This window comes from Gemmatimonadota bacterium (assembly GCA_041390105.1).
In the GTDB taxonomy this organism is placed as follows: Bacteria; Gemmatimonadota; Gemmatimonadetes; order Longimicrobiales; family Gaopeijiaceae; genus JAGQIF01.
Map to the genome: position 1 here is coordinate 1 of JAWKQO010000003.1, position 115343 is coordinate 115343.

Consider the following 115343-nt stretch of genomic DNA (forward strand, 5'->3'; position numbering starts at 1 on the left):
TGAGCTCACCTGTCCACCTTCTGTTGTTGGGCACCAGGACGGGGGGTCTCACGAGCGAGGAGGACGACCTCTGACGCTCTCGAGTCCGCACCGATGAACCACAAGGAATCACGCAGGAAGCAACGTCAATGGCTCACGGGCGGGAGCTCGGACCGGAGAGGGCGCGCGCCGGCGCGGCGCCGCAGAGTGAGACAGGCGCGCCGCCAGCCGCGCGCGCACCGCTCAATCCGCCGTCAGGACCCGCGCTGGATCCACGCGCGCGACCCCTCGGGTGGGGAGCCACGCCGCGACGGCGGCCACGGCAGCGAGCAGCGAGGCGGCCGCGAGGAACGTAGTGGGGTCGGTGGCCGACACGCCGAACAAAAGGGCCGTCAGCAGGCGCGCGAGCGCAACTGCACCCAGGAGCCCCGCACCCGCACCGATCAGCACCGGACGGAGGGCCTGGCGCAGCACCAGACGGCGCACCCCGCGGAGTGTGGAACCCAGCGCCATGCGCACCCCGATCTCGCGGGTGCGAACGGTGACTCCATGCGCGACGACACCGGCCACCCCGACGCTCGCCAGCGCGAGGCCGGCGAGCGCGAGCACGCCCAGTACGACCAGGACCATGTGCTCCGTGGCCAGGGAGGCGGCCAGGCGATCGGAGAGCGTGCGCACGTCCGCCAACGGCAGCGTCGGATCCACACCCGCGACCGCGGCGCGGACGCGTTGCTCGGCGGCCGGGGACCAGTCGGAAGCGCGCAGCACGACGATGAGCTCGCGACCGACCCAGGACCAGGGACCGGGCGGCACGCCTCGCGGCGAAAAATAGAGGACCGGCGCCGGCGCAATGCGCGGCCCCTCCCCGCGCGCGTCGGCCACCACGCCGGCAATCCGCCAGTCCTGCGGCTCGCCGTCCTCATCCTGGAAGTCGCTGCCACCGATCCGCAGCGCGCGTCCGACCAGCTCGGAGGGAGTCCCGCCGAGGCTGGCCGCCAGCGTTTCGTTGACCACCACGGCTCGGGCCGCAGCGCGATCCTCCGACTCGGTGACCGCAGCGCCGGCGAGCAGGGGAATGCCCACCACAGCGAAGTACCCGGGCGCGACGATCTGCATGGAGGGCTGCACGGCGCTCGGGCTGTCGAGCGCTTGGCCGGCGAGCGCGACCGGGAGCCCGAAGGATCCCCCGACCAGCGGGGCCGCGGTGCCGTACGACACGGCCGACACGCCAGGCACGGCCGCGACGGCCGCGAGTACCGCGTCCGCGACGTTCACGGCGGCAGCCGCTTCGCGGTAGCGACCCTCCGAAACGCTCATCTGCGCCGTCACCACACTCGCGTCGTATCCAACGGGGACTGCGGCCAACGCGCGCGCCGTGCGCAGCATCAGACCGCCCGCCACCACCAGGACGAGGGCCGTCGCTGCCTGGGCGCCGACGAAGGTGGCCTGCCACCGGCGGGTCCTGAGGTCGCCACCGGCCCCACGACCCTCCATGGATCCCGCACGGGCCACTCCGCCGGTACCCAGGAACGCAGCCACCCCGGCACAGGAGAGGCCAACGACGAGCGCGATCAGGAACGTGCTGGCAACGACAGCAGGTGAGATCCCGACGTGAGCGAGGCGCGGTGTGTCGGCCGGTGCGGCAGTCACGAAGATCCGTACGACCGCGTAGGCCACAAGAACCCCCAGGGCACCGCCCCCGAGCGACACCAGGGATTGCTCCAGCAGGAGCAGGCGCAACAACCTACGCCGGCCTGCACCCAGTGCGGAGCGCAAGGAGAGCTCGCGCCTGCGGTCGGCAACGCTGGCGAGCAACAGGTTCGCCAGGTTTGCGCAGCTCAACAGCAGGAGCAGCAACACCGCGCCCGTGAGCGAGAGAAGGGGCGCTCGGGCCTGGCCCAACAGAGCCTCCTCCATGGGCAACCAAACGATGCGTACGCGCTCCCCGTCCGCGTCGGGCTCCTCCACCGCGTCCGCGACGCGCTGAAGCGCGCGCACACCGCTCGCGACGTCGACGCCAGGCCGCAGCCGCGCCAGCGCTGACAAGTAGCCGGCGCTCTGTTGGCGCTCGGCGCCCGACAGCCGCAGCGGCACCCAGAGATCAGGGTCCGCGTCGGCGAGGCGTTGTGTATCTGCCAACACCGCCGCGACCGGCCGGCGAACGCCGTCCACATCGACCAGGAGCCCGATCACGTCGGGGTCGGCTCCATAGTCGGTCCGCCACAGACGCTCGCTCATCACCAGGCCCTGGTCCGCGAAAGACCCGGGGAGGGAGCCCAAGAGGGCCGTCATGCCCAACGTGGCGAAGTAGGTCTCCGATACCGCCCGCGTCCGTACGCGGCGCGGCAACGCGGCTCCCGCGAGATTCGCGTCGCCTTCCACCCATACCGCGGTCTCCACCTGCGCATCCACCTCGCGCTGCCAGGCGTCCCAGAGGCGCGGGCTGACGTGGCGGACGCCTACGCCCTGGTTCGCCTCCACCAGCCCGAGCCGACCCGGATCCGGGAAGGGCAGCGGACGGAGCAACACAGCCTGTACAATCCCAAGGACGGCCGCCACGGTCCCGACCGCGAGGGCCACCGTGACCAGTGAGGCGCCCGACAAACCCGGCCGGCGGAGGACGGCCCTCCACGCCGCGAGCGCGTCGTCCCGGACCCCGGCCCAGGCGCCCGACCACCGCTGCCTGCGTCGCGCGCGCACGGAGATGGCCTCGCACTCCGCCTGCACACGCGCTACGGCGCCAAAGCGGCGCCGCGCTTCTCGCGCCGCATCCTCGGGCGTCCATCCCTTCGCGATGAGGGCTCGTGTCCGTCGCTCGAGATGATCCTCGAGCTCGGCGCGGATCTCGTCAGGATGGTCTTCGAACGGCCGGCGCTTCACGCTTCGGTCTCCAGTGCGCCCATGACGGTCCGGGCGTAGCTGCTCCACTGCGCACTCTCGTGCTCCAGCCGCTCGCGCCCCGCTTTGGCCAGCGTGTAGTAGCGTGCTCTGCGGTTGGTCTCGGAGACGCCCCATTCGGCCTGCAGCCATCCGCGCTGCTTCATGCGGTGCAGCGCCGGGTAGAGCGTGCCCTCCTCGATGGGGAGATCCGGCCCCAGCCGCTCTTCCAGCCACTCCAGGATGCCGTAGCCGTGGCGGGGACCGGCCCTCAGGGCCTGCAGGACCAGCAGTTCGAGCGCACCACGCAGGAAATGCGTGCGCAGGCTGGGATCTTCAGAATGGGTCATGAGCGGCCTTTCCCTTGGTGACACCAAGGAAGATCGCGACCGACCCTTGGTGTGACAAGGGGAGCGGGTGCCGCCACTCGGTTGGGGCCGACCTTTAGCCGTGGGAGGCTCGCCCTACACCCCCTCCCGCATGGCCAGCCCGATCGGGATCCACACGCAGAACGCCAGGCAAGCCACCAGGAAGAGCGCCCATCCGTAGGGCACGGCCTCTGCGGCCGGAAACGCGAGCGCGGCCGCGAAGGTCAAATAGCGCGCTCCACCCTTGAGCAGGTCCGCCCGCATCAGCCCCAGCACCAGCAGCAGGACGCCCACCCCGAAGAGGGCTGCCCCGCTGATGAAGACCCCGGTGACCCAGAAGCCCCCATCGAAGTAGGCGTCCGGAAGGCCCCCACCCGTGCGGACCGCCAGCGGCGCGATGCCATCGGCTCCGAGCCCCACCACGTGCAGCACGGCACCAGGCGCCAAGAAGGCCAGCCCGAGCCAGGACAGAGGCTCGGAGCGCTGCAGACGCAACGCGATGATCCCGCCGGCGAGGATCGCGCTCCCGAAGGCCATGGCGCTCAGCAGGTGACCGACAAACCAGCGGGTCGACTCCAGGGAGGCCGCCGCCGCCAACCCGTGGTCCGCGTAGTCGTCCACCACGGGGATCAGCAGCACTCCCAGAGCCAGCAGCACGGGCACCGCGAAGATCGGGAGTCGTTTCATCAACGGATTCCAGCGGGCACGGACGGCATGGCATCCTCCTGCCAGTAGAAGGGACCAGCGGCGCGTTGTCGCGGCCATACTTCATCGAGCGTTGCGCCGTCGTGCAACCGACCGTTGATCATGACCATGCGAATGCTGTCGCTGTTGCGGATGTCTTCCAGCGGATTACGGTCCAGCACCACCAGATCGGCGAGCTTTCCCGCCTCCAACGACCCGAGATCGTTGTCGAGGCCGATGGCCTGGGCGCCCACCAGAGTGGCCACCCGCAGCGCCTCGTGCTGGGTCATGCCGCCGGACTGCATCATCCACAGCTCCCAGTGGTAGCCCAGCCCCTGGAGCTGTCCGTGGCTGCCGATCCCCACGCGGCCACCGGCCCGCAGCACGTCGCGCGCGAAACGCGCAACGCGATCGAACGTGTGCACGAGGGGATGGAACCAACCGTTGGAGCCACCGGGCGACGTAGGCCCCGGTCGCCGCAGTGCCTTCTGCTGCACCTCCTCGAACGGCGTGAAGCGCCTCAGCTTCTCGTTTCCAAACACGTCCTCGGTGGTGTAGAAGTAGTTCTCGCCCCAGGGACCTCCGTAGGTCACGATGATCGTCGGTGTGTAGGCCATCTGCGACTGCGCCACCAGCTGCACGACGTCGTCGTAGAGGGGGAAACCCGGCATGTTGTGTTCCATGCCGGAGTAGCCGTCTTGGCCCATGGTCATGTTGAGGGCCAGGTCCAGCGAGCCCTCGGTGGTGGGCATCAAGCGCTGCTCCCTGGCCGCCTGGATGATCCACTGCCGCACCTGACGGTTCCCCGCTCCGTACATCTTGATGGTCTTGGTGTCGTAGTATTCGGAGTAGCGCTTCAGCACGTCGCGCGCTTGATCGAGGCTGCTGATCCCCTCCGATGAGAAGACGCCGGGCCCGGTCGAGTAGAGACGCGGCGCCAACATATGGCCGGCCCGCCAGAAGTCCTCATAGCTCAGAATGTCCGTGGTGCCCGTCTGCGGATCGCGCGTGGTGGTGACGCCGTACGCCAGGTTGGCCGCGTACGACCAGGGCTGATCTCGCAGCAGATCGACCTGGGCACGGAGGTGCGCGTGCGTGTCCACGAAGCCAGGAAGGATGGTCTTGCCTGCGACGTCGATCACCTGCGCGCCTTGAGGAACCGCTACGCTCCCCTGGGCACCGACGGCTTCGATCCGGTTGTTGCGCACCACCAGATCGCCGCGCTCGATGATCTCGTCTCCTCGCATGGTGACGATGCGCGCGCCCCGGAGCACGACCACGCCCTGGGGAAGATCGCGCTCGACCTCGATTCGTACTCGCCGCTCGAGCGGCCGGTAGCGAAGCGTGTCCCTGCCCCGACCGCGCCGGTCCTGCGCCGAATCAGCCGCGGTTGCAGAGTCACCCGCGGCGGCCCGAGCCGACTCCACCGAATCGGCGAATGCACGCGCCGCGCCGAGGTCATAGACGAAGTGTGCATTGCCGACCGACCAATGCACGCGCGCCCCGTCCGCGCTCCACGCAGGGAACTGGGCGCCGATGTCGGTCAGCCGCTTGGCAGGAAACGCAGCGTTGTCCGGGTTGGCCACGGAGATGGTGGGGACGTCGCCCCCCACTCGGGGCACGGTCACCAGGTAGAGGTCGTTGACGACCAGTGCCAACGCCTGGTCGCCTTGCGGGGCCATCCAGATCGCCGAAGCGGGTTGCCCCGGCCCCTGCCCTTGCGAGCGACCTCGCACCTGCACGTGCGTCTTGCGATCGGTGCCGTCCCAGCGCATGGACATGAGCCCCTGGAAGCCGCTCACGTAGATGCGCTCCGACGTCCTCGTGAAATGTGGTGCCCCGAAGTTCTCCACCGGGGCGATGAGGCTGGCCGACCCGCCGCTGACCGGCACCCACACGAGGTCCTGCAGCCCTCCGGAAAGCCCCCTGGCCAACGCCTCGTCGTAGACGCGGCCCTGGCTCCGTAGCGCCACGATCCGCGTGCCATCGGGGGAAAAGACCGGATCGGTGTAGTACGCGCTCTCGCTGGTCACACGCTCCGGCTGGCCGCGTCCATCGGTGCGCACGCGGTAGAGGTGCCCTCCCTCCTCGGTCGACCAGGTGCTGAACGCGATCCAGCGCCCGTCCGGCGACCACACCGGGTGCGCCTCCTGCAGCGCCAGCGTCGTGAGCCGCCGTGGGGTTCCGTCCGGGAAGTCCATGACGTACAGGTCGCCCAGCACTGCGAAGGCGAGCTTGCTGCCATCCGGTGACGGAACCGCGTCGCGGATCTGCTTGGCCACGAAGGTCGGGGTGTCCTCGATCGGGTAGTCGAAGTCGACCGCGGGTCCGATCGGTAGATCGACGTCCACCTGGAAGGGAATCTCGATCGGAGCGCTCCCGTCGATCGGCACGCGCCACAGCCCACCCCCGTATGAAACCACCAGCTCGCGCGAGTCCGGGGTGAACGACATGCCTGGCAGCACGTCGCGCGACCCCCGCGATTCCATCTCGTCCCGTTGCACGGGGTAGGCGAGCCAACGTTCGCCGCCCGATTGCAGATCCCGGATGCGCAGGCCCGTCTCCGCCACCTGCCGGGTCCCGTACACCAGCCAGCGACCGTCCGGCGAAAGCGTGGGCCGGAACGCACCACCATAACGGCTCGAACGGGTGGCCATCTCTCCGGTTTCACGGTCGTAGACGGCCAGGTCGAACTCGCCGAGCCCCGAGTTGTATTGCCAGCTCCCGTTGCGGCGGGCGAACCACACGTAGCGGTCGTCGTTGCCGAACGCGGCGCCCATCATACGCAGATTGTTGGGCTCCTTCACCAGACCTACGCCCGAGCCACCGTCGACGTGGTACATCCAGAGCTTGTCCACGCCGGGCCCGGGGCTCTTGCTGGCCACGATGTAGTGTCCATCGGGCGTCCACTCGGGCGACAGGTAGGAGTTGTCGTTGCCCTTGGTCACCTGCACGGTGTCACTCTGGTCCAGCGCGATGATCCAGACGTTGTCACCGCCACTGCGGTCGGACGTGAACACCACGCGAGCCCCGTCCGGGCTGAAGCGCGGTTGAGCGTCGAAGGCCATGCCGTGGGTGAGTGGCGTGGCGCGTCCGCCGGAGAAGGGCAGCGTGTAGAGGTCGCCCAGCAGATCGAAGACGAGGGTCTGCCCGTCCGGGCTGACATCCACGGACATCCACGAGGCCTCGCGGGTGCTGACCTGCACGCGCCGCTCCGGCGCCAGCGGCAGCCCCTCCTGCTCGGGGTTCCTGGCGGCGGTGTCCGCGGGCGCATCCTGGGCCAGCAGTGAACTCCCCCCGATCAATGTCCAGAACAAGACCGCACCGCACCCGCCCACCCACGTCTGCCTCGTCCCCATCTTCACCCTCGCGCAGGAAGCATCCCACCTCGACCGCGACCCGGTAGCCGCTCCAGCCAAGATGTGCCCTGAGCGGGGGTGCCGCGAGGCCGTCGCGCAACGGCGACCGGCGGCACCTGAGCGGGGCAGAAGCGCCCGCTGGCGGGTCTAGTTGGCCCGCAGCGCCACCGACGGATCCACCCCGGCCGCCCGTCGGGCGGGAAGCCAGCTGGCCAGCACCGCCACACCCCCCAAGACCAGGGCCCCCACCACGTAGGTGGGCAGATCCAGAGGTCGGATCCCGAAGAGCAGGGACCCCATCAGCCGGGACAGCCCGAACGCCGCCAGCAGGCCGGTCCCGATCCCGATGGCCGATAGTCCCGCCCCGTGGCGAACCACCATGCCGGTGACGTCTTCCCGGCGCGCTCCCAGGGCCATGCGCACTCCGATCTCGTTGACGCGTTGGCTGACGCTGTACGAGATCACGCCGTAGATCCCCACCGCCCCCAGCGCCAACGCGACCAGCGCGGCAATCGCAAGCATGACCAGCGTGAACGACGTACGCGCCATCGAGCGGCGCACCACCGCATCCATGCCCTGTACGTTGGCGAGCGGGACACTGGCGGACACGGACCAGACGGCGTCACGAGCCCGCGGCAACAGCGTGGGCATCGCTCCCGGCGCGGCGCGTACCACGAAGCTCAGCGACCGCACCACGCTGGCGGCCTCCTCCACGCCATACATGTCCGTCTGGATCATGGGCCAGTACATCGTGGTGGGCACCTCCTCGTCCAGGCCGTCCGCGTGCACGTCTCCCACCACACCGACAATCTCCTGCCACACCGGAGGACCACCCTGGATGGCGATGGTCGACACGCGCCGGCCGAGCGCCCGAGCCGGTTCCTGCCAGTTCTCCCGCGCGTAGCTCTCCGAGACGACCACCACCTGCCGCAGATCGTGCAAATCCGTCCACTCCAGGTCGCGACCAGCGACCAGCGGAATGCCCATCGCCTGGAAGTAGCCGGGCATCACCCAGTTGAAGCGCCGGATCGGAGGGATCTCGCCCTCTGCTGTGGGCGCGTCCTCGCGGTACACCGGGTCATTCGACTGACTACCGCTCATCGGCAGGTTGAAGACGGCCCCCGCGTCCGCGACACCGGGCAGCGCTCGCAGGTTGTAGAGCATCTGCTCGTACGCCAGCGCGGTCTCGGCCGCGTCCGGGATGGTGGCCGACGGGATGGTGACCCGAAAGCTCAACAGGTCCTCGGGGTCGGTGAAGCCGGCATCCACGTTCCGGAGTGCCTGGAAGCTGCGAATCATGAGCCCGGACCCCACCAGCAGCACCAGCGCCAGGGCCACCTGCGCCACGGCCAACCCGCTGCGGGCACGGCGCCGCTCGCGACCAGCCATGCCTCCGCGGCCGCCCTCCTTGAGGGCCGGAGCCAGGTCTCCCCGACCGTAGCGCACGATGGGGAACAGCCCGAAGAACACACCGGCGAACAGCGAGATGCCCGCCGTGAAGACCAGAACCGTGGGATCGATGCCGATTTCGCTCAGGCGCGGAAGCTCCTCGGGACCCAGAGCGTGGAGGACGCGGAGCCCGATCGCAGCCAGCGCGATCCCGACGAGTCCCCCCAGCGCGCCCAGCACCACGCTCTCCGCCAGGAACTGCGCGGCGATCTCGCGACGTCCTGCGCCCAAGGCGGTGCGGACCGCCACGTCGCGCGAACGTCCCTCGGCGCGGACCAGGAAGAGATTGGCCACGTTGGCGCAGGCGATCAGCAACACCATTCCCACCGTGCCCAGCAACACCCAGAGCAGCGGACGTACGTCTCCGACCACGTCCTCCTTGAGCGGCCGCGTCACGGGGCGGAACCCCGCCTGCTCCAGCATGGACTGGGTGACGGGGCCGGGATAGCGCTCTACCGCGATGGGCACCAGGCGCTCCAGCTCGGCTTGCACCCGCTCCAGGGGCACGTCGGGACGCATGCGCGCGATGAGCTGATAGGAGAAGTTGCCCATCATGACGTCGGCCGGGTCGAAACGAGTGGTGACGAAGATGTCCGCCTGCTCGTCCAGAAAACGGAACCCGGAAGGGGTCACACCAATGATCTCGTGGGGCTGGCCGTTGGCGGTGAGCGTGCGTCCGATCACCCCGGTATCGCCGCCGAAGGCCCGCTGCCAGTACTCGTAGGAGAGCATGACGGTGCGGGCCGCCCCCGGCGCGTCGTCCTCGGCCGAGAAGCGCCGGCCCAACACCGCATCGACCCCAAGGACGGGAAAGAACCCATCCGTGACCTGCAGGCTCGGCACCTGTTCGGGTTGGTCGAGGCCGGTGATCTGGGAGGACCCGTTGGCCCAAAGCCCGACTTCCTCCAACGACTCCGCATCGTCGCGATAGGTGAAATAGAGCGCCGGTGATTGATTGAGCAGCTCGAAGCCGAGTCCGGGAGCGGTGTTCCAAAGACCCAGCAGCCGCTCCTCGCTCGCATAGGGCAGTGGCTTGAGCAGCACTCCGTGGACGACGCTGAAGATGGCCGTGTTGGCTCCGATCCCGAGAGCCAGCGTCAGCACCGCCGCTGCGGTGAACAGTGGAGCGCGCAGCAAAGAGCGACCGGCCAACGGAAGGTTGCGCAACAAGGACGCCATGGGATCGATTCCGCTTTGGACGAGGGCACACGGCACCGCAGCCCCCTGGCTCCGGCGCCTCCCCCCTACGGCCCGCCGCCGTGCCCGGTTTCCCACCGGCGCGCCGGCAACCCTGCGGCGTTCGCCGTTGTCCAAACGGAGGCGCACCTACCGAGGAGACACCCAAATGCGACCCTTCGCGCTCACCGCAGTCCTCTGCCTGGCGGGCGTGGCCTGCAGCGGCGAAGAGGGGTCGGGCAGCACCCACGGCTGGGTGGCCCGCGTCGACACCGTGGGCGACACGATTCGGGTGCACACCGTCTCGGGCAGCGTATGGGAGGGCGAGGGCGCGCTGGTCGAGGAGAACTCCATCGGCCAACTGGAGGGGGACGAGGTCTACCTGCTTGGGCGGGTGGTCGCGCTGGCCGTGGACCCTCAGGACCGCGTCTACGTGCTCGACCAACAGGGTCCCTCGCTCCGTCTCTACGACGGGGACGGCACCTTCCTGCGCGAGGTCGGTCGCGCGGGTCAGGGACCCGGCGAGCTGCGCTCCCCGGACAGCGGACTGCAGATCCTGACGGATGGTCGCGTCGTGGTGCGCGATCCGGGGAACGCCCGTTTGCAGGTGTTCGACAGCGAGGGTCGGCCACTCGCGACCTGGTCTCTGCGCGGGGGATTCAACACCAGCGAGCCACTGGTGGCCGACACCGCCGACCACCTGTTCACGCCGACCATCCGGGACCTGGGCGTCCCACTCGACCAGTGGGAGCGGGGGATGGCGGAGTACGGCCCCACCGGCGACTCCCTGGGCTTCCGACGCCACCCGCTCCCCCCGCACCAGACGCCGTTCATCGAAGCGAAGACCGAGGACTCCTGGTCCCGCAACACGGTGCCGTTCAGTCCGCAGCAGATGTACGTGCTCGACCGCTTCGGAAACTACGTGCATGGCATCGCCGATGCGCTGAGGTTCGACGTCCTGCACCGCGACGGGTCGGTGCTACGGGTCAGCAAAGCCTACGAGCCCGTGCCGGTGAGCGAGGGAGAGCGGACGGCCCGCGAGCAGGTGGCCACGCGCAACCTCCGTAGCGTCGATCCGTCCTGGACCTGGGACGGTCCCCCCATTCCGGACGTGAAGCCGGCCTACCAGGGACTGGTCGTTTCGGACGAGGGCGATGTGTGGGTGCTGCTGCACGGTCCAGGACGGGACACCGGTGAGCCTGCCTACGAAGCCGCGGCCGGAGAGGCCCGCGCACCGAACCGCTGGACCGAGCCCAACCTGTTCGAGGTGTTCGACCGGGAGGGTCGTTACCTGGGGCGGGTGCCCGCACCCGATCGGCTGCGGATGAACCCGCGTCCCGTGATCCGCGCCGGCCGGCTCTGGGCGGTCGTCACCGACGAGCTGGACGTTCAGCACGTGGTGCGGTTCCGGCTGGTGTTACCGGGAAGCGGCGCTCCGGTCGCCTGACCCACCCTCCGGCCGCGCCGCTGTACCGCCAGGGACCCCCGGCCGGCCGTGGTGCCCCTGAGCGCCCCGCCCTGCCTCCCTTCCGAGGGGCCTCATCCTTGCTGCCTTCACCGGCGAGCGCCCATCATGGCTCACCCGCCCGGATCGGAGGTTCATGAAGAGGTACAAGGTCGAGATTCGCTACGGACTCGTCGCCGGCATTCTACTGCTGGCTTGGGTGGCCGTGGCGTGGGTTCTTGCCCCTCGCCTCATCCGTTCGGCATACGCGGGGGAGAGCTTCGGCTTCGTGAACGACCTCCTGCAGGGGCGAGCGGTCGTTCCGCTGGACCGCTACCTCGGTACCTGGGCAGCGCTGGCGCTGCGGGGGACGCTCTGGCTGCTCGTGGCGCTGCTCGGCGGACTGCTCCTCGTGTCGTTCCGCACGCGGTTCCTCGCGCTGCGCCGACGCTTCTTCCAGGCCGAGCCCACGGTCCCCTGGACCGCGGCCGTCGGGGCGGCCGCAGGGGTAGGGCTGGTCCTGGGAGCGGTCGAGGTCGGCGTTCGTGCGCTCAAGTACCACTACGATCGAGTGTTTTTCGAGTGGTCCAATCCAGACGCCCTCTGGATGATCCCCACGTCCGAGGCGGCGCTCTTCGCCCTCCTCGCGCTGGGCTACGCGGTGGTGTTGGGATGGCCGGCACGGCGCCTGTCACTCAAACCGCTGCTGACCCTGCTGGTGGCCATGGGTGCCTGGAGCGTGGTGGCGTCCATGAAGCAGCTCGGCATCCACCCAGCCGCGACCGCGGTCCTGGCCTTGGGATTGGGCTTCCAGGCGGCGGAAGCCGCTGGGCGCGATGTGCGTCGCTCCTTGCGTCAACTCCGCACCCTGTCGGCGCTCGTCCTGATCGCATCCGTGGCCGCAGTCGTGTGGTTGCACCCGCTGCGAGCCCGCGGAGAACGCCAGCGACTGGCGGGCGCGGCGCCCGCCACCGCGCGAGGGCTGCCCAATGTCCTGTTGATCGTATTGGACACGGTGCGAGCGCAGAGCATGGGCCTCTACGGCTATGGGCGCCCGAACACGCCTACGCTCGCTCGCTTGGCGGACCAGGGCACGGTCTTCGATCGCGCGTATACCACCGCACCGTGGACGTTGCCATCCCACGCGGCGCTGTTCACGGGGCGTTGGCACCATGAGCTCTCGGCGGACTGGCTCGAGCCGCTGGATCAGCGCTATCCCACACTGGCGGAGTTCCTCGGCGGACAGGGGTACGAAACCGGTGGGTTCGTGGCCAACCTGCTCTACACGACCCGCATCACCGGCCTGGATCGTGGCTTCCACGTCTACCGTGATCACCCGGTCTCCTACGCCGAGTGGATCTACTCGGCCACCGTCGTGCAGAAGGTGGTCAATCGCGTGCGCGCGCTCGTGCCAGGCGGGTACAGCCTGTTCACGCGCAAGGTAGCCGCCGACGTCAACGAGGAGTTCCTCCAATGGGTGGACACCCTGGAGGGGCGCCCGTTCTTCGGCTTCCTCAACTACTTCGATGCGCACGATCCCTATGAACAGTTCGAGCCCCACACCTCCGTGGTGCGCGCGCAGGTACGAGACTCCGTGGCTGTGTCGGCCGGCGAGACGCGCAAGCTCGAGGATTGGGAACAGAACCTGGTCGATCGCTACGATGGATCGATCCACTACATGGACGCGCAGATCGGCCTGCTGCTGGACAGCCTCGACGCCCGCGGGCTGTTGAGCAACACGTTGGTCGTCGTCGTGGGTGACCACGGAGACCAGTTCTTCGAACATGGCCTCGAGGGACACTCCAACAGCCTCTATCAGATGCTCACGCACGTCCCGCTCCTGGCCGTGTTGCCGGGGCGGGTCCCTGCGGGCCTGCGCGTGGCCTCCACGGTGTCCATCCGAGACGTCCCGGCCACGGTGGCCGACCTGCTGGGCCGGTCCGGCCCCGCACCCTTCGCGGGCTCGTCTCTTCGGCGCACCTGGGATGCGGAGAGCGGCTGGACGGGTGCGGAAGGAGCGCTCACCGAGGTGAATCCCTACCCGCTCGAAGACTTCGACGGGCCGGTCGTGCGCGGACCGATGAAGTCGGTCAACGTCGGGCCTCTGCACTACATCCGCTACGGCGACGGCGTCGAGGAGGTCTACGACGTCGAGCAGGATCCGGGGGAGTTGAGCGATCTATCGGGGACCGAACGAGGGCGCCTGGCCTTGCCCTCGCTGCGGCAGGCCATGCGCGACGTGATGATCAGCGGAAGTTTCCGGGCGCCGACCGATTCGTCCCACTCGGGACACTAGCGTCGCGCGTACACCGCTCGATCGATGCTGATCAGTCCTTCCGGTTGTTCCGTACTTGCGGAAAAGAGCATTCGCTCCCGCACATCGCCATCGGAGAAGGTCAGAGTCAACACCAACCCTCGAACGCGATAGGAGCCGGTCAGAGCGCTCCGACCGTCCCCGAAGCTGAATCGTCCACCGCGATCGAATGTGTAGGTGTTGACGCCGATATCGCCAGAACGGGCATCCGTCCATCGCCCTGCGAGCGACTCCGCCCGGACGGCTCGCACCGGTCGGTACTGTTGGCCATCGAGACGGACGCCGTCGGCGGTCGCGGTGAACGTCCACTCCTGCGTGCTTCCGCCGTCCCAACGCACTGTTAGCTTGCCCGACGAGATCTCGTAGGTGCCACAGGTATCGGGGTTGCAGCGGGAAGGATCGAACACGCCCGATCCACCTAACGGGTGGAAGCGACTCACGCGCTGCCCCGGCATGAAGAGCCAGGTGTTCGTTTCGATCCCGCGGCCACCAGCGATGTCGACCTCAACGCGGTAGAACAAGCCCGAGGGCAAGGCGTTGACGACGCGCCCCGGTTCGATGGGGACGCCCGCTGCTGGGCGCGGCTCTCCATTCTGCCGGCCCGCGTTCGGCACGATCGGTGTGGACGGACCCGCTGCCGCCGCGGAGGTCGGCCGGACACTGTCGAGGAAGCGCGTGAGCTCGCGCAGAGCTACCTCTCCCCGAGCAACGCCGACGATAGGGAGCGTGCGCCCCTCTCGTGACACGGTGATCAGGGCGGCAGTGACCGTCCCGTTCTGACCAACGATCTGCTGCGCACCCACCGCGATCACGAAGGCACCCTCGCGCCGGAGTCGCAGCTCGGGCGCGGATGCCCCGACGGCGGGCTCCACATGGGTGTGCCAGGTGGAGGCGAACACGTCCTGCTCGGATCCGGCTTCGCTCCGGCTCGCGTAGAAGACGACGACGCCGCTCCCGTCTCCTCGTACGAAGCTGGCCCCTTCCTGTACGTTCCGGGCCGTCCAGCCGTCCGGCACGACGTAGCGTACGAACTCGAACTGATCGGGGGGCACGACGGGCGACTGGAGGATTCCGGCGGCCAGGGCGACCAGCGCTGTGGGAAACAGGATTCCGGACACTTCACCTCCTCTTGCCCGCAGGCCGGATGTAGCATTGGTTTCGAACCCGATTCTGGGTCGCCGCTACCGCACTCAAAATAGGATGCCGAACGAGACCGGAATCGCCCGGATCGAGTGCGCGTCGATCGCACCGGCTTCGGTGTAGATGTTCTGGACTCGACCTTCGATGAACGCCTCTAGACGGCCGAGCTTGAGCGCGAGCCCGGCGCCACCGTCGATCCCGAACTCCACAGCGGACTCGGGGGTGACCAGACTGGTTGGGTCGGCTTGGAGGTCCTGGCGAACGTGGAAGGCTCCCACGCCCGCTACCACGTAGGGACTCACCGGCCCGAGGGAAAAGAGCCTCAGGTTGAGCGCGGCCACTCCGCTGAGGATCTGCGTATCGCCCTGCGCCGGACCGCCGAGCGCGTCGCGAATGTCGAACTTCTGATACCCCAGGTTGAGGCGGAACGGTGGGAGCATGCCTGTGTCGATCAGGACGAAGGCCTGGCCATTGACCCCGTTCTCGAGCGCGTCGGCCACGTCACTCGTCGGAACGCTGACGCCTCCGCCGAAGCCGACCCGGAACAGGTGGCGCTCTGACGCACCCATCCGCATGTCGGGGACCTGGGCATGCGCCGGTCGGGCAGTCAGGAGTACGAACCACGCGAACAAGGCCATGCGGCGCCGGCCGCGGAAGACTGTCGACATCTGAGGCCTCCGAGGGTGTGGCCAACGCCGGAGCCGCCGTCCGGGTCGATCCCGGAACGCCTCACCGCACACCGTTCCTGCGCACCTTGCGGCCCTCGAACCACCCGGCTGCCGGTCCAGGTGCGGTGCCGTTGCCGGCCCGTGCGTGGCGAATCTAGGTTAGGCGCCGGCATCATCCGCCCATCACAAACGGATCATCCGGCCGTTCTCCCGTATGTTGAGGCTTCGGCTGTTCGGCGGTGCCCTTCTCGAAGGGACCGACGGGCCCCTCGGCGGAGCCGCGACCCAGCGCCGCCGAATCGCCCTTCTGGCCGTTCTCGCCTGCCACCCGGACGGGATCAGCAGGGACCGACTCGTCGCTCTGTTCTGGCCCGAAAGCTCCGACGAGCGCGCGCGCCACGGCCTGGCCCAGTTGCTGTACGCGATCCGCAAGGACCTGGGGGAGGGCGCCATCGTGGGAAGCGCCACGATGTTGCGGCTCGCTCCCTCGGCGTTGGCCACCGACGTGAACGAGTTCCGTGCGGCCGTTGCCGCCGGAAACCTGGAGCAGGCGGACGCCCTCTACGGGGGCCCCTTCCTGGACGGCTTCTATCTGCGTGGCAGCCCCGAGTTCGAGCGCTGGGTGGAGGAGGAGCGGGGTCGGCTGGCCGATCGCGCGAACGGAGCCGTCGAACGTCTGGCACGCCAGTGCGCGGACAAGGGAGACGCCGGGCAGGCGGTGCGGTGGTGGACGCGGCTCGCGGGCCTGCGGCCCCTCGATTCGCGTGTCGCCCTCGCCCTGGTGCAGGCGCACGTGGCTGCGGGCGACACGTCGGCAGCGCTGCGGGCTGCCAGGACCCACCAGGTCCTCGTCCTTGATCAGCTCGGGGTGGCGCCGGACGCGTCTTTGTCGGCCTACGTGGAGAGGCTGAGGTCACGGGCCCCTGCCGTGCCCCGCCCCAGCACCGCGCCAGACGAGTCATCGCCGGAACCGCGTCCGGTCCCCGACGTCGTGCCGGAGAGGTCCGCCCCCCCGGGCGCCTCAATCCGCGCGACAGCGCGCGGCCCGGCAAGCCGGTGGCGGCGTGTGGTCGTCGGCGCCGGCGTCGCCTTCGCCGCCGCTTGGGGGCTGTTCGGATCGCACGGCCCGGCAGCCGGGCGCGGCAGTTCCGATCCGTTCTGGCTGCTCGTCGCCGATGTCGAGAACGACACCGACGACGACTCTTTCGACCGCACGCTGCCGCTGCTCATCGCGTCCGGCCTCCGGCAATCGAGTCGAATCTGGGTAATGCCGCCCGAGCGGGTGCGCGAGGCACTCGGCCGCGCGCGCCACGACCTCGACGGTCCCTTGGGTGCGGACCTCGCCCGCGAGTTGGCCGTCCGTGAGGGCGCCGCTCTCGTCGCAGTGCCTGCCGTCGCGGTCGCGGGCACCGGCTTCGACCTCTCACTGCGGCTCCTGGATCCGAGTAGTGGAGAGGTGTTGGAAGCAGTTGCGCGGCACGCGACTGACCGCGCGAACGTCATCGACGCGGCAGACGCCCTCCTCCGCACGTCGAGACGACGGCTGGGCGAACCTGCGATCTCTGTGGCCTCCCAGTCCGTTCCGCTCCCTCGGGTCACGACGAGCTCGCTCGAAGCGCTCGATCTTTACGCACGAGGAGTACGCGCGTTCGGAAGCGCACGGGTAGAGGACGCGCGCGCGCTCTTCGAACAGGCGATCGCCCTCGACTCGGCGTTCGCCACGGCGCATGCAGCGCTCGGCGGATTGCTTTACTACATCAACTCGCCAGTCGACGCCGAAGTGCACTTCGCACACGCTCTGTCATGTGCCGAGGATCTGAACTGGCGCGAAAGCGCGTTTCTGCGCTCGAGCATCGACGAGTGGCGAGGAGATCGACGGGCTGCCGTCGAAGCACTGCGTCCCGTGCTTGCACGCGAACCGAGCAACCCCGCTGCTTTGAGCCGCGTCGCGTACAACCAGCTACGCAGTCGGGCACCTGCCGAAGCCGCAACCACTCTATGGCGCCTCGTCAAGTTCGACAGCCTGGATGCGAACACACGCATCAACCTCGCAACCGCCGAGAAGGAGTTGGGTCACTACGAAGACGCGTTGCGCCAGTACGCACGTGCCTTCGCGCTACGACCGGAGCTTCGGGCCGCCAACAACAACATCAACCTCGAATACGCTGGAACCTGGGTCTACGCCGGCGCTCCCGACTCGGCAGCAGCCGTCATTGCCCCGATGCTCGACGGAGATAGCAACACGCGGGCACGCGGGCTCCGATCGATGGCGTTCCTCTCGATGTTCGAGGGCGACTACACGCGAGCCCACGTGTTCCTGCAAGACGCCATCACACTCAGTCAGGATGCGGGGCAAACGGTGAGCGAGGTACGCAACCGGTTGCTGCTGGCTTCAGCGCTGCGGTTGACCGGTCACCCGACTGAGAGTCGATCACAGGTCGACAAGGCGCTCATCGTCGGTCGCCAGGCAACCGATCCAACGCTCCAGTTCTGGATCGGACGGGCGCTGGTGCGATGGGGTGATGTGGGTCGGGCGCGCGGGGTTCTGGAGGCAATCGATGCGTCGAGGCATCCCGGCAGCCTACCCGGGCAAGCTGCCTCGGAGGGACTGCGCGGTGAGATCCTCATCGCCGAGGGAAGGGCACTCGACGGCATCTCGCACCTCGAGCGGGCCATGAGTCTCGACTCGAGCGCGCTCACGCTCGAAGGGGTCTCCCACGCGTCAGAGGTGGCAGGCCTGTACGAGCGCGCCGCAGCGTTGTACTCCGAGCTCGGGCGGGGCGCCGAGTTCGGGTGGGAGGGGCAGGAGCACTGGCGCCTGGCCCTGTATCGCTTGGCGTGCGTCGAAGAGAGGCGTGCGCGCCACGACGCGGCCGTCGCCGCGATGCGGGCGTTTCTCGACGGCTGGGAGGGTGCGTCCGCGGAGCTGATTCCGGTTCAGGACGCGCGGGACTTCCTCGCGCACACTTCGGCTCCACCAGCATGCCGCCTCTGAAGGCGCTGCAGGCCCTCCGCCATGCGCGACGTGATGATCAGCGGAAGTTTCCGAACTCCACCCGAGTCGTCCGACCCCGCTCACCCGCCACGGTGACCGAGCGGGCCCGCTCGGGAAGGACGTACTGCCGGAGGAACTGCTGGACCGCGTGGACCCGCGTCCAACCGGAGGGCAGCCCCTCGGCGGCGCAGTTCCCATCGTCGTCCACTCCACTCCAACTGGCCACTCCCACCTGGATGGGTCGCCCCTGGACCAGGGCGAAGGCACCGCTTCCATCGTCGTAGTAGCAGGACCCCACGCCGGGTGCCCCGCCGGCGCACAGCATGTCCGTGCTGATGCCTCCGTAGACGTCGTTGCAGAGCGCGTTGGGAATCACCGGCAGATCAGCCCGTTGCAGCTGGGTGTAGAAGTACAGCCCGTCCGGGCTGATGGCCCCCCAGCCCACGGCCGTGACGTTGGCCGGGGGCTCGAGGGCGCCACTCGGCAGGTCTTCGAAAGCCAGCGCGCGGTGCACCATCTGGACGTCGCGAAGCTCGATCAGCGCGACGTTGTAGGCGGTCGTGGCCTCATCGTAGTCGGGGTGCAGGATCACGCGCCGTGGGCGCACGTAGGTCCCACCCACATCGACGTCGGCGGTGCCGATCAACACGTCGGGTGTGGACGGTGCACCGTTGACGGTCACGCACGAAGCCGCCGTGAGCACCCAGGCACCGGCGATGAGGGTGCCTCCGCAGTAGAGCGCCTCGAACGGTGGGGAATGGAACGGGTCGAGCACCGCCACCGCACCCGGGAATTCGGTCAGAGTGGCGTCCACTCCCCCCACGATACGCGCCGGGCCGGCCCCAGCAGCGTCGGCGGCAGCGAAGGCAGTGGCCTGGTTGGCCACCGTGCTGGTCGCGCTGGTGCTCGACCACCCGGGGGCCAGCGCCTGGGTCACCGTATAGACCTGGTCGTGGGGCAGGTCCGCGAACCGGTAGTCACCGTCCAGGTCGGTGGTGGTGGAGGATTCCTCGGGATCCAGAACGCCGTCCCCATTGCGGTCCAGGAAGACGCGCGCGCCCTCGATTCCCCGCTCGCCCGGATCCCGAACTCCGTTGCCGTCCGTATCTTCGAAGACCGTGCCGACGATCGTGAAACGAGCGTCCGCAGCGGCCAATGGGCCCTGAGCGGTATCGCAGGCGCCAACGCCTGCGAGCAGAAGCCCCATCGCTCCCGCGCCCGCGCGCATCACCCTCCCATTCGCCCTCATGGGAGCAACATGCGGACGAGCATCGGGGTACATCAAGGTGGATGCGATGCAGGCCTTGGTTCTATACTTGTCGCGCCATCGCAGCAGACCCGATTGCCATCGTGGGAACAAAGGGAGCCCGCCTCCATGGACGAGCCGAGAAAGCGACTGATCGTGGTCGGGGACCGCGTGCTGGTCGCCCCCGAGGAAGGCGAGGAGCGCACCAAGGTGGGCCTCTACCTCCCGCCTACGGCGCTCGACAGCCAGGCCATCCAGGGAGGGACGGTGGTGGCGACCGGACCCGGCACCCCGATCGGCGCGCCCACCGAGCTCGACCAGGAGCCCTGGAAGATCGGGGCCGGAGAGGCTCGCTACCTTCCCGTGCAGGCCGAGCGCGGCGACTACGCGCTGTTCTTCCGCAAGGCCGCCGTGGAGATCACGTTCGAAGGCACGCGCTACCTGGTCGTGCCCCAGGCCGCCATCCTGACGCTCATCCGCACCGAGGGCGAGCCCGAAGCCAGCCTTTACTGAGGCGGGCGCCCTCGCCGCGCCAGCCGGCGGCCTCCGATCGCGGGTCGATCAGGGCGCGCCGCTCTGCGGCCGGAACATGAACCAGGCCGCCCCCAACAGGCAGAGGCCAGCCCAGAGGTAGTCCCAGGACAGGGGCTTCTTCATGTAGTAGAGTGCGAAGGGGACGAACACGGCCAGCGTGATCACTTCCTGCAGGATCTTCAACTGCTCCAGCCGCAGCACCGTGTAGCCGATCCGGTTGGCCGGCACCTGGAGCAGGTACTCGAACAGGGCGATCCCCCAGCTCACCAGGGCGGCGACATACCACGCGCGCCGATCCAGATGCTTGAGATGCGCATACCATGCGAACGTCATGCACACGTTCGAACAGATCAGTAGCAGAACGGTCTGCACAGTGGCGGCGCGCATACGACGCTGTGCCTCCGGGCTCAGGGAAACGCCGCCTCGAAGGAGGCGGACTCAGGTGGCGTCTTCGGAAAGGAGCACCCGCGCACGGCGGACCGCTTCGGCGAAGTCGGGTGTGACGTTTTCGGCTCCCACGCGCGCCGGGAACTCGGCGCGCTCCAGGACCGAGCGTGGTTGAGGCTGAACGCCCGAGAGCACCACGGCCGTGCCCTCCCGCTCCGCCTGTGCAGCCAGCTCCTCGAGGGCGCGGAGCCCGGTGGCGTCGAGCACGGGGACCTGGCGCATGCGCAAGATCAACACGTTGGGCCGGCCCCGCACGGTGGCGAGCGTCGTCTTGAACTTGTGAGCAGCCCCGAAGAAGAACGGGCCGTTCACCTCGAACACTTCCACGCCTTTGGGCAGCGCGGCCAGGAGAACGGCGTCGGGATCCGCCACATCCTCCTCGTCCATCATGGACTCCAAGGTGCGGACCTCGGTGACCTCCGTCATGCGTTTCATGAACAGCAGCGCAGCCAGGACGACGCCCACCTGGATGGCGGCGGTCAGATCCACGAAGACGGTGAGCGCGAAGGTGACGACGAGAACGAGCGCGTCACTGCGCGTGCTGGAGCGCAGCACCTTCAGGAAGAAGCGGGCTTCGCTCATGTTGTACGCCACGACCAGCAGGATCCCCGCCAGCGTGGCCATGGGGATCAGCGCCGCCCAGCGGCCGGCCACCACCAGGATGAGCAGCAGCGTGAGGGCGTGCATCATCCCGGCGATTGGAGTCCGTCCGCCGTTCTTGATGTTGGTGGCGGTCCGCGCGATGGCACCCGTGGCCGGGATCCCGCCGAACAGCGGCGATGCGATGTTGGCCACCCCCTGCCCTACGAGTTCGATGTTGGAGCGATGCCTGCGCCCCGTCATGCCGTCCGCCACCACAGCGGACAGCAGGCTCTCGATCCCCGCCAGCAGCGCGATGGACAGGGCTGGGGAGAACAGGTCCGGCACCTGACTCCACGGAACTCGAGGCAGGTGTGGGAGGGGGAGGCCTGAGGAGACGGTCCCGAACCGGGATCCGATGGTCTCGACGGGGAGGCTGAAGGCGTGCACGGCGGCGGTCCCGATCAGGATCGCCAACAGCGAAGCCGGGAGCCGGGGAGCCCACCTTGCCCCGAGCACCAGCAGGGCAATGGTGCCTCCGGTCAACGCCAGCGCCCAGGGCTCCGGTGCACTCAACAAAGGCAGGTAGGTCTTCCACTGCCCGACCACGCCTGCGGGCACGGTCTGGATCGCAAGACCCAGGGCGTCGCGCACCTGTGTGGACGCGATCACCAAAGCGATACCGGCGGTGAAGCCGACCGTCACCGGGTAGGGCACGAACTGGATCAGTGCGCCCAGGCGCGCGAGCCCCATCCCCACCAACAGCACACCGGCGAGCAGCGTGGCCACCGCCAGCCCATCGTAGCCGTGAGCCTGCACGATGCCGTAGACCAGCACCACGAAGGCACCCGTGGGGCCTCCGATCTGCACTCGGCTGCCGCTGAACGCCGAGATGAGGAAGCCGGCCACGATTGCGGTGTAGAGTCCCCGCTCCGGCGTGACCCCGGAAGCGATGGCGAAGGCGATGGCCAGCGGGAGGGCCACGATGCCCACCAACACGCCGGCCGTGATGTCGCGAAGGAGCTGCGCGCGGGGAATCCCTTCGCGCAGAACGGTGAGCAGCTTCGGCTCGAGTTCGTGCGGCATGCGGGCGCCTACCGGTCGAGGGCCGCATCTGGCCCCCGAAACCGGAGCGCCCGGAAGCTAGAGGTCGCCGTCCGCCGGTCAATGCCCCCGCGCCCGCGGGGCCCCCTCCCCCTCAGCGACCCGCTACGGTCTCCAGCCGGGCCCGCGCACGACCCGCCCCGGCTTGGCGCCGGTGTGCTCGCCGTCCCGGACCACCGCCACTCCATTGACGAAGACGTCGCGGATGCCGACCGAGAGCTGGTGGGGCTGCTCGAAGGTGGCCACGTCCAGCACGGTCTCGGGGTCGAAAACCACGATGTCGGCCATCATGCCTTCCCGCAGCACACCCCGGTCGCCGAGGGACAGACGCGTCGCCACGGCGGAGCTCATCTTCCGGATGGCGTCCTCCAGCGGGAAGACCCGCGCATCCCGCACGTAGCGGCCCAGGATGCGCGGGAACGTGCCGTAGGAGCGCGGGTGTGCCATCGAGGTGACCGAATCGGGATCCATGCCACCGGCGTCGGTGCCGAACTTGATCCAAGGCTGCTTCATCTGCAGCGCCAGGTTGGGCTCACTCATCATGAAGACCACCATACCGGCCTGACCCTTGGTCGCGATGGTGAGCTCGATGGCCGCGTCCACCCAGTCCCCGCCGAGTTCGGCAGCCACCTCCGAGAGGCGCTTGCCCACGTGCTGCTCGGCGCCCGGAGCCTCAACCACCAGCACGCCTCCGGGCGTGGCCAGCGCGCCCAGGTTCTCCCATTCCACGTTGTCGCCGATGACCTCGTCGTGGATGCGCTTGCGGGTCGCGGGATCCTGCAGGTTCTCCAGCAACCGACCGCCTTCCGAGGCCCAGGGGGGCAGCAGGGCGGCCAGCCCGGTGCCGCCGGCGATGTAGGGGTACATGTTGGCTTGCACGTCCAGCCCAGCCGCCCGCGCCGAGTCGATTTTCGCGACGGCCTGCGGTCCCTTGGAGAAGTTGCGGCGTCCCGCCGCCTTCAGATGGTAGATCTCCACGGGAACGCCGGCGCGTTTCCCGATCTCCATCGCCTCGTCGATCGCCTCCAGATAGCGATCAGCCTCCGATCGCATGTGGGTGATGTAGACCCCTCCGTAGGGAGCGGAAGCAGAGACGATCTCCACCAGCTCGTCCGTGGAGGCATAGTTGCCCGGCGGATAGATCAGCGCGCTGGCCACTCCGAAGGCCCCGTCCTCCATCGCGTGGCGGACCGCGGTCTTCATCTGCTCGAGCTCTTCCGCGTTGGCGGGCCCGGCGTCCATCCCTTTGCCGTAGATCCGGATGGTGGACGCGCCCACGAAGGAGCCGACGTTGGGAGACGTGCCGTGGCTCTCCATCGCCCGCAGCCAGGCGTCGAAGCCGTGCTCACCGGAGAAATCGAGGCCCGCGGCGGCGGCCTCCGGGTCGATCGCGTCCGCCGCCGCACGCGTGCGCTCGTTCTCCGGGGCGTTGGTCCACCCCTCCCCCATAATCTCCGTGGTGATTCCCTGGGTGATCTTGCCGAGCACGCGACCGTCGCCCGTGAGGAAGGCCCCACGCGAGTGGCTCTGGATGTCGATGAACCCAGGGGAGACCACCATGCCGGTGGCATCGATGCGGGTGCCGGCCGTGGCGCCTGCCAGCACACCGGCCGGAGTGATGGCCGCGATCCGGTCAGCGCGGATGCCCAGATCGCCATAGAACCAGGCCGCTCCAGTCCCGTCCACGATCTTGCCGCCCGACAAGATCAGGTCGTAGGCGCCTGCCGCGGCGGGCTCCGCAGAGCCCATTGGCGTCGCTGCCGGCGGGGCGCCGCTCTCCGCTGTGCAGGCGGTCAGCAGCAGGATGGCAAGAAGTGCGTTCGTGCGTCGCATCGGAGTCTCTCTGGGTTCAGGCGGACCAGATCTCGGTGAGCACCCGGCGGAAGTTCCCGCCCAGGATGCCGCGGATGTCGTCGTCCGAGTAGCCTCTGCGAATCAGACCCTCGGTCAGGTCGAACATGCGCTGCGGGTGATCGACGCCTTCGATGTCGATCTTGTCGCGGAAGCCGTAGCTGCCTTTGTAGCTCGCGCGCAGGTTGGCGTTCTGCTCGGCAGGTAGATCGTCGTAGCCGTGCAGATCGATGTCGCTTCCCACACCGAGGTGTTCAGGTCCGATCAGATCCCGCACGTGGTCGAAGTGATCGAGGAGGTGCTCGATGGTGGTGGGCTCGTCGTTCTTGACGAACATGCGCACGCCCGTGATGCCCATGACGCTCCCGGCGCGCCCTACGGCCCGGATGGCCTCATCGGTCTTGCAGCGCGGGTGGCCAGGAGCCAACGCTCGGCAGTTGGAGTGGGTGATGAGCACCGGTTGCGCTGAGATCTCGAACGCGTCCAGCGTGGTGCGATCTCCGCTGTGCGACACGTCGACGGCCATGCCCACCTCGTTCATCTTGCCGATGACCGCCACGCCGAAGTCGCTGATCCCCCCGTCCACCCGTTCGGTGGACCCGTTCCCGATCCGATTGCGCGCGTTGTAGGTAAGCTGGGAGACACGCTGGCCGAGTGCATGGAAGGTGGCGACATCTTCGGGCCGCCGGAAATGCTCGGAGTTCTGCAAGCCGATCAAGACACCGATGCGCTCATGTTCGCGCACACGGTCGAAGTCGGCCGCTTCGTCGATGCGCATGAACGCATCCGGACGGTTGGCGATGAGAGCAAGGTGCGCTGAGATGAAGCGCATGACGTTGTCGTAGGCCTCGTGCGCGTCCGCACCGCCGATCCCGGTGGCGATGTGCATGACGTCGATCTCCGAGCCCCTGAACTCCTCGAAGTCGGCCGCCGTGAACCCTGCGCCATCCGGACCCCAGCGCTGCTGGGTCTCGTTGTTGATGGTCAGCGGACAGAGCATGTCGATCACCAACGACCCTCCCACCAGGTCCACGCAGCGCGCGCTGTACTCGCGTGGGGACGCGGCGAAGAGGCGGTAGCGCCCCAGGTTCAACATGGGTGCGGCCAGGCCGGCAGCTGCCGCGCCGGCAGCCCATTGGAGGAGTTGACGGCGGCTGGGGCGGCCCCCCTGGGGATACGTCATCTTCGACTCCGGGAATCGGTTGGTCCGGGAGGCGAAGCTAGGGTGAGCCAGGAAGGCGCGCCAAGGGGCTCGGGAGGCAGGGTGGCCCTGCCTCCCTTGGCGTGATCGTCAGCGACCCAGACCTGAGAAGCTGAACTGCAGCAGCACGGAGGTCTCCGACAGCTCGTTGGTCACTTCCATCACGCCGAACGGCGTGTTGAAGGGGCCGGTGATGTCGTTGGCCAGTGCCTGGTACAGCCCGAGGTCGACCCCGAACCCACCGCCATTCTGGAAGCCGAGGCCGGCGGTAAGGTGATGCTGCACGACCGCCGGAGCGGCGACGTTGTAGACGGACAGGTCGTCCGGAATCGGATTCTGGCTGTAGTTGTAGCCAGCGCGCAGCTTCCAGTGGCTCGAGGCTGCGATCTCCACGCCGGCGGCACCGACCAGAATGTCATCCCAGCCGAAGCCGTCCACCGAGCCGTCGGCCTGGAAGCCCGGCGAATCGGTCTCGAAGCCGGCCGTGGAAGAGTAGGTGATGTAGCGCACGTCACCCGTCAGCAGGACGGTCTCCGACGGCTGCAGCGCCACCCCCGCGCCGTAGACGGCTGGCACGTCCATCGCGAAGACGATCTCCCGCGCCGAGCCGTAGCCGCTCGAGAAGGGGTTCTCGTCCATAGCGTTGAAGGTGAAGTCCTTGAACCACTGCGGGCTCGTGTACGCCAAGCCGAACGTTAGCGCGTCAGTCGCCTGATAGAGCAGTCCGGCCTGCAGGCCGAAGCCGAACTGGCCGTCGCCAGCGGACGCGCGCGAATAGAACGGCGCCGGTCCCTGCGGGGTCTGCGCAACCACGGGTGAAGCGGTGGGCATGGGATCGACAGTCAGCGACGCCCAGTCCAGGTTGAGCGCGAACCCCAGCGACAATCTGTCTGATGCCTGCACGGCCGCGGCCGGCATGATCTTCATCAGCGAGAAGTTGCTGTAGACCTGCCCGAAGCCGTTGGGACGGTTGGCCAGGATGGGGTTGGCCGTGCTGGAAGGATAGTCGACGCCGAAGCCTCCGATCCCCAGTCCGGCCACGGCCACCGTCCAGCGCTCACCAGCCTTCATGCTGAATCCGAAGGAAGGGATGGGCACGAAGTTGCTCTTCGACTCGGTCGATCCCGCTCCCAGGCCGGGCATGCTGCTGGAGACCGTCCGACTGGGTTTGAACATCTCGAAGCCGAACGCCACACGGGTTCCGTCGATCGTGGTCAGTCCGGCCGGGTTGAGGTACATGCTGCCCATGAGGTCTCCGGGTGCCGCGATGCCCGCGCCACCCATGGCGGAGTTCACCGCTCCCACCCCATGGAGGAAGTGTCCGTCCGTCGCCGACGCTGGTCCTGCCAGCGTCAAGGCGAACACCGTCGAGCCCAAGGCTCTCCACCACCATCTATTCTCCATGACATCTCCTCTCGGTGATTCTCCTTCGTTGATGGTTCGCACTTCTGCATGCGTCGCGGATCGCCGGTTGGTCCTCCGGTAGCCGAGGTTCTCTCATCGCGTCGCGCTCAGTCGTTCGATCGTGGCATCGATCCGCTCCTCGAGGCCTCCTTTCTGCGATCTGGTGTGGGAATCAGCATCCAGCCCGAAGCGGCGTCGGTAGTCCTCGAGCCCCGCGGGTAGATGGCGAGCCAGCAGCGATTCGCCGCAGCGGGTGGCTGCCGCATCGCTCTCCCGGCTCGCGACCGCTCGATCGGTGAACTCGAGCTCCAGCGTCGCGAAGGCTGCGCGCACCGCCGGGAAGCAGAGCTCACGGACCAGCGCCCCCAACGCTTCCCCGAGGGCTTCTCCCCCCGGCGCGGCAGGCGCTCCCACCATGACGCGTGTGTCGGTGGCATCGTCCGGCCGCCCAGCGAAGAAGCGGCCTTCCACGCCGAGCGCGGGCGAGACCACGGCCCGTCCTCCCGACACGCCCCAGGTCTGCAGGTGTTCCGCGAGCGGCCCTGCGTAGGTGGACGTCCACGTGTCTTCGAGCACGGCCGACGCGCCAACGCCCAAGAGCCCCTCGTAGAAGGCATCCAACACGCGCCACTCTTCGCGAACATCGGAGACCAGGCGGCAGAGGACTTCCCTCTGGTCGCGGCTGGACAGCACGCTCGCCAGCGCCATCAGACCAAGGGAAGAGGGAGGCTGTTGGGGTCTGCACAGCGCTTCCAGCGCGTCCAACCCGTCATTCGGATTCGTGGCGTCCACGTAGAGCGGAACGAAGTGCAGCACCTCGAAGGCGGCGTCGTCCGCCAACAACGTGCCCAGGGAAGCCGCGTCGCGGTCCAACGGCGTCGGGAGCAGACGTAGCCTCGCTTTGTGCTTCCGGATCCGCTCGGCGAATCCGGGTGCGTACAGCGGCTGCTCCGCGGATCCGTCGAACCCGAGTGTCGCCAGGGCGCCGAACCAGAGATCGGCGAAGAGCGATCGCTGGAAGCTCCAGGTCCGCGGTGGAGGTTCCGTCGGAGCACCTGCGCGGAGGGGTGCCGCGGGAATCAGGAGGGCGAGCGCAAGCGCCGCGATACGGGGCCAGGGGAGCGGCACCCGGGGGGCGCCCGCCAGGCACACACGGGGCCAGCGGGTCTTCATGGAACCACCTCACTCGCTGCCCGGGGACCGCTGCGGCGTCCCCGGGCGCGTTCAGATAGCGAACCGGCTCAGATGAAGATCGTCTGAGCGCCTTCGGCCTTGTCGAAGAAGTCCATCGCGGAGATGACGGCTTGCACCTGGGGCACCAGGTCGTCCCTCTCCCGCCCGAACATCTCCATGGCCATCTGACAGGCATAGATCTCGGCACCGGCATCGTCGAGCGTCTCCAGCATTTCACGGACGTCCGGGATGTCGAGCTCCTCGATCTTCTTCTTCATCATCTTGGACCCGAGCGCCTCCATGCCCGGGAAGCCTTGGATCCACGTCGGCATCGGGTTGGCGGGGTTGCCCACCAGGTCCGCGTGCAGATGGTCCACCTTCTTCTCCGTGACCACGTCCAGGCCCCAGAAGGTGAAGAAGAGCACGGCTTCGATGCCCATCATGCGGGCCGCGTTCGCCAGGATCAGGCCAGGATAGGCCATGTCCAGACTGCCCTTCGAGCAGATGATCGCGATCTTGCGAGCAGTCTCCGGTTCGCCGGATTCGACCGTGGCGGCGCCGACCGCCTGCGCGGGCGCCTTCGTTTCCTGCATCGTCGCGTTGCTCATCAGATGCACCCTTTCGGCTTCGTGAGACCGGAGATCTTGGCGGCGAGGATCCCAGGTCCTTTGGGGAATAGTTCGTACATGTCCTTGGTCGAGACACCGGCGAGCTTGGTGATGCGACGGACTCCGGGAGGAGTCCCCTTCTCGGCGGCATCGCGCCGGCAGAAGTCGATCACTTGCCAGTGGCGCTCCGTCAGCGGGTCGATCCCCACACTGCGGGCGATGTCGGCCGCCACGTCGGGCGTCCACTGATCGGGATTCAACATGAACCCTTCATGATCGACCTCGATCGGGGTTCCTGCGTAGGTGACAGTACTCATGATGGTCTCCGCTTCGGTTTCGGCGTCGTGTTCAGGTCCTGTGGTCTATTCGACGGCCCCGGCCGCGACAGTCTCGCGGCCGGCTCCCAACTCCTTGAGCAGCGTCAGCATGAGCCCCATGCCCCGCCGCACCTCGGGATCGCGCAGCGAACGCAGCAGCTTGGGCTTGACCTCCGGGGCGTGCTCAGCGGCCCGCAGAGCTCCTGTGGCACGGTCCGCGATCTCCCGTATCTCGGGCTGCGTCAGATTCCGCACGGTTTCGAGAATGCCCACCAGGTTCTCGCCCAACAGACGGACGTCCTCGGGTGTGAAGCTCGTCGCGACCCGCTCCAGCAGCGTGCTCGCCTCGGCCAGGAAGGCGAGGGCGCCAGTCTCCTCCCAGCGCCCCAGCGTATCGCTGGCCCGTTGAAACAGGCCGTTCGCCATGGGCATGAGGTCTTCTTTCAACTCGGCCAGCGACTCGGCGCGCTCTTCGAAGGCGTCGAGCCCACGCTCCACGCGCTCCAGACGGGCCTCGATCCGAGCGAGCACCACGCCCAGGTCCTCGGACAGGGCACCCTTGTTCGTGTCCAGCGTCATCGGAGTGTTCACGGGCGCTACCTCCACTTTCCTGCCATCGACAACTGCGTGCCGATGAAGGGCATCTCCGCACCTTTCAGGAGCACGTTCCAGTAGATCCAGCGGAAGGCCATCTTCCCCCAGTGGTTCATCTCGCTCTCCTCGAGCAGGGTCATCGGGCCCAGTCCGGGTAGCGGGAAGCGACCGGGGAGCGGTTCGGTCTCGTAGTTGAAATCGATGAGCACGGCCTTGCCGAATCCGGTTTCGATGAAGCAGTTGGCGTGGCCGTCGAAGTGGGGGAGCAGCTCACGCCCCTCGATCGCGCGCAGGACGTTCTCGATCAACACCTCGCCCTGGAAATGCGCCACGGAACCTGCCTTCGACGACGGTAGGTCGGTGGCATCCCCGATCACGAAGATGTTGGTGGCGGCTTCAGCTTGAAGCGTGTGGCGATTGGTGGGTACGAAGTCCAGCTCGTTGCCCAGGTCCGATCGACCGATGGCCTCACTCCCCATATGTGTGGGAATGGTGACCAGAAGATCGAAGGGGATCTCGCGCTCATCCCAGCTCTTGAGCACGCCCTGCTCGATGTCGACCTCGCCGGTGTTGAACAGGGGCTCAACCTTGATCCCGCGCTCCTGGAGCATCGAGCCCAGCCGCTCGGAGGCCTTGGGCTTGGTGAAAGCGCCATCGAGCGGTGTGGCGTAGACGATCTCGACCTTGTCACGCAGACCACGTTTGGTGAAGTACCAGTCGGCCAGGAACAAGAACTCGAGCGGTGCCACCGGGCACTTGATCGGCATCTCGACGACGTTGAGGACGACTCGCCCACCTTCGAAGCGCTCGAGACGGTCCGCCAACGCGGTGGCCCCCTCCAGCGTGTAGAAGTCGAAGGCCTTCTTCCCCCACCCGGGACCCGTCAGCCCCTCGGTCTCACCCGGAACGATGCGGCTTCCGGTCGCGATGATCAGGAAGTCGTAGTCGAGGACGCGACCATCCTCGAGGTACACCCGGTTTTCGTCCGGCGCGATGCGGTCGATGATGGCCAGAACCAGCTCGACACCCGCAGGTACGTAGCGGGCCCGAGCCTTCACGATCTCTCGGGGCCGATATACGCCGAACGGGATGAAGAGCAGACCCGGCTGGTAGATGTGCTGATTGTCCTGGTCGACGAGCTGGATCGTCCATTCTTCCGGATCCAGCGCCCGCCGAAGCTTCGCGGACATCATCGTGCCTGCGGTGCCGGCTCCCAGGATCACGATCTTCTTCATGATGACACCCTGTTGTGGCCTGTGCGGTACGTCGGGCGACTCGGCCCGACCGCGCCGTACACGGAATGCAACAGGGGTACCGAGAAACGGAGTCCAGGGAAGTGTCGATGTGATAACGCGTTACGGCGATGTGGCCGGCGGGGAGCAGGTGCAACGTGAAACGTCATGTTCCGTGAACGCACCGTCACGTTTCACAATGGTGCATGGCCCGCTGCCGTTGCGGGAGCCGAAGTGCCGACTAGAGCCCGAAGCGGCGCATCTTCCGCCAGAGCGTGGTCCGGCTCATGCCCAACTGCTCGGCGGCCTCCGCCTTACGGAAACGGGCCCGCTCCAGGGCTTCGCGAATGGTCCGGGCTTCGGCCGCTTCCGACGGGGACAGCAGGACGTCGGCGGGAGGACCCGCGAAACCGTCCTCCGCGGCCGGCGGCCGCGCCGTGCGATCGCGCGTCGGGGTGGACACGGGAGAGGGCCCCTCCACCTCCGCATCCAATCCTTTGGCGATCTCTGGGGGGAGATCGCGGACGTGGATGGTCTGGCCTTCACAGACCATGGTGGCATACTCGAGCGCGTGTTCCAGCTCGCGGACATTTCCGGGCCACGGATACTCACCGAGCACCCGCATGGCAGACGGTGCCAGCTGCAGCGCCCGGCCGCGTTCCTGGCCAATGCGGTCCAGGAAGAACCGGATGAGCGCGTCGAGGTCCTCACGTCGGTCCCGCAGCGGAGGGATCTCGATGGGCACCACCCGTAGTCGATAGTAGAGATCCTCGCGGAAGCGTCGCTCGGCGACGGCACGCACCAGGTTGACGTGCGTCGCCGCCAACACACGCACGTCCACTTTCCGCGTCCGGTTTTCGCCGACGCGCTCGAAGGTCTGTTGCTGCAGAAAGCGCAGCAGCTTGGCCTGCAGTGGGAGCGCCAGGTCGCCGATCTCGTCCAGGAAGAGGGTTCCGCCGTCGGCGGTCTCGAAGCGTCCAGCGCGGTCTCGTACGGCTCCCGTGAACGCTCCGCGCACGTGTCCGAAGAGCTCGCTTTCCAGCAGTTCCGAAGGAATCGCTGCGCAGTTCACGATCACCAGGGGCTTGTCGGCACGATGCGAGGTCTCGTGGAGGGCGCGCGCCACGAGCTCCTTGCCTGTTCCGCTCTCGCCCGTGATGAGCACCGTGGAGTCGTTGTCCTTGAGGAGCTCGATGACGCGGAAGATCCGCTGCATGGCGGCGGATCGGGAGACCATGCCCCGGTAGGCGGGCAGCTCACCCACCGTGCGTTCCGGACGGATCATGACGAGGTAGCGCCCGGACAGCCCGGCGCAACGGTCGCTCTGTTCGATCGTCCCCACGCTGAGGGAAACCTGTCGCGGCTGACGTCCGGGCCAGCGCAAGGTGGCACGCACACCCTCGCGCCTCTCGCCGCGCTCCAGCGCTTCACGGAAGCGGGAGTGTTCCCCGAAGAGCTCCTCCCCCAGCAGCCGGCCCAGCGGCACTCCGGTCAGTGTGCCCTTGGCCAGGGAGAGGATCTCGTCGAAGGCGCTCGAGTAGCCCACGACCCGAAAGGCGCCATCGGTGGTGAAGAAGGCCCGCCCGAGGCTGCTGAAGAGCGCATCGATGGCCGCTGCGGAGATCCGCCCTCCCGCCGGGAGCCCCTCACTGGGCGTCACGACTTCCAGGGCACCGCGGATCTCCCCCTGCTCGTCGAGGAAGACCCTGCCGGACTTGAGCACGTCGACGGTGGTGCCGTCGGCCCGGGAGAGCGTGATGGGCGCATCCACGACTTCGTGGTGCCGGAAGACGCCGCACCCCTGCCGGCATTCCGAACAGCGGATCACCGTCAGGCAGGAGCGGCCCAGCACGTCCTCGGCCCGGAAGCCGGTCAGCTCCTCCAGCGCCGGGCTCAGGGCCACCAGGTTCCGATGTTCATCCACCTGGAAGTAGGCCAGGTGGGCCAACGCGCCCAGCGACTCCAGGGCCCGGGGATCGGGTGCGTCACCCGCGTGGCCCCCACCCCCTTCCCCGGGGTCCTCGGAACGTTCTGAAACGGATTGTTTCACCCCCATGCCTGAATCTCCCTTTGGGCGGGGGGCTGTCAAGCGCCGGCCCGAGGCGGGAGCGGGGGGCCCGGTGCGGGGGTGGGAGCTAGCGGCACCCCAGCCGCCTGGCCTCGGCCCGCTTGCGCGCCAGCTCCTGCAGCAGCAGACGCCGGACGAACGGATCGCGCTCCTCCCGCACGGACTCCTGCAGGAGCTCGATCGCCTGCTCCAAGGCCGGACACTGTGGGCTGGCCGCCCGGTCCACCTGCACGGTGTGGCCATCCGTCCGGGTGGACGTGACGCGCACCGTCAGGCCTTCTGCCGGATTGCTGTAGGACTGTCCGTCCGAGAGTGCAGCCGACGTTCGTAGGAACACCCGGGTGTCGGTCTCGACCTCGTAGACGATGACGCCCTCCCGCGGGATGCCGTCGAAGGTCCCGTCCTGCCGTTCATAGGCGTCCACGCGGCGGCGCGACTCGATGACGAAGTGGGTGTGTGACGTGCGGGAGGACACGCGCACCGCGCTCGCCTGACCGGGAGGTGCCGGTTGGGGCATCGCGATCGCCTGGAGCTGATAGGACCGGCGCCCGCTGCCGTGCTCGATGAACGCCGCTCGGGGAAGCCACCCGAACAGGTTCTTCGTGTGCGCGGACGGGTGCGTGGTGGCGCCAGCGGACGACATCACGTCGTAGGGCCCCAGCGCCGGGTTTACGTTGTAGAGGTCACCCAGCCCCGTGATCGCGTGAAAGAGCTCCATGGCCCAGACACCGATCGGCTGGCGGAGCGTGAGCTGCGGGTTGTCGAACAGCGCGACGCGCGACATCGCCGTGATACCGTTGACTGGGGACAGACCCCACTGCGCGAATCCACCGCGATGTTGTCCGAAGCTGTGGGGAAGCACTGCGAGCAGATGCGTATGCCCGTGACCGGAGGGCAAGCTGCGGGCTGCTGCCCCCAACACATCTGCGTCGTCCGCGACGACTCGCGGGAAGAACTCCGCCTCGAGGAACGCCGTCCCCGACGACACCGCTTGCAGGTAGTTCTGGAACGATCCGTCCTCGCCACTCGCGGGATCCGGCTCGTGCAGGGTCCTCGCCCGGACCTGGTAGTCCCAATCGGCCGGCGGGGGGATCCGGTCGACGTTGCGATCGAAGACGGGTACCACTGCGACCCTTCGCGCACCTCGCCACGGAGTGACCATGCCGAACACCTCCTCCCCAGTTGGTTGAGCGCCTGTGGATAGGAAGCGCGATCCGTTGGGAAAACGGTCATTCTCCGTACACGAGCCCGGCCACAGCGCGAGGCCTACGGTCAACGCTGGAGACACCGGCGGCACTACGAAGAATCGGGTAGATCAGTCCAACCGCCGATTGCTGGAAAGACGAAGGGTTTCGTAGTATGGGAGGGGGGGGGTCCGGGGCCCCAGGGCCCCTCGTCGGCTGCTTAGCGGGGCGAGGGCTTCACGAGCGGGTAGACCACCACCTCCTCCACGTCGAAAGCATCCCGTTCGACTCCGATCAACTCGCCGGCTCCGGCGTCGAGCATCCTGAACCCGCCTGGCAGGTCGATCCGACCCAGCCAGCGCCCGGTCCGGTCGACCACCGACCAGGGGGCGCTGCCCTCCACCGGAAGTCCGAACGGCTCGATCCACAAGTTGCCCTCGGCATCGAACAACAGACGTGCGTGGGCCGGCTGGCTGGCGGCGTGCTCGAGGGCCGCGAGGGCGGCTCTACGCGCGGTGCGTTGTTCCGGCGGGACCGTGGCCACTCCGCGATCGAGCTCCGCCTCCAACGCCGCGGGAGTCACCGCAAGAGAGGGAGTGGGTAGACGGATCTGCCGCGTGAGCGCTCCCCCCCGATCCAGCTCTTCGAAGCGCAGGCTGTCTTGCGTGCCCACGACGATGCGTGTGCCGCGCACCGCTCCCTCCGAGGTGTGGACGAACGGCGGGAGGTTCATCACCAGTCGCCCGGCGTCGCTGGTGAGCGTGACCTCCCGGCCCGGAAACACCCCCAGCGTATCGACGGTGACGGCGGACGCGTCGAAGCGGACCCACGCGACCGGGTCCCGCCGAAAGCCCGCGGTCGCCGCGCCGGCCAGTATCGTGGCGGCCCACACCTGGCGCAGCACGGGTTCCCTTCCTTCCAGCACGCCGACCGCGCTCAACACGGGTGGCTCCGCCGGCAACGTCGTCGTGCCTAGAAGCTCAGCTTCGAGGCTCAACCAAGTGAAGCGACGGGCCAGGAAATCGTAGGCCCACACCCCTTTTCCTTCCATCACACCGAGCGCCGAGAGCGACCGGAACTCCCCCGGCCCGTCCCCGGCCCCCCCCACCACCGCGTGCAGAGCGCCGGCACGGTCGAACACGCGGATCTGGCGCGAGGCGCCGTCCGCTACGAACAGCAGGCCTTCCGGCGTCCGCAGCGCACCGACGACCTCGGAGAACTGCGTCTCGACCGGACCGCCGGCGCTTCCCAGTCGCAAGGAGGCACCCGGAGCGACGTGCCAACGGGTGGCGTCCGTCCATTCGGGAGTGTGATTGTCGACGACCTCGACGCCCGCGCTGTCCTGGATGGACACCGCCTCCACGTGCGAGCGCGCCTCGCAGCCCAGCGAGAAGGCGACGAGCCCGACGGCAGCGTATCCGATCGTGCGTCGCATCATCGGCGTGTTGGACGCCGCACCGGGAAGGCGTCGCCGCCCGGCGCACCGGCCCCCCTCAGAACGAGTCCACCACATCCCGCGTCGTATAGTACACGGCGCGTTCGACCACGGGCTCTCCCACCGCCAAGGCCCAGGCGTGGGCATACAACTCCACCTGCCTGCGGTAGCGACCCGACCGAACAGGGAAGTCGGGGTCGTCGCCGGAGTCGGTCTTGTAGTCGACTACGACCCAGCCGTTCGCTTCCCGGAACGCGAGATCGACGACGCCCTCAAGCACGACGGGCCCATCCCCCTCTCTCTCCCCGTCCAACGGTACCGCGACCGGAACCTCCACGTGCCGAACCGCCGCCCGCTCGGAACGCCGCCAGAGGTCCGAGCCACGTACGCGCTCGACCAGCCCCAGCAACTCCGCCAGCTCGGTGGGCCGGCCGGCATCATCGACGGGGCGCTCGTACTCCCGGAGCAGGTCGGAGCCCACCGCTCGCAGTTCCTCGAGCGAGCGTCCGCGCGCCGCAGCCGCCAACGTCCCGTGCACGACGCTGCCCCACTCGTACCCCCGGGGACCGGTCGCACGCTCGATGGCCCGGTCCAGCGCCGGTTCGGTCTCTTCATCTGAACTCTTGGCTTGCTGCGTCACGGAGTGAAAGCGCACGGTCGGAGTGCCGCCGCGCGCGCGTCGCTCTCCGGCCCGGCGCGCAGCCGCAGCGAGCGCAGCGGCACCCTCCTCCAGTGGCATCCGCCCTCCCGGCGCCAGCAGCGGCAGCTCCAGCAGGGTCGCGTGCTCCTGGGACCAGGTGCTGAACACCCTCCAGGCTTCCCGGTCCGCGCGGCCGTTCTGCCCCAGCGCGATAACGAGCTCGTCCCGGGCACGCGTGGCGGAGACGTAGAGCAGCCGCTCCTGCTCAGCCTTGTCGTAGCGCGTCTCCAGGTCCGCCATCTCCGGCCAGCCCTCCGGCTGCGCCAGCGGTACGGTGTTCCAGCCCTCCCGCTCGGTCACGGTGAACCACGCGCGCCCCACTCCCGTTTCGTCCCGCTGCACGTGGAGCGAGCGGCTGCCCGTCCCCCCCGATCCCGGATCCGCCAGAATCACGACGGGGGCCTCCAGGCCCTTCGCCTTGTGCAGGTTCATGATGCGCACCGCGTCGCTGGCGCCCGGTCGCAGCGGCGCCTCCGCCTCCTCCCAGGCCAGGGCTGTCTCCAGCGCGTCCAACGCACCTACCAACGACGTGTCTCCTGCCACCGCCGCGGCACGCACGGCATCCAACGCGTAGGCGAGCACGCCGGTCCGCAGCGAACCCAGTTCCCCCGCGGCCGCGTGGGGCAGCAAGCCCGTCCGCTCGACCAGCGCCGCGATGAACACGTCTGCCGGCTGCGCCTGGCTGCGCGTCCACAGGTCCCGCAACGCACGCAACGCCTCCGCCACCACTCCGTCCTCGCGCCCAGGCTCCCAGAGGTCGAGACGTCCCCCTCCCAGCCGGTGCTGCACCAGCTCCTCGTGATCGACGCCGAAGAACAGGCCGGTGAGCGCTGCTGCGATCAACACGTCGTTGCCGGGATCGGTGAGCGCCCGCAGGAGCAGGCGCAACTCGTCCAACTCCAGCGCCGTGCCCACCCCCGCGCCGGCCACCTCGATGGGGAGTCCCCGCGCCTCCAGCGCACGCGCGAAGTGCGACAGGTTACGCTTGACACGGGTCAACACGAGGAAATCGCCGGCGCTGCGCTCTCCGGCATCGACCCGGTACCGGATCCAGCCGGCCAGGCGCTCGGCTTCGTCGCGGACGCGGTCTTCCCGCGTCTCTCCTTCCCCACCCTTGAGGTCCACGGCGTACCAGCCGATCCCTCGACTCGCCACCACCTCCTCGGCGAACGGCCGCTGCGGCAGCAAGGGCTCGAAGCGGGCCTGGACGGGAGGCTGATCCTGACCGAAGCGTTCGGAGAACACCTCGTTGGCGATGGCGGCGATCTCGAGCAACGAGCGGAAGTTGGCATTCAGGCGCAACACTTCGCCGAACGCAGCGAAGCGGGCGCGCACCTGCTCGTATACCGCGATATCTGCGCGCCGGAATCGGTAGATGCTCTGCTTGGGGTCGCCCACCACGAAGAGCGCACCGGGCCGAGGCACCGCCAGGCGCCACGCCTGCGAGTCGGCAGGCTCTTCGGAGTCCGGCTCCGATGCCAACAGAAAGGCGATCTCCGCCTGCACGGGATCGGTGTCCTGGAATTCGTCGATCAGCAGGTAGCGGAAGCGGCGCCCCAGGTCGCGACGGGTGGACGGACTTCTGCGGAGCAGCTCCGCCGTGAGGAGCAGCAGGTCCTGGAAGCTGACCAACCCCAGGCGCCGACGTTCAGCGGCGTAGGCCTCGGCCGCGCGTCGGACGAAGCGCACCGCTGTCGGGTAGCGGTGCGCCCACCATCGACGTAGGGCCGCGTGCGCGGGCCCGACCTCTTCACCCTCCCTCCCGCCCTTGGCCGTGAATGCCACGATGTCATCGCGGAGCGCTTTGATGGGCCCCTGCGCCCTGGAGTCCGGCTCCCACCGATTGAGCGTGATCCGCGTGGTGCCGGTCGAAAACGCATAGAGGTGGTTCAGGAACGCCTCGGTGCGCTCCCAGTCGCGGTGCTTTCGCGCGTGCAACGCGCGCTCCACCTTGCGTTGGACCTCACCCCACCCTTTGGAGGGCTCCCGCTCCGGCATCAACGCCTGGGCCCGGTCCAGCAACCCGTCGAGTTGCACCCGGAGGAGCGCCACCTCCGCTTCGGTGGGGGCAGGTACCTCCGGTGCGGGGAACTCCAGGTCCAGGTTGTCGGACATTTCCTGGAACGCGTTGTGGAGGCGTTGCGGTTGGATCCCCACGCGCGAGAGCTCGAGGAGACCCGGATCTCCATCCGTGGCCAGGCGCTCGAGATGGTCGTTCCAGAACTGACGTCGGAGGCGCGCCTCCTCGTTCTCCTGCAGCTCGCGAAAGCCTGGATCGAGGCCCGCTTCCAGGGGTCGCTCCCTGAGAAGACGCGCCGCGAACGCGTGAATCGTCCCCAGGAACGCACGGTCCACCTGAGTGAGCGCGTGCGCGAGCCGACTGCGGATCTGAGCCTGGCCGGTGCTGCGCATCGCCTTCTCAAGATCCTCACGAAACCGCTCGCGCAGCTCCGCCGCCGCCTTGCGCGTGAAGGTAACGGCGGCGATCTCGTCGGGCCGTGCCGTGCCCGTGGCCACCAGCGCCACCATGCGCGCCGCCAAAGCCGTGGTCTTTCCCGACCCGGCACCCGCCTCCACCAGGAAGTTCAGCTCCAGTTGCTCCACGATGCGGTCGCGCGCCCCCTGGTCGGGCGGTCGCGCGCGAACGGCGACCGAGCCGCTCACGGGGCCTCCCCACCGAGGAGCGTCTCGAGCGGAGGCGGCTGGATGAACCCCGGCCCCTCCTCTTCCCTCCGGCGCGCGCGGCGGAAGGCGGCGTACTCGGCCACCTCGGCGCCGAAGCGGGCGGCCCAGGCGGCCGGAGGCGAGGCATCGACCTCGCCGTTCCACCGGCTGCTCACACGGCACACGGGCTGGAAATCGCAGAACCGGCAGTCGCCGGGCTCGTCGGTCGGAAGGAAATGCCCTCCCGCCACGGCGTCGAACAGTTTGCCCAGGATCTCGGGCGCGGCCCTGAGCTCCGGCTCCACGAACTCCTTGACGGCATTGGACGCCTTGTGCGTGGGGAAGTGGTACTCCATCGCTGCCACGGGCCGCCCGTACAGCGTCCGCACGGCGACCCAGTACACGTAGTGCTGGAGGCGGCGCGCACCGTCGAACACGCCCTTCTCGGCGCCGAAGGAGAACATGCCGCCGGTCTTGTAGTCGATGATGCGCAGGCCGTCGTCGCTCTCGTCGATCCGGTCGATACGGCCCTGCACCAATACGCGCCCGCCCTCGACCGGCAGGGAGAGCGGCCCGGTCGGCCCCCTGCCGAAGCTCACCTCCAGGTCCAGCCACCGTCGGCCGGACTCCGTGATCATGCCGGTGAAGGCGCGCAGGTCGTCCTCGAGGCCCGCGAGCTCGCGTCGGTGGATCTCCTCGCTGGGAGTGGGCACCTTGTCCAGCATGCGCGCGGCTTCATCGGCGAGGACCCGCTGCGCGTGCCCGCTGAACTCCGGTGTGTTCGGCTCGATGCCCCGGGCGCGGGCTTCCCGCAGGAGCCGCTCATAGACGGTGTGCAACAGGACTCCCCGCGACGCCGCGTCCAACCAGCGATCGGGATCGTACTCCGGCTCGTCGGGCGGATAGATCCGGAGGACCGAACCGTACAGGTACCGGCGCGGACAGGTGCCCAGGCTCTCCAACCGGCTGGCCGAGAGCACCTGCTCCGTCCGCCGCAGATCGAGCGACTCCCGCGGCTCCACCTGACCCAGGTGGGCCGAGGCGACGGGCGCGTCGAGCGCGACGAACGGTCGGTGACCCCGCTCCAGCACGGGGAAGCCGCTCCGCACCGTGCCGCCGCCGTTCCGCAGCACGCCGTCCCGACCCAGCGCGTGCATCCACACGTCGCGTCCGTCCAGTGCCTGTACACCCGTCGGTGGGATGGTGGCCACCGGCGTTCCCACCAGGCCGCGCAGCGTCTCGAAGCTCGCCTCCGGATCACCGGTTCGAAGGCGACAGGCCAGGAGCACCTCGGAGGATGCGGAAAGGGTGCGCGCCTCGGCTGGTTCCCACGCGCACCAGCTCAGCGTAACGCTGCCGCGCAGGCGGGCCAGGAGTGCCGCCAGCAGGAAGCGGCGCTCCTCGATCCGGTCTCCAGAGGTTGGCAGCTTCCCCCGGCCCAACCGGACCCGCTCCCGGTCCAGAAGCAACGGATCCTGAGTGTCGGACCCAGGGAAGCGCTCGGCGTCCAGGCCCACCACGAAGGTGGCTCGCCGACCCGTGAATCCACCGTGCTCGAGGTCGGTGAGGTACAGGTGCCCCCCGTCTGAGCTCCAGGGGGCCTTGCCCTCCGCTCGTGGTGCCGGCACGCGGATCTGCAGGTGCGACCGGAGCGCCGCCGCCGCCGCTGCATAATGCGTAGGCCGGGTCAACGTCGCTTCCACCCGTGCCAAGACGCGCTGCAACCGCTCCAGCGCGGTCTGATCGACGGCGTTGTGGGCCGGCACCAGAGAAAGGAACCGACGCACACCCGTGGCCAGGGCTGCCGGCGAGACGAGCGGCCCGCTGCGGTCCAGTGGGTTTGCCGGTAGCGGGGGCAGGGCCTCCAGCACCGGACGAAGCACGGCGGCGAGCGCGAGCAACTCAGCTCGGGCCCGTTCGTGACCGATGCGCGCCCGGTCGTCGTTCTCGTCTTCGCGCGCCTGCATCCGATCGACGGCCGCCAAGCGGCGCGCCAGTCGCGCTTCGGTCCGCTGGCGACCCCACCCGATGCGCAGTTCGCGGAAGCGACGCCCGAGCGCCATGCCGTCCGGAGCGTCGTCACCGGGCGGGCGCAGGTCACCGGCTTCCAGCAGCCTCCTCATCTCCCCGGCCTGGAAGCCGCCCTCGATCCAGCGGAAGCACGCCGCCAAGGCACGCCCGGGGCGTGTGCGCGCGACCTGCAGACCGACACCGAAGGTGACGGGGACGTCCAGGCGCTCCGAAAGCGCGTGCAAGGCGGACCCGTAGACCTGGGCGTCGGGTGTGACGATCTCGACCTCGTCCCAAGCAAGACCCCGCGCCAGCACGCGGCGCAGAACCTCGCGCAACTCATCTTCGACACTGGCGGCGCAGAACAACTCCACGCCCTCCACGGGTCCCTGGATCAGTCCCGGTGCATGCAGACGCGAGAGCTCGCTACCCTCCCCGCGGGCGCTCCAGATCCAGCCAGTGGGGACTTCCAGTCCGACGACCGGATCTGTCTCAAGGACCACCGCGCCGTGTGCGAGTAGCGCGGCCAGGAACTCCCCTGCCCGACCGCGCGAGCCGAGACCGGGCACCAGCAACAGATGCTCGAAGTCCAGCGCAGCCTCGCCCGTCCGCACCACCGACGCCGCTTCGGCCAACACGGTGGCGCTATCGGCGAGTCGGTCGCGCGTGAGTGCTCGCTCGTACTGCGACAGGGCCCGCACCACCAATCCCTGTTTTCGCTGGTCAGCGAACCCGGCTCGGCTCACGTCGGAGACCATGACTCCGCCCAGTCGTAGCGCCTGCACGGCACCCGCCAACGCGCGCCGGAAGCCCAGCGCTTCCGAAAGGTCGGAGAAGGAGACGCCGCCACCCTCCCGGTCCTCGCCTTCGTCCGTCGCTAGCGCCGCGTCGATCGCGTCGTCCAGCAGGGAGACCTCTTCGAACTCGTCCAACACGCGGAGACCACGCCCGGCCAGCCGGCCCCCGACGCACTCGATGGCCAGCGGCCGGGCGGTCACCACCTCCCACCCCACCCAGGGCGTCCCGGTGCGCACCAGGGCGCGCAGCAGCTCGCGGCCTTCTCCCCTGGTCGCGGTCACCAGGAGCTTGCGGGCGTAGGGAGCAGCCAGGGTGACTGCGCGTAGGCTGTCTACCAGCGCTGAGCGTTGCGGTCCCGCGCGGACGGTCGTCCCGGAGGGAACTGGCGATCCTGGGCTCCCGTCCGAGGGGCCCCCGTCGGGCGGGCCCGCGGACGGCTCCGCGTCCAGAAAGCCGAATCCCAACTGATCGGCGGCGTCGCTCGAGCGGCGGGGAGCCGTCATGCGAAGCGCGCACCTCCCGGATCCGGATGCGCGCGCACCCAGGCCATGGCCGCGTCCGGACCCTTTCCGATCTCGGCGACCAGCGCACGGGCTTCATCGGGTGTGAGCGCAGCCAACCATTGGTTCGTCAGCCCCCGCTCCTCCGTCACTTCGCGCAGCGGGACGATGCCCTCGGGAACGGGTGGCGTGGGCTCGTCCTCGCGGGCCAGCTCGATCTCGGCGACCACCAGTCCCGTGAGCGCGCCGCTGAAGACGTCGATCTCCCAGCGCCCGAACACATAGCGGAGCTTGGTGAGCACGCCGGAGCCCGCGATCTCGAACAGACCCGCTGCGACCTCGGGCGGGATCGGCCACTCCACCTCGCGCCGAACCAGGCCCGAACCGGATTTCACCGTCATGAGGAAGGCGTCGTCCTTCTGACGGACCCGGATGGCGGGGCCCACCCGGGTCAGGTATCCCTGCCGAATGCGCTGGACCCGGTCCGCTGCAGTCAGGGTCTCGGGCGCGACGGGTCCGCAGAGGTAGCGTCGCTCGATCTCGTGCATCGGGCTTTTCCGGGCGAGGGAAGCTGCAAGGACCCGATCGAGTACCACGGGCGCCCGGGTTCGGTCCGCTACGGTTCGAGCTCGCGTCCCGGCGTGTAGCGCTTCACCAGCTGGGCAGCGATCTCCGGCTCCCGGAACGCCACCCGCTTGAGCTCGCCCCGCGCGAACAAGGCGGCCTGATCATCGAAGTGCGGCGATTCCTCGCGGCTGCTCTGCCCGTAGGCCAGCACCGAGTAGGCGCGCGGGAATTGCCCGAACTCCACCGCCAGCACCCACCCGTCCCCCCCACGCACCGAACGGAGGCCATCGGGATCATCGGCGAAGTTCAGGACGCGGAAGCAACCGAGGTCTCCGCCACAGCCGGCCACGGGAACATCCACCCCGCCGCGACGGACGCGGTGCACGTCGCCCCAGGCGACATCGTACGATCCCCAACGCCGCACCGCCTCCTCGACGGCCCACTCGAACGCCGCTACGGCCGTGCGCGGTGAGCCGATCCCGTGCGGCGTTCCGACCGGATCGCTCTCGGACCAGTTCACCCGGAAGACCGAGGCGGAGTCCGTGGTCGCCAGATATCGATGGAACCAGAGCTCGAACAGAGTGCCGCCTCTGCTATCGACCTCGGCGGTGTTGTTCCAATCCCGGAGCAGATCGGCGGCGGCCCGCGTCGAGGACGTCACGTCCGCCACCCGGATGGCGGCGATGAGATCCTCCTTCACGCGGTCAGCCAGCAACATGCGTGGCGAGTGCTTCAGGGTGATCACGTCGTCGAGCTCCAGGAGCTGGTCGCCCCCGACCAACTCGAGGCTGAGCTGGCTTCGCAGACGCAACTGCGGATCGGGCATGTTCTCGGGGAACGAGTCTCGCGGTAGCAGGGCCTCGAGGTTCGTGTAGTAGGGAGGGTCGTTCTCGTTCTGCACGTAGCCCCCGACCGGATTGCGGAGCTGGGGCAGCCGGTCGAAGCGGACCAGCTCGCTCCAGAGGTCGGCGCTCTGCGTGGCCAGCACCGGCTCGTCCCGCGTCCAGGGGTGCGGGAGGCGGGGCAGCTTGGCATTCCACACGTAGAAGATGTTCCCGCGCCGATCCGCATACGTGTAGTTGGAGGAGGAGATGCGCTGTTCGCGCATGGCCGCCAGCCACTCGTCCAGCGACCTCGCACGCATCATGTCCAGGAACTGCTCGCCGCGACGGAATTCGCCGTCGTCGGACGTGCGCATGACGTAGATGTCGTCCGCCGTCTCGTAGACCACCGGACCCAGGTGTGTGGTCCAGAACGTCCGCACCTCCGTTCCGATGCCTCCGCTGCTGGCGAAGCGCGCCGCGTCGTGGATCTCCACGGAGACCTCCTCGGAGCGCATCGGATAGGAAACGCCATCCAGGAGATAGTGGCGGGGGCCCTCTCGGTCCTTGCGAATGCGGTAGGTCTCGGAGAGATCCGGGTAGTTGTTGGTGGTGGTCCACCCGAGATCCTGGTTGAAGCCGCCGATGATCCCGAACAACCCTCCAATGCGGAAGTCGCCGTAGAAATCGAGTTGCCCGGGAACGGTGAGGTGGGCCTCGTAGTAGCCCGCATCCCAGGACAGGTGCGGGTTGCGGAGCAGGATGGCGCGTTGCGCCTTGGTGCGGCTCGGCCCGAACGCCCAGGCGTTCGAACCCACATCCTGGCCGAGCCAAGTCGATCCGGATTCCCGACTGCCCTCGGGACCGGGACCGGGATCGGAGCCACCGGCTCGCTCCTCCAGCGTACGCGCAAGTGCACGCGCTTCGCCCACATTGTGCCAGCCGATGTACAGCGCGTGGACGTCCACTGCGGTGAGCGGCGTGACCACCTGCGCTGGACGCTCGTCGGGGTGCAGCGCCCAGTAGTGCTCGATCCCGGCCGCGAAGCCCTCCATCATGGCGCGGGTGTCCGCGTTCAGGTGCCGGAAGGTGGTCTCGGCACGCGCGTACTGGCGCTTGTGCTGGAAATCGGACTCGACGTTTGCTGGAGTGCCTTCCAGCAGCGCCATGCGCCCGCGCGCGCGCACGAACGCTTCGAAGACCTCGGGCCCGTGATCCTCCGCCTCGGCGTAGGCCAGCCCGAAGGCCACGCCCCGCAGATCGGCGGCTCGGATGTGAGGAACGCCGTACCGGGTCCGGCGGATCTCGACCTGGTCCGCGCTGGCCCAGTCCTGTGCCACCAGCGGGGTTCCCCAGGAAAGAACTGTTGCCCCGAGAGCGCAGACCATCATCGCCTTCATCGCCATCTTCCTGCCGGGGGAAACCGGTCCGGGGGTCCGAGACCCACCGGTGAGGACGGTACCTTCAAGGATCGTGCGCGGACAACCTGAAGCGGCCTCGGGGGCGACCGGCCTTGCCGCCCCCGCACGGGGTCCTCCGCGGGCCCCGTGAGCCCCCTGCGACCACCTTTTCGCCTTCGGTGAACGGAGGAGCCAAACCCATGACCGAGAACGCCGCGCCCACGCTGGTCGCACTGACCGCCCACCCCGACGACGAGTCGCTGGGGATGGGCGGGACGCTGGCCCACTACGCGGCCGCCGGCGTGGAGGCTCACGTGGTCTGCGCGACGCGTGGGCAGGCGGGCCGCTACCGGGATGGGACCGACCATCCCGGCCCCGACGCGCTGGGCCGCATCCGCGAGGCCGAGCTGCGAGCGGCCGCCGACGTGCTGGGCGTCCGCTCGGTCACGGTCCTGGACCATCCCGACGGTGGGCTGGACCGCCAGGACCCGCACGCCGTGGTCGGTGATCTGGTGGCACACCTGCGGCGGCTCCGCCCCGACGTGGTCATCACCTTCGATCCCTTCGGCGCCTATGGGCATCCGGACCACATCGCCATCTGCCAGTTCGCCACCGCCGCGGTGGCCGCTGCCCACGACGCCGACGTGCCGGGAGGCACGCCCCACGCGGTTGCCAAGCTGTACTACATGGTGTGGCCCGCGCCCACCTGGGCCGCCTACCAGGCCACCTTCAAGAAGCTGGTCTCGCGGGTGGACGGCGTCGAGCGGCAGGCCGTGCCCTGGCCAGACTGGTCCATCACCACGTCCATCGAGACCGGCGATCAATGGGAAACCGTATGGAAGGCCGTGCGCTGCCACGAGTCGCAGATGCTCGCCTATGGCCCCCTGGGCAACCTCACCCCTGAACACCATCGTGGTCTCTGGGGCTCGCAACACTACTACCGGGCCCTGAGCCGGGTGAACGGTGGTCGGGTCCACGAGACGGATCTTTTCGCAGGCATCGAGGGTGCCGGGCCCGCTGCGGCCGGCGCCCCTTCAAGGAGCAATGCATGAAGCGAGTTTCCGCCGCCCACATGAGCGCTGACGAGTTTCGCAGCGCGGGTCACGCGCTGGTCGATCGGATCGCGGAGCTGTTCGAGACGCTGCCCTCCCGTCCGGTGACGCCCGGGTGGGACGCGACCGCAGCACGCCAGGTGATCGGAGCGCCGCGGCCACTCCCTGAGGCCGGCGCGCCCGCGGGCGAGCTCGTTCGCTCGGCGACGGAGAGCGTGATCGAGGGCTCGCTCTACAACGCTCACCCGCGCTTCTTCGGATACATCACCGCCGGATCCGCACCCGTCGGGGTGCTGGGCGAGCTGCTGGCGGCGGCGGTGAATCCGAACGTGGGAGGGCACGCCCTCTCACCGGTCGCCACCGAGATCGAAGTGGAGACGGTGCGCTGGATCGCCGAGCTGATCGGCTTTCCCCCAGGCGGGAGCGGCTTGCTCACCAGCGGCGGCAACATGGCCAACCTGACCGCATTCTGGGCCGCCCGCACACGCATGTTGGGAGCGGGGATCCGCACAAGCGGACTGAGGGGTGCGGCCCAGCCCCGGGTCTACGTTTCCGCAGAGACGCACACCTGGGTGCAAAAGGCAGCGGACCTGTCGGGCATGGGGACGGAGGCGGTGCGGTGGATCCCGACGGATGACAGCCTGCGCGTCGATCTCTCTGCCCTGCGCGCCGCGATCGCGCAGGACCGTGCGCGCGGGGATCTCCCCTTCATGATCGTGGGGACCGCCGGCAGTGTCAGCACCGGAGCCATCGATCCTCTGCCTGCTCTCGCCGAGCTGGCGAAGGAAGAGGGCCTGTGGTTTCACGTCGATGGCGCCTATGGTGCCTTCGCGGCAGCCCTCCCCGAGGCGGACGAGGACCTGTTGGGAATCCGGCTCGCCGATTCGGTGGCGCTCGATCCGCACAAGTGGTTGTACGCGCCCCTGGACGCGGGCTGCGTGCTGGTGCGGGACGTCCAGACGCTGCGCGACACCTACTCCTATCACCCGCCCTACTACCGCTTCGACCCCGACACCACGAACTACGTGGACCTGGGCCCCGAGAACTCACGCCGCTTCCGGGCACTGAAGGTGTGGCTACAGCTCCAGCAGATGGGGCGGGAGGGTGTCGTGGAGTGCATCGCCGAGGATTGTGCCTTGGCCCGCACCATCCACCAGCAGGCCGGCGAGCATCCGGATCTGGAGACGTACACGCGGAGCCTCAGCATCGCGACCTTCCGCTTCGTCCCGCCGGACCTGCGGACCCGACTGGGGGAGCCGGACGTGGAGGCGACGCTGAACGAGCTGAACGAGCAGATCCTCGCTGCCGTGAATCACGACGGCAGGGCCTTCCTGTCCAACGCGGTCGTCCGCGGACGGTTTCTGCTCCGGGCCTGCGTCGTGAACTTCCGCACGGGGACCGAGGACTGTCAGGCCCTGGTGGACGAGGTGGCGCGAGTGGGAAGGAACCTCTGGGCGGAGGCCTCGGTCACGCTGGCGTAGTGGTCGGCTGGTTGGGGGCCTGCCGGCCAGGCCGCGCAGCCCAGAGAGCCATCGCCACACTGGCCAGGCCGAGTACCCAGCCGGTGGCCGCCAGAGGCCGCTGGTCGGGGAAGCGGACCGCGATCCCCGTGAGCGCCCAGCCCACCACCAGTCCGAACGTCACGTCCCTGCGCTTCAGCGCAAAGACAACGGCCAGCCCCGTCGCGGCGGCCATGAAGACCATGGCCCAGGTGGGACCCGGCAGGCCGAGGCCGTTCCACCCCAACACCTGCAACAGCTGCGCAGTGTTTGAGATGGTGGCGACCGAGATCCAGGCCAGGTAGACCCCGAACGGCAGGGACACGAACCACCAGTCCCCACGCCTGGGGCGGAGACCACCGACGTGGACACGCCCGTAGAGGAAGATCAGGTCCACCAGCAAGCCGATCATCAACGTCCAGGCGAGCAAAAAGCGCTCGAACGAGAAGGCCATGAGCCAGGCGGCGTTCAGCGCGGCGTTGATGGTCCAGAGCCAGCGCACCCGCTCCACGGTCGCCCGCGAAGCGGGCCGCGGAAGCGCCTGGTACACGACGAAGCCCAAGAGCCCGGCATAGATCAGGCTCCAGATGCCGAAGACGTAGTCGGCCGGCAGAAAGTAGGTGGGGTCGCGATTGGCGAGCTCGCCGATGGAGCGACCGCTGAGGGCCCCCGTGGCGGCCAAGCCATTGAGGACGACGACACCCACGAACGCGAGACCGTTCAGGACGGTGAAGGCACGGCCGGTCATGTTCCCCCCCATTCCTCCAGCCGGCATGTGCCGCTCACCATCGCGCCGGCCCGGTCGGTGCCGGTCCGCCCGTTCAGTTCGCCGGCTCGAAGTCCGGGAACACGTCCTTCAGCACCGCGACAGCCCGTTCCGCTTCCGTGGCGGAAACCAGCAGCCGGGCCGGGTTGGCGAAGGCAAGCCCCACCTCCATGCCCCCCACGTCGTCGATGGACAGCTGGGACGGGATACCAGCGTTGTCGAGGAACCCCTTGGCGAGCTCCGCCTCGTGGCGGTATCCGTAGCGCGCGATCGTGACCAGGTCGGTCATGGTACCTCCTCGCTCGATGGACGCCTGGTTCTACCCGCTGGAATCCCGGAGGATTCGGAGAACGTGAACAACCCCACCCCGCCGCGCGTCCTCGAGGTCTGCGTCGAAACCCGCGACGACCTGGAGGCCGCCCTGGCGGGCGGCGCCGACCGGATCGAGCTCAATCGTGACCTGGCCCAGGACGGCCTGACGCCGGGCGCGGGGGCCGTGTCGTGGGCCCGTGCCCGAACCGAGCTGCCGCTCATCGTGATGATCCGGCCGCATCACCGCGGATTCGTCTACTCCGCGCAAGAGGTTCATGCGATGGTGGAGGCAATGGCTACCCTCTCCGCGCTCGGAGTCGACGGCTACGCGGTCGGTCCGCTCACGGCCGAAGGCACCGTGGATGCCTCGGCCCTGAAGACTCTGGTCGCTGCGGCGGCGGGTCTCGACGTCGTGTACCATCGCGCCTTCGATCACGTCGCCGATCGGAGCCGCGGGCTCGAGACGCTCATCGATCACGGTGTGGTCCGCGTGCTCACGTCCGGGGGGGCACCCTCGGCGGTCGAGGGCGTGCACCGCATCGCGGACCTCGTCGTTCGCGCCGCGGAACGCATCGAGATCCTCCCCGGCGGCGGCATCACTCCCAGCAATGCCGACGCGATCCTCCGCGGCACGGGGTGCACGCAACTCCACGGAACCTTCCGCCTGGGAGGGATGTGCACGGACGCCGCCGCCGTGGCCCAGGTACGGCAGCTCCTGCACGCGTGACGGCGGCGGCACTGGCCGTGAGGCGGGGAGCGGCACGGCCGGCAGGGGCGACACCGCATTTTGCGACCAACGTAGACCCCTGAGGTCCCCGGCCTCCACGACGAGCTCGACCCGGTGGGGTCCCAGGATCACGGTGCGGGTCGGCGACTCCCCGCAGCCAGGCAGTCGGAGGTCCTCCTGCCCGAACGCCGTCCGCACAGCGTTCTCGATCGACTTCGCGAACTCGTGGGCATCGCCCTCTGCGCAACCACACTGATATCGGCAGTCTCCCTGCAGGAGGATGTGCGCGAACTCCGCGATCTCGTGCGCGACCACGGTTTCCTGCGTGATTGCCCACGGAGGAGCTCCGTCCGAAGGAAGCCATCCGTCACGTGTTCCCTGGAAGCGTGGGAACTGCTCCACGTCACCCCGATCCAGTTCGAGCACCGCCAGTGGTACCGGACCGGAACCGCCGAGTTGGAGTGGCGCCCGCACGGTACCGAGCAACACGCCACGGCGGCTCGCCTGCACCCGTATCGCGGGTGCTGACCCAGGAGAGCCCTGGACGGCGGCGAGTCGCTCCCAGAGCGCGGCGAAGTCGGCTGACCGCTCGTTCAGCGTGCGGATATGGGCAGCCAGCCATCCGACGTCTTCGTGCGAGCCTTCGAGGGGCACCTGCCCGCCGAGCGGAGCGGCCGCAACGAAGGCCCACACGAAGACGATCGAGAGCGAAACCCGCGGCCTACCCTTCCCCGACCCCGTGAAGGGATGCGCTGGACGTCGCACGGCTTGCTCCATTTCGGCGCTCAGCGACCCCGGGGCTCCAGGTCGACGGTGTTCGTATAGGCGAGCGTGATATCCGCGGCAGTGCTGAAGCCGATCTGGGGTCCGAATGAGAATCCGACATAGTTGTCACCCCCGACGTTCACGCTGCCGAACACCTCGATGGGGAGTGCGAGGCCCCGGCTCATCTCCCCCGAGAACCACGGACCCACCGAGCCCGTGAATACGCGCTCGAGCAACCCCGTACCCGACAGTGACCAGCCGTGACCCACGAGATCTGCCCTGGACACATCGAAGGGGATGTAGACGAGGCGCATGCTGGACGAAACACCACCTCCCTTCATGACGCCCGCTCCACCCGAGAAGTACGGAAGCGCAGCCTCGTCCCCGGCCAGCTTGAAAAGCACGCCGTACGACAGTTGCAGGTTGGCTGGCAAGCCGCCCCCTACGTCCACGACGGTATGCACGAACCCGAGCCAGCCAGGGGCCGCGGCCGATTCTCCCACGTACCCTCCTCCGCCCTGGGCAACCATCGCGGCGGCCGCGCGCAACGCCTCTCGGGTGCCAGCGTCACCGCATACCGCTGCCAGGACGGCCTCCGGTGCAACCTGCATGTCTCGGCCCGTTTCCAAGAGACGAACGAGCATCGACCCGAACTGGGGATCGGCGTTCAAGATCGGGCGGAGCAGGTTGTCCAGGTCCGGCTGGAACATCCCGATCACGTCCTGCGTCGAAACGGTTTCGGACGGAAGGCCGACCGACTGCAGAAACTGCGTCTGCGCGGCCTCCAACTCTCCCGACACCTGACCAAGCAGGCCGACGACGCTGCTGGCCCCCCGACTCAACTCGCTTCCGACGCTGCACCAATTGAGTTGGGACAGGTCGTGCACGAACCCCATCCCCGCGTCGTAGGCACTCTGTCCAACCTCCCAGATTCCCTCGGCAAGATCGTTCCCCCCATCGATGACCACGTCCACTACTGGACTCCAATCGGGCACCTCCCCGACGCCCCTCCCGTAGGTGGACTTGAGGTACCAGTCGAACAGCGAGCTGTAGCAGGTGGCGCCGTGGTCGTCGTAGCCACCGCGGCAATAGGCCCAGCAAACCGGGCCCACTCCGTAGTAGCCCTGGTCGCAGGTGGGATAGCAGAGGGCCCCGTCGAGCTCGGTCCCCGGGCGGCAACTCTGTGCCTCTGCGCCGTCAGGGGCAGCGAGGCCCGTGATCATGAGAAGTCCGGCCAGCAACAAGCACCGCCGCAGAATGGTCGCCATGTCCAACCTCCGCTCACCTCGTGGAAGGGGTCCGACAACCCTTTCACGAGATTCGCGGCCGCCCGCGGTTCACGGGGCCCGGATGAACCTCGGACCACGCCGGATTTCGTGCTTGAGGCAGGGGCCGGACTCCAGGCCGGACCCCGTTGTAGCCCCTCGAGCCCCGGCGGAGGCGATCATGTGCTACCAGGCTCCACTCAATCGGCTCAGCCTGTGCGTGCGAGTCCTGTGGCTCGCGGCCCTGATCGCGGGGACGTTCCTGCTCTAGACGGCGCGCCCCAAACGCCGGGCCACGTCGCCCGCCCGAGGCCGCGCCGCCGGATCCACTGCGAGGCATTCGCTCAGAGCCCGTCTCAGCCGGAGCGCCTCCTCGCCCGTTCGCCCTTCCGGTACGAGAATGGGCGCACCCGCCCGGATGGCCTGCACGGTCTCGCGCATGGTCGGATGGCGGAAAGGATGACACCCGAGCGCCTCGAGCAGCAGCACACCCAGACTGAAGATGTCACTGGCAGGGCCCACGTCCGAGCCCGTCAGCTGCTCCGGAGACATGTATTCGAGCGTGCCCACGGTGACGCCCGCCGCGGTCTGGACCACACCCTCGTGGCGGGCCGCGCCGAAGTCGAACAGCCGCAGGAGCGGCCGAGACGCGCAGTACACGTTCGCCGGCTTGAGATCGCGGTGCACGACCCCCAGTGCATGGGCTTCGGCCAGTGCCTCCGCCAGTGCCGCTCCTCCCTCGGCAAGCTCCGCCTCGGGGAGCGGACCCCGCTTCAGTCTGTCCCGTAGCGACTCCCCCTCGAGCAGCTCCAGCGCCAGGAAGGGGCTCCCTGCTGGGGTGCGTCCCCGGGACCGCAACCTCGCCACGGCCGGGTGCCGGAGCCGCACCAGAGCATCGCCCTCCAGCTCCAGTCGCCGGTGCACGTCTTCGGTCGTCCACCCGCCCGGTGTCGCTCCGGCGATCTTGAGGGCGACCGCAGTGCCCGTGGCGAGCTCGATGGCGCGATAGACCTCGCACACGCCACCGCCGATGCGTCGTTCGATCCGGTACCCCGGGACAGCGATCTCCGCCGGGACAGGTAACTGATCCTGCGGCATCCCCTCTTCACTCAACATGGACTGGAGCGAGGCGGGGTCGATGGACACCCGACTGCGCACCGCGATGTCCTCCTGCAGCCATTGGCGCGCGTGGATCCACGCCCGCTTCACGGTGGACAACGAGATCCCGAGGGCTTCCGCGGTCTCCTCCGACGTCATGTCTCCAAAGAAGCGGCACTCGATCACACGAGCCTCGCGCTCGTGCTCCACCTCGAGTCGATCCAGGCTTTCGTCGAGCGCCACGAGCACGTCGGCTGTCGACTCCGAGAAGGATGGTCCGCCCCCGAGCAGGTGTGCCGCCTCCAGGCTGACATGCTCCACTGCCCCGCCGCGCTTCTCCGTCTGCCGCGCACGCGCATAGTCGATGAGAAGTTGGCGCATGGCGCGCGAGGCCACTGCGAGAAAATGGCTCCGATGCGTTCCGTGCCCCGACCCACCCTGACTCAGCTTCAGATAGGTCTCATGCACCAGCACCGTGGTCGAGACCGTGTTGTGCCCACTCCAGCGAGCTCGGTGGCGGTGGGCGATCTCTCGGAGCTCGGCGTAGACCAGAGGGATGAGTCGGTCCAACGCCGTGCGCTCCCCGCCGGCCCATTGGGCCAAGAGCAGATCGACTTCGGAGATGGGATCTGTGGGCATGGAGTCTGGGCGTAGGGACCGTGGGTTGGCGTTGTGGCTCAGTTCATCGTGTCCGACACCGTCCCCATGCCGAACCACCCGGCATCCAACCTGAAGCGGGGGACCTCGACGCGAAACTCCTCACCGTCTGGTCGCACGAACGTGTAATGCCCCTCCATGGCCCCTCGCGGCGAGCGCAACACGCAGAAGCTCTGATACCGGTGCACCGCACCGGGCTCGAGGGTGGGTTGCACCCCGATGACGCCGTCGCCGTCGACCTCGGTATCAGGCCCGCCCTCGTCCTCGATGGTCCAGTGGCGTCGCAGGAGCGTGCCCGTGGCGACGCCCATGTTCTCGATCTCGATGTCGTAGGTGAAGACGAACCGACCGCGAGACGGATCCGACTCCGAGAGGACGAACCTGGGCTGCACACCGACCCGCATGCCGTGGGTGACCTGTTCGACGTACATCATCTGGACCGCCCCATCTCTCGGAATGTCCAAGCGGATCTTGGTTGAAAAGCTGCTCTCCGGCCCGCCGAGCGGCTCTCACCGCTCCGGCGCCGCATGTGGTAGATTCTCGTCGCGCCCACTTCCCCCGACCAGAGCTCATGAGCCCAGCGCCTGTTCTCCCGCCGCTTCCCACCTGGGAGGCCATCCGCTACCTGGTTCCCCTCAAGGAGGGGGGCTCGCTGCCGGCCGTCGTGGAAACCGAGGGCGGTGGGCTGTTCGTGGTCAAGTTCCGAGGCGCCGGTCAGGGCGCCAAGGCCTTGATCGCGGAGCTGATCGTCGCGCGACTGGCCGCCGCCCTCGAGCTCCCCGTTCCGGAGGTGGCGCTCATCGAGCTGACGCACGACTTCGGACGCACGGAGCCCGATCCCGAGATCCAGGACATCCTGAAGGGCAGTCGCGGTCTCAACTTCGGGATCCGCTACCTGGATGGCGCCCTCAACTTCGATCCCGGCGCGGCCGGTGACCTGGTGGCAGAGGACTTCGCGTCACGGCTGGTGTGGTTGGACGCTTTGGTCACCAACCCCGACCGCACGCACAAGAACCCGAACCTGCTGGTCCACGGTGAGACCCTCTGGCTCATCGACCACGGCGCCGCCCTGTACGCGCACCATCAGTGGAGCGCAGTGGACGACGCCCGTATGCGCACGCCCTTCTCGCCGATCGCTCAGCACGTGCTCCTCGAGCGAGCCGGCGCGCTCGCCGCAGTCGATGAAGCCCTGACCGCTCGCATCACCCCCACGCTACTCGAGGAGGCACTGGCCGCCGTGCCGGATGCGCTACTGCTCGACGAAGTGGGTGGCGCGGATTTCCCCGATGCGCCTACGGCCCGCGCGCGCTACGTGCACTACCTGTCCACCCGCCTGGAGGCACCCCGCGCCTGGGTAGGCGAAGCGCAGGGAGCGCGTGAACGCCTGCGGACGACTCCGCCGCGCCCACTGCGAGCCCGACGATGAGCGGCTGGGTCGACTACGATTTCGCGGTCGTGTGCGTGGTGCCCCACGTGCATCTGTACGGTTCGTCCGCGGTCGGGGTGGTCCTGCACGCCCGGCAGGCCGAGTTCATCGACGCGCGCGTGACGACGGACCCCACCCAACTGGCCGCACGGATCGGAGGCGGAGACGCCACCCGCCTGAGCCGCTACCTGGAGTCCTATCGGGCCGTCGCGCGCGGAGAGGTGGGTAGCCCCCTGGCGCTGCTCCCGCCCTCGGAGCGCTTCCATTGGCTCACTGCCCCGCGCTCCGACCTCATCCAGTGCTCACCCGTGCACTCGGGGCGTAGCCAGGATCCGGCCACCACCCTGGAAGCGCTTTTCCGACAGTACGTCCCGCGCTGAGGGCGGGTCGGTCCGCCCTGGTCGATGAACCGGGGAGAGGCGGGGATCAGTTCAGGTGGCACCCGGCAGCAGACGCAGGCCCGCAGACTGCTGGGCGGCGACGACCCGGCCCGATTCATCCCGCTCGAAGCGGATCTCCGTTCCGTCCTCGACGTCGTACCAGACGTCGTCGGATTCCGCATACAGCGTTCCGCGTGGAGCTCCGTCCACCCTCACGACCAGCGTGTTCCCCTGCGAGGCCAGCTCGACCACGACGGACGGCTGTCCCTCGACGTGGTACGCCCCCGCGAGGGCAGCGAGCACGTCCGCCGGGGGCGATACCCGGGGGCGCACCTGCGGGCGGAAGCCCGGCCATCCGTAGACCGCGGAGACCGCGCGCGTGATCTCGGCGGCCAGGGCGGAGCCCTGATCGCCATTGGTCATCACGGCGATGCCCTGCCCCCCATCGCGGTAGGTGATCCAACTGGCTTTGAACCCGGCGTTGGACCCCCCGTGGCTGAAAATGCGAGCGTCGCCGTTGTTGGAGAGCCCGAATCCCAGGCCCACGTCTTGGTAGCGCTCCGCCCCGCCCCCGTGGGGGGTCAGCATCTGCTCCAACATCGCACGCGACACCACCCCATCCGTGACTGTCCCGTCGAGGATGCCCAGGAGGTGAACCGAAAGGCGCGCCAGCTCCTGCGGCGTGGTCCACAGGCCCGCGGCCGCCTGCTCGGGATAGGTGTGCCATTCCCCCGGCAGCTCGGTACCGTCGCTTCCGTGGGCGCGGGCCGCCTCCGGCCAACGCGCCTCAGGGAGCGGCTGCGCGTACGTCGAGCGCTCCATCCCCACCGGCCGCAGCACGCGCTCTCCCACCACGTCCGCGAACGACCGGCGCGTCACGTCTTCGACGACTTGCTCCATGACGGTGTAGCCACCGCCGGAGTACTGCCAGCTCGTGCCCGGCACCTTGTAGACGCGCACGGGATCCGTATTGCCGCGACCCTCGAGCACATCCACGTTGCCGGGGAGTTCCTCCCCCCGCGCATAGCCAGGAAACCCCCACACCGTGAGACCCGCACTGTGGGTAAGCACGCCGCGCAGGGTAACCGCCGAATCAGCCGTGAACTCGTTGTCCGGAACCTTCCAGGAGGTGAGCGCGGCATTGACCGGAGCGTCCAACTGCAGGACCCCTTCCTCGACCAGCCCCAACACGGCCAGCGCGCCCACCGGCTTGGAGATGCTCGCGGCCTGGAACAGGGTCGCCGGCGTCACGGGCACTCCGGTCTCGGTGTCCGCGAGCCCGTAGCCTTTGGCCCACACCACCCGCCCCCCGTCCACCACGGCAATGCTCACTCCGGGCACGTGGTAGCGCTCCATGCGCTCTTCGATCGTGTACGTGCGGGGGGCCTCGCCTTCGACCTGCACCGCCAGGAGCAGTCCCTCCTCCACGGCGGCGACGCGCGCCTCCTGCCCACCGCGGCTGTCCGTGTCGGATCCCGAGGCGCAGGCGGCCGCCGTCAAGGCGACCGCCATGCATGCGGTGGCTCTGGGGTGCACGCCCTACATTCCCTCGCCGCGCTTCATCAGTCCCATGTGTTGCGTAGCCTGCGCGAGCCCGCCTTCCCCTTCGCCCCAGGAGATACGTCCGTCGCCGTTGGCGTCGGTCCCTTCCACGATGGCCGTCGTGAGCTGGTGGATCTCCTCGGCCAGCGCAGCCGCTGTGGCCGCGTCCGTGGCCGTGAGCACCGCATGCGCCTTCTCCATGGCCATCTGTGCCCACTTGACCACGTTGTCCGAGCTGGCTTGCACGTGCTGCGCGTGCGTCTTGACGTTGTCGGAGGCCCCTTCGGCTTCTGCAGCCAGCGCGATGTGCCGGGCAGCGCCCTGGGCGGCCTTGATCAGTCCGTAGCCTTTTCCGGGCCCGCCATCCATCATCGACGGATCGAGCGCGTGGACCACGTGGCCGATGTGCCTCTGGATCGACTGCAGGTTGTCCGGCTGAGCCGTGGCCAGCGCGGCGTGCTGATTGGCGACTTCCGCCTCCGCTTGTGCGGCGGGGAGCAGGCCCATCTGGTCGGGCGTGTCGTTCCACTGGTCGGCCACATGCCCCATGTGTCGATGCGCTGCATCCTGCGCGGCGGCGGGCCCGGCCCAAACGGCCAACGACCCCACCAGCAGTGCGGGAGCGAGACGGCGCGAGGTAGGCGATGCCATGGATCCTCCTTGGGCAGCTCCTCCCAGCCAACAGGGGAGCGATGACCCAGGGTGTAGTGGGCGGGGAGGTCAGGGAACTGCCCACGATAGCGGCCCCCCGGGGGAGCGGCCAGCGAGCGCACTCTCGCCGCGACACTGCAGGGGCCCCAGGTTCGGCGGCATGACCACCGACCGCGCTGACCGATCCTGGACGGGGCTCGCCCTTCTGGCGGCCGCTCTCGTGGTAGCGGCCTGGCGGTGGTTCGCTGCCGGGGCACCGCCGGGCGGAGACTGGGCCCAATACATGGGGCACGCGCTCGCGCTGTTGCAGGGGCGTCCGTACGAAGACACCGGCTACCTGTACAGTCCGCTCGCCTGGACCGTGGGCCCGCCGCGCTATCCGCCGGGCCTGCCGCTTACGCTGACGCCCCTGTTCATGTTGTTCGGCACGTCGACGCTGGCGCCCCGCCTGCTGATGCACGCCTTCCTGTTCGCGTTCCTCGCGCTGGTGGCCCGCTATTTCCTACGGGACGGTGAGCCTCCCGCGCTCGTGTGGGGCTCGGTGGCCATGCTCGGTGCGTCGTTCCTGCTTCGCGACGTGCCCAACGTGGTGGGTTCCGATCTGGGCTTCTGCGCACTGGCGTGGACGGTGCTGCTGCTTGCCGACCGACCCGGCGCTTGGTCCGGGACCAGGACGATCGCTATCGCTGCGCTGGGAGCGTGGGCCATCCTATACCGGATCGCTGCCGCACCGTTGATTCCGGCACTCCTTGTTCCGGCGCTCATCCGTCGTCGGGAGGTCGGTGTGCGGGCGCTGTTGCCCGCGTTGGTATGGACCGTTGTGCTCGTTGTGGTGGTGACGCGTTTCGGCCCGGGGCAGGCACCGGTCGATACCATGTCCGGCGTCGCATCCGGCGGGGGCGAACGCAGTGTGGGGGCTTCCCTGCAGTGGTTGCTGGAGCGCATGGACCGCAAGGTACTCCGCTACCGTTTCGCACTGCAGGAGGCTTGGCTGTATCCCTTCCCCGGCCGGTCGGCGGACCGCATCTACCACGTGTTGGCGCTCGGCCTGACGGCGATCGGTGGGCTTCACTGGATCCGTCGCCGTTGGCCGACGTTCGCGGCGTCATTCGTGCTGTTCACCGCGGCGATGCTGACGGTGGCGCCGGTATGGGATCCCCGTTATCTGTGGGTCCTCACGCCGTTCGCCTGCTATGGTCTCTTCAGTGGCGCAGCGTCGGTGCTCGCGCGCCTCGGCTCGCACGATCGCGCACGCGTCCACCGCGGGGTGGCAGCGGTCGGCGCCCTGATGGTTCTGGGTGCCGGCATCGAGACGGCCCGTACCGGGGCACCGGCGATTCCTCGTGACGACCTCGCCTGGGCCACCGTGCAGACACGCCTGCAACGGCTCGGGGACGGGCGCCCCCTGCGCGTGGTGTCGAATCGACCCCGCATCGTCGCCTGGCGGACCGGGGTTCCGGCCATGCCCCTCCCCAACCGGCCTCTGGACACGTTCCTGACGGAGGCACGCCGGCTGGGGATCACGCACGCCGTGATCACCGAGGCCGCCGCCGAACCCGAGTTGTTGGAGCGCTGGCAGCAGTGGCTACGCGAGCGCCCCGAGTTGTTCACCCTGGTCGAGACGGTGGGCCCGGTGCGCCTCTACCGCGTGCACCTCGCTCCCTCGACGTCGTGAAACGTCGAACTCGATCAGAGGCGAGCCCAGGCGCGTAGCTGGTTCCAGACTGTGTGGGCTTCGCGCACGCCCGCCCAGGTGGTGACCCCCAGATAGATGACCCCGTAGGTGCCGAGCACCACGGCGGCCCGCAGGATCGGTCCAACCGGAGCCACAGCCAGCTTCACGCCCCAGGCCGCTGCCGCGGCCAAGGCGGCGATGCCCCACAGCTTGAGGAGGAGCGCGACGAACCCGGGTGGTCGCGTCCACCCGAGCCGCCGATCCAGCCAACGGCGCAAGAGGAGGAACTCCACCCAGCCACTCACTCCCAACGCTGCCCCCAGACCGGCCGCGCCCCAGCGAGCGTCGATGCCCAGCCAACGGACCACGGGGACGGCCAGCACCGCCCCCACGACACCGCGGAGCGCCAGACGCCACACGGACGCCTTGAGCGGCGTCATCGCGTCCCCCAACGCATAGAACGCGGTGGCGTGCAGGCCCCCCATGGACGCACCCACCAAGCCGACCGAAGACGCACCCAGGATCGCCCACACGAAGCGCGCATCCTCGGACGTGAATTGCCCTCCCTGGTAGACGGCCGCCGCGATCACATCCCCCAGAGTGATGAACGCAACTGCGCAGGCCACCAGCAGAAACGCCGTGTGCCGGAGCGCACTGTCGAGCGGGCCTCGCAGTCGTTCGGCCACCGTAGCCTGGTCCGCCGTCGCCGCCGAGAGTTCGGGCAGTAGCGCGGCGGAGATGGCGACGGTGAAGAGACCGACGGGCAGGGAGTAGAGCAGCTGCGAGTAGTTCAACAGCGCCAGCGCCCCCGTGGACACGAACCCCGCGATGGCCACCTCCACCCAGGTGCCGAGGCGACCGATCAGCCCTCGAACCGTGGCAGGTCCGGCGTTGCGCGCAACCTCCCTCAGGTGCTGCGGATCCTCCACACCCGCGCGGGGCGCCCCCACCAACGCCAGGACCGCCGGAAGTTGCACCGCGACCTGCAGGGCGGCGCCCACCAACGCCCCCCAGGCCGCCGCCACCGCCACCTGGTTCGCACGTCCCGTGCGCCCCGCGAGCGCCAGCGCCACGGTGATGGAGACCGCCGAGAGGATGGGCACCGCGTAGGGCAGGAAGAAGCGTCGATGGCTGTTGAGCACGCCCAGACACCAGGCCCCCACCACCAGCAGACCGACTGCGGGGAAGAGGAGTCGCACCAGCCGGACGGTCAGGTCGGCCTTGGCCGCGTCGAACCCGGGTGCGATCCACCCGACCAGGAGCGGGGCGGACAGTACACCCGCAACCACCAGCGCAGTCACGATCAACGCGTGGATGGAGCCGACCACCCAGGCCAAGCGCCGGGCTTCCTCCTGGGCTCCCTCCGCCAGCAAACGGCTGTAGCGAGGGATGAAGGCGGAGGAAAACACCCGCTCGCCCAGGACGCTCTCCATGAGCGTCGGGATCCGGAATGCCGCTCCGAAGGCATCGGCGGCGTCCGAGGTGCCCAGGTAGTGCGCGAAGAAGCGTTCGCGCACCAGACCCGCCACCCGGCTGAGTGAAACGGCGACCGTCACATGGGAGGCGCCGCGTCGCATGTGCGTGCGTGTCAGAGGCCTGTCGTCCCGATTCCGAACCCGCGCCCCGCATCCCGTCGGACGGCCGAGGGGGCCACCGTCCAGCCGGAACCCAACCTAGCAGGTCCTTCCGGTGCTCCGACAACCCGACCGCAGCCGCCCCACCTCCCGGCACAGCGCATCCAGTGGCACGGTCGGCGGGGTTGGCCCTAGCATTGCAGCGTCCAGGAAAGACCCCCGTCCCTCCGGACCCCCATTTGAGCACGCTCTCGCAGGCCTTCACCTACGCCCGTTTCCTCCGGGGCTTCCCGCGCTACTTGCGCTCGGCCCTGACCTTGGAGGAAGCGCGTGCCGCGTTGCAGGAGCGCCTCGAGCGCCGTGCGGAGCATCTGGTGGACATGGCCGAGCGCGTGTTCTTCGGCCTTGCGAGCAGCCCCTACCTTCCCTTGCTGGAACAGGCAGGGTGTTCGTTCGCGGACTTCCGCGCCTCGGTCGCCGACCTGGGGGTGGAGCCTACGCTGCACCGACTTCGCGAGGCCGGCGTCTACTTCACGTTCGAGGAGTACAAGGGCCGCGTGCCGGTCGTTCGAGGCGGACGCGAAATCCCCGTCAGCGAAGGTCGCTTCGACAACCCGTTCCTCACGCACTTCTTTCGGACCTCCACCGGTGGATCGACGGGCCGCCCCACGCGTACGTCGGCGGACCTGGTTCACATGGAAGTCCAGTCGCAGTACCGCATGCTGCTGCTGGAGACCCACGGACTGCTGGACGTGCCCTTTTCGGTCTGGCGGCCAGCCCTGCCCTCGGGGAGCGGCCTCAACAACATCCTGCGGCAGGCACGCATGGGGCGTCCGGTGGACCGTTGGTTCACCCCGCTCGTCCCCGGAGACTACGCGCCGGAGCTCAAGTACAAGCTGGCCACCGAAGGAGCAGTGCTGGCGGGTCGCGCCTGCGGTGTCTCCTTCGTGCGGCCAGAGCCCGTGCCGCTGGATGGTGCCGTCAGCATCGCCCGCTACCTGGCGGATACGGTGCGCACGCAAGGCGGAGCCTGCCTCAGCACCACGGTGAGCTGCGGGCTCAGGGTGGCGCTGGCCGCGCGCTCAGCGCGGGTCGACCTGAGCGGGGCATGTCTGTTGGTGGCGGGCGAGCCTCCCACCGAGGCGAAGGTCCGTGGAATGGAAGCATCCGGGGCATCCGTGCTGAGCGACTACGGGGCTGCCGAGACCGGGCGGATCGCACTGGGATGCGCGCATCCGGATCACTTCACCGACATGCACCTGACCACCGATACGGTCGCGGTCGTGCCTTTTCCCCGTCTGGTGCCCGACTCGGGGGAGACCGTGGCTGCGCTCAACATCACGTCGTTGGTACCTACCATGCCCAAGCTCTTCCTCAATCAGGAGCTGGACGACTTCGCCGAGATGGAGGAGCGTGAATGCGGCTGTCCCCTGGGGGAGCTCGGCCTTCACACCCACATCCGGCGGGTGCGCAGCTTCCGTAAGCTGGTCAGCGAGGGAGTGACGCTGATCGGCAGTGACATGGTGCGCATTCTGGAAGAGGTCTTGCCCAGTCGTTTCGGTGGCTCCCCGCTCGACTATCAGCTGGTCGAAGACGAGGACGAGCGCGGGTTCACGCGTCTCAGCCTGCACGTCCATCCCCAGGTACACCTGGAGCGCGAACAGGACGTCGTAGAGGTGATGCTGGGAGCCCTGGGCCGTACCAGCGTCGCGGCGGACATGGCCCGTGCCTATTGGGCGGCGGCCCGCTCCTTCCGCATCGTCCGGGAGGCACCGCAAGTGTCCACACGGGGGAAGCAGGCCTCCTTGCGTGTGGTGCGCGATACAGGAGCGGCATGAGTCACGAACCGCCCGACCGCGTGTCGCCCGACCCCTCGCGTCGTCGCCTCCTGCGGTGGCTGGGCGCGGCGGCTGGCGGGGCGTTGTTGTCGAGCCGCCCGCTGGCCGGCATCGGCTCAGAGCGGGTCTGCGAGTCCCTACGGGGGCGACGGGTCTCGTGGCTGGTAGGGTGGTCACCGGGTGGCGGCTACGACATCTACTCCCGCCTGCTCGAAGCACCGCTGGAACGGGCGCTGGACGCGGAGATCGTCATCGAGAACATGCCGGGCGCCTCGGGCATCGTCGCGGCACGCCGCATCTCCACGTCCCGACCCGATGGACGGACGCTGGGAATCCTCAACGGTACCGGCCTGATGCTGGCGCCCTACTCCAATCCGGGCTTCGCTCCGTCGCTCGAGCACGACTTCACCCTGCTGGGGCGGATCGTAGATCATGAGCAGGCCCTCGTGGTGGGGCGGGCCAGCGGGATCACCTCGCTTTCGGATCTGGTGGAGATCGGTCGGCGACGGCCGATCGTCCTCGGAGTCACCGGCCCGACCACGGTGAACGTGCTCCTGAGTGCAGCACTGGAGGATCTGTTCGGCATCGAGGTGGCGCTGGTGCTGGGCTTCCCCGGGAGCCAGGAGCTCCTCACCGCTGTCCTGCGCGGCGACCTCGACGGAGCGGTGATCGGAGACGAGTCCGCCGAGCCGCTCGACGAGCTCCTCCCGCTCCTGCGCTTCTCACACCCACCGCTGGGCGGACCCGCTGCCGAGCGCGGTCGCACGTTGCTCGGGGAAGAAGGCGTGCTCGCCACGGATCCCCAGCTCTTTCCCGATCCGGAGCGTGCCCAGCGGGATGCGGCCGACCTGGCCACCCTGATGGACGTGGGACGGCTGGTGGCCGCCCCCCCGGGACTCCCAGCGGAGCTCGGCGCCTGCATGGCAGCCTCGGTCGCCAGCGCCCTTGCGGACCCGGCGCTTCTGACCCGCGCCGCACAGGCCGGACGCACGCTGCGACCCGGCAGCGCAGCGGAAACCGCCCGCACTGTGAGCGTCGCCCGCCTGGCGCTCCCGCGCTTCGCGGCGGCGGTCGAGCGGGCCGTTCGACGCGCCACGGGCTGAAGCGCCCCCCTTCATGGACTCCCACTCGGTTTCCGTGCTCGACGCCGCCTGGCGGGGTCTGTTGCTGGTGCTCGCCTGGCCCAACCTCCTGTATCCGCTCGTGGGCACGGCCGTGGCGATGCTGGTCGCGGTACTCCCCGGTGTCAGTGGAGCCACCCTCCTGGCCCTGGCCATTCCTCTGACCTTCTCGTGGGACCCGCTGCCCGTGATGCTGCTGTTCGGCGCCTTGGTGGGCGGCGCCACCTTCATGGGCTCGGTGACTGCGATCCTGTTCAACATCCCGGGGACCGCCCCCAACGCCGCCACGGTGTTGGACGGCTATCCGATGGCTCGCAACGGAGAGGCCCGCACCGCCCTCGGTTGTTCGGCGGCCGCCTCTGCCCTGGGGTCGACAGTGGGCATCCTGGTCGTGGTCTTGGCCATCCCGGTGATGACCCGCCTGATCCGTCACGTGGGCCCACCGGAGCTGCTCATGCTCTCCGTCTGGGGCCTGGTCAGCGTTGCCACCGTCATCCGGGCGTCGTTCATCCGCGGACTGGCCACGGCCGGTCTGGGGCTGATGGTCTCCTTCGTGGGCCTCGATCCCACCACGGCGGAAGAGCGCTTCACGCTCGGCACGCTCTATCTCCAGGACGGACTCCCCCTCATCCCCGTCTTCCTTGGGATGTTCGCCATCGCGGAGGTCGTTGACCTGATGGCGAGCGGTCGTCGGACCATCGCCGACGAACCCTCAGGGCGGGGCCTGGAGGGAAGCCTCCTGCGGGGCATCCGCGCGGTGTTCCAGCATTGGCAGACGTTCCTGAAGAGCTCGGTCATCGGCACGGTGGTGGGCTTCGTCCCCGGCCTCGGTGGGACAGTCGCCGCGTTCGTCGCCTACGGCGAGGCTGCACGCAGCGCGGGGCCGGACGGTCGCTTCGGCGAGGGCGACATCCGAGGTGTGCTGGCACCGGAGGCCGCCAACGACGCCAAGGATGGAGGCTCCCTGCTCCCGGTGCTGGCGTTCGGCATTCCGGCCAGCACGGGCACGGCTCTGTTGCTGGCCGCCCTCCAGATCCACGGCATCACACCCGGCAGCGAGCTCATGACGCAGCGGCTGGAGCTGGTGTTCGCGTTGGTCTGGTCCCTCTTCCTGTCGAACTGGCTGACGTCGCTACTCGGCCTCTCGCTCGCCAGTCCCCTGGCCCGTCTGACCACCGTACGCACCGCTCGACTCGTCCCCCCCATCCTGGTGCTGTCGGTCGTGGGCGCCTACAGCTTCCGAGCGCGCCTGGAGGACGTGTGGGTGGCGTTCGGATTCGGACTGTTGGGCACGCTGATGAAGCGGTACGGTTGGCCTCGCATCGCGTTCGTGATCGCGTTGATCCTGGGCCCCCTCTTCGAGTTGAACCTGAACCTGTCGCTCAGCCTGCACCGATTGGGGCGCATCCACCTGTGGACGAACCCCAGCGTACTCGTGGGCACGGCCCTGCTGCTCGGGACGGCAGCGCTGCCTGCCCTGCGGGGAATCCGTCGGAGGCCGTCGTGAGACGGGTCGTCGGTGCGGGCTTCTTCCTGGTGGGGGTGGCGCTACTGGTCCTCACGTTGAGCTTGAGCGGACCCGCCAGGCGCATCCCGCTCGTGGTCGCGGTCCCGCTGGTGGCGCTGCTGGGCTTGGAGCTGGCGCGCGAGCTGCGCGGGACCGTAACCCCCTCTCTCCCCCGCGCTCGTGAGCTCCCCGCGCTTCTCTGGACCGCGACGCTGCCGCTCGGTATCGCGCTGCTCGGGGTTGTGGGCGGCCCGGCCCTCTTCGTCGCGGCCCTTCTCCGGTTTCACGGGCGCGAAGCCTGGCCCACCGCCCTCCTGGCGGGCGCCGCCACCGCGGTGGGAATGGCGCTGGTCGTGGGCGCCCTGCTGCACATGTCGCTACCCCCGGGCCTGCTCCTGGCCCCGCTCGTTTCCTGACGTCCAACGTCGGCGGAATCCCTCGATCTCCTCGTCACTGTAGAAGTGACGGGTCAGGCGGGAGTCGTACATCCGCTTCAGGTAGTCGGGCGAGGGCCGGAACAGGCGGGAGAAGCGCAAGAAGGTCTCCGCGTATCGCAGCTCGGAGCTCTTGTTCACGTGCGGGAGCGTCAGGGTGGGACGGTCCAGGAAGCGGCTCAGCACCGAGCCGCCATGCTCGCGCAGGTCCTCGGTGCGAAGCACCAGGACTTCGCCTGCCGCACAAACGTGTAGGGCGTGACGCGCTCCGAGTGAGAACGGTGTCCCGTAGACGTCCACGCCGAAGACGTCCTGCACCTCCCGCTCGAACCACTTCAGCGCAAAGGCGTGCTCGGGGTGATCCGGATCCTCGAACAACTCCACCAAAGCCGGCGCGTTGGTGGGATCGTCCCGGAAGGCCTCGCCCAGCTCAGGATGGTGCAGAGGGAAGTGGCGAAAGAACGCTGAAACGGTACGGGCGATCGGGTCGCGGACCAACGTGATCACCTTCCAGTCGCGGGCAGTTCCGTTGCGTAGCCGCCGTGCCAGGAACTCCGCCTGGTGGTGCTCCCGGTACATTCCGGGGTGGCCTGAGCTGCGGTATAGCCGCTGGAAGAGGGCGCGGTGCTCGGCGATGGTGCGTGGGTCGAGGTAGTGCGTGTGGAAGCTGTGAACGTCGGGTGCGTGGAGCCGCAGTGCCTGGCGGATGCTCTTGGACCCCACCCGTGCCATCTGATGCACCAGGACGAAGGGCCGGTGCCCACGATACTGCCAGCCCGTACGCAGGGTGTTCGCGGCGGCAGCCAAAGACCACACGACCCTCATGGCCATTCCGTCCACTCGTTGAAGTCGTGGCCTGTCAGCGTGCGGAGCCGCGACACCTCCGGCGCCAGAAGCTCCCGCAGGCGCCCATGGGTCTCGGGTGACATGGTGCCGGGCTCGAAGGGACGCGTGAAGGGCCCGTAGAGCCAACGCCCCACCCGACGTCGGGTGTCGGGGTCGAACAAGCGCGCGGGCGCCGCTTCGCCCATCCGTTGCAGCAGGCGCGCAATCCGTCCCTTGCGGCGCTTGAAGCGGGACTCGTTGCGGACCTCGTCGAAGCGCGGCGAATCGAACGGCTCCAGCTCCAGGAACGCGTAGACCTCCGCCATGGTGTCGGGACGGGCGCTGCGCAGCGCCTCAGAGCTGATCACGTGGATCGAGCGCATCGGATAGTGCGGGAGGTAGTGCTCCAACTGTGTCGCATAGAGGCTCCGCTCCACCAGGGCGTTCCCTTCCAACGATTCGAGGGCCTCGTCCAGGGACCGGTTCTCCTTCCCATCGGAGTAGCGATGGCCCCATGCCGAGACGATGCGGCGGATCGGCTCCCGCACGATGTACAGCAGCCGGGCATCCGGCACCAGGGCGGCCATGCGCGAGGGAACCCAGGGATAGCGCTGCTGCGACGAGTAGGTGACGGAGGCCTCTCCTCGCAACGTAGTGCCGCGATCGAACTGCGCCGCGTACCACTCTACACCTCGACCCCACACTTCGGGTTTGGAGAAGAAGTGCAGCTCCTTCTCGCGGGTCATGGCGACCTGCGGATGGAGGTTCAGGTAGTGGCTCAAGCTCGTTGTGCCGGACTTGGCAGCCCCGATGACGATCAAGTTGGGCAACGCCCCGGACCCGACCGATGCCATCGCTCAGCCCGTGCTCTGCATCGCGGCCGCGACGCCGTTGACACTGGTGAAGAGCGCCTCGAGGAGCAGGTCGGCCTCCCCCCCTCGCAGTCGGGCCGTGAGCTCCACCTGGAGCAGGTTCAGCACGTCCGTGTAGGGGTTGCGCAGGAGAATCGACTTCTGGATCACGGGAGCCTGGTCGAGCAGAGCTTCGCCGCCTCGAACGCGGAGCACCGCCGCCGTTGCGGCCTCGAAGTCCGTTTCGATGCGGGAGAGCAGCTCGTGATCCGCGGCTACACCCAGGCGACGCACATAGGCCCGGGTAATGGCGAGGCGCGTGCGGGCCAACTCCCGCTCGGCGTTGTCGACCACCGCCCTGAGGAACGGCCACTCCCGGTAGAGGAAGCCGAGTCGGTCGACCTCTGCCGCTGTGAGCCCGGAGAGCGCAGAGCCCACGCCGAACCACCCCGGGACCAGCGCCCGGATCTGCGTCCAGGCGAACACCCAGGGAATCGCACGCAGGCTCGCGAACGCGGGGGCGGAAGCCGGACTACGGGACGCAGGTCGCGATCCGATCGGCAGGCGCGTGATCGCGTCGATGGGCGTCACCCGGCGGTAGCTCTCCCAGAAGCCCGGGTCGTCGATCAGTGCGCGATAGGCCTGCATGGACCGGTGAGCCAAGCGCTCGACGAGATCGTGATCAGCAGGCGTCGTCACCTCGGCCGGCGCGGCCGGCAGCGCACCCGAGGTGCGGGCCAGCCCACGGAGCACGGCATTGACGATCTGTTCCAGATGACGGTGGGCCAGGTCCTCGAGCGCGTAGCGAAAGGTGATGATCTCGCCCTGCTCGGTGAAGCGGATCCGTCCGTTGTGGACGATGGCCGGCATGGCCAGGATCGCGTGGTTGGCGCGCCCCCCTCCGCGCCCTACCGTACCCCCACGCCCATGGAACAACCGTAGCTCCACGCCCGCGGCACGGGCCGCTTCGGCCAACGCCCCCTGGGCTCGGTGCAGCGCCCAGTTGGCCATCCAATACCCGCCGTCCTTGTTCGAATCCGAATAGCCGAGCATCACCTCCTGGAGGCCACGGCGCGCGCGCAGATGCTCCCGGTAGAGTGGGTGGGCCAGAAGCTCGCGGATACGATCCGCGGCAGCGTCCAGGTCGTCGATGGTCTCGAACAGGGGGACGAAGTCGATCGGGCAGCGCACCTCGCCCTGGGTGCGAGTCCACACCCCGGCCACCTTGGCCAGGAGCATGGGCTCCAGCAGGTCGCTGACCGTCCCCGCCATGCTGACGATCCAGCTCCCCACGGCATCCGGTTCACGCGCCGTGGCGTCTCGCACCACCTGGAACGCGTCCAGCAACGCGGTGGTTGCGTCGCTGAGGTCCGGTGGTGGCGTCCACTGCGTGACGTCGTCCAGGAGCGCCGTCTCCAGCGTCGCGACGCGCGCCGCCTCCCCGAGCGCCCGGTAGTCGTTTTCGAACCCGAGCGCGTGCAGCAGTTCCGTGACGGCCGCCTCGTGTAAGCGGCTATGCTGTCGCACGTCGAGCGTGGCCAGGTGGAAGCCGAAGGTGCGCGCCAGTGCCGAGAGACGCGCGAGGCGCCCGCCCCCAGCCACCCCTCCGAAGCCCGCCTGCGTGAGAGAGCGGCCGAGCACACGTAGATCCCGGACGAAGTGAGCAGCATCGTACTCCGTGGTGGCACCTTCCTCGAGGGCCGCGCGCAGGCGCGCCTGCATCGCGACCACGCGCAGACGATAGGGCTCGTGCGCGTGGTCGCGCAGGCTCCGTTCGTCCACCCAGCCCCGAGCCCGATCGACCGCCAAGGCTTCCGCAAGCTCCCTGGAGACCGAGGTCCGTCGGTCGGACAGGCTGAGCTCGGCCCCCAGCGCATCCAACTCAGCCAGGTAGCGCTCCATGACACGTCGGCGCTGCTCGCTCAGGGTCCACGCGGTGACGGCTGCGGTGACGTTGGGGTTCCCGTCGCGATCGCTTCCGATCCACGAGCGGAAGCGCAAGAAGGCGGGGCACTCCCCCGGTGCACCGTAGCAGCGTTCCAGCGCGCGCTGGACATCCTGGTGCACGCGCGGCACGGTCTCCCAGATCGTCCCGAGCAGGAAGTGAAGCCCCTGCTCGACCTCGTCCTCCACCCGGGGTCGCGCCGTGCGTACGTCATCGCTTGCCAGCAGCAGGCTCACGTCCCGGAACAGGCCTTCCAGGACGTCCTGACGCTCAGAGGGGACGAGCTCCTCCCGGCGCAGACGCATGAGCCGGCCAGCCAGGCGACGCTGCGTACGCAACACGGAGAGCGGGCGCGCCTCCGTGGGGTGAGCGGTGAGCGTAGGCTGGATGTCCAGTCGGCCAAGCAGCGCTCGAACCTCCTCCAGCGTGGCACCGCCGGCGTGCAACGCTTCGAGGGCATCCCCGATGGACTCCGGGCGAGCTTGGTTGTGCTCCGCATCGCGAGAGCGGTCCCGGTTGATGCGGATGATCTCCTGCTTCTCCGCCTGGTTGACCAGGTGGAAGAACGTCGTGAACGCGCGGACCTGGGCAACGATCTGCGATTCATCCAACCCACCGATGATCTCGGCGGCCCGCGCGCGTCCGTCAGGATCCAGGCCCCGCTCGGCGTTCTTGCAGGCCGCTCGCAGCGATTCCACGCACTCCAGTGTGGCGTCGCTATATTGCTCGGCGATCGCGGCGCCCAGCATGGACCCGAGAAGGTTGACCTGCTCGCTGAGGGGTCGCGAGATCCCCGTGCCTTCACTCTCCCATGGGCGATCCGTCCAACGGTTCACGCGCAGCTCCTTGGGTCGCAAGTCGGGCCAAGTTGCCCGCCGGCTCCCCCGATGGGCAACTTCGTGGCATGAACATGCCGGTGGCGGTGGGGTGCATCGGAGACCGTGGTGTCGGGGAGCGCGGCAGGCATGTTGCGATCTGCCCGGGAGGGATCCTGCTCCTGGGCGCGCTCGCCGTCGGAGTCTCGGCGCTCCACGCCCAGGTGCGGGTCGAAGGCCGCCTGGTGGACGCCGGAGACGATTCTCCCGTCGTCGGTGCGATGGTGGCCTTGCTCGACGACACGGGCGAGCTCACCCGCACCTTGAGCAACGACGTCGGGGACTTTCTCCTGCGCGCCCCCGCCGCGGGTCCCTTCTCCCTGCTCGTCGAGAGGATCGGCTACCGCTCCCAGGTCGTGTCGGTGCCGGACCCGGGTCGGCCCGTTCTGGTGCGCCTGCCGGTTCAGCCGGTCGCGCTGCCGGGGATCGACGTCCAGGTCGAGCCCGTTTGCGCGCTCGCGGCGAACACGTCCGTCGAGATCCTCGCGGTGTGGGACGAAATACGCAAAGCGCTCTCGGCGGCGGCGCTCACCGCCGAGCCGCCCCTCGTCTTCCAGGTCCGCACCTTCGAGCGCGAGCTGGAGCGCGACCTCGATCCCCGCTCCCTGCGTGCCGATACGCTGCTGGTGCCCGAGGGTCTGGGGTTCGAGTTCGCCGACGCGGAGCAGTTGGAAGCGAACGGATGGACGGAGCCCGCCGAGGACGGGGGCACGCGCTACTTCGCGCCATCCCCCGACCTCCTGCTGTCCTCATGGTTCACGCGGGCCCACTGTTTCGAGCTCACTGCGACCGAGACGGACCGCCTGGCCCTGCGGTTCCGCTCGGGCGAGGCGGCCCACGGCGTGAGGATCGAGGGCAGCTTCGTGTTGGACGCGGCGGCCGCACGCCTCTCCCACATCGCTTTCCGCTTCACGGGCGACCGGCTGCTCAACGCTGAGCATCAGGGCGGTGAGATCCACCTGGGCGGCCTCCCGGACGGTCGTTGGTACGTGTCCCGTTGGACCATGAGAACCCCGGAGTATCGCCGGGGCCCCCTGCGTCGGACCCAGATGGGACGCCGCCTGCTGTATCAGCCCACGACAACCTTGTCGGGGTATTTCGAACGGGGAGGTGAGGTGCTCCAGGTCGTGACGCTGACTCCAGGGCGCCCGCGATGAGGGCCCTGCGGCCGGGAACCTACCAGGTTGTGCCCGGCGAGTACTATGGCACGCCCAAGGAGGTCTGGGGCTTCCTCGCCCCGGCCCGGGCCGGCCGGCCGGAGTTGATCGCGTTCGAGTTCCTCACGGCGAACCGCGACCTGCTGGGGATCGAGACGCGACTGGGCGGGCTGCGCTTCACGCGTTCCATCGAGAGCCTGGGTGCGCGCCACGTCATCCTGCAGCAGCTCCACGAAGGACTCCGGGTACATCGTGCCTACGTCACCGTGCACATGGACCTGCGCGGTCGCGTCTACTTGGCAAAGAACCGAGCCGTGCCGGGCGTCCACCTCCCCCCGAGAACCGGATTCCGGCTGGGCGAGTCCGAGTGCGTGACCCGAGCGCGCCGGCGACTTCCTCGGCCGGGGCGCCGCGCGACCGTATTGGACACCGAGGCGATGTGGTATCCCTACCGCGACCGCCTCGAACCTACCTGGAAAGTGCGGATCGCGCGCACGCGCCCCCGGGAAGAGTGGATCGTCTACGTCAACGCCCGCACGGGGGGCGTTCTGAGCAAGGTCGACAACCTGGCGGCGGTCCGGGGGCGGGCGCGGATCTTCGACCCCAGTCCGGTCACGACGCTCGGAGACCACCGCGATCTGGTGACGCCTTCCGGCCGGCCGCGCGCCGCGCCGGACGCCGCCTACCGTTCCGTGCGCCTGGCACGTCTGATCGGGAACGGACGCCTCGATGGGACGCTGGTCTCCACCCGAGCCACGGCGGGGCGCACACGCATCCTGCGCCGCGACCACGACTTCCGCGCCCGTGCCGGCGAGCGGGGCTTCCTCGAGGCCATGGCGTACTACCACGTCGATGCGGCGCTCCGCTACCTGCAGGAGCTCGGCTACACGGAGACCCGCGCGATCTTCGGCGAGCCGTTGGAAGTGGACGTGACCGGTACGCGACTCGACAATTCGTGGTACAGCCCCTGGGAACGCCGCCTGACGTTCGGCACCGGCTACATCGACGACGCCGAGGACGGCGAGACGATCGTGCACGAGCTCGGCCACGCGATCCAGGACGCCATCTGTCCCGACTTCGGGCAGTCCGCTGAAGCAGCCGCGATGGGCGAAGGCTTTGGCGATTATCTCGCGGCCAGCTTCTTCGCCGACCGAAAACCTCCTGCCTACCGCGTCTGCGTCATGACCTGGGATGGACTGCTCCTGGGGCTGGACGAAGGGCTGGACCCACCCTGCTTGAGGCGGTTGGACTCTGGCCTCACCTATCGTTCCTTCGACGAAGACGGGGACGAGCACGAGAACGGCGTGATCTGGTCTGCCACGCTCTGGGAGATCCACGAGGGGCTGGGGCGCACGCTCGCGGACACCCTCATCCTCGAGAGCCACTTCCAGCAGGACGGGTTCACCTCGTTTGCACGGGGAGCACGCGCGATCCTCGATGCGGACCGCAACCTCTATCGCAACCGGCACCGGACCCTGCTGCGAGGGATCTTCGAGCGGCGGCAGATCGGCCCGGTGTGAGGGCCGGGCGAGGAGACGGAGCGGCCGTGATTCCACCCCGCCCCGGCGGCGTCGGTCCGCCCGGGCCCGGTAGCGTCTCGGGCGCCGCCCCCCCTATCCTCGGGGAGCGCCCCGCTACCCGGAGACCGTCATGTTCCGCGCACTCCAGTCCCGAAGCGTTCTTCCGTACGCCCTGCTGCTGGCTGCTGCGACAGCGGCCGCGCCCGCCCTCGCCCAGAGCGCCCCACTCAAAGTCTTCATCTCGGTGGACATGGAAGGCATCGGTGGCATCGGCACAGGTGCCATGACCAACTCCAACGGGGGCAAGGACTACGCGACCGGCCGCTCCCTCATGACCGCCGAGGTCAACACGGTGGTCGAGGCCATCTTCTCGCAGGGCGAGGCCCAGATCCTCGTCAACGACTCGCACGGGGACATGCAGAATCTCCTGCACACCGAGCTCGATCCCCGGGTCGAGTACATCCAGGGCAGCATCAAGCCGCTCGGCATGGTGCAGGGGCTCGACGAGAGCTTCGACGCCGTGATCTTCCTGGGGTATCACGCCCGAGCCGGCACCACCGACGGCTTCCTGGCCCACACAGGGACGGGGTCGGTGGAGGCGCTCTGGATCAACGGCACCGAAGTGGGAGAAGGCGGCCTCAACGCGTACGCGGCCGGAGCCCTTGGGGTGCCGGTGCTCGTGGCGGCCGGCGACTCGGCGTTCGTAGCAGAGATCACGGCGCTGGTGCCTGGCGTGCACGCGGTCCGCACCAAGACGGCCATCGGCGCTTCGGTGGCCCGGCTTGTCCACCCGGACGTGGTTCGCCAACAACTGAGGGAAGCCACGCGGGCGGGGCTCGCCTCGCTCGGCAGCGCCCGGACGGTGGTTCCGCGTACGCCGGTGACGGCGCGCATCCGCTTCGACTCCACCCAGCAGGCGGACATTCTGATGGCTGTGCCGGGCATGCGCCGCGTAGACGGATACACGGTGGAGGCGGAAGCCCCTACTATGGAGCGGGCCTACGCCCTCATCCGCCTCATGTACCGGTTCGTACGAGGATAGCGGTAGGCTGCGGTCCCCACAGGACACCTGAATCCACGGCCATGAAGACGATCATCGAGCCATTCCGCATCAAGTCGGTCGAACCCATTCGCATGACCACGCGCGAGGAGCGGCTCGCCGATCTGGAGGCAGCCGGGCACAACGTCTTCATGCTCCACTCTCGGGACGTGCTCATCGACCTTCTGACCGACAGCGGCACCTCGGCGATGAGTGCCGAGCAGTGGGGGGCGATGATGCGGGGCGATGAGGCCTATGCCGGGAGCCCGTCCTATTTCCGCTTCCGCGACCGCGTGCGCGATATCTTCGGCTTCGAGCAGGTGATTCCCACACACCAGGGGCGGGCCGCCGAGCGCATCTTGTTCTCCACCGTCTGTCGCCCTGGGCACGTGGTGCCCAATAACACCCACTTCGACACCACGCGGGCCAATATCGAGGCCACGGGCGCCCGAGCGGTGGATCTTCCGACCCCCGAAGGACTGGTTCCCGCAGAGCCGCACCCGTTCAAGGGTAACCTGGACGTCGCGCGCCTGGAGGCGCTGATCGACGAAGTAGGCTCGGAGCGCATCCCGCTGTGCATGCTCACCGTCACCAACAACACAGGCGGGGGCCAACCCGTCTCCATGGCCAACATCCGCCAGGTGTCCCAGATCTGCCGGCGCCACGGCATTCCCCTCTACCTCGATGCCTGCCGCTTCGCGGAGAACGCCTACCTGATCAAGCTCCGCGAAGACGGCTACCAGAACAGCGCCGTCATCGACATCGCGCGCGAGATGTTCTCGTACGCGGACGGGTGCACGATGTCCGCGAAGAAGGACGGATTGGCCAACATCGGCGGCTTCCTGGCCACCAACGACGCGCGCCTGGCCGAACGGGAGCGGGATCTTCTGATCCTCACCGAGGGCTTCCCCACCTACGGGGGCCTGGCCGGACGCGACCTGGAAGCCATCGCCGTGGGGTTGGAAGAGGTGCTGCACGAAGACTACCTCGCCTACCGACTGGCGTCGGTGCGCTACCTGGGCGAACACCTGTCCGAGTTGGGCGTCCCGATCATGCAGCCCCCCGGAGGCCACGCCGTCTACGTGGACGCCGCCGCGTTCCTTCCGCACGTGCCGCCGCTGCAATTGCCGGGACAATCGTTCGTGGCGGAGCTCTTCATCGAAGGGGGCATCCGCGCCGTGGAGGTGGGCACCGTGATGTTCGGCCACCGCGACCCTGCTACCGGGGAGGAGCACCCGGCCGCCATGGAGCTGGTGCGATTGGCCCTACCGCGGCGCGTCTACACACAGAGTCACGTCGACTACATCGTCGAGGTCATCGCGGAAGTGTGGAAGCGGCGCGGCTCCATCGGCGGCTTTCGCTTCGTGCACCAGGCCGCGGCGCTTCGGCACTTCACGGCTCGCTTCGAGCCGCTGTACGCGTTGCGCCGGGCCTAGGGTCCGGTACCGGCCATTAGCCGCGCGCTGCCAGGAAGGAGAGGACCGCCTCGTTGTAGTCAGCGGCCTTGTCCTCGTGCACGAGATGGTTCGCACCCGTGAAGGTTTGCCGAGTCACGTCAGGCAGGAGTCCCTGCAGGCGATCCAGGATCCGGCTCAGCAGGGGGATGCTGTCGCTGCCGCCCATGAGTAGCGTCGGAACCGCGAGCGTCTGGAGCTGCTCCGGGGGGATGGGCAGGAAGCCGGGTCCCAACAGCTCCGCCACTGTCGTGTCGCGGTTGTCGGACACCTGCTGCTTTTGAGCCGCCGACAGACGCTCGTATCCTCCGGCCCCGAACACGGTGTCCCCGAAGGTCCGGATCCCTCGATCGATCTCACCCCGCTCGAGAGCGCGCACCGCGGGTGCCAACCCGCCCGCTCCGAACCGCGCCAGGGCCACGCCCGTGCGGGGACGCGTGACCAGCAGCCGCAGCACTTCGAGCGGCTTCGGCGGATCGCTCACGAACAGAGTGAAGGCCGGAGGCTCCTCCAGGACCAGCGTGCGCACGCGGTCGGGGCGGCGTAGGGCCGCGAGCAGGCAGAGCACAGCGCCATAGGAGTGGCCGACCAGATGGGCCGGACCGTCCACCTGCGTCGCCAGCACCGCCTCCAGGTCTGCGACCTGCTCTGCCATCGAATAGACGGACCCTGCGGGGACGGATGGGTTGGGCCAGTGGTAGCGTCGCGAGTAGGTGATGACGCGGAAGCGCTCGGCGAAGGGCTGCCGCTGAGACCGCCAGGTGCGTGCATCGCTGGCGGACCCATGGACCAGCACGAGCGGGTCGCCCTCCCCTCGAATCTCGACGGCGAAGGGCAGGTGCTCGTCGTTGCCCGCATGCGGTCCCATCGACCCTCCGAGTGTGGTGGCGGCCCCCAGTAGTAAGCGCCACCGGGAAGCGGCCGGCTCACCCCTGGCTCGACGGCACGTCCCGCAGCCCCGGGAATACAGTCCTTCCCAGCGTACCGCCCGGGCGACCGCTCAACGCACCAGCGCCTCCAGCTCGGTTCGCGTGAGCAACTGCCCCTTGGTCACCACCGCCTCCACCCGCCGGGTGTTGGTGATGTCCTCGAGCGGGTTGGCCGAAAGCAGCACCAGATCGGCCAGGCGCCCCTGCTCCACCGTCCCCATCTCGTCCTGGAGGCCGAAGAACTCGGCGGGTCGTACGGTGGCGGCACGCAGCGCCTCGATCGGTGGCAGTCCCGCTCGCACCAACATGTCCAGCTCGTTGTGCAGGCTGTAGCCGGGCACGGAGAACCCGATCGGCGTGTCGGTGCCCGCGCCGATCGGTACGCCTCGTTCGAACATCGCTCGGACCAGGTGGAGGCTGAACTCGCCGTAGGTGGTCTCGCGCGCGGGTCCGGCGGCCCGTTGCCGTTCCCCGGCCGCACCCCAGTCCTCCGCTACGTCGGACGGCGCCCGCCCGAGCGCGTCGGCCCAGTCCGCACGCTCGTATGGAGGAACCAGCCCCATGGCGTTGAGGCGCAGGGTCGGTACCTGGATGGTGGCCTTCATCGCATCCATGACGTCCAGACACCGCTCTTCGTCGTACGCTGCCACGGAGGGCAGACGCTGCTCCTCGTGCAATCGGGCACGGAGGTCCGCGCCCGGCCCATCCTGGTGCGCCGAGAGGAGACGACGCCGCTCGGACAGGAGCGAGTCTGCGGGAGCGGCGCAGTCCATCTCGATGTTGCGAAGATGTTCGAGCGAGTTGACGCGAGGTCCTACGTCCCGGGCCAGCAGAGACAGCGGCACGTGGCCGTCTCGGGGTAGTCCCCGCGCCTCTGCCTCCTGCACCAGTGCATCGAACACTGCGGGCGTGACCATCTCGTAGATCTTGACGAAGTCGACTCCCGCCTCGGCAAGGCGCGCCACATTGGCGCGGGCCGTCTCCACATCCGGATTGGCGATGCCCAACGGAGGCCGGTTGACACCGTCGTACACGACGTGCTCTCCGTCCAGGAGCGGCCCTGCGAAGAAGACGCGCGGAGCGGTCGCACCCTCGGCCCGCAGCCGTTCAACCACAGGTAGCACCCGTTCGAGGATGCCACCGGTGTCGCGGATGCTGGTGATGCCGTAGCTGAGGAACAGACCGGGCATCGCTTCCGTGAAGCGATCGTCGTAGGTGAGGTGCACATGGAAGTCCCACAGGCCCGGGATGAGGTAGCGACCGGTGCCGTCGACCACCTCGGTGGCGCCGGTGGCCGCTCCGGCCTCCGTGACCTGAAGGATCCGCCCATCGTCGACCACCACCGTGCGTCCCTCGCGCACGCCACCGACCGCATCGATGACCGTGACGTTCTCGATGGCCAGATCGGGAGCTGGCGCCTCCGAAGCGCAGGAAGCGAGCGGGCAGACCAGCACAACCAGGGCCGTGGCGGAGAAGCGCAGACGCATGACGGATCCGGGACAGAGGAGCGCGGTTCGAGGCGCTACGATGCCGGTCCGGACGTGGCGGCGCAAACCGTGGAGAGCGCGCTGGCACCGCCCCTTCTTGAGCGACCGCCTACCGCGCCCTGCGCCTCGGACGCCGCCGCCGCGGGCGGGTGCCGTTGTCGGAACCGGGAACGGCCGCCGCCCCCGAGCCCCGCTGCGCTGCACGCGTGGAGCGAGCCGGCTTCTCCGTCGCGCGCACCTTGTTCGTGGAACGAGCCCGCTTCTTCGCCGCGCGCGCCTTGTCCTCGGCCTTCCTCGCACGGATCACGGCCACGCGTTCCCCCAAAGGGATCTCGAGTGGGGCATCGGCCTTGGCATCGTAGCGGAATCCCTCCAACTGCAGTCGCGGTAGCGCCTTCCCCACCGCCTTCTCGATGCGACGCAGATCGGACTCTTCCTCGGGCGCGACCAGCGTAAAGGCCTCGCCGGTCAACTCGGCGCGTGCCGTGCGGCCGACCCGATGGATGTAGTCCTCAGGGACCGTGGGCACGTCGAAGTTCACCACGTGCCCCAGTGCCTCGACGTCGATGCCGCGGGCAGCGATGTCGGTCGCGACCAGGACCTGGAACTCCCGGGCCTTGAACCCCGCGAGCGCACGTGTGCGCTGCGCCTGGGAGCGGTTGCCGTGGATGCGCTCCGCGGTGATGCCATTGCGGTTCAGCAGCCGGGCCACACGGTCCGCGCGGTGCTTGGTGCGGGTGAAGACGAGGGCGTCGTCCATTCTGCCCTGCTTGAGGAGCTCGGTCAGAAGCTCGCTCTTCAGGTCGGCGGCAACGGGGTAGGCGGCCTGTGTGACGCCGGCAGCAGGTGCAGCCTTCCGCTGCAGCGCGATCCGAACCGGACTCCGCAGGATCGTGCGCGTGAGCGCCTCGATCGGAGGCGGCATGGTCGCGCTGAAGAACAACGTCTGCCGCGGCGTGGGGATGTGAGCGAGCACTCGACGGATGTCGGGCAAGAACCCCATGTCCAACATGCGGTCGGCTTCGTCGAGCACCAGCAGCTCGAGGCCGGTCAGTGCGGCGTAGTCGTGCTGGAAGTGGTCGAGGAGACGGCCAGGCGTCGCGATGAGGACGTCGGAGCCCTTGCGGAAGGCCGTCGCCTGGCGGCCCATGCCGACGCCGCCGTGGATGGCGTCTGCACGAATGCCGGTATGGCGGGCCAGACCCCGCAGGTCGTCGAGGATCTGAAGCGCCAGCTCCCGCGTGGGCGCCAGCACCAGCGCGCGCGTCGTACCGCGCGGCCTCTCCACCAGGTGATGGAGCACGGGAAGGAGAAAGGCGGCGGTCTTCCCGCTGCCCGTGGCCGCGCAGGCCAGGAGGTCACGTCCCTCCAGGGCCGGGGGCAGGGCCGCGGACTGGATGGGAGTCGGGCGTACGAAGCCCAGGTCACCGACACCTCTCAGAAGGGTCGGGTGCAGCTCGAATGTCTTGAACAACAAGGTGTTTTCCACTGAAGGTGCGCACCGCGCACGGGCCGGTCACTCCGGCCGGAAGGGCGGTCGCTGAGGTGTTGAGCAGGTGCAGTGCCCTCGGAACCGAGGGCTCGAGGCAGGATCCCGCAGAACCAAAGCATAGCAGGAACCGGGCCGTCGCGTCAGGCCTGAGGTCTCGGCCGGGCCTGGGATGCCCTAGGGGCCGACCGGCTCCGGAGGGCGCACACCCGAGCGAGGGGGTCGAGCGGGCGGGAATGCGCGGGTTGCGTGGTCCTGCCGCGCCACCAGCATGCTCAAGGTCTCCAGACGGTCAGCCGCCGCCTTGACGATGCCCATCCAGCGACGCCGGCGCAGGAGGAATCGGGACACCTGGACGCGGAGGACGGTGCTTCCTTCGATCGAGGACATCGCGAAGCGCAGGCCTTCCCGATCCCGCCACGCGATCTCGTGCTCCTCCAGCTGGACTTGCACCGACCCCTCCCGGTACGGCTGGAAAAGACGAACGATGCGCATGAGCTGATCGGAGGTCAGCTCCACCGGGATGTCTCGCACCGTAGCGAGGCGGGTGATCACCACGCCCCACTTCTGGACAGGAGGTCTGGGTTGCAGGTCGCTCATGGCAGCAACGCTCGTCATCGGCCGCGTGGGACGTGAGCATCGCACGGACCGGCGCCGTGGTCAAACGCCCCCGGAAGCGCCCTCGCGCAGGAGTCGACGGGCCTGCTCGACCACGGGGGTGGGACCAGCGCGGGAGGCGAGCGGCTCCAACAGAGCTCGCGCCTCGTCCACCCTTCCCTCCGCCGCCAAGGCGCGGGCGTGCACGAGGTCGAAGCTCAGGCGCTCCGGGTGGTCCGACGGCAGGGAGGTCGCGAAGAGGGGCTCCGCTTGGGCAACCAGGCCCGCCGCCTCGGACGAGCGGCCCAAGTCCAGGAGCAGGCTCGCGTAGTCGCGCAGGAGGGTCGCCGTCACATCGGGTGCGCCACCGCCGCCCGCCAGGATGCGCCGGCCCTCCAGGAAGCCGGCCTCCGACTCGCCGAAGCGGCCGAGCTCACGCCGAGCGTTCGCCAGATCGATCAGGACGGGCGCGAGGAGCGGATGGTCGGGGCCCACGAGCCCCCGCAGGATGGTCAGCGCCTCGATCAGCGTGGGCTCTGCCTGGGCGGGGTGCCCTCCCTGCAACACCGCCGTTCCCAGGTTCCCCAACGTGCGGCCCAGGATGTAGGGCTCACTCTGCGTGCGCAGCACCGCGACGACGTCCCGCAGCAGTGACTCCGCCTCGTCGAAGCGCCCCAAGCGGCGGTACGACACCGCCAGATTGTTGCGCACCTTCAGGATATCCGGATGACCGGGCGGCAGGAGCCGTTCGTACATCTGCAACGCTTCGGCGATGAACTCCACCGCCTCCTCGTTGCGGCCGGCACCGGACAAGGCAAAGCCCAGGTTGGCGATGGCCTGGGCCAACAGGGTGTGGTCACCCACGCGCAGGGACCGCTGCCCCGCCAGCACGCGTCGACTCGTCTCGATGGCGTCCTCTCTCCGCCCCATCATCCCGTAGAGAACGGACAGGGAGCTGAGGACACCCAACGTGGTCGGGTCTCCGTCTCCGTGGGCGTCGTGAAAGATCCGGAGCGCTTCGAGCAGATGGCGCTCGGCCTGGGTCGGGTCGCTACGCAGCGCATACTGGGCCCCCAACGCATTCCAGACCGCAGCCGTGGCTTCGTCGTCCGGACCCAGACGCTCCGTGCGGATCTGGAGGGCAGTGCGCAGCGCCGGCTCCGCCTCGTCGAAGCGTGCCTGCAGCGCGCGCAATCCACCGAGATCGAGGAGCGCCGTGGCGTATTCGAGACTGGTCTCTCCGAAGAGCCTGCGGGTCTCTTCCACGGCAGCCGTCCACAACGTATCCGCCGAATCATAGTCACCGAGCTTTGCATACACCGATCCGATCGCCTCCAGGACCGCTGATTGCACAGACGGGTCATCGGCGAGGTCCTCGCGGGCCCGTGCCTTCCCATTGGACAGGATGGTGCGCGCGGTGATGTCCAGGCCCTGGGCCTCGTTGGGGTCCGCCGCCTCGAACACGTCCACGAGAAAACTGGACACCGCCGTCGCTCGGTCACGCTCGACGCGCAGGGTGTCCCGTTCCCGAGCCAGCAGCACCGACTGCCAGGCGCTCGCCAGGGCCAGCGCGCTGATGACGACGAAGGAGAGGGCACCCGACAGCACCGCCCCACGATTGCGGCGTACGAACTTGCCGGCGCGATACGCGAACGTGTCCGGGCGAGCCCGCACCGGCAGGCCCGACAGGTGTCGCCCCAGATCCTCCGACAACTGCTCGACGCTCGCGTAGCGTCGATGGGGGTCCTTCTGCAGGGCCTTCAGGACGATGGTGTCCAGATCGCCCCGCAGCATCCGCGCGGCGATGTCGCGCTCCCGACCGGATGCCGTGGCGCTCAACGTCGTCGCCAGCGCCACGCTTGGCGCCGTGGGCGTGTGACCCAGGATCGCGTCTTCGAGCGAGCGGTTCGCCTTCCCCGGGTCAGGATAGGGGGAGCCGCCGGTCAGGAGCTCGTAGAGCAGCACACCGAGCGCATAGACGTCCGTGGAGGTGGAGACCGTCTCGCCGCGGACTTGCTCGGGGCTGGCATAGCGCGGCGTCATGGGGCGGAAGCCGGTGCGCGTCACTCCGACATCCATCCCCGCCGATTCCGTGTCCAGCAGCTTGGCGATCCCGAAGTCGAGCAGCTTGGGCTCTCCACCCCGGGTGACCAGGATGTTGCCCGGCTTGAGGTCGCGATGCACCACCAAGCGGCCGTGCGCGAAGGCCACAGCGTCGCACACCCTGCGAAAGAGCTCGAGGATCGCCCGCGGAGACAGGCCCTCGGCCGCGCAGTACTCGTCGATGGGCCGGCCCTGCACGTACTCCATCACGAAGTAGGGCACTCCGGCGTCCGTGGTGCCCCCATCGAGCAGCCGGGCGATGCCCGGATGGTTCAGCTCGGCCAGGATGCGCCGCTCCGTGCGGAAGCGCTGTGCGGTCTCGTTGTCGAGGGCAGCTCTCTTCAGCAGCTTGACCGCCACCTCGGCCGCGTGGACGTCGTCGGACCGCCGGGCCAGCCACACCGCACCCATGCCCCCTTCTCCAAGCCGCCGCACCAGGGTATACGGGCCCGCCACCACATCGGCGCCGCCAGGATCGGTCGGATCGTCCCCAAAGGCCCGATCCACGACGCCGCGCACACCGGAGTCGTCGCGCCCGTGGGCGTCCAGGAGCCGCTCGAGATCACGGCGCAGCGCGACGTCTCCCCCACAGCGGGCGTCGAGGGCGCCCGAGCGCCCTTCGGGGGGCAGCTCGACGATCTCGTTGAACAGGGCCTCCAGACGAAGCCAGCGTGCGTCGGTCATCGACTCCTCGGCGCCGCGGCCCGGGGCCGCGGAACGGATCTGGGGTGCTACCGCGAGAAGCGCCGAACGCGTAGCGATGCCTTCACGGAGCCCGGAACCCATCGGGTTCTGGGGGAATGCTGCTGCCGGCCGCGGGCGGGGGGGTGTCGTCCAGCACGGTGTCGGGTCCCAACTCGTCGGCGAGCCAGGCCTTTGCGAAGCGGAGGTCCCGGAACACGGTCACCGTGGAGAGCTCCAGCGCGGCGGCTACCTCCTCGTAGTTGAGGCCCCCGAAGTAGTGCAGCTCCACGACCCGGGCCTTGCGTGGATCCTGCTCGGCGAGTCGTTCCAGCGCCTCGTCGAGCGCCAGAAACTCCTCGGGCCGCTGGTCCACCGCGGCAAGCTGCTCGTCGAGGGTCATCGCCACCGCGCCCCCACCTCGCTTCTGTCGCGAGCGCGCTCGAGCGTGGTCCACCAGGATCGAGCGCATCGTGCGGGCGATCACCGCGAAGAAGTGGGCGCGATCGACATAGTCGATCTTCGCGTCCACCAAGCGCGCGTAGGCTTCGTGGACCAGGGCCGTCGGCTGGAAGGTGTGGTCGGGGCGCTCACGGCGCAGTCGCTGGTCGGCGAGGCCCTTCAACTCCGCATAGACCAGGGGGACGAGTCGATCCAGAGCCGCCGGGTCCCCCGCCCTCCACTCGTGGATCAGATGCGTGACGTCGTCGGACATGCACAGCTCGCCGGTTGAATGGACGGACGTCGGGCCGGGCGGAGGCGGCGCGGGCGGCCGATCAGGAATGTAGGAATCCGAGCGGGTTCGTCGATAGGAGGTCAGCGGCCCGGGTGGCCGTGCTCACACCAGACCAGGACGACACCATGCGTACCCGTAGAAGCACTCCGTTCGCTGCCCTGTGCCTCCTCATGGGAGCGCTTGCCGCCTGTGGCGAAGGCTCGCACGCCACCGATCCCGAAGGACCGTCGCTGACGGGCGAATGGATCGGCACGCTGAGGCTCTCATCCACGGTCTCGACCGTGATCAGCCTCTCGCTCCAGGAGACCGATGGAGCCGTCTCCGGCAGCGGGACCTGGGCCGCCTCCGGCAACGGGCTCTCCCTGCCCGTCAGTATCCGCGAAGGGGTCTTCACTTCCCCCCGAGCCACTTTCGTCATCCAGCAGGGCAGCTCGGCGGCGCTCCCCTTCACAGGCACGCTGAGCTCCGACGGCATGTCCCTCCAGGGCGAGGTGAACGGTGGCTCCGCCGGTTTCCTGGCGTTGGGGTTCGCACGCCGATGAGCGCGCGTGTGCTGGCACCTCGACGCAGTGCATCCAGCCTCCTGGCGGTATTCGCTTTCATGGCCGCGTGCGGCGGGTCGGGCACCGGCCCGGACGACGTTTCCTTGACGGGTTCGTGGTCCGTGCGCGACTACGACTACGGCACGGGGCCCGTTGCGATGACGCTCACGCTCGTGGAGGACGAGGACCGCTCCATCCACGGCTCCGGTTCGTTCAGCATCCCGTCCTGCAGCCCCACGGTGTATGCCGTGACCATCGTGGAGGGACGGCACGAGGGTGCCCTCTTCACCTACGACTTCCGGCTGAGCAACGGCGTCGGGTTTCGGTTCGAGGGCACGGTGACGGCCGACGGCAACCAGGCGACTGGCACCATCGGCTCGATCGGCTCGGCCTTCGGCAACAACGCCCGCATGGTCCGCGGCAGCCTGGGGGTGTCACCGGCCAGCGTCGTGGCCTGCCGTCCGAGCTCGTTCGGCGACGGTGCGGGACCGGGCTCGCGCGCGTGGAGTGTGTCATGAACACCGCCGCGACACGCACCCGAGCGGGCTGGAGCCGAACAGGCGGCCCGCACCGCGGTGCCGCCCCGACGGCATCGCCACGCCTGCTCCGGTCACTGACCCTCCCGGGATTCCGCCTTACGACGCTCACGGCCGCACTGCTCGGCCTCGGCCTCGCTGGATGCGACCCCGGCACCAGCCCGGAGGACGATCTCCTCAGCGGAGCCTGGCAACTCGACGCCACGCCCTTCGAGAGCCTTCCCGTCCGCGTCCGCATGACGCTGGTCGAAGATGCGGACGGTCGTCTGGGCGGCGCTGGGGAATGGGAGCAGTTCAGGTGCCGGGCCACTGGCTTCGCGGTCGTGCTGTCTGGCGTCCACCGAGGCGCACAGGTGTCGTTTCAGCTGAACTTCGGAGGTTCGCTGGTATGGCCGTTCGAGGGGACGCTGAGCAACGACGGAGCGCACGTCGTCGGGGCCCTCGGGACCTATCCCGCCTCTCTGATGCGGGCAGAGGGGGTGGCGCCGGCGGCCGCTGCGGCCTGCGTCACGCCCGCAGAAGGGGATGTGCGCGCGCGACCGACACACCCGTGGTGAAGACCACCCCTAGCGCGACGCGCCCAATGCCGCCGTCGCCTGATCGATCGCTTCGGCGATGGCCGTCAACGTCTCCGCGACCCGGGGCAGCTGGGCGGTGGCCGCCGTCCAGTCGCCGTCCAGCATGGCGTCCCCGAGAGCCGGCACCGGTACCGTATCCCAGAGCCGACCCGGCGAATAGAACTCGTTGCCGTAGTGCGGCCGCCCCGGAAGGCCGCCCGGCCGCAGGAACGCTCGTTCGACCTGGCGCACGGCCGCGTTGGCACGGGCGATCCGCTCCTGACCCGCCGGCCCGCTTCCCCTCGCGCGCGTGGCGTCGTAGCGCTCGGCCGCCACCCCCACCGCGGTGAGGGCGCGCTCCAGCATACCGAAGTCCAGCGGCGGAACGGAACGAGTGGCGGAGACGGGCAACCTCACGCCCGCTTCCACCGCCGATCGTCCGAGCGGACTGCGCGCGACTTCATGGCGTGCCCGTAGCCGCTCGTAGATTCGCCGGGCCCCGTCGACCTCCTCGCGGAGCGCGACGGCCAGCGGAGTGAAGCGAACCGGGAGGAGCTCCGCGTCCGCCAAGCGCATCAGGGCCACCCCGTTCAGTCGGGCCGCCGCCGCGCCGTACTCGAAGCCCGGATCTCCGAAGCGGCTGTACCAGGCGTGGTTGTCGTAGATGGTGTGGTAGGCGCCCAGGCTGAAGCCGCCACTGAAGCCGAAGTTGAGCGTGGCCACCCCGGCGTGACTGACGAACGAGTGGTGATCGGATCCGTAGCCCGGGGGCAGCATGCGCAGCCGCTCGGCGTCGGCATCGTAGGCGACCGAGTTGCCCGCCCCGCCCCCGAGCATCGACTCCACTCCGGCCAGGCGCGCCCGTTCGAGCAGGGAGAGGCCGGAAGCCGGATCCGTCACGGTGGCCGCCACCTCCGTCGCGAAGTCCGCCCAGGCGGACGACCCCGACGCTCCCAGGATCCCCGGCCCCAGCACGTCCGTGTTCAGATACGCGACCGCGTTGGCGGCGAGGTGGGAGGCGTGGGCCTCCACCCACTCGGTGGACCCGATCACACCCTGCTCCTCTGCGTCCCAGGAAGCGAACACGATCGTGCGCTTGGGGCGCCATCCCTCCTGGTACAGGCGACCCAACATGCGCGCTTCCTCTAGCAGCGCTGCATGCCCGGAGTGCGGATCCTGGGCACCGTAGACCCACCCATCATGATGGTTGCCGCGCACGACCCACTCATCGGGCCAGGTCGAGCCGGGAAGGGTCGCGATCACATCCCGGATCTCGATGTCGCGCCATTCGTAGCGGACACGCAGATGGGCGTCGGAGCGGGAGGGGCCGGTCCGGTAGGTGAGGGGTAGAGCCCCGCGCCACTCGGGCGGCACCACAGGACCGTCCAGGGCCGCCAGGAAGGGCTCGGCGTCGGCCGCGGAGAGCGGAAGCGCGGGAATGCGAGCGACGGTGTTGTCGGCCGAGTCGATGGACAAGCGGTCGGCGCCCGGCACCGCGGGTCGGAACGGAGTGAGGGGGTCCCCCGGATACTTTCCGTAGAGGATGCTGCCCCGCTCGACTCCGTCGGGCGTGCGTCCAGGCCCTTCCGGGTAGGGCACCGCGTCGAAGAATCCCGACTCCCTGGGATCGGAGAAGACGAGGACGGCGGCAGCTCCGCGCTCACTGGCCAGCTGCACCTTGCCCCCACGCCACATTCGACCGGCTCGCACCAGCACGATGCGGCCCACCACTGAGACGCCAAGGCGCTCGAGAGTGTCGTAATCCTCCCGCAGCCCGAAGTTGGCGTACACCACCGGCGCGGTAACGTCGCCGTCGGGCCCGTAGATGAAGTAGGTCTCCAGATGCTGGTCCTGCTGCGCGGAGTAGGGATCCCCGGGCAGTGGGGGCTCGTGCAACGCGGCCGCGAAGGGAGCGGGTCCCAGCAGATCCACCCTTCGTTCCACCGCACGCGGAAACGGGATGACGAAGCGTTCGATGTGGGCGTCGAACCCCCATGCCTGAAAGAGGTCGAGCGTTCGCTCGGCCACCACCTCGGAATACGGCGAGCCGGGGAAGGTGGGTCGTTCGGTGAGCGCGCGGATGCGCTCCCCGATCGAGTCGGGAGAGATGCCCGCCTGGAACGCCCGCTCCAGGTGCGGCGGATGACCGAACGACGCGGGAGCCTGGGCCAGGACACCGGTCGGAACGAAGCAGGCACTCGCGGTGCCTACCGCGACGGCGAGCTTCAGCGTCGTCACCTCGAGACCTCCTGAGCGAACATCACCTCGACTCCATCCGGGTCACGCACACCGAATTCACGCTGCCCGTAGAACGCCGTGTGCAGGTCCTGAATGAAGGGAACGGGGGGGCCGGACGGCTCCCGACCCTCCAGAGCCTCACGAGCCCAATGCAACTGGAGCCCGCGCAGGCGTTCGTAGATCCGGTCCAGTGCCTCCGTGTGGATCCAGAGCGTCAGACCCGCCGTGGGAGCGGTCCGGGGTGGATGCGCAGGAACGCACATGAGCTCGACGCCGTCGAGCACCAGGGACACGAAGTCGAGTCCACCCTCGTCGCCATGGCTACCGGACACCTGGAACCCCACGGCTTCGTACCAGGCGATCGAGCGCGCCATGTCGGTTACGCAGAGCATAGGCGCCATACGGGGACGGGCGTACGCGGGCACGGCGGGTTCGACACCATTCCCGTGGAGTCCCTCGTCCGGTAGCGCCGCCCCCGCCCGCTGCAGGGCCTGCAGGGCCGGCAGATCCCCGCGGAGCATCGCCACCTGCATGGGGGTGCGCCCTCGCGCGTCGCGGGCCTCAACGTCGGCACCCAGCTCGAGCAACACGTCGAGCGTGCGATAGTGCGCACCGGTGCGGAAGGTCCCGCCCAGCAACCCGTCCGGGGGAGCGATCACGTAGTGCAGGGCGCTCTGTTCCTGCTCGCTGGGCGAGAGCCTGCGGGCGAGTGCCATCGGGTCGTCAGAGACCACGGCACGGACCAGCGCTTCATCCCCCAGCGCAATGGCCGAGAAGACGTGATGACGCGCGCCGTGAGCCAGGAGCAGCTCCACCACCTCAGGCCGCGGATCGGCAAACACGGTGGCCCATCCGATCGGTTCCAAACGGTGGACATCGCCCTCACCGTGAACGTCTGAGCCTGCTTCCAACAGCGCCCGCACGGTCTCGACCGGGGCCCCACCCGCCGCGAAATGAAGAGGGAGGGCATTGTCGCCGAGCTCGCGGGCGTTCGGGTCCGCGCCTCGGGAGAGCAGAAGGCGCACGGCCGCCGGGTGGAGCAGCGCGCGGTGCACACCCGTGGCGCCGTCGCTGTCACGCGAATGGACGAGCGACGGATCCGCGTCCAGGAGGCTCTGAATGCCCTCCAGATCTCCCCGAGCGCATGCGGAGAGGAAGGCCAGCGCGGGTTCGGGCGGAATCGCATCGGGCATGCGCGACTCTACCGCCGCCGCCGCCGCCCGGCCAGGCAGGCCACCGCCCCGGGGAAGGCCAGCAGGCTACGCTGCGGCGCGCCGACTCGACCTAGGAAGTGGCCGGCGTCCGCAGGGGGGTCGACCCTCCCGCTGCCTCCTGCCCGGCCTGTTTGCGCACGAGCAGGTCCACGAGCGCCTCTCCCGCGATGGGTCGGCTGACCCAGAATCCCTGGATGAAGCGCCCACCCTGGCGGGCGAGGATCTGCGCCTGTTCCCGCGACTCGACCCCTTCCGAGACCACCGGGATCTCCAGACTCTGGGCCATCTGGATCACGCTCCGGACGATGGCGAGGTCCTTGTCATCGCGATGGCAATGCAAGATGAAGCTCTTGTCGATCTTCAGAATGGAGATCGGGAGGGTGCGCAGGGCCCCCAGCGAAGAATGCCCCGTTCCGAAGTCGTCCAGTGCCACACGAATCCCCCGTTTCGCCAGTGCCCGGAGCATTGCTACGCTCTGAGGGGGGTCTTTCATCACCACGCTCTCGGTGAGCTCGAGGATGATCCGCTCAGGCGGAAGGTCGGCCCCCTCGAGTTCCTGAGAGATCTTCTGTACGAGATGGGGATCCCAGAACTGTTGGCTCGACAGGTTGATCGAGATGTCCAGTCGTTCGCGCATCCAGGCCGGCCAGGTCAAGCGCTCACGACCGACCCGCCGGAGCGCCCACTCGCTGATGCGGCCGATGAGTCCCGCCTGCTCGGCCTGGGCGATGAAATGGCCAGGCAGCACCAGCGACCCATCCGACCGGCGCCAGCGGACCAACGCCTCCACACCGACGACCCGCCGGCGCCGCAAATCGAACACGGGTTGATAGTGGACGACGAGCTGTCCGTCCTCGATTGCCCGCCGTAGCTCGTTCTCGAACACCACCTTGCCTTCGTTGGTGTTCGTCATTCCTTCTTCGAAGAACTGGTACCGGTTGCGCCCATCTTCCTTGGCTCGATAGAGCGCGATGTCGGCGCGCTTCATGAGCGTCTCCCGGTCCCCTCCGTGGTCGGGGAAGATGGCGATGCCGATGCTGCCGCCCACGTGCACGGCATGGTCCCCCATGCGCACGGGCAGACGGAGGGCATCGAGGATGGAGCCCGCGACGTGGCTGACATCCTCCGGACTCCCGAGGTCGGAGACCAGCATCATGAACTCGTCGCCTGCGAGTCGAGCCACGGTGTCCTGGGCACGCACCCGCGCCTGCAGCCGCTCTGCGACGGCCTTGAGCAGCTCGTCGCCGGCGCCGTGCCCAAGTGTGTCGTTGACGTGCTTGAAGCGATCCAGGTCCAGGAACATCACGGCAAGCAGCTGGCTGGAGCGCTTCGCGCGCGCGAGTGCCTGACCCACCCGATCAATGAAGAGCGCACGGTTGGGCAAGCCGGTGAGCGCATCGTGGAACGCGTCGTGACGGAACTCCGCCTCGGACTGTTTGAGGGTGGAGACGTCACGAAACGCCCAGAGTCGAGCCACGCCCGTGGGGTGCCGGAGACGTTCCGTATGCAGCTCGAAGTAGCGCCCGTCCGCGAAGGGCAGCACCACCGTGATCGCCGCGTCCGTATCGGCCGCGACGGCCTGCAACACGGACTCGAGATCGCCAGGATCCCGCAACTCGAAGGAGATGTTGGGAAGCAGCCGGTCGAAGTGCCCCGCAGCCATGAGGGACTCCGGCAGGTTCCACAGGTCGACGAAGCGGCGGTTGTGGGCCAGGATGCCGCCCTCGCCGTCGACGACGATCAGGCAGTCCTTGCTCGCCTCCAATGCCGCTTGCCGGATGTCTCCGGCGGCGTCCGTGGCCGCCGGCCCCCCCGGCTCGCCGTCGTGCCGGTACAGAGCCTCGTTTAGGTCGGCCACAAAAGCTCGAACCTCCGGCAGGACCGGTTTCCCTGCCAGATGCCGCTTCAGGAGCGGTGTGACCAACGGGTGGAACTTCGTCACAGCGAGGCCTTTCCAGCGTGTCCTGGCGCTGTCGGACGGGTCGGAGGAATGGAACACGGCACCCTCCGTGCCAGAGTTCGCGGGCGCCGCGCGCGCTCCCCGCACCCTCGTTCAGCGCGCCTTCGTGCCCTTCTTCTCGCTGGCTTTCCTCAGGTTCTCCTCCGCCCGGTAGCGCACGATGCGGCCGATGAGCTCGAGCGGCATGGGCTCGGACAGGGGAAACTGGACCGAGCCCTTCCCACGGTCGTAGTGGGAAAGCTCCCGTTCGAAGGCCGCCATGCCGGAGGGCGTCGGGTACAGGCCGATGTGGTCGTTCCAGGCCGCGAAGTGCACCAGGATGCCCGCCAGCTTGAACGTGGGCATCTGGTAGCTGATCGCCTCCTGGGCGCCAGGCGCGGCGTCTTTGATCACCTCCCGTACCGCTTGTAGCACGGTCCGCACCTCCGGGGAGAAGCGCTCGATGTACTCATCGATGGTCGCGGGGGCGCGGGCGTCGTCCATCAACGATCCTCCGGCGGCAGGCGATCCAGTGCAAAGATCTCGACGGACTCCGTGCCCAGGTCGTCCGTGCTCACACCCACCAGGTAGGTGGCGTCGCTCTCCAGGGGCCGAAACCCCGAAGGGAGCAGCATCGGTGGCAGGCGGGTGCCTTGGCCATCGAATCGAGACCAGAGTGCCTGCCCCTCGACGGCAGGATCCGGCTCCCTCAGCCATGCCACGTCGTCGTTGCCGACATGTGCGGCGCTGTAGGCAGGCAGCGGACCCTCCTGCCACGCGTTCAGCTCCCTCTCGAGGAAGTCTCGCTGCTCGGGCGCCTGGCGCGACAGGTACTCCGCGACCGCCGCGGTCCAGGCGGGATCGCTCTTGTCACGCAGGGGGATCCTGCGGCGGACCCAGGTGGGGTCCTCCCCGTCGGGGCCCGTGACGCGGAACTCGTTCTGGTGCGAATCGAACCAGAACAATCGCTGGCGCCCGGGAAGGAGCTCGACCACGTGAGGGAGCGGCGGAGTCCAGAGGCCGATGCCCTGCCCTCCCTCGAAGACCTGCAGCAGCGTCTCGCTACCCTCGACCGACCCCAGAGCCGCCAGCGCCTTCCCCTCCGCGCTGACGTGCGAGTACGGTGCCAGGAAGCGCCGCACGCCTTGCTGGGGCATGCCCCCTCCCCCGGTGACCCCACGCACCACCAGCGACCCGTCCACGAAGATCCCGCGAACATTCCCCGGTGCGTCCGTCTCACCCACCGTCAGACTCCCCAGCAACGCGCCATCGGGGTCGAAGCGTTGCACCCGCCGCAGGCGGCTGTCGTAGACGGCCAGCGTCCCGTCCTCCAGTCGGCGCAGCACGTTCAGGGAACGGAACTCCCCCGGTCCCTCCCCCGCACCTCCACTCGTGCTGCGCAGCGCGCCGGAAGCGTCATACAGCCGCACCTCGGACGAGCCGCCATTCGCGACCACCACGCCCCCCTCCGGCAAGCGCACCGCCCCGGTGACCCGGAAGAGCGCCTCGTCTTCGATGCGCAGCAGCAGCGTCGGCCGGACGGGCTTCGAATCCGAATCCTCAGCGTGCTCGACGATGCGGATACCGGCACTGTCGCGCACTGCGACCGCGGACGCGCTTTCTCCCGCACCGCACCCGGAGAGGAGCCCCGCCCACGAGACGAAGAGCAGCGCAGAACCCGGCATTCTCATGCGTCCTCCTGCGCCTCCACGCCCGCCGCCCGGTAGGCCGCCAACACCTCGTCGGCGAAGCAGGCGAACACCACACGTTCCAGCGCACCCGCCCGCTCCGCCTCTGCACGCACCGCGGCCACCGCCACCCGCGTCGCCTCCCGCAGCGGATACCCGTAGATACCCGTGCTGATCGCGGGAAACGCGATGCTCGACAGTCCGTTCGCACGAGCCAACTCGAGGGATGCCGTGTAGGCCGACGCCAACAGCTCTGCCTCGCCTTCCACGCCTCCGTGCCACACGGGCCCCACCGCGTGGATCACATAACGAGCCGGCAAGCCGAACCCGGGCGTGATGCGCGCTTCCCCCGTGGGGCAGGGCGCCAGCGCGCGACAGGCCACCGCGAGGGAGGGACCTGCGGCACGGTGGATGGCGCCGCACACGCCTCCCCCGGGAGAGAGTTGCGCGTTGGCCGCGTTGACGATCGCATCCACGTCCAGCGTGGTGATATCCGCCACGACCGCTTCGATGATCACCGACACCCCCCGTACGGGAACACCGCCAGTCCCCCCACGGTCGCACGCCAACGATGCGCTGGCCAGCCTCGCGACGTCAGTTGGAGGTGCGCTCGCCCCGAGCAGCCGCCAGCCGCGCGGTGAGATCCAAGGTGGTGATGTGCATGTTGAGACCCGCCCCCACGCGGAACCCGAAGGACCCTTCCGTCGTGGCCGGGCTCTTGTCGAGGCGACCCAGCTCGACGTCGTTGACGCGGAAGATCATCTCGCTGGCCGTCACCTCGAGGGCGAGGGTGTTCGAAACGGTGCCCTCCGAGCGAAGGGGCGCGATCGCCTCGTTGCGCTCCCACTCGTGGATGGTGTGCAGCTCCTGCCCCAGCGTGTGCATGAGCGCCCAGGACCCATCCCGTCGGATGAGGAAGCTCATGTAGCTGGGCTGGCCGCCCTCCAGGGACGATCCACCGAACATGATCCCAAAGCCGGACTCACCGGACTCGGCGAACAGAATCATCTCCGAGCGGATCTCGAACCGCCCGCGGGCCGTGTACTCCGGATTGTAGAGGACGCCTCCCGGACCCATGGTGACGTGCCACCCAGGGGGCATGCCGACGAAGAACCACTCCCCCGAGGGCTCGGCGATCTCGTCGACGAGCCGGGCCGGCCGGTCGGTCCGCCAGCGCCATTCCGAAGGCGTGGTGAGCTGGGCGGCGGACGGGCTGGCCAGTGGGGCGAGCAAGAGGACGGAAGCAACGAGCGGTCGCAGCATGGAAACCTCGAACGGGACGGTCACAGTCGGGCCTGGACGATGGCGCGTCCGGTCCCTGCTGTATATGTGATATATTTATCACCTATATTGGCCCGGGGTGCTGGTTCGCGCAAGCCGTCTCACCGGAGGGGCCGGCGGGGAGCCGCCCGCCGCGCGGGTCCCGCGGGAGCGGGGCCCCCCGCGAGCTGGGACTACCGCGCCGCCGGAGCGGGCCCTCCGGCCGCTGGACCCGCCGCCGGCGCCGGTTCTTCCACGATCACCAGACGTGCCCGCGCTGTCGCCTTGGCGTGCACGACCAGGCGGTCGCGTTGCGGGTAGAGCCCGGTCACGTCGATGGACTCCACGGAGCCGATCAGCCGAACGTCGTCGCTCAGCTCGCGGTTCAAACCCCGGTTGATCTGCTTCTCGGCCAGCGCCAGCACGTCCGCCACCTCCCAGCGAGCGCGCTCGCGAAGCGTCTCCACCACCCCCGGATGGGCCAGCCAATCCATCCCCTGCACCAGCAGGCTCTGCGACGCCACGTCGAAGTCGAGGTCCGGCACGTGGATCATCCCCGTCGCTGGATCGAACTCCGGCGTCCCCCTCAGGAAGAGCCTGCCGCGAGCCGCACCGCGGAAGTTGAGCTCGAGCGCCAGCTTGCCCGCTCCGATCCCCCGCACAGAGATGCCACCGACCCTGATGGTGCCTCCGGGCAGCACGATCTCCTCACCGGCCAGCTCCACACTCATCCGCTCGCTGGCCGCCTGGTAGTCGATCATGCCGGCCGCCTGGATCTGGAGCCCCTCCTCGACGTGGGCGCTGTCCAGCTCCGGGAGCGGGCGGAGTTGCGGATGGGGGCGGGCTCCCCACACGACATGGGGCCGGGCCGTCAGACTCACCACCGCACTGAGGACCTGGCCGCTCCCTTCTGCCGTGCCCCGGTGCACCTGGCTCGGATCGATGACCAGCCAGACGTCGTCGTCCAGCTCGATCGGTTCCTGCAGCAGCCCCCACCACCTCTCGAACCGGCTGCGCAGGTCGATGCCGTGCAGCGCAGCGTCGACCTCCGGCAGATGGTCCGTCAACGCACGCTCCGCGGCCCCGATCACTCGATCGGTAACGTCGATGTTGAGGCGGGAGACCCGACAACGGTCCCGATCGGTGTCGGACAGGGGGGCCAGCCGTTCGACGCGTGCTCGTCCGCGCAACGCCCAGTCCGAGCCGATGCTCAGGCGCGCGCGCAGCGCCACCCGCGCCCGCGGCTCCGGTTCGCCGGCATCTGTCCCGCACGAAAAGCGGATCTCTGGCAAGACGGGAGGATCGTACCACGCCCTCGCCTTGTAGGAGATCACTGTGCTCAGACGCGCGACGTCTCCGTTCAGCTCCGCCCGGAACGGGCCCCGCCGGATCTCGTAGGCCACGTCCGCGCGATCATTCCCCTCGACGGGGATGCGTCGGGCCAGCGATCCCTGCGTATGCGGGATGACGTCTTCGAGCTTCTGGATCACCGGCGCGAGGTCGTAGGCGATCGGCACGGTGAGTACGGACGCTGGAAGCGGCGGAACCGACTCGTCGAAGTCGGCCACCTCGGGCTCGGGCGCCTCGATCCTCGGCGCGAAGAAGTTGCCCACGCCCAGCCCCAGACCGGTCCCCCGGAAGACGAGGGCCAACGCCGCCATGACCACCACACCCACTCCCACGAGGGCGGCGCTCGCGACCCGTCGCCATCCCTTCGGCCGAGGCAGTTGATGCGGGTCCTGGGTGGTCACCATCTGCGTGCGGTCCATGGTTCGTGACTGGGTCCTTCGCACATCCTATTGGGCCATCCCGACGCGCGGGGTTTCGTCCTCCCACAGCGAGACACTCCCAGCACCGGCCGCTTGCTGTCGCCGCACCATGCGGGCGTACTCCCCATTCGCCACCATCAGCTCACGATGCGTACCCCGCTCGACGATCCGGCCCTGGTCGAGGAGCAGGATGAGATCCGCGCGACGGATGGTGGAAAGTCGGTGCGCGATCACGAAAGTGGTGCGACCCTCGAGCAACGTGAGCATCGACGCCTGAATGAGTTGTTCGCTCTCCGTGTCGAGATTGCTGGTGGCCTCGTCCAGGATGAGAATCTGCGGATCCGCGAGAATGGCCCGCGCAATGGCAAGTCGCTGCTGCTGTCCACCCGAGAGCTTCACGCCTCGCTCTCCCACCAAGGTATCGTAGCTCTCCGGCAGTTTCTCGATGAACTCGTGCGCGTTGGCGCGGTGTGCCGCGTCCTCGATCTCACCCTGGCTGGCGTCGCGACGGCCGTACGCGATGTTGTCGGCAACCGAACCATCGAACAAGAAGACGTCCTGCTGCACGACGGCCAGCAGATCCCGGTAGCTCCGCAAACGCAAGGTGCGGATGTCGACACCATTGAGGAGGATGCGTCCATGCGTCGGGTCATGGAACCGTGCCACCAGATCCGTGACCGTCGTCTTGCCCGCGCCGCTGCGCCCCACCAGCGCCACGACGGTACCGCCCCGCACGGTGACGTCGAAATCCAGGATCACCGGCTGCCCCTCGCGGTATTCGAAGTCCACCCGTTCGAAGCGTAGCTCCTCCACGTGCGTTGGGGCCTTGGTGGCGCCGGGCAGGTCGGGTTTGTCCTCTTCCATGGCCAGTACTTCGAAGACGCGCTCCGTGGCCGCCAGGGAGCGCTGCAACTCCGAGAACGAGTTGACGATCTGCCACACGGGATTCAAGAGCAGAAACGTGTACCACTGGAATGCCATGATGTCGCCCACCGAGGCGCGGCCCTCCAGCGACAGATAGCCGCCGTACCAGAGGATGACCACGTTGACCGCGCCCAGCAGCAGTCCCCAGGAGGTCCATATGAACAACTCACGGCGACGGGCGAACATCTCCTTGCGCACCACGCCGTGGCGGCCGCTCATGTAGCTGAGCAGCTCGCGCACCTCGCCTCGGAAGGCGCGAACCACGCGGATCCCGGAGAACGTTTCGCCCACGCGGCCATCGATGAGCTCCACATCCTTGCGAACCGAGCGATAGATGGGGCGGATCCTGCGCGAAAAGGTCAGGCTGATGACCGCGATGCCGGGAAGGATGGCCACGGCGGTCAGGGCCAGCCGCCAGTTGAGGTTCAACAAGATCCCGATGGCGATGACCAGCCGAAGGACGGCAAGGGAGGGAGAGACGACCGCGAGCTGCAAGAGGCCGCTGGTGGTGTCGACGTCTCCTGTCAAGCGCGAGAGGATGCCCCCCGTCTTCATGTCCCAGAGCCGCGCCAGTGGCAGGCGCAGCAGCCGGTCGAACAACGAGCGACGGAGGGACAGCACGACCCGAGCATTGAGCACGTGCTGGCGATAGTCGCGGATCATCCGCACCAGATTCGACAGCACCACGACCGCCACGAACGATGCGCCGGCGAGGTGGAGCAGACGCAGGCGCGCGGCCCGCTCCAGCTCGGGGACCAGGAGCACGCGGTCGATCATGAACCGCATGAAGAGCGGCTCCACCATCTCGAAGGCCGCGCCGATCAGCGCCAGCACGAAGAGCACCACGACCGCGCTGCGGTGGGGCCGCAGCCAACTCAGGTAGTCGCGCAGATACTCGCGGCGCCGGCCCCGCAGCAGGCCACCCGTCTGGCTCTCGCGCCGCTCCCCACCTTCCTCGAGTGCGTCCTCCAGTCGGCGCGCCCGATAGTCCTCGACGAACTGCCGGTAGCGGAGCCTGGAGGACCGCGGAGGCTTCAGCCCCACACCCCCCCCAGCCAGAGTGCCACGAAGGCCCCGTAGAACAGCGCCATGGCCACGAGCGCCACGCGGCGCCACCACGACGGCCGCAGCGCGGGGGCGAGCACCGTGGTGTTCACCCGCAGCACGTGCAAGGACGAGATCACGAAGACCAGGCCCGCCATGTTGGCCCCGAGCTGCAGCAACACGATGGGTTGGGCCAGACGCAGCGCGACGATGCCCCAGGCCGCCAGCGCCACGAGCACCGTGTAGTAGACGATGCGCACGTCGCCACCCCGCCAGGCCCGCACCCTGCGACTGCCCGTCCAGAGGATGTCGGTGACGGAGCGAGCCATGCCTTCCAGGATGTCGAGCTGTGCCTTGAACAGCACCCATACCGCCATCATGGCCACGACCCCGCCGGCGAAGGGGCCGACTTTACCGGCCATGGCGTCCGCCAGCTCGGCCGCCACCGCCAGCCCGCGGATGTCGGTGCCGGCCTCCAGGAAGGTGACGTAGAGCACGGCCGGCAGGAACATGCCGAGCAGGGCTCCCAGAAAGTACACTCCCCACTGGTCGGCGCGTACGATGCGCCACCACCCCCTCCACCGCTCCATGGCCTCCGGCGTCGGCTCGAAGGTCGATCCGGTGTGGGCCAGATCCACCTTTTCGCCACCCACCGCCGACGGGATGTACCCGGTGACGGACCCCATGCCGTACCCCTTGTCCCGCGCCCAGCTCGAGAGCGACAGGTTGATCACGCCTCCGGCCCCGGAGTAGGCCGCAAATGCTCCGATCAAGAAGAAGTCGGCGCCAGCCGGGAACAGCTGGAAGGAATGCGCGGTGGGATCGTAGGCGAAGAAGCCGCTCACGCCTCGCGCCCAGATCTCACCGGGCACCAGGAGCGCGGCCAGGATCACGCCGCCCAACAGGATCGCGGACACCAGAATCCAGTTGAGCCATTCCAGCGTACGCTCGACCCGTTTACCGACGAGCAGGATGGCCACGCACGCCACGAACGTGCCGACGCCGATCCAGTACACGATGCTCGCCTGCTCCGGACCGGCGAGGTCGCGGACGAACAGGAAGAACACCGCGCCCGCCGCTGCGCCGGCCCAGCCGGGCCATCCTACCTGGAGAAAGTAGAGGAGCGCATACACGACAGCCCAGAAGCCGCTGCCCGGCCGCGTGCGCATGAACCCCGCGAAAACCGGCTCACCCGTGGCCAGCGTGTAGCGCATGAGCTCGGTGTTGAAGACCGTTTGTAGGAAGGCGGCGACCAGCGTGACCCAGAGCAGCGTCAGCCCGTATTGAACAAAGGCCGCGGGGCCCAGCAGGAACTCCCCGCTGCCGATCGAGGCCCCCAGGACGATGACCCCCGGGCCCACGACCCCGGCCCACTGCAGTCCTCGGGGCCTGGGAGGCTCCGGCAACTCGGCCGTGCGCAGAGGTGCGAGGCCACTGGTGGGTTCGGGCGCGATCATGGCACGTTCACTCGCGTAGGCGGGGGGCGGACCCCGGCGGTCGTCTCGGTGCCGGCGAAGAATGGGTCGGATCCGCCTCGTTCAACAACCACAGGCTCGCGGGCCGGCCCGGCGCAGGGCGGCGGCGCGGGTCTCACTCCCCAGGGAGCCTGCCCATGATCCTGACGAGACCGCGCGCCTGCGGCGCCGCCTGGCTGCTCGCCGCCCTTCCACTCGCCCCGCTGGCCGCCCAGGCCCCCGAACCCAGACCGGCCGACGTCTCCACCCTGGATGGCATCATCAGCGCCTACTACGACGTGGTGTCCGGTCCCACTGGGGAACGACCCGACCGGGAACGCGATCGCACGCTCCACCATCCGTCCGCGTTGGTCGGGATCGCGGGCGTCGACGCCGACGGACGCCCGACGCTGCGCACCATGACGCTCGACGAGTACCACGATGCCACCGGGGAGCCACGCCAGCAGGGCTTCTATGAAAAGGAGATCCACCGGGTGGTAGAGCGCTTCGGAAGCGTGGCCCACGTATGGAGCACCTACGCATCCAGCACCACGCCGGACGGAGCACCCTTCGCCCGCGGCATCAACAGCATCCAGCTGCGCTGGGATGGCGCACGTTGGTGGATCCTCTCCTGGTTCTTCGACGAAGAGCGACCGGACAACCCGATTCCCGAGCGCTACCTGCCGGCAGGGCTGGAGTCCTGAATACGCGCGCCGATGCGCGGACCCGCGCTTCCTGGCGGACCCGGCCCGGGAACCGACGCTGCCTCCCTCGCATTCCGTCTACACACCGCGGCCCCCGAGGGCCGGGCTGAGACCATAGACGCCGCGAGGCGAAGGAGTCGCACCATGAAGACCTGGACGCTCAGCGCTGCCTTGCTGGCCGGCGCGGCGACGTTGGCCGCCACCCCCGCCCCCACGATGGACATGTGGAACGTCGATCCGGCGCACACCGAGATCGGCTTCACCGCCAAGCACTTCTTCACACCGGTGAAGGGGACGTTCCGGGACTTCGACGTGCACCTGATCTACGACCCGGCGAACCCTGCATCCAGCAGCGTCGACGTGACCGTCCAGGTGGCCAGCGTGGAAACGGGGAACGAGCGAAGAAACACCCATCTCCAGTCGGGTGACTTCTTCGAGGCCGAGCGCTATCCGACCATCACGTTCAAGAGCACGGCGGTGCGTCGGGTGAGCGACAGCCAGCTCATTGCCTCAGGTGATCTGACGATCAAGGGGACCACCAAGCGCATCGAGCTGCCCATCACCGTACTAGGCATTCAGCAGATCCCCTCCGAGATGCAGGAGATGCTGGGTGGCGCCAAGCAGATCGCGAGCTTCTCCGCGGGCACCACCCTCGATCGCGGCGACTTCGGTGTCGGGACGGGCAGCTGGGCTGCTACGCTGGTCGTGGGTGGCGAAATCCAGATCGACATCGCTCTGGAAGCGAACCTGAAGTAGTGCTCCGGATCCGGCTCGGCCCCGCTTCAGCGGGGCCGGGCTAGTCCCCGGCCTCGAGCCTCACGCTGGCCTGGCCATTCCGGTCGAATGACACCTCGACCTGCCAGGGCCGGCAACAGACCGGGCAGTCCTCCACGTAGGTCTGAAGAGCCCCACCGTAGGGATCCAGCTCCACTTCCACGGGCTCGCCGCAGTACGGGCACCACCCGACGGCATCGAGATCCAGGCGTACGCCTTCGTCCCCTCGGTCCTCCGGGTCGGTCAGCCGGACCAGGGCGGAACGACCCCGTTCATGCGAGCATAGGCGATCGATTGCCCGAGATGTTCGTTCATATGGGCGACCAGCTGCATCAGGACCGCCCATGCAGGCACGGTCTGTCCATACAGCGTCGTCGTTTCGCCAAGCTCAGTAGCCGACATGTCCAAGGTGGCACGCTTCACGTGCTCGATCGAGCGGATCAGCAGCTTCTGCACCTCGGCCTTGTCGCGGATCGTCTCCATGGTGGCCAGGTCGACGTCGGCAGGCGCGGGAATGCCGAGGTTGTCCTGCAGGTACATGAAGTTGTAGCGGGCCACGTGCATGTAGACCTGCCCCACCTCCATCACGCCTGCGCCGGGCGACCAGGCATACGCCGAAGCGGGCATCGCCTCTGCCAACATCGTGAACTTGGCGGAGGACTGTTGGAAGTGACCCATGATCTGATCGCGGAAGGTCGCTTCGGACTGCGCGCTGACAGCGGAGGTGCCGAGCATCCAGGTCAGGGCGGCGGCTCCCAGCGTTCGCTTCATGTGTCTCTCCTGTGTGCGGTCCCTCACAGCGTGGTAAACTGCGTTATCCATCGCTCCCGATCCCGGTGCGGACGGGCACGGGGTTGTTGGGGTCCTCGTAGGGGCGCAGGTGCTCCTCGAGGAAGGTCCAGGTACGGTTCCAGGAATCTCGCTGAGCCGGTGAATCCACGCGCTCCAACGTCTCGGGATCCACGCGTCGACTGAAGGCGTGACCGATGCTCCGGCCCCAGGGTGCGGGATCCACATAGATCTTGGTCTCGGTGAGGTCCGGTTTGGTTGCCCGTAGCTTGTAGACCAGCATGGACGCTTCTTCGAAGTTCACGTCCTGGTCGTTGGTGGCGACGTGCACGAGGAGTGGGGTCCTCAGGTTGTCGACACGGTAGTAGGGCGAGCGCTCTTTGTAGATCTCGCGCTGTTCGAAGGGCAGACCCTCGATCCGTTCCTGGGTCGCGAAGCTCCGTTGGTAGCCCGGCCCTTTGAAGGACAGTCGGAAGATCAGATTCGTGACCGGCACCAGCGCCGCGCCCGCTTGGAACGGGTGCTGGTCCCGCGTGACCGACATGATGGTGATGTACCCGCCGTGACTCCATCCCATCATGCCCACGCGCTCTGGATCCACATGGGCCAGCTCGGACGTGAGGTAGTCGTAGGCGGAGATGACGTCGTCCACCTCGTAGCCACCGTAGTCGATGGCGCGGTGGTGCTCCTCACCGTACCCCGTGCTTCCCCGGTACTCCGGCGCGATGACCACATAGCCACGCTCGACGGCCTCGCGCACGAAGGGCCACATGGACTGACCCCAGTTCCCGTGCACCCCTCCGTGCACCCAGATCATGGCCGCGTGTCCGCGGGCACCGCGCTTGTTCAGCGGCTGGAAGAGGTACGCAGGGATCTCCATCCCGTCGATCCGGCTTCGGTAGGTGATCTTCCGATAGTCGACCACGCCCCGGGTCACCGCCTCGTAGATGCTGTCCGTGCGGGCCTTGGCGGCGACATCGGCTGCATAGTCCCGGTCGGGGTGGTCGTCCCAGCGATCGCTCACGTAGAGCTCGCGGGCGCGCTCCGGGTCCATGCGGATCTCCCGACCGTTCTGCTGAGCGGACGCGCCCAGGGGAGAGGCCGCCGCGCACAGGGCCAGTGCCCCGATGAGGGTGGGGGTGCGCAGCGCTCGAGTGACCTGACGGGTGGAAGACATGAGTCGCGAGTCCTGTAGGCGGGTGGGTCGGTACGGCAGGATCCGGCCCGGGGGGGATCGGTGTCAATGTCCCCCTGTCGCACGAACGCCATCGCGAGGCGTGCGTGCGGCGACAGGGCATAAAGCGCCCAAACGAGGGCGATCTGCAAGGACACCCCTTTCCGCCGCACCCACGCCACGAAACGCTATCTTATTGACATCATTGATGTTATGAAGCCACACCCCGGGGTGGATCGACGGCATGGGATTGGCACCCGCAGTGGGTGGTGCATTGGTCGTCTCCCCGGTTGGTGGTGGAGTTGGACAGGTGAAGCTGGAGCCCTCATCCCTCGTGCGATCCCGGTACGGGGTGAGCCTGTTGGAAATGCTCGTGACCCTGGCGATCGCCGGCGTCGTGCTCTCCAAGGCAGTCTCCGCCGTCGGAGAGGCGCGCGCCGCGACCGGCGTGCGCACCGCTGCCGAGGCCTACGCCTCCATGGCCCACCTTGCCCGCGCTCAAGCGGTCGAGCATGGCACGACGGTTTGGTTCCGGACCAGCGTCGCGGCGGACTCGGCCTGGATCGAGCGCTCGGGGCAGGTCACGCAGGGCAAGAACTTCAGCCGGGATTACGGGGTCGACCTCCGCTCGGCCACGCCCGTGATCAGTGTCTGCTATACCCCCAAGGGCTATTCCGACCCTGACTGCGGGAGCTTCCAGGTCGAGATCGACATGAGCGTCCGGAGCGGGACGCACTACGAAGCCATGACCTGGCTTCCGATGGGGCAGCTCCTCCGATGAGTAGGATGGTGGACGCGCGGCCGTCCGGAACCAGCGGCTTCACGCTCGTGGAGCTTCTGGTTGCCATCATGGTCTTCTCGCTGGGCGCCGCCGGCATGGCTGGCGTGACCATGGTCCTGGTCCGGGAGTCCACGCTGGCGGGCATGAAGACTCGGCGGACCGCCGCCGCGACCGCGGCGGTCGAGCAGCTGCGCGCATTGCCCTACGATAGCCTGCGGGCTGGCTCCGACTCCTTGATGGGCTACCACACCTACTGGACGCCCATGCTCTCCCCGTCCGGCGACGCGCAGATCATCACACTGGTCACGGTGGGTCCAGGCTTCCGCTCCACGTCGGGAGGCCCACCCATGGCCACCGCCGACGTCCCGGACACGTTCGTCTACCGGATCCTGGAGCCGTGAGCACCATGGACCGCAAGGGGTTCACCCTGATCGAGATGCTCATCGTCTCCGTGGTGGGAGCGGTAGTCGTCATTTCGATGTTCCAGATGATCGTGGGACAGCAGCGCGCGTTCACCCTGCAGGCCGCCACCTTGGATGCGCGCCAGACCCTGCGGGCGGGGCTCGAGCTCATGGCCAACGAGCTGCGCGAGGTGAGCGCGTTGGGAGGAGATGTCCTCACGATCGACGACGACTCCATCCAGGTGCGCTCCATGCAGCAGATGGGACTGGTGTGCGCGGTGTCCCCGTCCAGTCCCGTCATTCGTGTGCGCACCCTGGGCTCGTGGTTCGAGGCGGGGGACTCCGTGTTCGTGTTCGCCGACAACGACATCGACGCCGCGGCCGACGATGTCTGGCTCACTGGCCGCCTCACGACCGTCGATACGACCGCAACGTGTGGCACGCAGCCCGCGCAAGAACTGACCCTGGACGCGAACCTGTCCCTGGCCGCCTCGGTCGACAGCATCCGCATCGGAGCGCCGGTCCGGGCTTTCCAAGGCTTCACCTACGGCCTCGTCTCCAGCACGCGCGGATGGTTCCTGGCTCGCTGGGACGGGGTGACGGTCTCCCGCATCGTCGGGCCCCTGCGAGCGCCAGGTGAAGGGCTGCAACTCGAGTACTTGAACGACCTGGGCGTGGCGACGGGGGTACCTGGCGACGTCCGTCAGGTGCGCGTCACAGTACGCGCCGACCGGAGCGTGTATCGCAATGACGGAAGCATGGTCAACGACTCGCTCACAACGTTGATCCAGCTACGCAACTGAGGAACCACCACGAGTGACGAAGGTCATGTACACCGCAGATCCCGATCGACGCGGCTTCGCGCTGCCGGCCGCGCTGCTGACGCTCATCATCCTGGGAGTCCTCACTACCACAGGACTGTTCTCGGCCCGCCAGGAGCTTCACACCGGCACCGCGGGCGAGCGCGCCACGGAGGCGCTCTACATCGCTGAATCCGGCCTGACCCAGGTCATGGACGAGTGGCGCTCCCAGGACCTGGCCGGCGTCCCGGTATGGGGGTCCGTTACATACTCGGACACCACGAGCTACGGGATCTGGACGGTGAGTGTGACCAAAGGCACCGATCGGCTCTTCTATCTGGAGAGCGAGGGCGAGGTCACACGCGGCGGGGCCTCGGCCAGTCGCCGCGTCGGCATGATCGCCCGCGTCCGCTCCGCGGTCTTCGAGCCGCGCTCCGCTTTGATGACGCGGGGCAACGCCAGCGTCAGGGGCAACGCCGAAGTCCACGGGGAAGACCAGCACCCTCCCAACTGGGCGGGCGTGTGCACGGGGCCGCTGAACGACAAGCCCGGCATCATCATCAACGACTCCACCGCCGTCGGCACCGTAGGGCAGGGGCAGGTCACCGGCTCGCCCGCGGTGCAGGCAGACCCCACCCTGACCACTGACTCCTTCCGGGAGTTCGGTGAGATGGACTGGGAGGAGGTCACCGCCCTCGCCGACAAGGTCAGCCCGCCCGGGAGCATCAACAACACGTTCCCCGCCGATGACGGAGCCGGGCACTGCTACACCGGACTTCCCTACAACTGGGGAGACCCGACCGATCCCACGGCGCCCTGCGGGGGCTACTTCCCCATCATCCATGTCCCGGGCGATCTACACATCCAATCCGGCGGCGTGGGTCAGGGCATCCTGCTCGTCGACGGGGATCTCGATCTCCGGGGCGGCTTCGTGTTCCACGGCATCATCATCGCGCAGGGGAACTTCGAGACGCAGGGAAGCGGCAACCGCGTGTTCGGAGCGGTGTTGGCCTCCAATGCGGACTTCGACAACCAGTCCCTGGTCGGGGGGTCCGTGGTGCAGTACTCCAGCTGTGCGGTGAGCCAGGCGATCGAGAACAACCCTCAGCTCAATCGCGCCCGCCCTCTCCGGTCCCGCGCCTGGGTGGACGCCTCGGCGGTGCGTCGCTAGGGAAGCGCGGGTCACCCGCGCGCGGGGGCTCGCTGGAGACTTCTTCGGAGACGTCCAGCTTCAAGGGATGAGCACGGTCGAGCCGGTGGTCTGGCGGGCCTCCAGGGCCCGGTGGGCATCCGCCGCCTTCGCGAGCGGAAAGCGCTGGGCGATCTCCAGCCGCACTGCTCCGCGAGCCACCACGTCGATGACATCGGCTGCGTTGGCCTGCAGCTCCTCGTCCGTCGTCACGTAGGCCGCCAGGCCTGGGCGCGTCACGTAGAGCGAGCCCTTGCGAGCGAGAATCCCCAGGTCCACGCCGGTCACCGGACCCGATGCGTTTCCGAAACTGACCAGCAGTCCGCGCCTCTGCAGGCAGTCGAGCGAGGCCTCGAAGGTGGACCGTCCGACACCGTCGTAGACCACCGGCACCTTCTCACCTCCCGTGATCTCGCGCACACGCTCGGCCACATCCTCGGTGTTGTAGTTGATGCAGTGGGCGTATCCGTGCTCTATCGCCAACGTGCACTTCTCGTCCGAGCCCGCGGTCCCGATGGCGGTGGCACCCAACGCCGCTGCCCATTGGCCCGCGATGAGGCCCACCCCTCCCGCTGCCGCATGGAACAGGATGGTCTGCCCGGGGCGCACGGCGAAGGTCTCCTTGAGCAGGTAGCGCACCGTCATGCCCTTGAGCATCACAGCCGCCGCCGTCTCGTCCCCGATGGAGTCGGGCAAACGCACCAACCGGCCCGCGGGCGCGTTGCGCGCCTCGGAATACGCACCGATGGGCCCGTTGCCGTAGGCGACCCGGTCCCCGACCGCCAGGGTGGTCACGCCCGCGCCCAGCGCCTCGACCACTCCCGCCGCCTCCATGCCCAACACGGTGGGCAGGGGCACCGGGTAGAGGCCCTCGCGATGGTAGGTGTCGATGAAGTTCAGCCCGATCGCGGTATGACGGATCCGCACCTCTCCCGGTCCGGGGGGCCCGAGCTCGACGTCCTCGTAGCTTAGGACCTCCGGTCCCCCCGTTCGATGGATGCGAATCGCCTTCACAGTGTGCCTCCTTCGGCGTCAGGCCTCGGCGGGCGCCTGCCGGGCGAAGCCCGGCGGCGGTTGGATCCGTAGAGTGGAAGGTAGCCATGCGAGGGCGGCCTCGCCTGTTAGATTTCCAGTCCCAATCGACCCCGAGCAGGAGATCAGCACCATGGGCCTCATGGACAACGTCAAGAAAGGCATCGCCAAGGCGAAGGAGGAGGCGCAGGAGCTGGCCCAGGTCACCAAGCTCAAGGCCGAGATCACACGGCTGAACGGGCAGCGCCGCGACCTCTTCCGCGAGATCGGCGAGGAGGTGTATTCGCTGTATCAGCGGAGCGAGCCCATCCCCGGCTTCGAGACCAAGTGTGACGCGCTCGCGGCCATCTCCGAAGAGGTTGCCCGCAAGGAAAAGGACATCGAGGAGCTTCGCGCGCAGTAGCCTCCCTCGCGCGGTCCTTGGCACGGATCGGACTGGTTCGGCACATTGGCCCGCCTCCTCCCTGGCCTGCCGAAACCGGAGATGCGGATGGCGTGGTATAGCGGGATCGCCGGCCGCTTTGGGCCGAAGACAGTTTTGGAAGCGGCTCGAGAAGGCGCGGTCCATCGGTTGGACCACCTTCTCGCCAGTGGCAAAGAGCCTCCCGACCGCAGCACCTGGGAAGACCTGCTGGACGCTGCGATCCGGCTTCCGCCGAACATCGACCGACTGGAGACGGACCGGCGCAACCTCCCTCGGCCCGGCCTCCTCGAAGTCCTGCTGCGCCACGGAGCTCCGTACGATCGATCGACTCTTTGGGCCGCCTGCCGGGAGTTGAACGCCAGGGCGGTCGCGGCGCTTCTCGGCAAGGCACGAGGGGATGGGCGCGACTTCGTCGACTCCCCCGTGATCTCACAGGCCTTTGCCTCGCTCCTCGATGGCGTGGCCGACGAGAATCGCGGCCGCCGCAGCTTCGCCATGGGCAGGGCAACAGCGGAGGTGCTGCTCGCGTTCGGCGCCAATGTCAACGCACGAGACGACCTGGGAAACTCCGCTGCCGATCGCTTCGGCCGCGGTGGAACGCAGTCGAGGGAGTTCGAGGAGTTCCTGACGGGCGCCGGGGCCAGGCCGAGCACTCCCGAGGAGAGGATCGACTCGATCGTCGAGAGCGCCCGCCGTTGGAAGACCTGGCTGAGCGAGGCAGCGAGGGGGGAACATCAGCCCATCCCCGAGGACATGGACGGCTACGCCGTTCAATCGCTCGACTTCAAGGGCTTCGTGACGGGTGTGCTCGACTCCCCGGCCACGAGTCACGCGGCAGAGGGGCGGAGCGTGAGTTGGTCGGCCGTGGTCGGCGATCTGGCCACGTGCCTACGCCGGGCGATGGAGTGCGACGCCCGAACGATCGTCGACCTGTTGGATCGCCGCCTCTGGGCGGTTTGCCAAGGGTGTGGATCTGCGGTCAACGGCGATGCCATCCAGACCGTCGCGGCGGCCCAATCGGCAGGGGCCCTAGCCACGGCCGATGAGCGGCTCGCGCGATTGGTACGCGGGTCCTGCGCTCATTGTGATGGAGTCCTCTTGATCCTCTGCTGGCAGGGGGACACCGAGCACCGCGGGAAGTTGGCCGCCCTCAACCGCTCCCACAGGAGACGCCCTTCCTCTCTCGGCGGAACCGGATGACCCTCGCGCACTCCGCCACCCTCCCGGCCGTCAGCGATCGAGTCGCCGCGTTTCCGGGAGTCCTCGGTAGTAGGCGAGACCCATGCTCCTGATCATCGGTGCCGTCGCCTTCGGCGTCTCGCTCCTGACCCTGTTCTCGGGGTTCGGGCTGGGCACGCTGCTCCTGCCGGTCTTCGCCCTGTTCTTCCCCGTCGAGACCGCGGTCGCGGCCACAGCGCTCGTCCATGGCGCCAACTCCTTCTTCAAGGTCGGGCTGCTGCGGAGGGAGATCGATCGGTCCGTGCTGGTGCGCTTCGGGTTTCCGGCAATCGGGTCTGCCCTGGTGGGCGCGTGGGTGCTGACCCGCCTGTCCAACCGGGGCGCGCTCCACACCTGGGGCCTGGGAGGTCGGGAGATGACCATCACTCCGGTGGGCGTGGTGATGGGGGCTCTGATCCTCGGCTTCTCGGCCTTCGAGCTCGTTCCCCGGCTGCGAGACCTGCGGGCTCCGCCGCGCGCGTTGCCCCTGGGTGGGGTGTTGTCGGGCTTCTTCGGCGGCCTGTCCGGGCATCAAGGCGCGCTCCGCGCCGCGTTTCTCACGCCGCTCGGGCTTTCTCCGGCTGCATTCGCGGCCACCCAGGCGAGCCTGGCCGCGTTGGTGGACGTAGCCCGTCTGTCGGTCTACGTGTCGGGCTTCCTCGCGGGCACGCTGGCAGGGCCCGCCTCACGGGAGCAATGGACCGCGGTAGCGGTCGGAACCCTTTGCGCGTTCGCCGGCGCCCTGGTGGGACGGCGCCTGCTGGGCAAGGCCACCATCCGAGGGATCCGCACGCTCACCGGACTCCTGCTCCTTCTGGTCGGAGCGGGGCTGCTCAGCGGCCTGCTCTGACCCTGCGGCCCAACTCCCGCACCGTCTCGACGAATCCGTCCATGTGCTCGGTGCCTGTGCGCCAATTGACGAGCGCGGGGCGCAGCGCCACGCGGCCCTCCAGGACGGTCGTCCCCGCGAAATAGCGTCCGTCGGCCACGATCGCCTCGCCCAGCGCGCGGTTCACCTCGTTCAGCGCTGCTTCATCCAGATCGCCCGGATGGAAACGGAAGCACACGATGTTGAGCGGTACGTCCGCCAGTCGCTCCAGGTCGGGCGCCTGGTCCACCCGCCGCGCCAGGTGCTGCGCCAGGTCGAGGTGGTGCTCGACCATCGTGCGGTGCCCCTCCCTACCGTACGCCTTGAGCGTCGCCCAGACGGCGAACGCGCGCGCGCGTCGCGAGCTCTCGGGTCCCAGGACTCCGAAGTTGGGCCTGGGATCGTCCGGCTGCTGCAGGTAGGCTGCCGAATACGCGAAGCTGCGCTGCAGGAGTCCCTTGTCCCGCACGAAGGCGTACCCGCTGTCGTAGGGCACATTCAGCCACTTGTGTCCATCCGTGATCACGGAGTCGGCGCGCTCGACCCCTTCCACCAGATGGCGGGTGCGGGGGCTGATGCGCGCGAACAGACCGAAGGCCCCGTCCACGTGCAGCCAGGCCCCGTGGCGTTCGGCCAGATCGGCGAACGCCGCGATCGGGTCGAAATCACCGGTGTTGACCTCTCCGGCGTTGGCGATGAGCACCGCGGGCGCACCGTCCAGGGACCGGAGAGCCCGCTCCAACCCGGGCAGATCCACTCGTCCACGTGCATCTCGCTCGAACGTCCGTACCGAGGCTCGACCAACGCCCAGCAGCCCCATGACCTTCACGGCGCTGGCGTGTACGTACCCGCTGGTCAAGACGGGCAGGGGCGGCGCGCCACTGAGCCCCTGCAGGGCCGGATCGATCCCCGTGCGCTCGCCCCACCACTGCCGCGCCGCCGCCAAGGCCACGAAGTTGGCCATGGTGGCGCCCGTGGTCATGACGCCGGTCCAGGAAGGCGGCAGCTCGAACAGCTGCTTCAGCCACTCCAGGGAGCGCTGCTCCAGCAGGGTGGCCAGCGGCGAGGACAACCAAGCGTAGGCCGCCTGGTCGTAGGTCACGGCCAGCAGATCCGCACCGAGCGCGGCGGGCGTGGTGCCACCCATCACGAAGTGGTAGTTGCGCGGCCCCCCGGAGTGCAGAAGCGCCGGGGCACCGCGCCCGATCAGCTCTTCGAGCGCCTCCAGCGCTCCGCTACCGACCTCCGGGAGAGGCTCGTCGAAGTGTGCGAGCGCCTTCTCGGGGTCGCCCGTCCGCGCCGGCGATTGGTCCAGCCTCGCCAGATAGGCGGATGCCTCCTCCATCACCAGCGCGAGGACCGACGGGATCTCGTCCTGCTTCGGCTGCGTGCCCTTCCTGGTGTCGTCCATCTTCCAACATCGTCGTGGCCGCCAGCCCGGGGAAGCGACCGGCGGCCCTGGACACCCCCAGGAACCCGATCTAGAATCGGGGCCGCTCCGGGGGTGGAACCTCCCCCCGGAGACCATCGGAGTTCTTCGACCCCGGTCGGCGGACCAACCCTTGGTCAGAACGGTCGCGTCGAAGGGATCCGACGCGACCGTTCGGCGTCTCGGAGGGCGACGCCGGCGGGTCAGGCACACCAGCCCGCTACGCAGGAGGCTTGAGCGAGTGATCACGGTCGACGGAGTGACCAAGCGCTTCGGCGATCTCACCGCGGTCGACGCGGTCAGCTTCGAGATCGATCGCGGAGAAGTGGTGGGCTTTCTCGGACCCAACGGCGCCGGAAAGACCACGACCATGCGCATGCTGACCGGGGGCCTCGAGCCGGACGAGGGTACGATCCGCTTCGACGGACGCCCGCTCCAGGACGACGTGGTGGGCGCCCGGCGCCGCATCGGCTTCCTTCCCGAGTCCAATCCCCTGTACGAGGACATGCTGGTCTGCGAGTACCTGGAGTACACGGGCCGGCTGCGCGACCTCGCTGGTCCGGACCTCGTGCGCGCGGTGCGGGACGCCGCCGAGGAGACGGATCTGAGCGCCGTGTTCTTCCGGCCCATCGCCGAGCTCTCCAAGGGATACCGGCAGCGCGTCGGGCTGGCCGGCGCCATCCTGCACCGCCCGGAGCTGTTGGTGTTGGACGAGCCCACGGAAGGGCTCGACCCCAATCAGCGGGTCGAGATCCGCAAGCTGGTCAGCACGCTGGGACGCGAGCGTACCGTTCTGCTCAGCACCCACGTGATGGCCGAAGTCGAAGCGACCTGCTCTCGATTGCTCATCCTCGCGGGCGGGGCCCTGGTCGCCGACGGCACGGTGCAGGAGCTGGCCGCAGGACGCAGAGGTGGGGCGACCCTGGTGATCGAGGCGGAAGGTGACCAGGTGGAAGCCACGCTGCGCACGTTGAGCGGCGTGTCGACCGTCGCGGCAGACCCGGTCGAGGGACGCGTGCGCGTCACGTTGACCACGACCGGTGACACCGAGCTGCGTCCTCGGATCTTCGCGCTTGCCAAGGAACACGGCTGGGTGTTGTGGGAGCTGCACCAGGAGCGGGCCAGCCTCGAGGACCTCTTCCGGCAATTGACCGCGGGAGGAGAGCCCCGATGAAACACGTGTGGACGCTGGCACGGCGTGAGCTCAAGGGGTTCTTCGATCACCCCACTGCCTACGTGCTCCAGATCGCGTTCCTGGCGTTGGCGCTGTTCCTGGCCGTGCGCAGCATCTACGCGAACTCACTCGCCACGCTGCGCCCCCTCTTCGATCTGCTGCCGTGGTTGCTGGCCATCTTCGTGCCGGCCGTGACCATGCGGTCCCTGGCGGAGGAGCGGCAGACGCGCACCCTCGAATGGCTCATGGCCCAACCGTTCGACGAGCGCACGGTGGTGCTGGGGAAGTTCCTGGGGAACTGGTTGTTCGTGGTCTTCACCCTGGCCTGTACCCTTCCCTTGGCTGCCGGAGTGCTGCTCGCCTCGGATGCGGACCCTGGCATCGTCGTCGCACAGTATCTCGGATCCGCGCTTCTGGCTGCGCTCCTGGTGGCGCTGGGATTGTGGGCCTCGTCGGTGACGCAGAACCAGATCACGGCGTTCATTCTCGCCACCGCCCTCAGCCTCACTCTGGTGCTGATCGGCGCCCCGGTGGTGCGGGTAGGACTCCCCCCCAGGGTGGCCGCTCTGCTGGGCGAGCTGGGCGTGGTCCGGCACTTCGAGGGAGTAGCCCGGGGCGTCATCGACCTGAGGGATGTTCTCTACTTCATGGCCGGGACGGTCCTCTTTCTCGTGCTCGCCGGCTTCTTCCTGGCCAAGGACCGCCTGAGCCCGACACGCGCCGGCTTCCGCCGGCTTCGCGTGGGGACTGCCGCCGCTGCGGTATTGGCGCTAGTGGTGAGCCTGGCGGGCTCCAATCTCCCCGGACGCCTCGACCTGACGAGGGGCAACCTGTACACGCTCTCGGCAGGCACCCGGACGATCGTGGCGGGACTCGACGATCTCGTGACCATCAAGCTGTTCATGTCCCGGGAGCTCCCCCTGGAGATCCAGTCCACGGTCCGCGACGTGCGGGACCTGGTCGCCGACTTCCAGCGCGCGTCCGACGGTAGGCTCCAGGTCGGCGAGCTCGATCCTGACCAGGACGAGGCCGCGGCCGAGGAGGCCCGCTCCTTCGGTATCACACCGATTGAGTTCAATGTGCTCAGGGACGACGAATTCCAGGTCAAACGCGGATGGTTCGGCCTGGCGGTGCAGTACGCAGACAAGAGCGAGGTCATTCCGCTGGTCGACCGCACGGACGATCTCGAGCTGCGCCTGGCCAGCGCCATCACCACCATGACCCGGGAAGGCATGCCCGTGGTCGGATGGGCCACCGGCTTTGGCATGCGCGGGCAGTTCGAGTTCCAACTCGCGCGGCAGGTCCTCTCCGAGCGCTACCAGATCGAGGCCGTGAGCCTCCAGCCCGACAGCAGCGGGGTGGTCGAATCCATCGAAGGCGTCGATGTGCTCCTGATTGCCACCCCTACCGCGCCGTTGGATCCGGCTGCCGTATCACGTGTGCGCGAGTTCGTGGACGCCGGACATCCGGCCCTGCTTCTGGTCAAAGGTCTTCAGCTCTCACCACAGGCGCCCACCACGTTGCCCGTGACCACGGGGCTGGAGGAGTTCCTGAAGGAGGAAGGCGTCGAGCTGAGCACCGATGTAGCGTTCGACCTTCGGTCCAGCCAACGGATCTCCATGGGGCAACAGGGCATGTTCTCCCTGATCCGCAGCTACGCCTACTGGCCCATCGCGTTCCCCGCGGCGGAGCACCCGACGGTGCGCGATCTGAGCTCACTCACGTTCGGCTGGCCCTCGCCGCTGATCATCACCGACAGCGCCCACGTGACGCCGCTGTGGACCACCACGGAGGCCGGCGGCTCCGTCCCCGCCGGGAGCTCGGTCGCACCTGAGATCCCACTCGCTCCCGACGCAGCGTCACTCTCCCCGCAGATCCTCGCCGCCGCCGTCGACGGGGATCGTGCCGGGGGAGCCGGCAGGCTGATCGTGGTGGGTGACGCCTCGTTCCTCGAAGACCAGTTCCTGCGGGCCGACCCACAGGGGGTCGCCTTCCTGGCCAACGCCGTGGATTGGCTCGGGCAGGACGAGAGCCTGATCGACATCCGCTCCAAGAACAGAGTGCCCCCACCGCTGGTCTTCTCCTCCGACTGGGGCAAGAACGTGCTCAAGTGGGGTTGTCTGGTGGGAATCCCCGCCTTGCTGGTGCTGCTGGGCGCGGTGCGGGTGGGCGGCCGCGTGAGCCGAGCGCGCAGACAATGGGGGGAAGCGGCATGAGCGAACGCACGCTGAAACGGATCCTGATGGCGCTGGCCGTCGCCCTGGTCGTCTACTCGGTCCTGGGGATCGTGCAGCGCGTGCGTCGTGGCTCGAGCGGTGGTGGCGCCGGGTTCGCGCGCGTGCTGCAGAGCATCGACACCGCTGCGGTCCGCGCGATCCTGCTGAGGGGGCCCACGGACTCCCTGGCGCTGGAACGGGCCGGCTCGGGCTGGACCGTCAACGGCTACGAGTCGGATCCGGAGGCCGTCACGCGATTCCTGCGGGCGCTCGCGTCCTCGGACGTGGCCGGTGTGGCCGCCAACAACCCCGCGAACCACGAGCGCCTGGGCGTGGCAGGGCCAGATGCGTGGACGCTTCGTCTGGAGACGGTCGACGGGCATCCGTACGAGATCATCCTGGGGAAGACGGGCACTCGCTTTGGCACCGCCTTCGCCCGCTTGCCCGGCGAGGATGCCGTGGTGAGCCTGGTGGGCGATTTGAGGCCCAGCACCGTCCGTTCCCTGGACCAGTGGCGCAACAAGAACGTGGCCGCAGTCGACACCGCCCGCGTGGCCACCATTCAGGTCGAGACCGGGTCGGGCGGCTACACCCTCAACCGCGACGCCTCCGCCTGGACGCTCGGGGCGGCAACGGCGGACTCCTTTACGGTTGCCACAGTGCTCGGCGAGATCTCCCGGATCAGCGCGACGGGCTTTCCCACTCCCTCCGAGGAACCGGCTGGAGAGCGGCGTACGCTCGTGGCGATCGCCAACGAGGGCGATACTCTTCTGGCGCTCGAGGGGTGGGTGGCACCAGAGACGTTCGTGGTGCGGCGTGCAGGAAGCGGGACGCTCTACGAGCTCTCGCAGTGGCGTGGTGACCGGATGATGCCGCCGCCGGACTCCCTGCGGCCGCGCTGAGCCGCCCGCCAAACGCTGGACACGTGGGGCACCGCCGGTACGGAGTACTGCGACGCATCAGACCTCGCTGACGATCTCCCAGGCGGGCCACTCCTGCCAGCGACCGCGTGTGAAGTCAGGGAAGTCCTGGGGCGCTCCGCCCTGGGCCACGGACTGTCTCGAGAGATCGATGACCGCGGACAGAGCGGCTGCGTCGTAGACGTTCATGTCCGTGGGGAGTCCGTTGCGCAGACAGTAGATCAGTCGCTGATCCTCCAGAAAGTCCATCCCGCCATGGCCGGGGCGTTCCGCCTGCTCCGCGAGCTCGCGCACCCAGAGCGGATGCTCGTAGCGGTCCCGGAACTCCTCGATCGTGGACCAACTGTGCGGGTCGCTCATGCCTTCCACGTAGACCCGATCCGGATAGCCCTGGAACAGTCCCTTGGTCCCCTGCACGGTATGGATGCGGGAATAGGGGCGCGGCAGGTTGGTGTCGTGACCGACGTAGATCGTCCGCCCCAGCGCCGTCTGGATCAGGCTGACGTTCACGTCTCCCAGCGCGTAGCTCTCCTGACGCTTGGGATGCCCCTCCGGATAGTGCTCGCGGGCCCACTCCTGCAGCCCGCGAGACGGGCTGCTCATGGAGACCAGCGTCTGGAAGCGGTCGCCGCGGTTGATGTCCATGCAGTTGGCCACCGGCCCCAGTCCATGGGTCGGGTAGAGGTTCGCGTTGGTGGTCTTGGACCACTCCCGGCGCCAGAGGCCCTCGCCCTCGTCAGCGAACTTGATGTCGCGGAGGTCGTGCAGGTAGCCGCCTTCACCGTGCAGGATCTCGCCCAGCACCCCCTGCCGGACCATGTTGAGGACCATCAGCTCTGAGCGGCTGTAGTTGCAGTTCTCCATCATGACGCAGTGGCGCTGGTGCCGTTCCGCCGCCTCGACCAGCGCCCAGCAGTCCTCCAGCGTCAGCGCGGCCGGCACTTCCGTGGCGGCGTGCTTCCCGTTGCTCATCGCCGCCAGACAGATCGGGACATGGAAGTCCCAGGGCGTGGCGTTGTACACGAGGTCGAGATCGGCCTCCGCGCACATGCGCTCGAAGTCCCGCTCGCCCCGGGTGTAGAGCTCCGGCGGCGCCTGTCCCTTCTCGACCGCCCAGGTCCGGGCCCGCTCTGCATGCTCCGGCCGAATATCACAGACGGCTACCAGATCGACGCCGGCGATCTCGAGCAGGTTGCGGACGTGGACGGATCCCATCCCGCCTACCCCCACGAATCCGACGCGGACCCGTTCGAGTGCGGGCGCCCGGAAGGGTTCCGCCGGCGCAGCGGTGGCAACGCCACTGGCGGCACTGGCGCCCGCCGCAGCCTCTGAGCGGCAGCCCGTCGTCAACGCAGCCGCACCGAGACCGACAGCTCCAAGCTTGAGCCACTCCCTACGTCCCCACTCCTGCGGTGCGC

91 protein-coding genes (1 of these 91 running past the window's edge) are annotated in these 115343 nt (G+C 68.6%); 33 read left to right on the forward strand and 58 right to left on the reverse strand.

What is annotated here, in order from left to right:
* Positions 1–222: 222 nt before the first annotated feature.
* The 5 genes from R3E10_13175 to R3E10_13195 all read right to left on the reverse strand — a co-directional run bounded on the left by R3E10_13175 (position 223) and on the right by R3E10_13195 (position 9895).
* Positions 223–2859 carry an FtsX-like permease family protein gene (locus R3E10_13175; protein ID MEZ4416693.1) on the reverse strand — a complete coding sequence of 879 codons (2637 nt, stop codon included), beginning with the start codon at positions 2857–2859 and terminating at the stop codon, positions 223–225.
* Entirely contained in the window at positions 2856–3206 is a 351-nt protein-coding gene (locus R3E10_13180; protein MEZ4416694.1) for a PadR family transcriptional regulator, read from the reverse strand. Before R3E10_13180 ends, R3E10_13175 begins: the two co-directional genes overlap by 4 nt.
* Positions 3207–3320: 114 nt before the next feature.
* Positions 3321–3911 (reverse strand): hypothetical protein, encoded by a 591-nt coding sequence (locus tag R3E10_13185; protein ID MEZ4416695.1) that lies wholly within the window; start codon positions 3909–3911, stop codon positions 3321–3323.
* Positions 3911–7267 carry an amidohydrolase family protein gene (locus R3E10_13190; protein MEZ4416696.1) on the reverse strand — a complete coding sequence of 1119 codons (3357 nt, stop codon included), beginning with the start codon at positions 7265–7267 and terminating at the stop codon, positions 3911–3913. Before R3E10_13190 ends, R3E10_13185 begins: the two co-directional genes overlap by 1 nt.
* A gap of 147 nt (positions 7268–7414) precedes the next feature.
* The gene (locus tag R3E10_13195) at positions 7415–9895 is read right to left on the reverse strand and encodes an ABC transporter permease (GenBank protein MEZ4416697.1); all 2481 of its coding nucleotides are present in this window, start codon (positions 9893–9895) and stop codon (positions 7415–7417) included.
* Positions 9896–10061: 166 nt separating this feature from the next.
* On the opposite strand from R3E10_13195, the gene R3E10_13200 reads away from it, so the two are divergent.
* Positions 10062–11339: a hypothetical protein gene (locus tag R3E10_13200; GenBank protein ID MEZ4416698.1), complete on the forward strand. Its 1278-nt coding sequence runs from the start codon at positions 10062–10064 to the stop codon at positions 11337–11339.
* A gap of 154 nt (positions 11340–11493) precedes the next feature.
* Entirely contained in the window at positions 11494–13632 is a 2139-nt protein-coding gene (locus R3E10_13205) for a sulfatase (GenBank protein ID MEZ4416699.1), read from the forward strand.
* On the opposite strand, the gene R3E10_13210 is transcribed toward R3E10_13205, so the two are convergent.
* Together R3E10_13210 and R3E10_13215 are read right to left on the reverse strand one after the other, a co-directional pair.
* Positions 13629–14768 (reverse strand): hypothetical protein, encoded by a 1140-nt coding sequence (locus R3E10_13210; protein MEZ4416700.1) that lies wholly within the window; start codon positions 14766–14768, stop codon positions 13629–13631. The genes R3E10_13205 and R3E10_13210 overlap by 4 nt on opposite strands.
* 72 nt (positions 14769–14840) lie before the next feature.
* Entirely contained in the window at positions 14841–15458 is a 618-nt protein-coding gene (locus R3E10_13215; GenBank protein ID MEZ4416701.1) for a hypothetical protein, read from the reverse strand.
* Between the two features lie 214 nt (positions 15459–15672).
* Here R3E10_13215 and R3E10_13220 point away from each other — a divergent pair, with 214 nt between their 5' ends.
* Positions 15673–18453 carry a BTAD domain-containing putative transcriptional regulator gene (locus R3E10_13220; GenBank protein MEZ4416702.1) on the forward strand — a complete coding sequence of 927 codons (2781 nt, stop codon included), beginning with the start codon at positions 15673–15675 and terminating at the stop codon, positions 18451–18453.
* A 37-nt stretch (positions 18454–18490) separates the two neighbouring features.
* Here the strand turns inward: R3E10_13220 and R3E10_13225 are convergent, their stop codons facing one another.
* Entirely contained in the window at positions 18491–19681 is a 1191-nt protein-coding gene (locus R3E10_13225) for a trypsin-like serine protease (GenBank protein ID MEZ4416703.1), read from the reverse strand.
* A 147-nt stretch (positions 19682–19828) separates the two neighbouring features.
* Between R3E10_13225 and R3E10_13230 the strand changes: the two genes are divergently transcribed.
* Positions 19829–20212 carry a co-chaperone GroES family protein gene (locus R3E10_13230; protein ID MEZ4416704.1) on the forward strand — a complete coding sequence of 128 codons (384 nt, stop codon included), beginning with the start codon at positions 19829–19831 and terminating at the stop codon, positions 20210–20212.
* A gap of 48 nt (positions 20213–20260) precedes the next feature.
* Here R3E10_13230 and R3E10_13235 read toward each other — a convergent pair whose 3' ends face one another.
* The 17 genes from R3E10_13235 to R3E10_13315 all read right to left on the reverse strand — a co-directional run bounded on the left by R3E10_13235 (position 20261) and on the right by R3E10_13315 (position 44890).
* Positions 20261–20620 carry a DMT family protein gene (locus tag R3E10_13235; protein MEZ4416705.1) on the reverse strand — a complete coding sequence of 120 codons (360 nt, stop codon included), beginning with the start codon at positions 20618–20620 and terminating at the stop codon, positions 20261–20263.
* A gap of 51 nt (positions 20621–20671) precedes the next feature.
* Entirely contained in the window at positions 20672–22345 is a 1674-nt protein-coding gene (locus R3E10_13240; protein ID MEZ4416706.1) for a SulP family inorganic anion transporter, read from the reverse strand.
* A 123-nt stretch (positions 22346–22468) separates the two neighbouring features.
* Complete coding sequence (locus tag R3E10_13245) at positions 22469–24196, reverse strand: D-aminoacylase (protein ID MEZ4416707.1); 1728 nt, start codon at positions 24194–24196, stop codon at positions 22469–22471.
* Positions 24197–24212: 16 nt separating this feature from the next.
* The gene (locus R3E10_13250) at positions 24213–25397 is read right to left on the reverse strand and encodes a membrane dipeptidase (protein ID MEZ4416708.1); all 1185 of its coding nucleotides are present in this window, start codon (positions 25395–25397) and stop codon (positions 24213–24215) included.
* A 108-nt stretch (positions 25398–25505) separates the two neighbouring features.
* Positions 25506–26819 (reverse strand): outer membrane protein transport protein, encoded by a 1314-nt coding sequence (locus tag R3E10_13255; GenBank protein ID MEZ4416709.1) that lies wholly within the window; start codon positions 26817–26819, stop codon positions 25506–25508.
* Between the two features lie 93 nt (positions 26820–26912).
* Positions 26913–27992 carry a hypothetical protein gene (locus R3E10_13260; GenBank protein MEZ4416710.1) on the reverse strand — a complete coding sequence of 360 codons (1080 nt, stop codon included), beginning with the start codon at positions 27990–27992 and terminating at the stop codon, positions 26913–26915.
* Positions 27993–28060: 68 nt separating this feature from the next.
* Positions 28061–28600: a DsrE/DsrF/DrsH-like family protein gene (locus R3E10_13265; GenBank protein MEZ4416711.1), complete on the reverse strand. Its 540-nt coding sequence runs from the start codon at positions 28598–28600 to the stop codon at positions 28061–28063.
* The gene (locus R3E10_13270; GenBank protein ID MEZ4416712.1) at positions 28600–28917 is read right to left on the reverse strand and encodes a TusE/DsrC/DsvC family sulfur relay protein; all 318 of its coding nucleotides are present in this window, start codon (positions 28915–28917) and stop codon (positions 28600–28602) included. Before R3E10_13270 ends, R3E10_13265 begins: the two co-directional genes overlap by 1 nt.
* A gap of 45 nt (positions 28918–28962) precedes the next feature.
* Entirely contained in the window at positions 28963–29508 is a 546-nt protein-coding gene (locus R3E10_13275) for a DUF1641 domain-containing protein (protein MEZ4416713.1), read from the reverse strand.
* A 5-nt stretch (positions 29509–29513) separates the two neighbouring features.
* A complete protein-coding gene (locus R3E10_13280) occupies positions 29514–30746 on the reverse strand; it encodes an FAD/NAD(P)-binding oxidoreductase (protein ID MEZ4416714.1) in 1233 nt (410 codons plus the stop codon).
* Positions 30747–30984: 238 nt separating this feature from the next.
* Positions 30985–32799 (reverse strand): sigma 54-interacting transcriptional regulator, encoded by a 1815-nt coding sequence (locus tag R3E10_13285; protein MEZ4416715.1) that lies wholly within the window; start codon positions 32797–32799, stop codon positions 30985–30987.
* 79 nt (positions 32800–32878) lie between these two features.
* Positions 32879–33973, reverse strand: coding sequence for a hypothetical protein (locus tag R3E10_13290; GenBank protein ID MEZ4416716.1), 1095 nt, complete (start codon positions 33971–33973; stop codon positions 32879–32881).
* A gap of 242 nt (positions 33974–34215) precedes the next feature.
* A complete protein-coding gene (locus R3E10_13295) occupies positions 34216–35433 on the reverse strand; it encodes a 6-bladed beta-propeller (protein ID MEZ4416717.1) in 1218 nt (405 codons plus the stop codon).
* Between the two features lie 55 nt (positions 35434–35488).
* Positions 35489–38794, reverse strand: coding sequence for a UvrD-helicase domain-containing protein (locus tag R3E10_13300; protein ID MEZ4416718.1), 3306 nt, complete (start codon positions 38792–38794; stop codon positions 35489–35491).
* Positions 38791–42105 (reverse strand): PD-(D/E)XK nuclease family protein, encoded by a 3315-nt coding sequence (locus R3E10_13305; protein ID MEZ4416719.1) that lies wholly within the window; start codon positions 42103–42105, stop codon positions 38791–38793. Before R3E10_13305 ends, R3E10_13300 begins: the two co-directional genes overlap by 4 nt.
* Complete coding sequence (locus R3E10_13310; GenBank protein MEZ4416720.1) at positions 42102–42650, reverse strand: adenylate cyclase; 549 nt, start codon at positions 42648–42650, stop codon at positions 42102–42104. Before R3E10_13310 ends, R3E10_13305 begins: the two co-directional genes overlap by 4 nt.
* Before the next feature lie 68 nt (positions 42651–42718).
* On the reverse strand, positions 42719–44890 hold the full coding sequence (locus R3E10_13315; protein MEZ4416721.1) for a penicillin acylase family protein: 2172 nt from the start codon (positions 44888–44890) through the stop codon (positions 42719–42721).
* A 200-nt stretch (positions 44891–45090) separates the two neighbouring features.
* On the opposite strand from R3E10_13315, the gene R3E10_13320 reads away from it, so the two are divergent.
* Positions 45091–45942, forward strand: a complete 852-nt coding sequence (locus tag R3E10_13320) for a PIG-L family deacetylase (GenBank protein ID MEZ4416722.1) — start codon at positions 45091–45093, stop codon at positions 45940–45942.
* On the forward strand, positions 45939–47423 hold the full coding sequence (locus R3E10_13325) for an aminotransferase class V-fold PLP-dependent enzyme (protein MEZ4416723.1): 1485 nt from the start codon (positions 45939–45941) through the stop codon (positions 47421–47423). Before R3E10_13320 ends, R3E10_13325 begins: the two co-directional genes overlap by 4 nt.
* Here R3E10_13325 and R3E10_13330 read toward each other — a convergent pair.
* Both R3E10_13330 and R3E10_13335 read right to left on the reverse strand, forming a co-directional pair.
* Entirely contained in the window at positions 47410–48189 is a 780-nt protein-coding gene (locus tag R3E10_13330) for a TspO/MBR family protein (GenBank protein ID MEZ4416724.1), read from the reverse strand. The genes R3E10_13325 and R3E10_13330 overlap by 14 nt on opposite strands.
* A gap of 73 nt (positions 48190–48262) precedes the next feature.
* Positions 48263–48496 (reverse strand): DUF2007 domain-containing protein, encoded by a 234-nt coding sequence (locus R3E10_13335; GenBank protein ID MEZ4416725.1) that lies wholly within the window; start codon positions 48494–48496, stop codon positions 48263–48265.
* 63 nt (positions 48497–48559) lie between these two features.
* Here R3E10_13335 and R3E10_13340 point away from each other — a divergent pair, with 63 nt between their 5' ends.
* Entirely contained in the window at positions 48560–49246 is a 687-nt protein-coding gene (locus tag R3E10_13340; protein ID MEZ4416726.1) for a copper homeostasis protein CutC, read from the forward strand.
* A gap of 785 nt (positions 49247–50031) precedes the next feature.
* Here the strand turns inward: R3E10_13340 and R3E10_13345 are convergent.
* The 3 genes from R3E10_13345 to apaG form a co-directional block, all read right to left on the reverse strand.
* Positions 50032–51279: a hypothetical protein gene (locus tag R3E10_13345; GenBank protein ID MEZ4416727.1), complete on the reverse strand. Its 1248-nt coding sequence runs from the start codon at positions 51277–51279 to the stop codon at positions 50032–50034.
* Positions 51280–51543: 264 nt separating this feature from the next.
* On the reverse strand, positions 51544–53013 hold the full coding sequence (locus R3E10_13350; protein MEZ4416728.1) for an ECF-type sigma factor: 1470 nt from the start codon (positions 53011–53013) through the stop codon (positions 51544–51546).
* Positions 53014–53051: 38 nt separating this feature from the next.
* Positions 53052–53495 (reverse strand): Co2+/Mg2+ efflux protein ApaG, encoded by a 444-nt coding sequence (gene apaG, locus R3E10_13355; protein MEZ4416729.1) that lies wholly within the window; start codon positions 53493–53495, stop codon positions 53052–53054.
* Positions 53496–53602: 107 nt separating this feature from the next.
* Here apaG and R3E10_13360 point away from each other — a divergent pair, with 107 nt between their 5' ends.
* Together R3E10_13360 and R3E10_13365 are read left to right on the forward strand one after the other, a co-directional pair.
* The gene (locus R3E10_13360) at positions 53603–54457 is read left to right on the forward strand and encodes a HipA family kinase (GenBank protein MEZ4416730.1); all 855 of its coding nucleotides are present in this window, start codon (positions 53603–53605) and stop codon (positions 54455–54457) included.
* On the forward strand, positions 54454–54837 hold the full coding sequence (locus tag R3E10_13365; GenBank protein MEZ4416731.1) for a DUF3037 domain-containing protein: 384 nt from the start codon (positions 54454–54456) through the stop codon (positions 54835–54837). Before R3E10_13360 ends, R3E10_13365 begins: the two co-directional genes overlap by 4 nt.
* A gap of 51 nt (positions 54838–54888) precedes the next feature.
* Here the strand turns inward: R3E10_13365 and R3E10_13370 are convergent, their stop codons facing one another.
* Together R3E10_13370 and R3E10_13375 are read right to left on the reverse strand one after the other, a co-directional pair.
* Positions 54889–56349, reverse strand: a complete 1461-nt coding sequence (locus R3E10_13370) for a serine hydrolase (GenBank protein MEZ4416732.1) — start codon at positions 56347–56349, stop codon at positions 54889–54891.
* A 27-nt stretch (positions 56350–56376) separates the two neighbouring features.
* Positions 56377–57030: a hypothetical protein gene (locus R3E10_13375; GenBank protein MEZ4416733.1), complete on the reverse strand. Its 654-nt coding sequence runs from the start codon at positions 57028–57030 to the stop codon at positions 56377–56379.
* A gap of 160 nt (positions 57031–57190) precedes the next feature.
* Between R3E10_13375 and R3E10_13380 the strand changes: the two genes are divergently transcribed.
* The gene (locus R3E10_13380) at positions 57191–58705 is read left to right on the forward strand and encodes a hypothetical protein (GenBank protein ID MEZ4416734.1); all 1515 of its coding nucleotides are present in this window, start codon (positions 57191–57193) and stop codon (positions 58703–58705) included.
* 14 nt (positions 58706–58719) lie between these two features.
* On the opposite strand, the gene murJ is transcribed toward R3E10_13380, so the two are convergent.
* Complete coding sequence (gene murJ, locus R3E10_13385; GenBank protein MEZ4416735.1) at positions 58720–60282, reverse strand: murein biosynthesis integral membrane protein MurJ; 1563 nt, start codon at positions 60280–60282, stop codon at positions 58720–58722.
* Positions 60283–60518: 236 nt separating this feature from the next.
* Here murJ and R3E10_13390 point away from each other — a divergent pair, with 236 nt between their 5' ends.
* From R3E10_13390 to R3E10_13405, 4 genes are read left to right on the forward strand one after another with little or no spacing between them, the layout of a single operon-like run.
* The gene (locus R3E10_13390) at positions 60519–62117 is read left to right on the forward strand and encodes a hypothetical protein (GenBank protein MEZ4416736.1); all 1599 of its coding nucleotides are present in this window, start codon (positions 60519–60521) and stop codon (positions 62115–62117) included.
* Positions 62114–63220, forward strand: a complete 1107-nt coding sequence (locus tag R3E10_13395; protein MEZ4416737.1) for a tripartite tricarboxylate transporter substrate-binding protein — start codon at positions 62114–62116, stop codon at positions 63218–63220. Before R3E10_13390 ends, R3E10_13395 begins: the two co-directional genes overlap by 4 nt.
* Before the next feature lie 13 nt (positions 63221–63233).
* Positions 63234–64745, forward strand: a complete 1512-nt coding sequence (locus R3E10_13400) for a tripartite tricarboxylate transporter permease (protein ID MEZ4416738.1) — start codon at positions 63234–63236, stop codon at positions 64743–64745.
* Positions 64742–65161, forward strand: coding sequence for a hypothetical protein (locus R3E10_13405; GenBank protein MEZ4416739.1), 420 nt, complete (start codon positions 64742–64744; stop codon positions 65159–65161). The genes R3E10_13400 and R3E10_13405 overlap by 4 nt, the downstream gene beginning before the upstream one ends.
* Here R3E10_13405 and R3E10_13410 read toward each other — a convergent pair.
* The 3 genes from R3E10_13410 to ppc are packed head-to-tail and all read right to left on the reverse strand — an operon-like array spanning position 65123 to position 69636.
* Positions 65123–66010, reverse strand: coding sequence for a putative capsular polysaccharide synthesis family protein (locus R3E10_13410; protein MEZ4416740.1), 888 nt, complete (start codon positions 66008–66010; stop codon positions 65123–65125). The genes R3E10_13405 and R3E10_13410 overlap by 39 nt on opposite strands.
* Complete coding sequence (locus tag R3E10_13415; GenBank protein MEZ4416741.1) at positions 66001–66858, reverse strand: sulfotransferase; 858 nt, start codon at positions 66856–66858, stop codon at positions 66001–66003. Before R3E10_13415 ends, R3E10_13410 begins: the two co-directional genes overlap by 10 nt.
* Positions 66859–66861: 3 nt before the next feature.
* Positions 66862–69636 (reverse strand): phosphoenolpyruvate carboxylase, encoded by a 2775-nt coding sequence (ppc, locus tag R3E10_13420; GenBank protein MEZ4416742.1) that lies wholly within the window; start codon positions 69634–69636, stop codon positions 66862–66864.
* Positions 69637–69704: 68 nt separating this feature from the next.
* Between ppc and R3E10_13425 the strand changes: the two genes are divergently transcribed.
* The 4 genes from R3E10_13425 (at position 69705) to R3E10_13440 (ending at position 74827) form a co-directional block, all read left to right on the forward strand.
* Positions 69705–70832, forward strand: coding sequence for a carboxypeptidase-like regulatory domain-containing protein (locus R3E10_13425; GenBank protein MEZ4416743.1), 1128 nt, complete (start codon positions 69705–69707; stop codon positions 70830–70832).
* A complete protein-coding gene (locus tag R3E10_13430) occupies positions 70829–72352 on the forward strand; it encodes a M36 family metallopeptidase (protein ID MEZ4416744.1) in 1524 nt (507 codons plus the stop codon). Before R3E10_13425 ends, R3E10_13430 begins: the two co-directional genes overlap by 4 nt.
* A gap of 130 nt (positions 72353–72482) precedes the next feature.
* Positions 72483–73394, forward strand: a complete 912-nt coding sequence (locus tag R3E10_13435) for a M55 family metallopeptidase (GenBank protein MEZ4416745.1) — start codon at positions 72483–72485, stop codon at positions 73392–73394.
* A gap of 41 nt (positions 73395–73435) precedes the next feature.
* Positions 73436–74827, forward strand: coding sequence for a tryptophanase (locus R3E10_13440; GenBank protein MEZ4416746.1), 1392 nt, complete (start codon positions 73436–73438; stop codon positions 74825–74827).
* A 16-nt stretch (positions 74828–74843) separates the two neighbouring features.
* Here R3E10_13440 and R3E10_13445 read toward each other — a convergent pair whose 3' ends face one another.
* From R3E10_13445 to R3E10_13470, 6 genes are all read right to left on the reverse strand, one after another.
* Entirely contained in the window at positions 74844–75713 is an 870-nt protein-coding gene (locus tag R3E10_13445) for an alpha/beta hydrolase (protein ID MEZ4416747.1), read from the reverse strand.
* Between the two features lie 132 nt (positions 75714–75845).
* Positions 75846–77261, reverse strand: coding sequence for an amidohydrolase family protein (locus tag R3E10_13450; GenBank protein ID MEZ4416748.1), 1416 nt, complete (start codon positions 77259–77261; stop codon positions 75846–75848).
* A 109-nt stretch (positions 77262–77370) separates the two neighbouring features.
* A complete protein-coding gene (locus R3E10_13455) occupies positions 77371–78735 on the reverse strand; it encodes a DEAD/DEAH box helicase (protein ID MEZ4416749.1) in 1365 nt (454 codons plus the stop codon).
* A gap of 192 nt (positions 78736–78927) precedes the next feature.
* On the reverse strand, positions 78928–79350 hold the full coding sequence (locus tag R3E10_13460) for a hypothetical protein (protein MEZ4416750.1): 423 nt from the start codon (positions 79348–79350) through the stop codon (positions 78928–78930).
* Between the two features lie 60 nt (positions 79351–79410).
* Positions 79411–82134, reverse strand: coding sequence for a tetratricopeptide repeat protein (locus R3E10_13465; protein ID MEZ4416751.1), 2724 nt, complete (start codon positions 82132–82134; stop codon positions 79411–79413).
* Positions 82135–82216: 82 nt separating this feature from the next.
* On the reverse strand, positions 82217–82846 hold the full coding sequence (locus tag R3E10_13470; protein ID MEZ4416752.1) for a sigma-70 family RNA polymerase sigma factor: 630 nt from the start codon (positions 82844–82846) through the stop codon (positions 82217–82219).
* A gap of 146 nt (positions 82847–82992) precedes the next feature.
* On the opposite strand from R3E10_13470, the gene R3E10_13475 reads away from it, so the two are divergent.
* The 3 genes from R3E10_13475 to R3E10_13485 are packed head-to-tail and all read left to right on the forward strand — an operon-like array spanning position 82993 to position 84502.
* A complete protein-coding gene (locus R3E10_13475; protein ID MEZ4416753.1) occupies positions 82993–83409 on the forward strand; it encodes a hypothetical protein in 417 nt (138 codons plus the stop codon).
* On the forward strand, positions 83406–83927 hold the full coding sequence (locus tag R3E10_13480; protein MEZ4416754.1) for a hypothetical protein: 522 nt from the start codon (positions 83406–83408) through the stop codon (positions 83925–83927). The genes R3E10_13475 and R3E10_13480 overlap by 4 nt, the downstream gene beginning before the upstream one ends.
* Positions 83924–84502: a hypothetical protein gene (locus R3E10_13485; protein ID MEZ4416755.1), complete on the forward strand. Its 579-nt coding sequence runs from the start codon at positions 83924–83926 to the stop codon at positions 84500–84502. Before R3E10_13480 ends, R3E10_13485 begins: the two co-directional genes overlap by 4 nt.
* 9 nt (positions 84503–84511) lie before the next feature.
* On the opposite strand, the gene R3E10_13490 is transcribed toward R3E10_13485, so the two are convergent.
* The 10 genes from R3E10_13490 to R3E10_13535 form a co-directional block, all read right to left on the reverse strand.
* Positions 84512–86740, reverse strand: coding sequence for a M28 family peptidase (locus tag R3E10_13490; protein MEZ4416756.1), 2229 nt, complete (start codon positions 86738–86740; stop codon positions 84512–84514).
* Entirely contained in the window at positions 86737–87933 is a 1197-nt protein-coding gene (locus R3E10_13495) for an ankyrin repeat domain-containing protein (GenBank protein MEZ4416757.1), read from the reverse strand. Before R3E10_13495 ends, R3E10_13490 begins: the two co-directional genes overlap by 4 nt.
* Before the next feature lie 91 nt (positions 87934–88024).
* Positions 88025–89953 carry an EAL domain-containing protein gene (locus R3E10_13500; protein MEZ4416758.1) on the reverse strand — a complete coding sequence of 643 codons (1929 nt, stop codon included), beginning with the start codon at positions 89951–89953 and terminating at the stop codon, positions 88025–88027.
* A gap of 54 nt (positions 89954–90007) precedes the next feature.
* Positions 90008–90397: a DUF1801 domain-containing protein gene (locus tag R3E10_13505; GenBank protein MEZ4416759.1), complete on the reverse strand. Its 390-nt coding sequence runs from the start codon at positions 90395–90397 to the stop codon at positions 90008–90010.
* A complete protein-coding gene (locus tag R3E10_13510) occupies positions 90397–91584 on the reverse strand; it encodes a hypothetical protein (GenBank protein ID MEZ4416760.1) in 1188 nt (395 codons plus the stop codon). Before R3E10_13510 ends, R3E10_13505 begins: the two co-directional genes overlap by 1 nt.
* Positions 91581–92105 (reverse strand): O-acetyl-ADP-ribose deacetylase, encoded by a 525-nt coding sequence (locus R3E10_13515; protein MEZ4416761.1) that lies wholly within the window; start codon positions 92103–92105, stop codon positions 91581–91583. The genes R3E10_13510 and R3E10_13515 overlap by 4 nt, the downstream gene beginning before the upstream one ends.
* Before the next feature lie 70 nt (positions 92106–92175).
* Positions 92176–92844 carry a hypothetical protein gene (locus R3E10_13520; protein MEZ4416762.1) on the reverse strand — a complete coding sequence of 223 codons (669 nt, stop codon included), beginning with the start codon at positions 92842–92844 and terminating at the stop codon, positions 92176–92178.
* 191 nt (positions 92845–93035) lie between these two features.
* Positions 93036–94610 (reverse strand): DUF4403 family protein, encoded by a 1575-nt coding sequence (locus R3E10_13525; GenBank protein ID MEZ4416763.1) that lies wholly within the window; start codon positions 94608–94610, stop codon positions 93036–93038.
* Between the two features lie 27 nt (positions 94611–94637).
* Positions 94638–96578: an ABC transporter ATP-binding protein gene (locus R3E10_13530; protein ID MEZ4416764.1), complete on the reverse strand. Its 1941-nt coding sequence runs from the start codon at positions 96576–96578 to the stop codon at positions 94638–94640.
* Positions 96569–98035: an Nramp family divalent metal transporter gene (locus R3E10_13535; GenBank protein ID MEZ4416765.1), complete on the reverse strand. Its 1467-nt coding sequence runs from the start codon at positions 98033–98035 to the stop codon at positions 96569–96571. The genes R3E10_13530 and R3E10_13535 overlap by 10 nt, the downstream gene beginning before the upstream one ends.
* Positions 98036–98190: 155 nt before the next feature.
* Between R3E10_13535 and R3E10_13540 the strand changes: the two genes are divergently transcribed.
* Positions 98191–98736 (forward strand): hypothetical protein, encoded by a 546-nt coding sequence (locus R3E10_13540; GenBank protein ID MEZ4416766.1) that lies wholly within the window; start codon positions 98191–98193, stop codon positions 98734–98736.
* A gap of 144 nt (positions 98737–98880) precedes the next feature.
* Positions 98881–99492: a YceI family protein gene (locus R3E10_13545; protein MEZ4416767.1), complete on the forward strand. Its 612-nt coding sequence runs from the start codon at positions 98881–98883 to the stop codon at positions 99490–99492.
* A 40-nt stretch (positions 99493–99532) separates the two neighbouring features.
* Here the strand turns inward: R3E10_13545 and R3E10_13550 are convergent, their stop codons facing one another.
* Genes R3E10_13550 through R3E10_13560 form a run of 3 tightly spaced genes read right to left on the reverse strand, consistent with a single transcriptional unit; the run spans position 99533 to position 101476 of the window.
* Positions 99533–99718, reverse strand: a complete 186-nt coding sequence (locus tag R3E10_13550; GenBank protein ID MEZ4416768.1) for a CPXCG motif-containing cysteine-rich protein — start codon at positions 99716–99718, stop codon at positions 99533–99535.
* 35 nt (positions 99719–99753) lie between these two features.
* Positions 99754–100281, reverse strand: a complete 528-nt coding sequence (locus tag R3E10_13555) for a DinB family protein (protein ID MEZ4416769.1) — start codon at positions 100279–100281, stop codon at positions 99754–99756.
* 43 nt (positions 100282–100324) lie between these two features.
* The gene (locus R3E10_13560; protein ID MEZ4416770.1) at positions 100325–101476 is read right to left on the reverse strand and encodes a prolyl oligopeptidase family serine peptidase; all 1152 of its coding nucleotides are present in this window, start codon (positions 101474–101476) and stop codon (positions 100325–100327) included.
* Between the two features lie 241 nt (positions 101477–101717).
* On the opposite strand from R3E10_13560, the gene R3E10_13565 reads away from it, so the two are divergent.
* The 4 genes from R3E10_13565 to R3E10_13580 are packed head-to-tail and all read left to right on the forward strand — an operon-like array spanning position 101718 to position 104626.
* The gene (locus R3E10_13565; GenBank protein ID MEZ4416771.1) at positions 101718–102254 is read left to right on the forward strand and encodes a prepilin-type N-terminal cleavage/methylation domain-containing protein; all 537 of its coding nucleotides are present in this window, start codon (positions 101718–101720) and stop codon (positions 102252–102254) included.
* Positions 102251–102655, forward strand: coding sequence for a prepilin-type N-terminal cleavage/methylation domain-containing protein (locus R3E10_13570; GenBank protein MEZ4416772.1), 405 nt, complete (start codon positions 102251–102253; stop codon positions 102653–102655). The genes R3E10_13565 and R3E10_13570 overlap by 4 nt, the downstream gene beginning before the upstream one ends.
* A 5-nt stretch (positions 102656–102660) precedes the next feature.
* Positions 102661–103458 carry a prepilin-type N-terminal cleavage/methylation domain-containing protein gene (locus tag R3E10_13575; GenBank protein ID MEZ4416773.1) on the forward strand — a complete coding sequence of 266 codons (798 nt, stop codon included), beginning with the start codon at positions 102661–102663 and terminating at the stop codon, positions 103456–103458.
* Between the two features lie 13 nt (positions 103459–103471).
* On the forward strand, positions 103472–104626 hold the full coding sequence (locus tag R3E10_13580; protein MEZ4416774.1) for a hypothetical protein: 1155 nt from the start codon (positions 103472–103474) through the stop codon (positions 104624–104626).
* Positions 104627–104686: 60 nt separating this feature from the next.
* On the opposite strand, the gene R3E10_13585 is transcribed toward R3E10_13580, so the two are convergent.
* On the reverse strand, positions 104687–105658 hold the full coding sequence (locus tag R3E10_13585; protein ID MEZ4416775.1) for a quinone oxidoreductase: 972 nt from the start codon (positions 105656–105658) through the stop codon (positions 104687–104689).
* A 151-nt stretch (positions 105659–105809) separates the two neighbouring features.
* On the opposite strand from R3E10_13585, the gene R3E10_13590 reads away from it, so the two are divergent.
* The 3 genes from R3E10_13590 (at position 105810) to R3E10_13600 (ending at position 108168) form a co-directional block, all read left to right on the forward strand.
* Complete coding sequence (locus tag R3E10_13590) at positions 105810–106079, forward strand: hypothetical protein (protein ID MEZ4416776.1); 270 nt, start codon at positions 105810–105812, stop codon at positions 106077–106079.
* A gap of 87 nt (positions 106080–106166) precedes the next feature.
* Complete coding sequence (locus R3E10_13595) at positions 106167–107300, forward strand: hypothetical protein (protein ID MEZ4416777.1); 1134 nt, start codon at positions 106167–106169, stop codon at positions 107298–107300.
* A gap of 82 nt (positions 107301–107382) precedes the next feature.
* A complete protein-coding gene (locus R3E10_13600) occupies positions 107383–108168 on the forward strand; it encodes a sulfite exporter TauE/SafE family protein (protein MEZ4416778.1) in 786 nt (261 codons plus the stop codon).
* Here the strand turns inward: R3E10_13600 and R3E10_13605 are convergent.
* A complete protein-coding gene (locus R3E10_13605; GenBank protein ID MEZ4416779.1) occupies positions 108152–109597 on the reverse strand; it encodes a pyridoxal-dependent decarboxylase in 1446 nt (481 codons plus the stop codon). The genes R3E10_13600 and R3E10_13605 overlap by 17 nt on opposite strands.
* Before the next feature lie 259 nt (positions 109598–109856).
* On the opposite strand from R3E10_13605, the gene R3E10_13610 reads away from it, so the two are divergent.
* The 3 genes from R3E10_13610 to R3E10_13620 are packed head-to-tail and all read left to right on the forward strand — an operon-like array spanning position 109857 to position 113907.
* On the forward strand, positions 109857–110789 hold the full coding sequence (locus R3E10_13610; GenBank protein ID MEZ4416780.1) for an ATP-binding cassette domain-containing protein: 933 nt from the start codon (positions 109857–109859) through the stop codon (positions 110787–110789).
* Positions 110786–113005 (forward strand): Gldg family protein, encoded by a 2220-nt coding sequence (locus tag R3E10_13615; GenBank protein ID MEZ4416781.1) that lies wholly within the window; start codon positions 110786–110788, stop codon positions 113003–113005. The genes R3E10_13610 and R3E10_13615 overlap by 4 nt, the downstream gene beginning before the upstream one ends.
* Positions 113002–113907 carry a DUF4340 domain-containing protein gene (locus tag R3E10_13620; GenBank protein MEZ4416782.1) on the forward strand — a complete coding sequence of 302 codons (906 nt, stop codon included), beginning with the start codon at positions 113002–113004 and terminating at the stop codon, positions 113905–113907. The genes R3E10_13615 and R3E10_13620 overlap by 4 nt, the downstream gene beginning before the upstream one ends.
* Positions 113908–113964: 57 nt before the next feature.
* Here the strand turns inward: R3E10_13620 and R3E10_13625 are convergent, their stop codons facing one another.
* Positions 113965–115343, reverse strand: partial view of a Gfo/Idh/MocA family oxidoreductase gene (locus R3E10_13625; GenBank protein ID MEZ4416783.1) — the 3' portion only. The gene runs 10 nt beyond the window's last position; only the last 1379 of its 1389 coding nucleotides appear in the window; the start codon falls outside the window, past its right edge; it ends in the stop codon at positions 113965–113967.

Coding starts and splice junctions, on each gene's coding strand:
- R3E10_13365 (MEZ4416731.1), top strand. CDS start 54,454: ATGAGCGGCTGGGTCGACTACGATTTCGCGGTCGTGTGCGTGGTGCCC.
- R3E10_13485 (MEZ4416755.1), top strand. CDS start 83,924: ATGAACACCGCCGCGACACGCACCCGAGCGGGCTGGAGCCGAACAGGC.
- R3E10_13475 (MEZ4416753.1), top strand. CDS start 82,993: ATGCGTACCCGTAGAAGCACTCCGTTCGCTGCCCTGTGCCTCCTCATG.
- R3E10_13215 (MEZ4416701.1), bottom strand. CDS start 15,458: ATGTCGACAGTCTTCCGCGGCCGGCGCCGCATGGCCTTGTTCGCGTGG.
- R3E10_13410 (MEZ4416740.1), bottom strand. CDS start 66,010: ATGGCCATGAGGGTCGTGTGGTCTTTGGCTGCCGCCGCGAACACCCTG.
- R3E10_13260 (MEZ4416710.1), bottom strand. CDS start 27,992: ATGAAGACCCGCTGGCCCCGTGTGTGCCTGGCGGGCGCCCCCCGGGTG.
- R3E10_13450 (MEZ4416748.1), bottom strand. CDS start 77,261: ATGCGTCTGCGCTTCTCCGCCACGGCCCTGGTTGTGCTGGTCTGCCCG.
- R3E10_13555 (MEZ4416769.1), bottom strand. CDS start 100,281: ATGAAGCGAACGCTGGGAGCCGCCGCCCTGACCTGGATGCTCGGCACC.
- R3E10_13305 (MEZ4416719.1), bottom strand. CDS start 42,105: ATGACGGCTCCCCGCCGCTCGAGCGACGCCGCCGATCAGTTGGGATTC.
- R3E10_13505 (MEZ4416759.1), bottom strand. CDS start 90,397: ATGGACGACGCCCGCGCCCCCGCGACCATCGATGAGTACATCGAGCGC.
- R3E10_13575 (MEZ4416773.1), top strand. CDS start 102,661: ATGGACCGCAAGGGGTTCACCCTGATCGAGATGCTCATCGTCTCCGTG.
- R3E10_13520 (MEZ4416762.1), bottom strand. CDS start 92,844: ATGCTGCGACCGCTCGTTGCTTCCGTCCTCTTGCTCGCCCCACTGGCC.
- R3E10_13380 (MEZ4416734.1), top strand. CDS start 57,191: ATGACCACCGACCGCGCTGACCGATCCTGGACGGGGCTCGCCCTTCTG.
- R3E10_13435 (MEZ4416745.1), top strand. CDS start 72,483: ATGTTCCGCGCACTCCAGTCCCGAAGCGTTCTTCCGTACGCCCTGCTG.
- R3E10_13395 (MEZ4416737.1), top strand. CDS start 62,114: ATGAGTCACGAACCGCCCGACCGCGTGTCGCCCGACCCCTCGCGTCGT.
- R3E10_13185 (MEZ4416695.1), bottom strand. CDS start 3,911: ATGAAACGACTCCCGATCTTCGCGGTGCCCGTGCTGCTGGCTCTGGGA.
- R3E10_13470 (MEZ4416752.1), bottom strand. CDS start 82,846: ATGTCCGACGACGTCACGCATCTGATCCACGAGTGGAGGGCGGGGGAC.
- R3E10_13295 (MEZ4416717.1), bottom strand. CDS start 35,433: ATGATGCGACGCACGATCGGATACGCTGCCGTCGGGCTCGTCGCCTTC.
- R3E10_13440 (MEZ4416746.1), top strand. CDS start 73,436: ATGAAGACGATCATCGAGCCATTCCGCATCAAGTCGGTCGAACCCATT.
- R3E10_13230 (MEZ4416704.1), top strand. CDS start 19,829: ATGGACGAGCCGAGAAAGCGACTGATCGTGGTCGGGGACCGCGTGCTG.
- R3E10_13540 (MEZ4416766.1), top strand. CDS start 98,191: ATGATCCTGACGAGACCGCGCGCCTGCGGCGCCGCCTGGCTGCTCGCC.
- R3E10_13285 (MEZ4416715.1), bottom strand. CDS start 32,799: ATGGGGGTGAAACAATCCGTTTCAGAACGTTCCGAGGACCCCGGGGAA.
- R3E10_13430 (MEZ4416744.1), top strand. CDS start 70,829: ATGAGGGCCCTGCGGCCGGGAACCTACCAGGTTGTGCCCGGCGAGTAC.
- R3E10_13605 (MEZ4416779.1), bottom strand. CDS start 109,597: ATGGACGACACCAGGAAGGGCACGCAGCCGAAGCAGGACGAGATCCCG.
- R3E10_13180 (MEZ4416694.1), bottom strand. CDS start 3,206: ATGACCCATTCTGAAGATCCCAGCCTGCGCACGCATTTCCTGCGTGGT.
- R3E10_13220 (MEZ4416702.1), top strand. CDS start 15,673: ATGTTGAGGCTTCGGCTGTTCGGCGGTGCCCTTCTCGAAGGGACCGAC.
- R3E10_13320 (MEZ4416722.1), top strand. CDS start 45,091: ATGACCGAGAACGCCGCGCCCACGCTGGTCGCACTGACCGCCCACCCC.
- R3E10_13330 (MEZ4416724.1), bottom strand. CDS start 48,189: ATGACCGGCCGTGCCTTCACCGTCCTGAACGGTCTCGCGTTCGTGGGT.
- R3E10_13280 (MEZ4416714.1), bottom strand. CDS start 30,746: ATGAAGAAGATCGTGATCCTGGGAGCCGGCACCGCAGGCACGATGATG.
- R3E10_13190 (MEZ4416696.1), bottom strand. CDS start 7,267: ATGGGGACGAGGCAGACGTGGGTGGGCGGGTGCGGTGCGGTCTTGTTC.
- R3E10_13325 (MEZ4416723.1), top strand. CDS start 45,939: ATGAAGCGAGTTTCCGCCGCCCACATGAGCGCTGACGAGTTTCGCAGC.
- R3E10_13350 (MEZ4416728.1), bottom strand. CDS start 53,013: ATGCCCACAGATCCCATCTCCGAAGTCGATCTGCTCTTGGCCCAATGG.
- R3E10_13415 (MEZ4416741.1), bottom strand. CDS start 66,858: ATGGCATCGGTCGGGTCCGGGGCGTTGCCCAACTTGATCGTCATCGGG.
- R3E10_13195 (MEZ4416697.1), bottom strand. CDS start 9,895: ATGGCGTCCTTGTTGCGCAACCTTCCGTTGGCCGGTCGCTCTTTGCTG.
- R3E10_13345 (MEZ4416727.1), bottom strand. CDS start 51,279: ATGGCGACCATTCTGCGGCGGTGCTTGTTGCTGGCCGGACTTCTCATG.
- R3E10_13310 (MEZ4416720.1), bottom strand. CDS start 42,650: ATGCACGAGATCGAGCGACGCTACCTCTGCGGACCCGTCGCGCCCGAG.
- R3E10_13315 (MEZ4416721.1), bottom strand. CDS start 44,890: ATGAAGGCGATGATGGTCTGCGCTCTCGGGGCAACAGTTCTTTCCTGG.
- R3E10_13510 (MEZ4416760.1), bottom strand. CDS start 91,584: ATGAGAATGCCGGGTTCTGCGCTGCTCTTCGTCTCGTGGGCGGGGCTC.
- R3E10_13620 (MEZ4416782.1), top strand. CDS start 113,002: ATGAGCGAACGCACGCTGAAACGGATCCTGATGGCGCTGGCCGTCGCC.
- R3E10_13235 (MEZ4416705.1), bottom strand. CDS start 20,620: ATGCGCGCCGCCACTGTGCAGACCGTTCTGCTACTGATCTGTTCGAAC.
- R3E10_13370 (MEZ4416732.1), bottom strand. CDS start 56,349: ATGGCGGTCGCCTTGACGGCGGCCGCCTGCGCCTCGGGATCCGACACG.
- R3E10_13560 (MEZ4416770.1), bottom strand. CDS start 101,476: ATGTCTTCCACCCGTCAGGTCACTCGAGCGCTGCGCACCCCCACCCTC.
- R3E10_13535 (MEZ4416765.1), bottom strand. CDS start 98,035: ATGATCGCGCCCGAACCCACCAGTGGCCTCGCACCTCTGCGCACGGCC.
- R3E10_13495 (MEZ4416757.1), bottom strand. CDS start 87,933: ATGCCCGATGCGATTCCGCCCGAACCCGCGCTGGCCTTCCTCTCCGCA.
- R3E10_13270 (MEZ4416712.1), bottom strand. CDS start 28,917: ATGAGTACTGTCACCTACGCAGGAACCCCGATCGAGGTCGATCATGAA.
- R3E10_13375 (MEZ4416733.1), bottom strand. CDS start 57,030: ATGGCATCGCCTACCTCGCGCCGTCTCGCTCCCGCACTGCTGGTGGGG.
- R3E10_13245 (MEZ4416707.1), bottom strand. CDS start 24,196: ATGCGACGCACGAACGCACTTCTTGCCATCCTGCTGCTGACCGCCTGC.
- R3E10_13290 (MEZ4416716.1), bottom strand. CDS start 33,973: ATGGTCACTCCGTGGCGAGGTGCGCGAAGGGTCGCAGTGGTACCCGTC.
- R3E10_13250 (MEZ4416708.1), bottom strand. CDS start 25,397: ATGACGTATCCCCAGGGGGGCCGCCCCAGCCGCCGTCAACTCCTCCAA.
- R3E10_13335 (MEZ4416725.1), bottom strand. CDS start 48,496: ATGACCGACCTGGTCACGATCGCGCGCTACGGATACCGCCACGAGGCG.
- R3E10_13400 (MEZ4416738.1), top strand. CDS start 63,234: ATGGACTCCCACTCGGTTTCCGTGCTCGACGCCGCCTGGCGGGGTCTG.
- R3E10_13590 (MEZ4416776.1), top strand. CDS start 105,810: ATGGGCCTCATGGACAACGTCAAGAAAGGCATCGCCAAGGCGAAGGAG.
- R3E10_13240 (MEZ4416706.1), bottom strand. CDS start 22,345: ATGCCGCACGAACTCGAGCCGAAGCTGCTCACCGTTCTGCGCGAAGGG.
- R3E10_13265 (MEZ4416711.1), bottom strand. CDS start 28,600: ATGAGCAACGCGACGATGCAGGAAACGAAGGCGCCCGCGCAGGCGGTC.
- R3E10_13480 (MEZ4416754.1), top strand. CDS start 83,406: ATGAGCGCGCGTGTGCTGGCACCTCGACGCAGTGCATCCAGCCTCCTG.
- R3E10_13615 (MEZ4416781.1), top strand. CDS start 110,786: ATGAAACACGTGTGGACGCTGGCACGGCGTGAGCTCAAGGGGTTCTTC.
- R3E10_13255 (MEZ4416709.1), bottom strand. CDS start 26,819: ATGGAGAATAGATGGTGGTGGAGAGCCTTGGGCTCGACGGTGTTCGCC.
- R3E10_13595 (MEZ4416777.1), top strand. CDS start 106,167: ATGGCGTGGTATAGCGGGATCGCCGGCCGCTTTGGGCCGAAGACAGTT.
- R3E10_13425 (MEZ4416743.1), top strand. CDS start 69,705: ATGAACATGCCGGTGGCGGTGGGGTGCATCGGAGACCGTGGTGTCGGG.
- R3E10_13465 (MEZ4416751.1), bottom strand. CDS start 82,134: ATGACCGACGCACGCTGGCTTCGTCTGGAGGCCCTGTTCAACGAGATC.
- R3E10_13445 (MEZ4416747.1), bottom strand. CDS start 75,713: ATGGGACCGCATGCGGGCAACGACGAGCACCTGCCCTTCGCCGTCGAG.
- murJ (MEZ4416735.1), bottom strand. CDS start 60,282: ATGCGACGCGGCGCCTCCCATGTGACGGTCGCCGTTTCACTCAGCCGG.
- R3E10_13600 (MEZ4416778.1), top strand. CDS start 107,383: ATGCTCCTGATCATCGGTGCCGTCGCCTTCGGCGTCTCGCTCCTGACC.
- R3E10_13360 (MEZ4416730.1), top strand. CDS start 53,603: ATGAGCCCAGCGCCTGTTCTCCCGCCGCTTCCCACCTGGGAGGCCATC.
- R3E10_13525 (MEZ4416763.1), bottom strand. CDS start 94,610: ATGGACCGCACGCAGATGGTGACCACCCAGGACCCGCATCAACTGCCT.
- R3E10_13460 (MEZ4416750.1), bottom strand. CDS start 79,350: ATGAGCGACCTGCAACCCAGACCTCCTGTCCAGAAGTGGGGCGTGGTG.
- R3E10_13225 (MEZ4416703.1), bottom strand. CDS start 19,681: ATGCGCGCGGGCGCGGGAGCGATGGGGCTTCTGCTCGCAGGCGTTGGC.
- R3E10_13545 (MEZ4416767.1), top strand. CDS start 98,881: ATGAAGACCTGGACGCTCAGCGCTGCCTTGCTGGCCGGCGCGGCGACG.
- R3E10_13570 (MEZ4416772.1), top strand. CDS start 102,251: ATGAGTAGGATGGTGGACGCGCGGCCGTCCGGAACCAGCGGCTTCACG.
- R3E10_13205 (MEZ4416699.1), top strand. CDS start 11,494: ATGAAGAGGTACAAGGTCGAGATTCGCTACGGACTCGTCGCCGGCATT.
- R3E10_13565 (MEZ4416771.1), top strand. CDS start 101,718: ATGGGATTGGCACCCGCAGTGGGTGGTGCATTGGTCGTCTCCCCGGTT.
- R3E10_13200 (MEZ4416698.1), top strand. CDS start 10,062: ATGCGACCCTTCGCGCTCACCGCAGTCCTCTGCCTGGCGGGCGTGGCC.